At 59.7% G+C, this 111,521-nt stretch carries 105 protein-coding genes, 2 tRNA genes and 6 pseudogenes (2 of these 113 only partly in view); 50 read left to right on the top strand and 63 right to left on the bottom strand.

Annotation, left to right across the window (positions count from 1 at the left end; genetic code table 11):
- A protein-coding gene (locus BVL55_RS08885) for a cytochrome-c peroxidase (protein ID WP_075996587.1) crosses the window boundary here: on the top strand, positions 1-497 show its end. The gene continues 745 nt to the left of window position 1, outside the view; 497 of the gene's 1,242 nt are visible here — the last part of the coding sequence; its start codon lies off the left edge, out of view; its stop codon occupies positions 495-497.
- Positions 498-633: 136 nt separating this feature from the next.
- Positions 634-1,422: a DODA-type extradiol aromatic ring-opening family dioxygenase gene (locus tag BVL55_RS08880; protein WP_075996586.1), complete on the top strand. Its 789-nt coding sequence runs from the start codon at positions 634-636 to the stop codon at positions 1,420-1,422.
- Between the two features lie 14 nt (positions 1,423-1,436).
- Here BVL55_RS08880 and BVL55_RS08875 read toward each other — a convergent pair whose 3' ends face one another.
- The 6 genes and pseudogenes from BVL55_RS08875 to BVL55_RS08855 form a co-directional block, all read right to left on the bottom strand.
- Positions 1,437-2,582, bottom strand: coding sequence for a hypothetical protein (locus BVL55_RS08875; protein WP_075996585.1), 1,146 nt, complete (start codon positions 2,580-2,582; stop codon positions 1,437-1,439).
- A 353-nt stretch (positions 2,583-2,935) separates the two neighbouring features.
- Positions 2,936-3,277 carry a Grx4 family monothiol glutaredoxin gene (grxD, locus tag BVL55_RS08870; protein ID WP_075996584.1) on the bottom strand — a complete coding sequence of 114 codons (342 nt, stop codon included), beginning with the start codon at positions 3,275-3,277 and terminating at the stop codon, positions 2,936-2,938.
- 127 nt (positions 3,278-3,404) lie between these two features.
- Positions 3,405-3,548: a hypothetical protein gene (locus BVL55_RS16500; protein ID WP_156892484.1), complete on the bottom strand. Its 144-nt coding sequence runs from the start codon at positions 3,546-3,548 to the stop codon at positions 3,405-3,407.
- Positions 3,549-3,568: 20 nt separating this feature from the next.
- Positions 3,569-3,801 (bottom strand): annotated as a pseudogene (locus BVL55_RS08865) (BolA/IbaG family iron-sulfur metabolism protein).
- A 27-nt stretch (positions 3,802-3,828) separates the two neighbouring features.
- Positions 3,829-6,057 (bottom strand): phosphoribosylformylglycinamidine synthase subunit PurL, encoded by a 2,229-nt coding sequence (purL, locus tag BVL55_RS08860; protein WP_075996583.1) that lies wholly within the window; start codon positions 6,055-6,057, stop codon positions 3,829-3,831.
- 180 nt (positions 6,058-6,237) lie between these two features.
- A complete protein-coding gene (locus tag BVL55_RS08855; protein WP_075996582.1) occupies positions 6,238-7,674 on the bottom strand; it encodes an aminotransferase-like domain-containing protein in 1,437 nt (478 codons plus the stop codon).
- A gap of 84 nt (positions 7,675-7,758) precedes the next feature.
- Between BVL55_RS08855 and BVL55_RS08850 the strand changes: the two genes are divergently transcribed.
- Complete coding sequence (locus tag BVL55_RS08850; protein WP_083649459.1) at positions 7,759-7,992, top strand: YjiS-like domain-containing protein; 234 nt, start codon at positions 7,759-7,761, stop codon at positions 7,990-7,992.
- Here BVL55_RS08850 and BVL55_RS08845 read toward each other — a convergent pair.
- From BVL55_RS08845 to purC, 5 genes are read right to left on the bottom strand one after another with little or no spacing between them, the layout of a single operon-like run.
- Positions 7,959-8,609, bottom strand: coding sequence for a Pr6Pr family membrane protein (locus tag BVL55_RS08845; protein WP_075996580.1), 651 nt, complete (start codon positions 8,607-8,609; stop codon positions 7,959-7,961). The two genes, BVL55_RS08850 and BVL55_RS08845, sit on opposite strands and share 34 nt — an antisense overlap.
- 9 nt (positions 8,610-8,618) lie before the next feature.
- On the bottom strand, positions 8,619-9,011 hold the full coding sequence (locus BVL55_RS08840; RefSeq protein WP_075996579.1) for a hypothetical protein: 393 nt from the start codon (positions 9,009-9,011) through the stop codon (positions 8,619-8,621).
- Positions 9,008-9,691 carry a phosphoribosylformylglycinamidine synthase subunit PurQ gene (gene purQ, locus BVL55_RS08835; protein ID WP_075996578.1) on the bottom strand — a complete coding sequence of 228 codons (684 nt, stop codon included), beginning with the start codon at positions 9,689-9,691 and terminating at the stop codon, positions 9,008-9,010. The genes BVL55_RS08840 and purQ overlap by 4 nt, the downstream gene beginning before the upstream one ends.
- Positions 9,688-9,930 (bottom strand): phosphoribosylformylglycinamidine synthase subunit PurS, encoded by a 243-nt coding sequence (gene purS / locus BVL55_RS08830; protein WP_075996577.1) that lies wholly within the window; start codon positions 9,928-9,930, stop codon positions 9,688-9,690. The genes purQ and purS overlap by 4 nt, the downstream gene beginning before the upstream one ends.
- 45 nt (positions 9,931-9,975) lie before the next feature.
- A complete protein-coding gene (gene purC / locus BVL55_RS08825; RefSeq protein WP_075998036.1) occupies positions 9,976-10,752 on the bottom strand; it encodes a phosphoribosylaminoimidazolesuccinocarboxamide synthase in 777 nt (258 codons plus the stop codon).
- Positions 10,753-11,039: 287 nt separating this feature from the next.
- Between purC and BVL55_RS08820 the strand changes: the two genes are divergently transcribed.
- Positions 11,040-11,363, top strand: a complete 324-nt coding sequence (locus BVL55_RS08820; protein WP_075996576.1) for a DUF1476 domain-containing protein — start codon at positions 11,040-11,042, stop codon at positions 11,361-11,363.
- An 81-nt stretch (positions 11,364-11,444) separates the two neighbouring features.
- Here the strand turns inward: BVL55_RS08820 and BVL55_RS08815 are convergent.
- From BVL55_RS08815 to BVL55_RS08770, 9 genes and pseudogenes are all read right to left on the bottom strand, one after another.
- Positions 11,445-12,004 (bottom strand): annotated as a pseudogene (locus tag BVL55_RS08815) (RBBP9/YdeN family alpha/beta hydrolase).
- 85 nt (positions 12,005-12,089) lie between these two features.
- Positions 12,090-12,548: a PAS domain-containing protein gene (locus tag BVL55_RS08810; RefSeq protein ID WP_075996575.1), complete on the bottom strand. Its 459-nt coding sequence runs from the start codon at positions 12,546-12,548 to the stop codon at positions 12,090-12,092.
- Between the two features lie 10 nt (positions 12,549-12,558).
- Positions 12,559-13,191, bottom strand: coding sequence for a helix-turn-helix transcriptional regulator (locus BVL55_RS08805; RefSeq protein ID WP_162841478.1), 633 nt, complete (start codon positions 13,189-13,191; stop codon positions 12,559-12,561).
- Positions 13,192-13,883: 692 nt separating this feature from the next.
- Positions 13,884-14,111 (bottom strand): hypothetical protein, encoded by a 228-nt coding sequence (locus tag BVL55_RS08795; protein WP_075996572.1) that lies wholly within the window; start codon positions 14,109-14,111, stop codon positions 13,884-13,886.
- A 142-nt stretch (positions 14,112-14,253) separates the two neighbouring features.
- Positions 14,254-15,555, bottom strand: coding sequence for an adenylosuccinate lyase (gene purB / locus BVL55_RS08790; protein WP_075998035.1), 1,302 nt, complete (start codon positions 15,553-15,555; stop codon positions 14,254-14,256).
- 126 nt (positions 15,556-15,681) lie between these two features.
- Positions 15,682-16,428 (bottom strand): DUF2259 domain-containing protein, encoded by a 747-nt coding sequence (locus BVL55_RS08785; protein ID WP_075996571.1) that lies wholly within the window; start codon positions 16,426-16,428, stop codon positions 15,682-15,684.
- Between the two features lie 27 nt (positions 16,429-16,455).
- A complete protein-coding gene (locus tag BVL55_RS08780) occupies positions 16,456-17,466 on the bottom strand; it encodes a P1 family peptidase (RefSeq protein WP_075996570.1) in 1,011 nt (336 codons plus the stop codon).
- Entirely contained in the window at positions 17,463-18,575 is a 1,113-nt protein-coding gene (locus BVL55_RS08775) for an ABC transporter substrate-binding protein (RefSeq protein WP_083649456.1), read from the bottom strand. Before BVL55_RS08775 ends, BVL55_RS08780 begins: the two co-directional genes overlap by 4 nt.
- A 95-nt stretch (positions 18,576-18,670) precedes the next feature.
- Positions 18,671-19,066 (bottom strand): GFA family protein, encoded by a 396-nt coding sequence (locus tag BVL55_RS08770; RefSeq protein WP_075996568.1) that lies wholly within the window; start codon positions 19,064-19,066, stop codon positions 18,671-18,673.
- A 227-nt stretch (positions 19,067-19,293) separates the two neighbouring features.
- Here BVL55_RS08770 and BVL55_RS08765 point away from each other — a divergent pair, with 227 nt between their 5' ends.
- From BVL55_RS08765 to BVL55_RS08740, 6 genes are all read left to right on the top strand, one after another.
- Positions 19,294-19,797 (top strand): flavin reductase, encoded by a 504-nt coding sequence (locus BVL55_RS08765; protein WP_075998034.1) that lies wholly within the window; start codon positions 19,294-19,296, stop codon positions 19,795-19,797.
- Positions 19,798-19,807: 10 nt separating this feature from the next.
- Complete coding sequence (locus BVL55_RS08760) at positions 19,808-20,722, top strand: AAA family ATPase (RefSeq protein ID WP_075996567.1); 915 nt, start codon at positions 19,808-19,810, stop codon at positions 20,720-20,722.
- Positions 20,723-20,726: 4 nt separating this feature from the next.
- Complete coding sequence (locus tag BVL55_RS08755) at positions 20,727-21,962, top strand: vWA domain-containing protein (RefSeq protein ID WP_075996566.1); 1,236 nt, start codon at positions 20,727-20,729, stop codon at positions 21,960-21,962.
- 169 nt (positions 21,963-22,131) lie between these two features.
- Positions 22,132-22,410, top strand: a complete 279-nt coding sequence (locus BVL55_RS08750) for an XdhC family protein (protein ID WP_075998033.1) — start codon at positions 22,132-22,134, stop codon at positions 22,408-22,410.
- Positions 22,410-23,135, top strand: coding sequence for an XdhC family protein (locus BVL55_RS08745; protein WP_075996565.1), 726 nt, complete (start codon positions 22,410-22,412; stop codon positions 23,133-23,135). The genes BVL55_RS08750 and BVL55_RS08745 overlap by 1 nt, the downstream gene beginning before the upstream one ends.
- The gene (locus tag BVL55_RS08740; protein ID WP_075996564.1) at positions 23,132-24,757 is read left to right on the top strand and encodes an NTP transferase domain-containing protein; all 1,626 of its coding nucleotides are present in this window, start codon (positions 23,132-23,134) and stop codon (positions 24,755-24,757) included. Before BVL55_RS08745 ends, BVL55_RS08740 begins: the two co-directional genes overlap by 4 nt.
- Here the strand turns inward: BVL55_RS08740 and radC are convergent.
- The 3 genes from radC to sfsA are packed head-to-tail and all read right to left on the bottom strand — an operon-like array spanning position 24,754 to position 27,153.
- Positions 24,754-25,512 (bottom strand): RadC family protein, encoded by a 759-nt coding sequence (gene radC / locus BVL55_RS08735; RefSeq protein ID WP_075996563.1) that lies wholly within the window; start codon positions 25,510-25,512, stop codon positions 24,754-24,756. The two genes, BVL55_RS08740 and radC, sit on opposite strands and share 4 nt — an antisense overlap.
- Before the next feature lie 57 nt (positions 25,513-25,569).
- Positions 25,570-26,394: a type I methionyl aminopeptidase gene (map, locus tag BVL55_RS08730; RefSeq protein WP_075996562.1), complete on the bottom strand. Its 825-nt coding sequence runs from the start codon at positions 26,392-26,394 to the stop codon at positions 25,570-25,572.
- A gap of 51 nt (positions 26,395-26,445) precedes the next feature.
- Positions 26,446-27,153, bottom strand: a complete 708-nt coding sequence (gene sfsA, locus BVL55_RS08725; RefSeq protein ID WP_075996561.1) for a DNA/RNA nuclease SfsA — start codon at positions 27,151-27,153, stop codon at positions 26,446-26,448.
- 177 nt (positions 27,154-27,330) lie between these two features.
- Between sfsA and BVL55_RS08720 the strand changes: the two genes are divergently transcribed.
- The 4 genes from BVL55_RS08720 to BVL55_RS08705 are packed head-to-tail and all read left to right on the top strand — an operon-like array spanning position 27,331 to position 30,967.
- Complete coding sequence (locus BVL55_RS08720; RefSeq protein ID WP_075996560.1) at positions 27,331-27,708, top strand: hypothetical protein; 378 nt, start codon at positions 27,331-27,333, stop codon at positions 27,706-27,708.
- Positions 27,708-29,972 (top strand): efflux RND transporter permease subunit, encoded by a 2,265-nt coding sequence (locus BVL55_RS08715; RefSeq protein WP_075996559.1) that lies wholly within the window; start codon positions 27,708-27,710, stop codon positions 29,970-29,972. Before BVL55_RS08720 ends, BVL55_RS08715 begins: the two co-directional genes overlap by 1 nt.
- Positions 29,973-30,026: 54 nt before the next feature.
- On the top strand, positions 30,027-30,551 hold the full coding sequence (locus BVL55_RS08710) for a hypothetical protein (protein WP_075996558.1): 525 nt from the start codon (positions 30,027-30,029) through the stop codon (positions 30,549-30,551).
- Entirely contained in the window at positions 30,551-30,967 is a 417-nt protein-coding gene (locus tag BVL55_RS08705) for a DUF1330 domain-containing protein (RefSeq protein WP_075996557.1), read from the top strand. Before BVL55_RS08710 ends, BVL55_RS08705 begins: the two co-directional genes overlap by 1 nt.
- Positions 30,968-30,973: 6 nt before the next feature.
- Here the strand turns inward: BVL55_RS08705 and BVL55_RS08700 are convergent, their stop codons facing one another.
- Complete coding sequence (locus tag BVL55_RS08700; protein ID WP_075996556.1) at positions 30,974-31,648, bottom strand: nitroreductase family protein; 675 nt, start codon at positions 31,646-31,648, stop codon at positions 30,974-30,976.
- 233 nt (positions 31,649-31,881) lie between these two features.
- On the opposite strand from BVL55_RS08700, the gene BVL55_RS08695 reads away from it, so the two are divergent.
- The 4 genes from BVL55_RS08695 to BVL55_RS08680 all read left to right on the top strand — a co-directional run bounded on the left by BVL55_RS08695 (position 31,882) and on the right by BVL55_RS08680 (position 33,552).
- On the top strand, positions 31,882-32,292 hold the full coding sequence (locus tag BVL55_RS08695) for a hypothetical protein (protein ID WP_156892483.1): 411 nt from the start codon (positions 31,882-31,884) through the stop codon (positions 32,290-32,292).
- A 43-nt stretch (positions 32,293-32,335) separates the two neighbouring features.
- Positions 32,336-32,680: a twin-arginine translocation signal domain-containing protein gene (locus BVL55_RS08690; protein ID WP_075996554.1), complete on the top strand. Its 345-nt coding sequence runs from the start codon at positions 32,336-32,338 to the stop codon at positions 32,678-32,680.
- Entirely contained in the window at positions 32,677-32,901 is a 225-nt protein-coding gene (locus BVL55_RS08685) for a twin-arginine translocation signal domain-containing protein (RefSeq protein ID WP_075996553.1), read from the top strand. Before BVL55_RS08690 ends, BVL55_RS08685 begins: the two co-directional genes overlap by 4 nt.
- Positions 32,902-33,339: 438 nt before the next feature.
- Complete coding sequence (locus BVL55_RS08680; RefSeq protein WP_075996552.1) at positions 33,340-33,552, top strand: cold-shock protein; 213 nt, start codon at positions 33,340-33,342, stop codon at positions 33,550-33,552.
- Positions 33,553-33,597: 45 nt separating this feature from the next.
- Here BVL55_RS08680 and BVL55_RS08675 read toward each other — a convergent pair whose 3' ends face one another.
- Genes BVL55_RS08675 through BVL55_RS08665 form a run of 3 tightly spaced genes read right to left on the bottom strand, consistent with a single transcriptional unit; the run spans position 33,598 to position 35,779 of the window.
- The gene (locus BVL55_RS08675) at positions 33,598-34,050 is read right to left on the bottom strand and encodes a DUF1801 domain-containing protein (RefSeq protein WP_205410776.1); all 453 of its coding nucleotides are present in this window, start codon (positions 34,048-34,050) and stop codon (positions 33,598-33,600) included.
- 44 nt (positions 34,051-34,094) lie between these two features.
- Entirely contained in the window at positions 34,095-35,345 is a 1,251-nt protein-coding gene (locus tag BVL55_RS08670; RefSeq protein ID WP_075996550.1) for an MFS transporter, read from the bottom strand.
- On the bottom strand, positions 35,342-35,779 hold the full coding sequence (locus tag BVL55_RS08665) for a hypothetical protein (RefSeq protein ID WP_205410775.1): 438 nt from the start codon (positions 35,777-35,779) through the stop codon (positions 35,342-35,344). The genes BVL55_RS08670 and BVL55_RS08665 overlap by 4 nt, the downstream gene beginning before the upstream one ends.
- A gap of 123 nt (positions 35,780-35,902) precedes the next feature.
- On the opposite strand from BVL55_RS08665, the gene BVL55_RS08660 reads away from it, so the two are divergent.
- The 3 genes from BVL55_RS08660 to BVL55_RS08650 all read left to right on the top strand — a co-directional run bounded on the left by BVL55_RS08660 (position 35,903) and on the right by BVL55_RS08650 (position 37,634).
- The gene (locus BVL55_RS08660; RefSeq protein WP_075996548.1) at positions 35,903-36,277 is read left to right on the top strand and encodes an NADH:ubiquinone oxidoreductase subunit NDUFA12; all 375 of its coding nucleotides are present in this window, start codon (positions 35,903-35,905) and stop codon (positions 36,275-36,277) included.
- Between the two features lie 32 nt (positions 36,278-36,309).
- On the top strand, positions 36,310-37,056 hold the full coding sequence (locus BVL55_RS08655) for a metallophosphoesterase (RefSeq protein WP_075996547.1): 747 nt from the start codon (positions 36,310-36,312) through the stop codon (positions 37,054-37,056).
- A gap of 149 nt (positions 37,057-37,205) precedes the next feature.
- A complete protein-coding gene (locus tag BVL55_RS08650) occupies positions 37,206-37,634 on the top strand; it encodes a DUF2155 domain-containing protein (RefSeq protein ID WP_075998032.1) in 429 nt (142 codons plus the stop codon).
- Here the strand turns inward: BVL55_RS08650 and aat are convergent.
- The 7 genes and pseudogenes from aat to BVL55_RS08615 form a co-directional block, all read right to left on the bottom strand.
- Positions 37,577-38,248 carry a leucyl/phenylalanyl-tRNA--protein transferase gene (aat, locus tag BVL55_RS08645; RefSeq protein ID WP_075996546.1) on the bottom strand — a complete coding sequence of 224 codons (672 nt, stop codon included), beginning with the start codon at positions 38,246-38,248 and terminating at the stop codon, positions 37,577-37,579. The genes BVL55_RS08650 and aat overlap by 58 nt on opposite strands.
- Before the next feature lie 67 nt (positions 38,249-38,315).
- Positions 38,316-39,663, bottom strand: a pseudogene (gene accC / locus BVL55_RS08640) (acetyl-CoA carboxylase biotin carboxylase subunit).
- A 32-nt stretch (positions 39,664-39,695) separates the two neighbouring features.
- The gene (accB, locus tag BVL55_RS08635) at positions 39,696-40,157 is read right to left on the bottom strand and encodes an acetyl-CoA carboxylase biotin carboxyl carrier protein (RefSeq protein ID WP_075996545.1); all 462 of its coding nucleotides are present in this window, start codon (positions 40,155-40,157) and stop codon (positions 39,696-39,698) included.
- Between the two features lie 264 nt (positions 40,158-40,421).
- Entirely contained in the window at positions 40,422-41,216 is a 795-nt protein-coding gene (locus BVL55_RS08630; RefSeq protein ID WP_075996544.1) for a DsbA family protein, read from the bottom strand.
- Positions 41,217-41,266: 50 nt separating this feature from the next.
- Positions 41,267-42,568 carry a M48 family metalloprotease gene (locus tag BVL55_RS08625; RefSeq protein WP_075998031.1) on the bottom strand — a complete coding sequence of 434 codons (1,302 nt, stop codon included), beginning with the start codon at positions 42,566-42,568 and terminating at the stop codon, positions 41,267-41,269.
- Positions 42,569-42,849: 281 nt separating this feature from the next.
- Entirely contained in the window at positions 42,850-45,993 is a 3,144-nt protein-coding gene (locus BVL55_RS08620) for an Rne/Rng family ribonuclease (protein WP_075996543.1), read from the bottom strand.
- A gap of 54 nt (positions 45,994-46,047) precedes the next feature.
- Complete coding sequence (locus tag BVL55_RS08615) at positions 46,048-46,266, bottom strand: hypothetical protein (protein ID WP_156892482.1); 219 nt, start codon at positions 46,264-46,266, stop codon at positions 46,048-46,050.
- Positions 46,267-46,877: 611 nt separating this feature from the next.
- Here BVL55_RS08615 and BVL55_RS08610 point away from each other — a divergent pair.
- The 3 genes and pseudogenes from BVL55_RS08610 (at position 46,878) to prfB (ending at position 52,244) form a co-directional block, all read left to right on the top strand.
- Complete coding sequence (locus BVL55_RS08610) at positions 46,878-48,158, top strand: N-acetylmuramoyl-L-alanine amidase (protein ID WP_162841477.1); 1,281 nt, start codon at positions 46,878-46,880, stop codon at positions 48,156-48,158.
- Between the two features lie 297 nt (positions 48,159-48,455).
- Positions 48,456-50,920: pseudogene (locus BVL55_RS08605) on the top strand (penicillin-binding protein 1A).
- Between the two features lie 198 nt (positions 50,921-51,118).
- Positions 51,119-52,244 (top strand): peptide chain release factor 2 gene (gene prfB, locus BVL55_RS08600; RefSeq protein ID WP_156892481.1). Its coding sequence is split into 2 segments (ribosomal slippage): positions 51,119-51,187 and positions 51,189-52,244, totalling 1,125 coding nucleotides; the frame shifts between segments, so codons are not numbered across the junction.
- Positions 52,245-52,506: 262 nt separating this feature from the next.
- Here prfB and BVL55_RS08595 read toward each other — a convergent pair.
- From BVL55_RS08595 to BVL55_RS08585, 3 genes are all read right to left on the bottom strand, one after another.
- The gene (locus BVL55_RS08595) at positions 52,507-53,841 is read right to left on the bottom strand and encodes a M23 family metallopeptidase (protein ID WP_075996539.1); all 1,335 of its coding nucleotides are present in this window, start codon (positions 53,839-53,841) and stop codon (positions 52,507-52,509) included.
- Positions 53,842-53,972: 131 nt separating this feature from the next.
- Positions 53,973-54,821, bottom strand: a complete 849-nt coding sequence (locus tag BVL55_RS08590) for a ferritin-like domain-containing protein (RefSeq protein ID WP_244530472.1) — start codon at positions 54,819-54,821, stop codon at positions 53,973-53,975.
- A gap of 14 nt (positions 54,822-54,835) precedes the next feature.
- Positions 54,836-55,318: a peroxiredoxin gene (locus tag BVL55_RS08585; RefSeq protein ID WP_075996538.1), complete on the bottom strand. Its 483-nt coding sequence runs from the start codon at positions 55,316-55,318 to the stop codon at positions 54,836-54,838.
- A gap of 298 nt (positions 55,319-55,616) precedes the next feature.
- On the opposite strand from BVL55_RS08585, the gene BVL55_RS08580 reads away from it, so the two are divergent.
- Entirely contained in the window at positions 55,617-58,943 is a 3,327-nt protein-coding gene (locus BVL55_RS08580; protein WP_075996537.1) for a YhdP family protein, read from the top strand.
- A gap of 13 nt (positions 58,944-58,956) precedes the next feature.
- Here the strand turns inward: BVL55_RS08580 and tyrS are convergent, their stop codons facing one another.
- Positions 58,957-60,210 carry a tyrosine--tRNA ligase gene (tyrS, locus tag BVL55_RS08575; protein WP_075996536.1) on the bottom strand — a complete coding sequence of 418 codons (1,254 nt, stop codon included), beginning with the start codon at positions 60,208-60,210 and terminating at the stop codon, positions 58,957-58,959.
- Positions 60,211-60,336: 126 nt separating this feature from the next.
- Between tyrS and BVL55_RS08570 the strand changes: the two genes are divergently transcribed.
- Positions 60,337-61,491: an anhydro-N-acetylmuramic acid kinase gene (locus tag BVL55_RS08570; RefSeq protein WP_244530471.1), complete on the top strand. Its 1,155-nt coding sequence runs from the start codon at positions 60,337-60,339 to the stop codon at positions 61,489-61,491.
- Between the two features lie 16 nt (positions 61,492-61,507).
- On the opposite strand, the gene BVL55_RS08565 is transcribed toward BVL55_RS08570, so the two are convergent.
- From BVL55_RS08565 to BVL55_RS08545, 5 genes are all read right to left on the bottom strand, one after another.
- On the bottom strand, positions 61,508-61,921 hold the full coding sequence (locus BVL55_RS08565; protein WP_075996534.1) for a TerB family tellurite resistance protein: 414 nt from the start codon (positions 61,919-61,921) through the stop codon (positions 61,508-61,510).
- Between the two features lie 391 nt (positions 61,922-62,312).
- Positions 62,313-62,576, bottom strand: coding sequence for a GIY-YIG nuclease family protein (locus BVL55_RS08560; protein WP_075998029.1), 264 nt, complete (start codon positions 62,574-62,576; stop codon positions 62,313-62,315).
- Positions 62,577-62,743: 167 nt separating this feature from the next.
- A complete protein-coding gene (locus BVL55_RS08555; RefSeq protein WP_075996533.1) occupies positions 62,744-63,283 on the bottom strand; it encodes a DUF6680 family protein in 540 nt (179 codons plus the stop codon).
- Positions 63,284-63,625, bottom strand: a complete 342-nt coding sequence (locus BVL55_RS08550; RefSeq protein ID WP_075996532.1) for a hypothetical protein — start codon at positions 63,623-63,625, stop codon at positions 63,284-63,286.
- A gap of 86 nt (positions 63,626-63,711) precedes the next feature.
- Positions 63,712-67,617, bottom strand: a complete 3,906-nt coding sequence (locus tag BVL55_RS08545) for a vitamin B12-dependent ribonucleotide reductase (RefSeq protein WP_083649652.1) — start codon at positions 67,615-67,617, stop codon at positions 63,712-63,714.
- Between the two features lie 935 nt (positions 67,618-68,552).
- On the opposite strand from BVL55_RS08545, the gene BVL55_RS08540 reads away from it, so the two are divergent.
- On the top strand, positions 68,553-70,115 hold the full coding sequence (locus BVL55_RS08540) for a putative bifunctional diguanylate cyclase/phosphodiesterase (RefSeq protein WP_083649451.1): 1,563 nt from the start codon (positions 68,553-68,555) through the stop codon (positions 70,113-70,115).
- Between the two features lie 14 nt (positions 70,116-70,129).
- On the opposite strand, the gene BVL55_RS08535 is transcribed toward BVL55_RS08540, so the two are convergent.
- Positions 70,130-71,341 (bottom strand): MFS transporter, encoded by a 1,212-nt coding sequence (locus BVL55_RS08535; RefSeq protein ID WP_075996529.1) that lies wholly within the window; start codon positions 71,339-71,341, stop codon positions 70,130-70,132.
- 38 nt (positions 71,342-71,379) lie between these two features.
- Entirely contained in the window at positions 71,380-71,895 is a 516-nt protein-coding gene (gpt, locus tag BVL55_RS08530; RefSeq protein WP_075998028.1) for a xanthine phosphoribosyltransferase, read from the bottom strand.
- Positions 71,896-72,050: 155 nt separating this feature from the next.
- On the opposite strand from gpt, the gene BVL55_RS08525 reads away from it, so the two are divergent.
- From BVL55_RS08525 to BVL55_RS08515, 3 genes are all read left to right on the top strand, one after another.
- The gene (locus BVL55_RS08525) at positions 72,051-72,368 is read left to right on the top strand and encodes a hypothetical protein (RefSeq protein WP_083649450.1); all 318 of its coding nucleotides are present in this window, start codon (positions 72,051-72,053) and stop codon (positions 72,366-72,368) included.
- A 64-nt stretch (positions 72,369-72,432) separates the two neighbouring features.
- A complete protein-coding gene (locus BVL55_RS08520) occupies positions 72,433-73,410 on the top strand; it encodes a DMT family transporter (protein WP_075996528.1) in 978 nt (325 codons plus the stop codon).
- Between the two features lie 65 nt (positions 73,411-73,475).
- On the top strand, positions 73,476-73,784 hold the full coding sequence (locus BVL55_RS08515; protein ID WP_075996527.1) for a hypothetical protein: 309 nt from the start codon (positions 73,476-73,478) through the stop codon (positions 73,782-73,784).
- Between the two features lie 28 nt (positions 73,785-73,812).
- On the opposite strand, the gene BVL55_RS08510 is transcribed toward BVL55_RS08515, so the two are convergent.
- Positions 73,813-74,517, bottom strand: coding sequence for a helix-turn-helix transcriptional regulator (locus BVL55_RS08510; protein WP_075996526.1), 705 nt, complete (start codon positions 74,515-74,517; stop codon positions 73,813-73,815).
- Between the two features lie 108 nt (positions 74,518-74,625).
- On the opposite strand from BVL55_RS08510, the gene BVL55_RS16495 reads away from it, so the two are divergent.
- Entirely contained in the window at positions 74,626-74,790 is a 165-nt protein-coding gene (locus tag BVL55_RS16495; protein ID WP_156892478.1) for a hypothetical protein, read from the top strand.
- Between the two features lie 2 nt (positions 74,791-74,792).
- Here the strand turns inward: BVL55_RS16495 and BVL55_RS08505 are convergent, their stop codons facing one another.
- Both BVL55_RS08505 and BVL55_RS08500 read right to left on the bottom strand, forming a co-directional pair.
- Complete coding sequence (locus BVL55_RS08505; RefSeq protein ID WP_075996525.1) at positions 74,793-75,536, bottom strand: competence/damage-inducible protein A; 744 nt, start codon at positions 75,534-75,536, stop codon at positions 74,793-74,795.
- A gap of 33 nt (positions 75,537-75,569) precedes the next feature.
- Positions 75,570-75,655, bottom strand: a tRNA-Leu gene (locus BVL55_RS08500).
- Between the two features lie 285 nt (positions 75,656-75,940).
- Here BVL55_RS08500 and BVL55_RS08495 point away from each other — a divergent pair.
- On the top strand, positions 75,941-76,267 hold the full coding sequence (locus BVL55_RS08495) for a hypothetical protein (protein ID WP_156892477.1): 327 nt from the start codon (positions 75,941-75,943) through the stop codon (positions 76,265-76,267).
- Positions 76,268-76,444: 177 nt separating this feature from the next.
- Entirely contained in the window at positions 76,445-77,185 is a 741-nt protein-coding gene (locus BVL55_RS08490) for a L,D-transpeptidase (RefSeq protein ID WP_075996523.1), read from the top strand.
- A 58-nt stretch (positions 77,186-77,243) separates the two neighbouring features.
- Here the strand turns inward: BVL55_RS08490 and BVL55_RS08485 are convergent, their stop codons facing one another.
- From BVL55_RS08485 to BVL55_RS08475, 3 genes are all read right to left on the bottom strand, one after another.
- The gene (locus tag BVL55_RS08485; RefSeq protein WP_205410867.1) at positions 77,244-77,984 is read right to left on the bottom strand and encodes a class II aldolase and adducin N-terminal domain-containing protein; all 741 of its coding nucleotides are present in this window, start codon (positions 77,982-77,984) and stop codon (positions 77,244-77,246) included.
- 104 nt (positions 77,985-78,088) lie between these two features.
- Complete coding sequence (locus BVL55_RS08480) at positions 78,089-80,809, bottom strand: mechanosensitive ion channel domain-containing protein (RefSeq protein WP_075996522.1); 2,721 nt, start codon at positions 80,807-80,809, stop codon at positions 78,089-78,091.
- Positions 80,810-80,896: 87 nt separating this feature from the next.
- Positions 80,897-81,187 carry a hypothetical protein gene (locus BVL55_RS08475; protein ID WP_075996521.1) on the bottom strand — a complete coding sequence of 97 codons (291 nt, stop codon included), beginning with the start codon at positions 81,185-81,187 and terminating at the stop codon, positions 80,897-80,899.
- Positions 81,188-81,431: 244 nt separating this feature from the next.
- Here BVL55_RS08475 and BVL55_RS08470 point away from each other — a divergent pair, with 244 nt between their 5' ends.
- Positions 81,432-82,628 carry an MFS transporter gene (locus BVL55_RS08470; protein ID WP_075996520.1) on the top strand — a complete coding sequence of 399 codons (1,197 nt, stop codon included), beginning with the start codon at positions 81,432-81,434 and terminating at the stop codon, positions 82,626-82,628.
- Between the two features lie 174 nt (positions 82,629-82,802).
- Positions 82,803-83,225: an RNA polymerase-binding protein DksA gene (gene dksA, locus BVL55_RS08465; RefSeq protein WP_075996519.1), complete on the top strand. Its 423-nt coding sequence runs from the start codon at positions 82,803-82,805 to the stop codon at positions 83,223-83,225.
- A 328-nt stretch (positions 83,226-83,553) separates the two neighbouring features.
- Here the strand turns inward: dksA and BVL55_RS08455 are convergent.
- A pseudogene (locus tag BVL55_RS08455) lies at positions 83,554-84,266 on the bottom strand (DsbA family oxidoreductase).
- 12 nt (positions 84,267-84,278) lie between these two features.
- Positions 84,279-86,141, bottom strand: coding sequence for an extracellular solute-binding protein (locus BVL55_RS08450; protein WP_083649449.1), 1,863 nt, complete (start codon positions 86,139-86,141; stop codon positions 84,279-84,281).
- A gap of 460 nt (positions 86,142-86,601) precedes the next feature.
- On the opposite strand from BVL55_RS08450, the gene BVL55_RS08445 reads away from it, so the two are divergent.
- The gene (locus BVL55_RS08445) at positions 86,602-87,234 is read left to right on the top strand and encodes an invasion associated locus B family protein (protein ID WP_428977258.1); all 633 of its coding nucleotides are present in this window, start codon (positions 86,602-86,604) and stop codon (positions 87,232-87,234) included.
- Between the two features lie 97 nt (positions 87,235-87,331).
- Here BVL55_RS08445 and hspQ read toward each other — a convergent pair whose 3' ends face one another.
- Positions 87,332-87,673, bottom strand: a complete 342-nt coding sequence (gene hspQ, locus BVL55_RS08440) for a heat shock protein HspQ (RefSeq protein WP_075996517.1) — start codon at positions 87,671-87,673, stop codon at positions 87,332-87,334.
- A gap of 164 nt (positions 87,674-87,837) precedes the next feature.
- Here hspQ and BVL55_RS08435 point away from each other — a divergent pair, with 164 nt between their 5' ends.
- Positions 87,838-88,785: an AEC family transporter gene (locus BVL55_RS08435; protein ID WP_075996516.1), complete on the top strand. Its 948-nt coding sequence runs from the start codon at positions 87,838-87,840 to the stop codon at positions 88,783-88,785.
- On the opposite strand, the gene BVL55_RS08430 is transcribed toward BVL55_RS08435, so the two are convergent.
- On the bottom strand, positions 88,763-90,007 hold the full coding sequence (locus BVL55_RS08430) for a UbiH/UbiF family hydroxylase (protein ID WP_075996515.1): 1,245 nt from the start codon (positions 90,005-90,007) through the stop codon (positions 88,763-88,765). The genes BVL55_RS08435 and BVL55_RS08430 overlap by 23 nt on opposite strands.
- Before the next feature lie 224 nt (positions 90,008-90,231).
- Here BVL55_RS08430 and BVL55_RS08425 point away from each other — a divergent pair.
- Positions 90,232-90,938 (top strand): annotated as a pseudogene (locus BVL55_RS08425) (CDP-alcohol phosphatidyltransferase family protein).
- 190 nt (positions 90,939-91,128) lie between these two features.
- Complete coding sequence (locus tag BVL55_RS08420) at positions 91,129-91,440, top strand: hypothetical protein (protein WP_075996514.1); 312 nt, start codon at positions 91,129-91,131, stop codon at positions 91,438-91,440.
- Between the two features lie 162 nt (positions 91,441-91,602).
- Here the strand turns inward: BVL55_RS08420 and BVL55_RS08415 are convergent, their stop codons facing one another.
- A complete protein-coding gene (locus tag BVL55_RS08415) occupies positions 91,603-91,854 on the bottom strand; it encodes a hypothetical protein (RefSeq protein ID WP_075996513.1) in 252 nt (83 codons plus the stop codon).
- A gap of 329 nt (positions 91,855-92,183) precedes the next feature.
- Between BVL55_RS08415 and BVL55_RS08410 the strand changes: the two genes are divergently transcribed.
- The 4 genes from BVL55_RS08410 (at position 92,184) to recJ (ending at position 97,231) form a co-directional block, all read left to right on the top strand.
- Positions 92,184-92,726 carry a hypothetical protein gene (locus BVL55_RS08410; RefSeq protein WP_075996512.1) on the top strand — a complete coding sequence of 181 codons (543 nt, stop codon included), beginning with the start codon at positions 92,184-92,186 and terminating at the stop codon, positions 92,724-92,726.
- Between the two features lie 162 nt (positions 92,727-92,888).
- Positions 92,889-94,211, top strand: a complete 1,323-nt coding sequence (locus BVL55_RS08405) for a homoserine dehydrogenase (RefSeq protein WP_075996511.1) — start codon at positions 92,889-92,891, stop codon at positions 94,209-94,211.
- Between the two features lie 170 nt (positions 94,212-94,381).
- Positions 94,382-95,380: a class II fructose-bisphosphatase gene (glpX, locus tag BVL55_RS08400; protein ID WP_075996510.1), complete on the top strand. Its 999-nt coding sequence runs from the start codon at positions 94,382-94,384 to the stop codon at positions 95,378-95,380.
- Positions 95,381-95,425: 45 nt separating this feature from the next.
- The gene (gene recJ / locus BVL55_RS08395) at positions 95,426-97,231 is read left to right on the top strand and encodes a single-stranded-DNA-specific exonuclease RecJ (RefSeq protein ID WP_075998023.1); all 1,806 of its coding nucleotides are present in this window, start codon (positions 95,426-95,428) and stop codon (positions 97,229-97,231) included.
- A 266-nt stretch (positions 97,232-97,497) separates the two neighbouring features.
- Here the strand turns inward: recJ and BVL55_RS08390 are convergent, their stop codons facing one another.
- Genes BVL55_RS08390 through BVL55_RS08375 form a run of 4 tightly spaced genes read right to left on the bottom strand, consistent with a single transcriptional unit; the run spans position 97,498 to position 102,634 of the window.
- Positions 97,498-98,076: a sarcosine oxidase subunit gamma gene (locus BVL55_RS08390; protein ID WP_075996509.1), complete on the bottom strand. Its 579-nt coding sequence runs from the start codon at positions 98,074-98,076 to the stop codon at positions 97,498-97,500.
- A complete protein-coding gene (locus BVL55_RS08385; protein ID WP_075996508.1) occupies positions 98,069-101,053 on the bottom strand; it encodes a sarcosine oxidase subunit alpha family protein in 2,985 nt (994 codons plus the stop codon). Before BVL55_RS08385 ends, BVL55_RS08390 begins: the two co-directional genes overlap by 8 nt.
- Positions 101,050-101,370, bottom strand: coding sequence for a sarcosine oxidase subunit delta (locus tag BVL55_RS08380; RefSeq protein ID WP_075996507.1), 321 nt, complete (start codon positions 101,368-101,370; stop codon positions 101,050-101,052). The genes BVL55_RS08385 and BVL55_RS08380 overlap by 4 nt, the downstream gene beginning before the upstream one ends.
- Before the next feature lie 13 nt (positions 101,371-101,383).
- A complete protein-coding gene (locus tag BVL55_RS08375) occupies positions 101,384-102,634 on the bottom strand; it encodes a sarcosine oxidase subunit beta family protein (RefSeq protein ID WP_075998022.1) in 1,251 nt (416 codons plus the stop codon).
- Between the two features lie 144 nt (positions 102,635-102,778).
- Between BVL55_RS08375 and BVL55_RS08370 the strand changes: the two genes are divergently transcribed.
- On the top strand, positions 102,779-103,738 hold the full coding sequence (locus BVL55_RS08370) for a GlxA family transcriptional regulator (RefSeq protein ID WP_075996506.1): 960 nt from the start codon (positions 102,779-102,781) through the stop codon (positions 103,736-103,738).
- A gap of 616 nt (positions 103,739-104,354) precedes the next feature.
- Positions 104,355-104,948, top strand: coding sequence for a hypothetical protein (locus tag BVL55_RS08365; RefSeq protein WP_156892476.1), 594 nt, complete (start codon positions 104,355-104,357; stop codon positions 104,946-104,948).
- Between the two features lie 66 nt (positions 104,949-105,014).
- Here BVL55_RS08365 and BVL55_RS08360 read toward each other — a convergent pair whose 3' ends face one another.
- The 3 genes from BVL55_RS08360 to BVL55_RS17040 form a co-directional block, all read right to left on the bottom strand.
- Positions 105,015-105,497, bottom strand: coding sequence for a hypothetical protein (locus BVL55_RS08360; protein WP_075996504.1), 483 nt, complete (start codon positions 105,495-105,497; stop codon positions 105,015-105,017).
- 123 nt (positions 105,498-105,620) lie between these two features.
- A tRNA-Glu gene (locus tag BVL55_RS08355) sits at positions 105,621-105,695 on the bottom strand.
- A gap of 130 nt (positions 105,696-105,825) precedes the next feature.
- The gene (locus BVL55_RS17040; protein ID WP_075996503.1) at positions 105,826-107,157 is read right to left on the bottom strand and encodes a YcbK family protein; all 1,332 of its coding nucleotides are present in this window, start codon (positions 107,155-107,157) and stop codon (positions 105,826-105,828) included.
- 678 nt (positions 107,158-107,835) lie between these two features.
- Between BVL55_RS17040 and BVL55_RS08345 the strand changes: the two genes are divergently transcribed.
- The 5 genes from BVL55_RS08345 to tatC all read left to right on the top strand — a co-directional run.
- A complete protein-coding gene (locus BVL55_RS08345; protein WP_083649446.1) occupies positions 107,836-108,486 on the top strand; it encodes a cold-shock protein in 651 nt (216 codons plus the stop codon).
- Positions 108,487-108,691: 205 nt separating this feature from the next.
- Positions 108,692-109,870 carry an ABC transporter ATP-binding protein gene (locus BVL55_RS08340; protein WP_162841474.1) on the top strand — a complete coding sequence of 393 codons (1,179 nt, stop codon included), beginning with the start codon at positions 108,692-108,694 and terminating at the stop codon, positions 109,868-109,870.
- 346 nt (positions 109,871-110,216) lie between these two features.
- Positions 110,217-110,432 (top strand): twin-arginine translocase TatA/TatE family subunit, encoded by a 216-nt coding sequence (locus tag BVL55_RS08335; RefSeq protein WP_075996500.1) that lies wholly within the window; start codon positions 110,217-110,219, stop codon positions 110,430-110,432.
- A 64-nt stretch (positions 110,433-110,496) separates the two neighbouring features.
- Positions 110,497-111,099, top strand: coding sequence for a Sec-independent protein translocase protein TatB (gene tatB / locus BVL55_RS08330; protein ID WP_075996499.1), 603 nt, complete (start codon positions 110,497-110,499; stop codon positions 111,097-111,099).
- Positions 111,096-111,521, top strand: the 5' portion of a protein-coding gene (gene tatC / locus BVL55_RS08325; RefSeq protein ID WP_075996498.1) for a twin-arginine translocase subunit TatC. Its footprint extends 402 nt past the window's final position; the window shows 426 of its 828 coding nt (coding positions 1-426); the start codon lies at positions 111,096-111,098; its stop codon lies off the right edge, out of view. Before tatB ends, tatC begins: the two co-directional genes overlap by 4 nt.

Genomic DNA, 111,521 nt, shown 5'->3' with positions numbered 1-111,521 from the left:
ACGAGATTGAGGGCTTCAAACTGTTTACCGGCAAGGCACGCTGCGACAATTGCCATAGCGGCCCGCTTTATACCGACCAGTTCTTCCACAATACCGGCGTTGAGCTGGGCAATCGCGAAAAACCGGATTACGGGCGCGCCCTTGCGGTATTGTTCTTGAAACAGGACCTGTTTTCCTGCGCCGGACCTTACAGCGATGCCGAACCCATGCAGTGCCGGGAGTTGCGCTTCATGTCGGATGATCCTTCGGTATTTGAAGGCGCCTTCAAAACGCCCGGCTTGCGCGGGGTATCCCAACGCCCTCCCTACATGCATGCCGGGCAGATCAAAACCCTAGAAGAGGTCGTCGATCACTATGTGGTGCGGCCTGATCCCTTTGCCACATTGCCGGAGCTGGACGGGACCATCTCGCCCCATGGTGTGCACACCGAAGTGCCCGAGATCGAACTTTCGGAAGAAGAAAAGCGGCAATTGGTAGCCTTTCTCAACGCGCTTTGAGTGCCGATGGCGGCGATAGGGTGCAATTGGGGCCCATTGGCTGCAAAAACCGTAAACACTGTGTCCAGCATATGCGGCTTTTCCCTCTGGCCGTGCGGTCCTATCTGTGCGTTGCGGTAGTATAGAGGGCACAGCCATGCAGCCAGCGTTGTTCATATCCCACGGGGCACCGGATCTGGCGATCACGCCATCTGCGGTGCGTGATTTCCTGGTTCGTTTCGGCAAGGAGAATCCGCAGCCGGACGCAATCATCATCGTGTCTGCGCATTATGAAACGCGGACACCCAAAATCGGCGCAGCGGCGCAACCTGCCACGCTTCACGATTTCGGCGGCTTTCAACCCGAGCTTTATCGGATGACTTACCCTGCGACGGGAGCGCCGCAGCTGGCGCAGCAGGTGCTGGAAGCTTTCAAGGCGCACGGTATTTCCGCGTCGCTTGATTTTGAACGCGGGCTCGATCACGGTATCTGGACGCCGCTGATCCTGGCTTTTCCCGAGGGCGATGTGCCGGTCGTTCCGGTTTCCGTTCAGCCCGAAGAGGATGCAGAGCACCATTACCGTCTGGGCCGTGCGCTGGCGCCATTCCGTGCGCAAAATGTGCTGGTTGCAGGCTCCGGCCATATCACCCACAATCTGCGGGCCATGTTTCGCGCCATGCGCGGCGGCGGCACTGACCCTGAAACTGAAATGGCGATTGATGCGTTCACCCGATGGGTGGGCGAGCGGTTGCTGGCAGGCGACAGGGAAGGATTGTTAAGGTGGCGTGAGGACGCGCCCTTTGCGCTTGAAAACCATCCAACGCCGGAACATTTCCTGCCACTGTTTTCAGCCTACGGGGCAGGCGGGGAAAAGCCGGACGCCGAGCTGATACACAGTTCGAAACTGCATGGTGCCTTCAACAGCGATTTTTGGATGTTCCGGTAAAACCGCAAGTGCGCCTACCAGCGGGCGACCTTGATGCCCTCGTTTGCCTCGATCATGTCATGCAGATACTGAACCGCCGGAACGTAGATGTTCTTGGGCGGGCGGATACCGACAGAGCCTGCAATGCGGGTCATGAAGTGGTTGCAGTTGTTGGCAAACAGCAGATAGCGCGGCTTTTCCTTTTTGGCGCTGCGGATTTCCTGCAGCAGCCTTTCATAGCGCTGGGCATTCAGCGAAACCCGGTAGGCGATGTCGGGGCGGATGCGGCAATCGTCGGGATGGGGCGTCAGGACGCCCGGCATGGGCACGCCGGAAGCCATGGCCGCGCCGACATAGCCGCCCATTGGCGCCAGCATGATGAGTTTTTCGCTCAAAATCTCACCATTGCCGCCGAGTTTTCCATAGGCGACATAGGTGTGGCCAACCGGCATGAGCGGTGTCTGCCGCATGCGGATTTCGATGTAATAGGGGTCGCCGGGCGTAATGTTTTTTGCCCCCATCCGCTTGGGCTGGGGTCCGCGGCCGGACTTGCATTGTCCGTGTTTGATGGAGGCATAGAGCTGGGGAATGCGCCTTTCGGCGGCCTGCTCATAAGGGTCGATGAGCGGCTCGCTTTGTGTACCGATCGAAAATCCGCTGCCGGTGCCCAGAAGTGCCGTTGCCTGGGGAATGGTAGAGGCATAATTGGCGTCGGAATAGGCATTCGAATTTGTTGTGGGGCCGGTGGAAACGCCGGGCAGGGCGCCAGTGCCTGCTTGCTGGAGTGCCTGCCCTTGCGGCTGCGCCAGGGTTGGGACGGTCAGAATTTCGGTATCGCCGGAAAGGGTGAGGGCCGTTGGCGGGGCAAGCGTTCCGGTTCCGGCCGGCTCAGCCTGCGGGGCCGGTTCGCCGGGCAAGGGTGATGGTGTTGCTGCCGGCGCATTGCCTGCTGCAGCAAGATTGCCGGTTTGCGGGGCATGGGTTTCGCCATTGGCAGCATTGCCGATGGGAGCAAGCGATTGCTGTTCGACCGGATCAACGGAAAGGGCGGCAAGATCCGTTGGTTGTTCAACGCCGCTTTTGCGGGCATCGCGGCTGACGCTCTCAAAATAGGCGCCTGGCCCACCCATGCAGCCTGAAAGAAAGGTTGTGGCGAGCAGCGCGAGCCCGGCAGCCTTCACGCCGGTTGCCAGTCTTCCAGCATTATGGACCGATGAAAATGACAAACCTTGCCCTGCCCGGGGTGCCCACCCCTCGTCAGATCGTTTCGCGCCTTGCCGGAACCGCAACAGCGCCCGGTTTTCAGCGTCAAGACCGTACATATCCCACTGCTACCTGCAACACAAATCACCATATGTGGCAGCAGAAACACATGCAGCTGCATGACCCCTGTGGCCACGGTTAGGGATCAAATGAGCCCGTTTCATGACCGCCGAATCAGGTGTTTACACCATAAAGACCCTGCATCAGGGAACTGGTGCAGGGCTGTAAGGGATGAGACGGCTGAATGCGGCGGCGGCGAACCGCAAGCAGATCAGGCAATGGCCTTGCCGCTTACCGGAACGCCTTTTTCGGTCAGATGGGTCTGCAATTCGCCCTGCTGGAACATTTCGCGCACGATGTCGCAGCCGCCGACGAACTCGCCCTTGACGTAAAGCTGGGGCACGGTGGGCCAGTTGGAGTAATCCTTGATGCCCTGGCGCAGATCGTCATCGGCGAGCACGTTGATGCCCTTGTAGTCGATGCCGAGATAATTGAGAATCTGCACGACCTGGCCGGAAAAACCGCATTGCGGAAAGTCGGGCGTGCCTTTCATGAACAGCACCACGTCGTTGTTTTTCACTTCATTATCAATGAATTCGTTCATTCCGCTCATGATCTGATTCCTGTTGCTGTGCGCTTTTCTTCTTTCCACAGATAAACCTGCGCACCGGCGAATTCAACTGCGGCATTCTTGCGGTTTTCTTGATGTGAAAGGCTTCATGGCCAGCACAACCGTTCTTCTAGCGCCAGAAAAACCACCAGATCACCACGCCCCAGAAAACGGCAGCGGCGATCGCCCACCAGAACAGCGGATCCTTCCAGACAGGCCTGGTGAGGAAGGGCGGGACTTTCTCAAGTCCGCTGGTTTTGCGGTGGTGCGCCATGACAAACTACCAACCGAAACTCATTCAGGCGCGCTGGTCTGCAGGGCCAGGGCGTGCAGAACGCCCCCATATTGCCCTGCAGTGCGTCATACACCATCTGGTGCTGTTTGACCCGCGGCAGCCCGCGGAAGCTTTCGGAGACCACCTCAGCGGCATAGTGATCGCCATCGCCGGCGAGGTCAGTGATCTTGACTTCGGCATCGGGAATGGCGGTCTTGATCATCTTCTCGATGTCGGCGGCATTCATCGGCATTGTACTACCTCGTTGTCTTGCGGCCGGTTACTCGGCGGCGATGGCGGGATTCGCGCCGCCTTCCATATAGGCAGGAAACCATGATTCATGGGCGCTGCGCAATTCCTCCACCGTCACGTCGACGATCCCGCCGATTTTCAGCCGGTCGCCGCCGACCGCGCCGAGGTCATGGCAGACAATACCGGCGCTTGCGGTATTGGCCGCGAAATCCGCGGCAAGTTCGGCCGGCACCGTGCACAGATATCGTGCCTGATCCTCGCCGAAAAGCGCGGCATGAGGTGTTGCATCATCCAGGCTGATGTCCATTCCCGTGCCGGCGGCAATTGCCATTTCAGCCAGCGCAATCGCAAGGCCGCCATCGGAAAGGTCGTGACAGGCCGTGACACGGCAAGAGCGGATGGCTGAACGCACATGGTCGCCGCGGGCTTTTTCCACCTGCAAGTCGACCGGCGGCGGCGGGCCTTCTTCGCGCCCAAGACAGATGCGCATATAGGAGGATTGGCCAAGATGGGTTCCTGCATCTCCGATCAACATCACCCGGTCGCCTTCCCTGGCGCCGCCGACGGTGGTCATTGCCGATGCGTCGGGCAGCAGGCCGACAGCGCCGATGGTGGGTGTGGGCAGGATCGGTTCGCCATTGGTCTCGTTGTACAGGGAGACATTGCCCGAGACGATGGGCATTGAAAGTGCCTGGCATGCCTCGCCAATGCCCTTGATGGCGAAAACGAGCTGGCCCATGATATGCGGGCGTTCGGGATTGCCAAAATTAAGGTTGTCGGTGGCAGCCAGCGGTTCAGCGCCCACCGCGGTCAGGTTGCGGAAACACTCGGCGACCGCCTGCTTGCCGCCTTCAAAGGGATCTGCCTGGCAATAGCGCGGCGTGACGTCCGAAGTAAAAGCAAGCGCCTTGGAACTGCCCTCAATGCGCACAACACCGGCATCGCCGCCGGGCCGCTGCAGGGAGTTGCCCTGAATGTAGGTGTCATACTGTTCCCAGACCCAGCGCCGCGAGCCAAGATCGGGGGAGGCGAGCATTTGCACCAGGGCGGCATTGTAGTCAGCTGGCGGCTCTACCTGTTCGGCTGAAAGGGGGGCTTGTTTTTCCGGTTCGGTCCAGGGGCGGTCGTATTCTGGTGCCTCATCGCCCAGTTCCCTGATCGGAAGATCGGCGACTTCCTGGCCCTGGTGGCGGATGCGGAAGCGCAGGTCATCGGTGGTCTTGCCGACGATGGCGAAATCAAGCCCCCATTTTTCAAAGATGGCCTTGGCCTCGTCTTCCCTTTCCGGCCTCAGCACCATGAGCATGCGTTCCTGGCTCTCGGACAGCATCATCTCGTAGGGGCTCATGCGTTCTTCGCGGACGGGAACCTTGTCGAGATCGAGTTCAATGCCCAGTTCGCCCTTGGCCCCCATCTCGACCGCCGAACAGGTAAGGCCGGCAGCGCCCATGTCCTGAATGGCGATGACGGCGCCTGTGCGCATCAATTCAAGACAAGCCTCGAGCAGGCATTTTTCGGTAAACGGATCGCCGACCTGCACGGTGGGGCGTTTTTCGTCGATCTTTTCGTCGAATTCGGCCGAGGCCATGGTCGCGCCGCCAACGCCGTCGCGGCCTGTCTTGGCGCCGAGATAAACCACGGGTAGGCCGACCCCTTCGGCTTTCGAATAGAAGATGGCATCGGTTTTCGCGATGCCGGCTGCAAAGGCATTGACCAGAATGTTGCCATTGTAACGGGAATGAAATTCCACCTCGCCGCCAACGGTCGGCACGCCGAAGGAATTGCCGTAGCCGCCGATGCCGGCCACCACCCCGGCCACCAGATGGCGTGTCTTGGGATGATCTGGGTCACCGAAGCGAAGCGCATTCATCGCAGCAACGGGCCGTGCCCCCATGGTGAAGACATCGCGCAGGATGCCGCCAACGCCGGTGGCCGCGCCCTGATAAGGTTCGATGTAGGAGGGATGGTTGTGGCTTTCCATCTTGAAGACAACGCAGTCGCCATCGCCAATGTCCACCACGCCGGCATTTTCGCCCGGCCCCTGGATCACCCGCGGCCCGGCCGTCGGCAGCGTCTTCAGCCATTTCTTCGACGACTTGTAGGAACAATGCTCGTTCCACATGGCGGAAAAGATGCCCAGCTCGGTAAAGCTGGGCTGGCGGCCGATCAGATCGAGAATACGCTGATACTCGTCCGGCTTGAGGCCATGGGCCTCGATCATTTCCTCGGTGATTTCGATGTCGTTTCGAAGGGGCATGGACGATCCGGCAACAGTGGGGCCAAGTAAGAGAAAGGGCTATCAGGAATCTGGTCCCCAACCGCCCCATCGCCCTTACCTACCCAATCGAAATGGGAAAGTGTATGGCAATCTTGCGTGTTCCGCAGGAAATTGGGCCGATTGCGGTATTCGGCAGGCCGTGCGCTCAAGGGCAGCGCCTCAGATCACCGAAGTGTGTCCTGCAACGCCGCTTTGAAGCACGTCTGCGATCACGGCGAAGGCTTCGCCATAGCGTTCATCGTCGTATTGGGCGGCGAAGGCGATGCGCACGGCATGGAACGTGGTGTCCGAGCGTGCGGGTTTGAAATCGTCCTCCTGGGCGATCATGATGCCGCGCTGCAGGACCGCCTCGCGAAACGGACCCGAGCGCCAGGGCTCCGGCAGCATCAGCCAGGCAAAGGGACAGTTCGGGTTGGAGCGCAGGTCAAATTCTCCCAGTGCCTTGCACAGCAGGGCGTGCCGGCGGCCAATCACCGCGCGGGCCTTGTGCAGTATCCGCTCAGCTTCTCCCGAAAGAACCAGGCGGCTTGCCAGTTCCTTCATCGGATAGCTTCCACCGCCGGAAAACATGCGATGGGCCGGTTGAACCCGGCCTGCATGGCCCGGCGGGCAGGCGATCCAGCCGGCGCGAAGGCTCGCCGAAACGGTTTTCGACATGCTGGCCACGTGAAAGGTGAGTTCCGGGCACAGGCTTGCCAGCGGCGGCTCGTCATCGCCCGAAAGCGGGGCATAAACAGCATCTTCAATAATCCACACGCTGTAGCGGCGGCAGATTTCCGCAATCTTCTCGCGGCGCTCCGAGGGCAGGCGGGCAAGCGTCGGGTTGTTGAGCGAGGGCATCAGGTAGAGCAGTTTGGGATGCTGGCGGGCACACAGCTTTTCAAACGCGTCGGGCAAAATGCCGTCTTCGTCCATCGGTGCCTCGACAATACGCCTGCCGGCAAGCGCGGCACTGCGGGCGATGGAAGCATAGGTTGCCGTTTCGAAAACGATGCGCTCGCCAGGTGCCGTAAGCGTCATGATCACCGCCATGATCCCGGCATGCGCACCATTGGTCGCGATAACCGTATCCGGCGAAGGCGTATAGCCGGGCCGGGAAAGCAGCAGGCTGCCAGCCTCCCGCCAGGAGGCAGGAATGCCCGGCACATAATCGGTCAGCATGTGCATGTGGGAGTGGTTTGCGGCAATGTCGGCAAACTGTTCGGCGATGATCTTTGCCTGACCGGTGTGGATGGCGGAGGTAGTGTCCAGGTTCATCACCGATTCGCTGCTTTCACCCAGATCGAAGACAGGGTGCTGCGACGGCCTGAAGGGGGCAGGTAGTGGCGACGGCGCCGCTTCCTTGCCGCGAACATAGGTACCGCGTCCAACCTCGCCGACCACCAGGCCACGCTCGGCAATGAGATTGTATGCCCGGCTGATTGTTCCGATTGTTACCCCAATGTCGAAAGCAAGGTTGCGCATCGGCGGCAGGCGGCTGCCGCCCGGCAATACGCCTTCATCGATGTCCTGTTCAATGGCATCGGCAATGCGAACGTAGATCGGACGGTTGCCTTCGGGAAGGCGGGGCAGATAGTCACCGGCAATATGTGTCATGGGAACAATGTTTAGATTGATCTGCTCTTCGATGTCAACAATAGATACAATTATGCAAGCATTGCTTTTAAAAAGGATACAATTATGACAATCCAGAGAGTGAGTTTCCTGCCCGCCGATTACGAGACCGGATACATGACCGGTGACCGGTCGGTGCTTTCAAGGCGCATTGCAGGATGGGCGATGTGGTTTCAGGGAAGGATTGCCAAACGGCGCAGCCGCCGTGCGCTTGCGCGTCTGGATGGCCGCCTGCTTGCGGATGTCGGAATTACACCGGAAGCCCGTCAGCGGGAACTGTCTCGCAGCTTCTGGGATTGAACTGCAGGCAGAAAGCGATCAAGGGCAACGATGGCAAAGCCAAGGGAAAGATACAGAACCAGCAGGCCGGTAATCGCGCTCAGTACTGCTCCCCAACCGTTTTCCATGTAGTTCAGGAAGGGGTAGGGAACTTCACCGGCAATGGGTGCGCGGGCGAGCGCATAAGCGAGATAGCCAAGCGGCCAGGCGAGCCACACAAACGGATCGCGCCAAGTGCTTGTGCCGCCGCGCCCGGCGATCAGCCACCAGCCAACAAATACCAATGGCGTTACGTAATGCAACGTGATGTCTGCGGCCTGCCACCAGCCCGCGGGTTGCCACAGCGCAGCAAGAATGAAGAAATAAACCAGCCCGACCATGGCGATGGCCGCAACGAGCCCGGCGCGGATTGACGGATGCTGCAGCAGGGAGAGCCGGTTTCCTGCTAGTCCCAGTGCGGCGGCATGGGCAAGCATGACCAGAATGTTGGTCAGCACGGTAAAGAAGGAAAAGAAGAAAACGATGGAGCCGGCAATGCTGCGGCCTGCTTCCAGGGATGCCGGAATGGTCAGTGCCAATTGCAAGACCAGCCCGCCCAGTCCGGTGAGAAATCCGATCCATTGCAGCAGCCTTGCCATCGGAATTCCTCAGGCGCAGCCGGTCTTGCCGCTGCTCCAGCGCCTGAGGTCGCCATTGATGCGGGCTGCCACCGGGTCTGAAGCAAGCGGGCCGTATGCGGAAAGCCTGGCTGGCGTTCCCTCTGCCTCGATCACATAGACCGGCAGGCCCTGGGCTGCCTTGGCGTCGACCAGCAGAATTCGCGGCTTGCCGACACGGGTGTCGAGTTCGGGAATGACGCGATAGGCGCGAAACGCCTTGTCCCTGGATTTCATCCAGCAGGATTGGGCGTTGTCGTTGACCGTCTGGAGGAGAGCGATGGCGGCGGAATTATCGCGCGGAGCGGCGGCCTTTTTTGTCCCCTGGCAACCGGCGGCCAAGGCGGCGGCCGCAATCAGCAGAAGGGGCGGATAGGGCCTCATGCGGCGTTCTGCTCGATCCGGGTCAAGGCCGCCTCGAACAGGGCACGGCCATCCACGCCGCCATGGGCCGGTTCGATCAGGTTTTCCGGGTGCGGCATCATGCCGAGCACATTGCCCTGTTCGCTGATGATGCCGGCAATATCGTTGAGCGAGCCGTTGGGATTGGTGCCTTCTGCATAGCGGAAGGCGACCTGGCCATTTTCCTCGATTTTCTGCAGGGTTTTCCGGCCGGCAAAATAGTTGCCGTCGTGGTGGGCAACGGGACAGCGCAGGATCTGGCCTTTCGCATAGCCGCGGGTGAACACGGTTTCGGCATTGGCGACTTCCAGCTTCACTTCCCGGCAGACAAAGTGCAGTCCGGCATTGCGCATCAGCGCGCCGGGCAGGAGGCCGGATTCTGTGAGGATCTGAAAGCCGTTGCACACGCCGAGAATGCGGTTTCCGGCGGCAGCCTTCTCGCGCAGGGCAGGCATGACCGGTGAGCGGGCGGCAATCGCACCTGCCCGCAAATAATCGCCATAGGAAAAGCCGCCGGGAATGACATAGAGGTCTGCCTGCGGCAGGGCGGTTTCGGTGTGCCAGACAATGGCCGGTGCCTTGCCGCTGATCTTCGTCAGGGCGGCGATCATGTCACGGTCGCGGTTGAGGCCGGGAAAGAGGATAACGGCAGAGGTTGTCATAATATGTCCACATCATAGTCCTCGATGACCGTGTTGGCGAGGAGCTTTTCGCACATGGCTTCCAGGTCCCTGGCCGCTTTCAGACCGTCCTTGGTGTCCAGTTCCACATCGAAGACCTTGCCCTGCCGTACGGAGCCAACACCCTCGAAGCCGAGCGCGTCTAGGGATTTTTCAATGGCCTTTCCCTGTGGGTCGAGAACGCCGTTTTTTAAGGTTACGGTGATGCGTGCCTTGAACATGGTGTCTTTCGTCTTCCGTCGGGGCGTTAGACCTGGATAAGGTACTCAATCGTCATTGCTGGACACCAGCACCGGGCCCTTGCCGCGGATCGGTTCGTTTTCGTTCATGATGCCCAGGCGGTTGGCGACCTCGCGATAGGCCTCGAGCATACCGCCCATATCCCGGCGGAAGCGGTCCTTGTCCATCTTCTCGTCGGTCTTGATATCCCACAGCCGGCAGGAGTCGGGCGAGATCTCGTCGGCCAGCACGATGCGCATCATATCGCCCTCGAACAGGCGGCCAAGCTCGATCTTGAAGTCGACCAGGCGAATGCCGGCGCCCAGAAACAGGCCGGAAAGAAAGTCGTTGATGCGCACGGCAAGCGACATCATGTCGTCAATTTCCGGCGGCGATGCCCAGCCAAAGGCGGTTATGTGTTCTTCGGAAACCATGGGATCGTCGAGCTCGTCCTTCTTGTAGTAGAACTCGATGATGGAGCGCGGCAGCACCTCGCCCTCGGCAATGCCGAGGCGTTTCGACAGGGAACCGGCAGCAACGTTGCGCACCACCACTTCCAGCGGAATGATCTCGACTTCGCGGATCAACTGCTCGCGCATGTTGAGGCGGCGAATGAAATGGGTCGGAATGCCGATCTGGTTGAGATGGGTGAAGATGTGCTCGGAAATCCGGTTGTTGAGCACGCCCTTGCCATCGATGACCTCGTGCTTCTTCTTGTTGAAGGCGGTGGCATCGTCCTTGAAAAACTGGATCAGGGTGCCCGGTTCGGGCCCCTCATATAGAATTTTGGCCTTGCCTTCGTAGATACGGCGGCGCTTTGGCATGGTTTTGATCCCGGTCTTGCCAGCCCGGTTTGAGGGTTGGCCTTGGGCCTTGCCTTGCGGCGCGGCCTGGGTGCAGGGGGCCGGTTTCCACAAGGGCGGACAAGGTTGCCCATTGGCAATGAAAATCCGCAGAATCCAGCCGTTGCCGCCTCCATAGTGAAATCTTCGCCATTGCACAATATTGCGCCGCAACACTTCACCGCTATTCTTTGCACCACATGCGGTTTTCCCCTTCAAATCTCGGCCGATGCATCCTATATCCGTGCCGAAGCCGACAGGAGGTCAAGATGAGCGGATTTGATGATCGCGAAGACGCGTTTGAAAAGAAGTTTGCCCACGATGAAGCGCTGCAGTTCAAGGCTGAAGCGCGCCGCAACAAGCTGTTGGGGCTCTGGGCAGCCGATTTGATGGGTAAATCCGGGGACGATGCCCAGAACTATGCCAAGGAAGTGATTCGTGCCGATTTCGAGGAAGCAGGCGATGCAGACGTGTTCCGCAAGATTCGCGCCGACTTCGATGCGGCCGGCATTGCCCAGTCCGATCACCAGATTCGCCGCACCATGGACGAATTGATGGCGCAGGCCATCCAGCAGATCAAGGAAGAAGGCTGATACGGGCTGTTCTGCCGACTGTGCACAGCGATCAACAATACCCGGCTCCGGCGAACCCGGATGCCGGGTTTTTGCTGGGCATCAGGCAGGTGGCTTCAGATGGTTCATGAATTTGGAAAAAACCATCAGCCCTTCCGGCCACGGGCCGTGTCCGCTTTCTGCATTGATGTGACCTGATTCGCCGGCATCAAGAAAGAGCGATCCCCAATCGGCGGCCATCTGCCCGGCAACCTCAAAGGAACAGAATTCGTCGGTGCGGCTTGCAACGGTCACCGAGGGAAAGGGCAGGGGATCCGTCCTTGCCGGGCCGAAAGTCAGCAGGTGGCGCGGGCGGATTTCGGGGTTTTCCACATCGGGTGGCGCGACCAGAAAGGCACCGGCAACCGGTCTTGAAAACGCGTTGGCAGCATGGACGATCACCTGGCTGCCGATGGAATGGCCAACCAGCACGACAGGTTTTTTGGCTTCGTTGACGGCCGCAATCAGGTTTTGCTTCCAGTCTTCTAAGACGGGCTTGTGCCAGTCCCCATCGCCACCCGGCGGGCGGCGGAGAGGTTGTGTTCCCAGCGCGTTTGCCAGTGGTCTTCAGGCGAACCCTTGTAGCCGGGCACGATCAGGATTTCGGTTTCAGTCGTTTTCATGCAACGGCAGATGGCCATTCAATGCCACTATGTCAATCGGGTGATATGACGTATCGGCAGGGATGCTCCGATCTGCCGGTGCACGTCAGCCCTGGTGGCTTCCGATCTCCATGCAACGTGTGGCATGAGAAACGGCGGAAATACAGCCGTAAAGGATGGGACGGCCATCTTCAGGCACATGATAGCGTGCATGTACTCTGACCCATATCGGATTGCCGTCGCGCATCAGGCGCAGCGTATAGGAATACCCGCACTGTTTTTCGATCGCTTCGCTTACGCATTGCGATACCACGTCCTGGTCGTCGGGATGAAAGTCTCCAATGGCTGCCTTGAGGCTGACCGGGCCTTCCTTGAACTCCCGGCCGTGCAGCCTGAAGACCCCCTCGGACCAATAGGCAAGGCCGGTTTCCAGGTCGTACCGCCAAAATCCGATGTCCCCGATACTGGCGCACAACTCGGCAATCTCGCGTTCGGACAGACCTACGGTTTCAAACTGCCGGGGATTGTGTGTGGCACAGGGATTTACGACGAGGTGATTGGACATTGGTATCGCCTCAGATCAGCTTGAACTTCATTGCCAGCTTGATGGCGTGCATGCGGTTTCTTGCGCCCATTTTGTGCAATATCTGCGCAAAACGGAGGTTGAGCACCTGTTCGGAGAAAGCCAGCTTCTCGCAAATCTCCCTGGAAGGTATGCCGTCTGCGGTCATATTGAGAATTTCAAGTTCGAGTTCCGTCAGCGCTTCACGGGGGGATTGCGTTTCTTCGCGGATATGCGCCAGCCGGTCATAAATCAGCGAGGCGAGGTAGTTGAGTGTCAGGAATCGTGCCTCGTCCTCAAGGGGGTGAGGCCCGCAAAAGGACACCGATCCCACACTGCCATCGGGTCGATGGGTCGAGAAATAGACACCATGATGAATGTTGTGGCGTTCAAAGAGCTCCCGCGCCATGCGCCGCTCATCTTCCGGCCGCTCGCCGGTTATTGCTGCTGTATTCCAGATGACAGGCCCGCTGCTTGCACGCAGATGCGCGATTATCGGAGAATTCTCCAGCAGTCTGTTTTCATCGTACTCGATCATCAGCGTTTTGGGCCAGCTGCTTATCAGTGAGAGCTTGGCGAGTTCCTTGTCGCTGCTTGTGGGAATATCGATGATCAGAAAATATTCGAACCCGAACGCCTGCGCCATCTGGCTGCAGAGACGATAAATATCATTCTCGGAGCTGCATTCCCTGATCCGCTTTTCAAACGAAATCCTGGTTGGGTTGTCTCCGCCGGTTTTACCCATTTCGCCTGATTGCAAACCCATTTCTATCCCACACTTGGCTTAGGTCATGGACTCATAAACAGGGTCGACATGGCATGAAGCAATTTTTTTCCGAAACGCGGCGCAAGCCTGCAGGAAACCGTCCGGTTTTCCCAATTTATCTTGGGGGCTTGCAACAACGTAGCCGGGGAAAATCGATCATATCCTTCGGACTGTGAAACTGCCGCGTCAAAGGCTTTGAATGGGCAAAGAGCCCATTCAAGGCCTTCTTCTTGCAATATCCTTGCGGTTTCAGCGCCATTTCGATCCTGTTTATGAGCCCATGACCTGGAGTGCCGTATCCTGCCGTTGTCTTTTGATGTTTATATTGACCGCATATTGCGCGTTTGCCAAGGCGGCACGTGCCGCCTGGAAAATGCGAATCGCTGGCCGGGCCGGGTTCAACGGCAAGCGAAAAGGTTGATCGCCGGCGCTTTTGGCGAAGCGGTGGGCAGCAAGAGGCGCAAAACACAAGAAAAGGCTGCGGGACTTCCAGGAAAACCGTGCCTGGAAGTCCCGTTGCGCCAGCCGGCTGCCGCGCCCCAAAACCGTGTCAGGTACGACGGTTGGGAATATTACTGAGCCGTTTGTTCCGCATGGGGCGGCGGTGCTTCGCCGGCAGCTATGCCAGGCAGGCTCTGTGTTGCTTCAAACCCGGTAAAGGCGAGCAAGGCAACAAACGCCAGTCCCAGCAATGCAAGAACGACCAGAAGGCCGGTTGAACTGCCGCTTGGCCGCTGAAGATTTGCATAACTCAGCGGATCGTTGGCATGGTATTCGTAAGGGTGGTTGTGCGTGTTCATGATGATACCCTCCTTTCGAAGGGTTTCAGTCTTCAGCGCAATCGCGGCGGATTTCCGGCGGCAAAGTCACTTCCCGTTTCCGGTGAAAGAATTTGCGAAGCGAGGGTATGGAACCTTTATGCGCAGCAGGCGTTGTGCGAAGTTATCCGAATACGCGTTTGAAGATCGTGTCGACATGCCTGGTGTGGTAATCGAGGTCGAACTTTTCGCGGATTTCCGCCTCTGACAGGGCATTGCGCACCTCCTTGTCGCCCAGCAGTTCCTCCAGAAAGTCCTTGCCTTCCTGCCAGACCTTCATGGCGTTGCGCTGAACGAGACGGTAGGCGTCTTCGCGGCTGATACCGGCCTGGGTCAGTGCCAGCAGCACACGCTGGGAATGCACCAGCCCGCGGAACCGGTTGAGATTGGCCATCATGTTGTCGGGATAGACAACGAGCTTCTCGATGACACCCGTCAGCCTTGCCAGTGCGAAATCCAGCGTGATCGTGGCATCCGGCCCGATCATGCGCTCCACCGATGAATGGGAGATGTCGCGCTCATGCCAAAGCGCCACATTCTCCATGGCCGGCAGGGCATAGGCGCGCACCATGCGCGCAAGCCCGGTGAGGTTTTCCGTCAGCACGGGGTTGCGCTTGTGGGGCATGGCAGAAGAGCCCTTCTGGCCGGGTGAGAAATACTCCTCGGCTTCCAGAACCTCGGTGCGCTGCAAATGCCGGATTTCAACAGAGAGGCGTTCGACGCAGGACGCAACGACGCCGAGGGTTGCAAAGAACATGGCATGGCGGTCCCGCGGGATCACCTGGGTCGAAACCGGTTCTGCAGCCAGGCCCATTTTTTCCGCAACATGGGCCTCAACCGCCGGGTCGATGTTGGCAAAGGTGCCGACAGCGCCCGAAATGGCACAGCTGGCAACTTCCTCCCGCGCGTTTTCAAGCCGCTTTCGGCAGCGCGAAAACTCCGCATGGGCCTGGGCAAGTTTCAGGCCGAACGTGGTGGGTTCGGCGTGAATGCCGTGGGAGCGGCCGATGGTAATGGTGTCCTTGTGCTCAAGGGCGCGCTTCTTCAAGGCATCCAGCAATTTGTCCATCTGCGCCAGCAACAGGTCGCTGGCCTTGACCAGTTGAACGTTGAAACAGGTGTCCAGGACATCTGATGACGTCATGCCCTGGTGGACGAAACGGGCTTCAGGTCCGACGATTTCCGCCAGATGGGTCAGGAAAGCGATGACGTCATGCTTGGTGACGGCCTCGATTTCATCGATGCGGGCAACGTCAAACTCTGCGTTGCCGGCTTTCTCCCAAATGGTTTTTGCCGCCTCTTGCGGGATGACGCCGAGATCGGCCATTGCGTCGGCTGCGTGGGCTTCGATCTCGAACCAGATGCGGAATTTTGACTTTGGAGACCAGATCGCTGTCATTTCCGGCCGGGAATAGCGGGGAACCATGGGAACCTCGTGAAATGCTGAAAGGTACATGCGGTGTCACGCGCTCGCTATCAGGTTGGCCGCGCCATCACAACATGGCCTAAAGGGTAATGCGCGGCTTATACACACGCCGCCTCATCGGCCTGCTTAAGGGGCCAAGTGCGTGGTGACCGCAAGATAGCGTCCGTCCGGACCTTCAAAACCGCGGCGCTCCATGAGAATGAGAATGGCTGCCACCAGATCGCCAGCGCCATCGGGCCGGTAGGTGACAATGTCCGCGAAATGATAATCGAGCGGGCAGGAGCGGCTTTGCGGTATGGTTTCGTCGGCATGCAGGATGCGTGTAGACTTGCCCGGTGCGGTGGCGATTTCAAGCAGGGTAAAGCCGGCCGGGCCGCCAAATTCCATGCAGAATTCGTCCCCGGGGAAGGGCCGGGTCATCAGCCGGAACTCGATGCTGTCGGTGGTCGGCGGTGTGAAGGGATAGGCCCGGGCGGCCATGCGTTTGCTGTCGGCAGGCAGTTCCAGCGGCTGGTTGGTGGCGTTGATGGTGCCCGGTTCCGTGATTGCAGCCAATTGCGCGGCAGCATTACTCCGGGCTTTCTGGCGGGCGTCGCTGATGCTTGAAGCTTCATCTTCAACCAGAACCCTGAACGGGGATCCGCCGGTCCATTGGTCGCTGGCGGTATCGATGATGTAGATGCTGGCATAGGGAAAGCCCGAACCGTCCTGACGGCCGTACTCTTCAAAGGCAAAGCGGCTGCCATCGGCGGAAAAGCCCAAAATGGCGCGGGAGGCAAAATCACCGGCAAAACCGGATTGCGCGGAAAGGAGCAGGGCAGGGACAAGGCATGTCAGCGCCGCCGCCAGATTGTTGAACACCTTGATCTTCATTGCGGTCCTCACAGTTTGATTCATGGCCTAGCCCCAAAGGCTTTTCCAGCAAGGGAAGATGTCATTTTCGTGTGGCGTTGCTTCAAAAATGCCCCGGGCGATGGCGCGGGCCATGGTGGAAGATGCGAGCGCGCACAGATCAATCCAGTGATCCAACCCGCCGGGTGGCGGTTTTCTGCCGGTCGAGACAGCAAAGACCATGTCGCCGTCCAGCGGCGTGTGGGCTGGCCATAGTGCGCGGGCGAACCCGTCATGGGCGGCAATCGCCAGCCGCTTGCATTCGGCCTTGGTTAGGGCGATGTCGGTGGCGATGACGGCGATGGTGGTGTTGGTGCCGGCAGCGATTTCCTCGCGGAACTTGATTTTCAGCTCCCTTGCCTCGGGCGGAAACGGGTGAGGCAGGCCCAGGCCGCCGAACTCGTTTTCCTGTTCGAAGGGGGCAGCCCAAAAATGCCTGCTGTTGGCGATGCAGGGCGTGCCAAGGGCATTGACGGCGGCAAGCGCCCCGATGGTGCCCCCGCCAGACAGGGTTGCGGAGGCAGAGCCAAGGCCACCCTTCAGCCCTGCCACCAGTGCGCCGGTGCCCGCGCCGTGACTGCCGAGGCTGAAATCTTCTGCTGCCGCCCTGACGGCCTGATGGCCCAGCTCGCGGTGTGGCGGGTAGTTGCCCCAGTCCTTGTTGCCGCCATTGACCATGTCGAACAGAATGGCACCTGGAACAATGGGAATGCGCTGGTCTGCCACCTGAAAGCCACGGCCCATTTCCTTGAGTGCTGCCATGGCGCCGCTGCCTGCATCTATGCCAAAGGCCGAGCCGCCGGCCAGAAACAGCGCATCGACCTCGCCAACCGTGTTTTCGGGGGAAAGCAGATCGGTATCGCGGCTTCCCGGCGCCCCGCCCATTACATGGCAGGAAGCCGTCGAGGGTTTTTCACACAACAGAACCGTAACGCCGGTTTTGGCTTTTTCATCACTGGCATTGCCGACAAGCAGCCCTTCGACATCGGTGATCAGGTTGTTTCCCGGTGTTGTGCTCATGGTGCAATTTCCTCAAACATGCCGTTCTGCCATACGAAAAGCGCATGAACGGGAACGGTGTTGGCGCCGGTTTCGTCGAACTTTACCGGGCCGAGCGCGGTGTCGAACGTTTCGCTTTGCAGGAGACGGGAGGTTTCGCTTTTGTCGGGCCGCAGGGCGTGCAGCGCTACCTCCATCGCCTGATAGCCCTTGATCGCATAGGGCTCGGGATCGATTGCAGCCTCTTCAAGCCGGGCGGCAAGCGCTTGGGGAACGGTTGAAGCAACTTCGTGGCGGGCAAGCACAGCCGTTAGCCCATCCGGTGGCCAGATTTCCTGTGGCAGGAAGGGGAGGACGGAAAGTGCATCGCCGGCAACAATGCCGATGGCGATACCAAGTTCATCTGCATTGCGCGCAATCATGGCGACATCCTCGGCCCCGGCGCCGATGAAGGCCCTGGCGGTGCCCGCTCGGCGCAGCCTGCGCACGAGCCGCGCCTGGGTCGACTGGGTGGGCCGGAAATTATCCTGAAACTGGGGCGGGAGCCCTGCTTCCTCCATGGCTGCCCGAAACTGGTCCGTCAGGCCGCGGCCATAGGCCGTGCCGTCATCGATGATGGCATAGGGCGCAGAGGCCCAACGCGCCGAAAGGACATTGGCGGCAACGACCGCCGCCTCGGTGTCGGCGGGGGCAAGGCGCCACAGGTGCCAGCCCTTGCGCTGGCGATCGATGGTCAGGCGTGGCGCACGGGCCCCGGCTATCAGCAGCGGTATTGTGCTTTGCTTGAGCGTTTCGGCCAGTTCGAATGCCACCTGATTGCACAGAATGCCGGTAATCAATCCGGCACCGGATTGCCGCAATTCGTCGGCCGACAGCTTCGCCACACCGCCGTCGCAGCGATCGTCCGCAACGCTCAGCCCGACGGGCTCCCGGGAGGTTTCATTGTGCTCTGCAAGTTTGAGCTTTGCACCTGCCAGGAACTGGTGTCCCAGCTTTTCCACCGGCCCTGAAAGGGGCAGGGAAAGGCCGATTTTCAACTGCGCCGATGCTCCGGCAGGAAACAGGATGGCGAAGACCGCCAAAAGGCAGGCCATAAGGGCGGCCAATGTGCGAGCAGGGATGGGTTCCATACCCTACCCCTATTTGCTCTTTTGGGCCGGTGCAACGGCTCATCCATCACGAAGGTGCAATGCGCCGCGCCCCAAACCCGAATGCCGATACAGCCTTACTCTTCCGTGCGCCCGCTAGTTTCCTCGCGGTTGCCTTCATACTGCCGTTTGACGGGAAATGGCGGCAGCCAGGATTCGCGCCGGACGGTCCACAGTTCATAGGTGGGCATCAACTGATCGGGGGCGTCCAGGGAACCAAGGTTTATCTCGATTTCATCATCGCTGCGCCCGAAAACCGGGGAGCCGCAATTGGGACAGAAATACCGGCCTTCATACTCGCGGGTTTCGCCGAGGATCACCACCGCGTCCTGGGGAAAGATAGCCGAGGCATGAAACAGTGCGCCGTGGTGTTTTCGGCAGTCCATGCAGTGGCAAATGCCAACCCTGTAGGGGCGTCCTGTTGCCATGATCATCACATTGCCGCAGCGGCAACTGCCCTTGAAACGGTCCATGCTGCTTCTCCTTGGGGTCAGGGGAACGGGTTGGGTACAACGAACAGCGCCACCATTGCAATTACACGCTGGGCAACGAGACAGCTCCCTGTTTTCACGCTACAGGAAAAGGCGCGGGCACCCATGCAGGTTGGGCAGGATTGCATTTGCCTTCCAACCGGCTTGCCTGCATAAGACGGCTTTGGTTTGTGTCCGGTTTCGGTAACCGGGCCGATAGGAGTTTTTTCTTGCTCGACCAGTCCCGAATTGCTTCCCAGGATTACCGCGACTGCATGGCGCGGTTTGCCGGTGCCGTTCACGTGGTTGCGACCGACGGGCCGGCTGGCCAGAGGGGCGTGACCGTTTCGGCGGTTACTTCGGTTTCCGACAATCCGCCGACGCTGCTGGTGTGCCTGAACCGCAACCGGCCGGAAAACGGCTGGTTTGCCGAAAATGGCCATTTCAGCCTGAACACGCTGTGCGGGGATCAGATCGCCATTGCAAGGGCCTTTGCGGGCGAGGGGCATCTGGAAATGGAGGAGCGTTTCGCGCTGGGGCAGTGGCGCACGCTGGCGACAGGCTCACCGGTGCTGACCGGCGCCCGAATGGCGCTTGATTGCCGGGTGACGAATGTCACCGAAGTGGCGACCCACATGATTATCTTCGGTGAAGTGGCGGGTTATCATCTGCCTGCAGGCGATGAACTGCCGCCGGCACTGTGTTACATGGACCGCGATTACCGGCTTTTGTGAGCAGGACGACATGACAAAACCTCCCGCAACGATCGACGAGACCGCCGAACTTCTGGCTGGCGGCGGCTATGTGTCCGACCGGGCGCTGGCAACCGTGCTGTTTTTGGCGCTTTCCATGGGCAGGCCCTTGTTTCTTGAAGGGGAAGCGGGCGTTGGCAAGACGGAAATCGCCAAGGTTTTGAGCGAACAGCTCGACCGGCCGTTGATCCGCCTGCAATGCTATGAGGGCCTCGATGCCTCGACCGCGCTTTACGAGTGGAACTATGCTGCACAGATGGTCGAAATCCGCATGCGGGAGGCTTCGGGCGATACCGACCGCAAGGCAATGGAAAAGGGCGTCTTTTCCGACCGTTTCCTGATCCGCCGCCCGCTGCTGCAGGCCCTTGAGGGCAGCAAGGGAAAGGCGCCGGTGCTGCTGATCGACGAACTTGACCGCACCGATGAGGCATTCGAGGCGTTTTTGCTGGAAATCCTGTCGGATTTTCAGGTGACGATCCCCGAACTTGGCACCATCAGGGCGGCAGAACCGCCCATCGTCATCATCACCACCAACCGCACCCGCGAAATTCACGACGCGCTGAAGCGGCGCTGTCTGTATCACTGGGTGGATTATCCCGACGCCGAGCGCGAACTGGCGATCATTCATGTCAAAGCGCCGGGTGCGGGCGAAGCCCTGTCGCGCGAGATCGTGACCTATGTGCAGAAACTGCGCCAGATCGACCTGTTCAAAAACCCGGGCGTTGCTGAAACCCTGGACTGGGCCGGTGCCCTGATTGAGCTGGACAAGCTGGCGCTTGATCCGCAAACCGTCTCCGACACCATCGGCGTATTGCTGAAATACCAGGACGACATCGCCCGCATTCAGGCAAGCGAGGGCAAGCAGTTGCTTGATGAGGTGAAGGCGGAACTGCGGGCGGCGGAGTAGGCCGATGGCGCAGGCGGCAGATGCCAGGATGCGCGAAGCAGGGCGGCTGCCCGACAATATTCTTTATTTTGCCCGAACCCTGCGCGGTGCGGGCTTGCGGGTCGGCCCTGCCAGCGTTGTTGATGCGGTGCGGGCGGTATCGGTTGCCGGCATCACGGACCGGGATGACTTTTACTGGATACTGCACTCGGTCTTTGTCAGCCGGCATGAGGATCATGCGGTTTTCGATGAAGCGTTCCGGCTGTTCTGGCGCTCGCGGGAACTGGTGGAAAAAATGCTGCAGATGTTCTCGCCCGTGGCGATGGATCGCGAGCGCGAGGAGGAAAAACGTGCAGGCCAGGCGCGGGTTTCCCAATCGCTGTTCTCCGGCCAGGAAAGCCAGCGCGAGGTGGAAAAGCCGCAAGTGGAAATCGATGCCATGCTGACGGCATCGGGCCGCGAAGTCTTGCGCAGGAAAGACTTTGCCCAGATGACGGCAGGAGAGCTGGCGCAGGCGCGCCTGGCCATGGCAAAACTGGTTCTGCCGGTCCAGCCGGTCAGGACAAGGCGTTACAAGGCGGTCAACCGGCTTGCCCGCATTGACGCGCGGCGAACGCTTTCGGGGTCGATGAAAAGCGGTGGAGATCTGGTTCTGCCGCGGTTTCGCGAAACGCGCCGCGTTAATCCGCCCATCGTCATCCTGGCCGACATTTCCGGCTCCATGGCGAACTATTCGCGCACCTTTCTGCACTTTATCCATGCGCTGGCTGAAAGCCGCCAGCGGGTTCATACCTTCCTGTTCGGCACAAGGCTGACCAATGTAACCCGCCAGTTGCGCAACAAGGACATTGACGAGGCGCTGGCCAATTGCAGCGATGCGGTGGAGGACTGGTCAGGCGGAACGCGTATCGGCGCCACCCTGCAGGAATTCAACAGGAAATGGTCACGCCGTGTGCTGGGGCAGGGGGCGATCGTTCTGCTGATTACCGACGGGCTGGAACGCGACGACGATGCAATGCTGGGCCATGAAATCGACCGGCTGCACCGCTCCTGCCGGCGGCTGATATGGCTCAATCCGCTGCTGCGTTTCGAGGGGTTTCAGGCGCGGGCAAAAGGCATTCGCACCATGCTGCCGCATGTGGACGAGTTTCGCGCCGTGCATTCGCTCGATGCGCTGGCCGATTTGTGTCACGCCCTGTCGGCGCCTCAATCGGCACGGCACGATCCACGGCGCTGGCTGGAGGCGATGAGGGAGGCGTAGGCTTGCGATCCCTGCTTGATGCTACTTGAAGCGGCAGGGGTGGGAGGACTACAGTTGCCTTCCGTTTGGCCTGAACCGGAAATCAAACCCCATGACGACAGCTACTTCAACGCCCCCTGGAACACCATTGACGGTTTTGGACCGGGAACTCGACATTGCCGAGGCCTGGATGAAGGAGGGCAGGGAAGTGGCGATTGCCACCGTGGTTGAAACCTGGGGCTCGGCGCCGCGGCCAACCGGGGCGCATCTTGTCATCGATGGCGAAGGCAATTTCGAAGGCTCGGTTTCCGGCGGCTGCGTGGAAGGCGCCGTTATCGCCGATGCCATGGATGTGCTGCATTCGGGCGAACCGAAAATGCTCGAATTCGGCGTTGCCGACGAGACTGCCTGGCAGGTCGGGCTTTCGTGCGGCGGCAAGATCCGTGTCTATGTGGAAAGAGTCGGCTGATGGACCCCGCCAGCCTCAAAAAACTCAACGCCGCTCGCCGGGAGCGCCGTGCGGCCATTTTGTTGACCGAAATGGAGACTGGCCGCGACCGGGTGATCCTGGAGGCTGACGAGGTCGCCGGCGCGCTGGGTGATCTTGCCGCAACAGCCTTTCGCAGCGGCAAATCCGGCATGCATGCGGTCGAGGGAAAGAAATATTTCCTCAACGTTCACGTTCCAGCACCGCGGATTGCCGCCATCGGGGCAGTGCACATCACCCAGGCCCTGGCCGCCATTGCCGCCATTGCGGGATATGAAATCAGGGTGATCGACCCGCGCACGGCCTTTGCAACGCCGGAACGGTTTTCCGGTGTCGATCTGGCGGCCGAATGGCCGCAGGACGAACTTGCCAAACGCCCGCTCGATGCGTTTACCGCACTGGTTGCGGTAACCCATGATCCAAAGATCGATGATTTTCCCATCATCGAGGCGCTGAAGACCAATTGCTTTTACGTTGGTGCGCTGGGGAGCCGCAAAACCCATGCAAAGCGGGTTGAGCGGCTGAAGGCGGAAGGGGTGAGTGAAACGGAGCTTGCCCGCATTCATGCGCCCATCGGGCTTGATATCGCTGCCTCCAACCCGATGGAGATTGCCGTGGCGATCATCGGCGAGATCATCCAGGCCTATCGCACGCGGCCGGTTCAGGGGAGTGTCGCCAGCGGGGCCCGGGAGCGACGGGAAGCATGAAATTCGGCCGGTTTCTGCTGGAAGACTGTGGTGGTGCAATTCTTGCCCACACCCTGAGGCGGGGGAAGCTGACGATCCGCAAGGGGACGGTGCTTTCCAGGGCGGACCTGCAACAGGTGTCGGACGCCGGGATCGACAGCCTCATCGTTGCCATTCCCGGCAAGGAAGACGTCAACGAGGATGTGGCGGCCGGCCGGATTGCCGAAGCCCTTGGCGTTAGCGGGGCGATTGCGGCAGATGCGGGAACCGGGCGCGTCAATTTTCATGCAGAACATGCAGGGGTCTTGCGGATCTCCGCAGAACGCATCGACGCCATCAATGCCGTCGATCCGGGCATTACGTTTGCAACGCTTGCCGATTTTACGCCGGTAAAGGCAGGCCGCATGGTGGCAACGGTGAAGATCATTCCCTACGCCGTGGCAGAAAAGGCGGTAGAAGCGGTGGAGGCCTTGGCAGGGCAAGCGGGGGTGCTGGCGGTGCACAATTATGCCGCAAAACGCGTTGGCTTGATTTCCACACGCCTGCCCGCGCTGAAGGATGCCACCATTGCCAAGACCGCGCGGGTGATGGAGGGCCGCTTGCAGGCCAGCGGCTCTACTGTGGTGTTTCACGATGCTGTCGGCCACGAGGCGGCACAGATTGAAGAAGCCCTGCGTCAGCGGGCAGGCGATTGCGATCTCATGATCGTTTTCGGAGCGTCCGCCATTTGCGATGACCGCGATGTCATTCCCGAAGGTTTGCGGGCTGCCGGAGGAAAGGTTGTGCGGCTCGGCATGCCGGTTGATCCGGGCAATCTGCTGATGCTTGGCGAACTGGACGGAAAGCCGGTTCTGGGTGCGCCCGGCTGCGCCCGCTCGCCGGCGCGCAACGGGTTCGATTTCGTTCTGGAGCGGCTGCTGGCAGGTATTGCCGTCACCAGCCAAGATATCGGCCGCATGGGCTCCGGCGGCCTTTTGATGGAGATTGCGTCGAGACCCCAGCCGCGCGAAGCATCTGGCAGCAGCAAGGCGAAGACATTCATATCGGCCATCGTGCTGGCGGCCGGCCAGTCGCGGCGCATGGGAAAAGACAACAAGCTGCTGCTGGATCATGGCGGCGAACCGATCGTGCGCCATGTTGTGCGAGCTGCCCTCGATGCAAAATCCATTGCTGAAGTCATTGCCGTGACCGGATATGAGGGGGAGGCGGTGAAGGCTGCATTGGAGGGGCTGGACGTCAAAGTAGTGCACAATGCCGGCTATGAGGAGGGGCTTGCAGCGTCCCTTCGGTGCGGCATCGAAGCGGTAACACCGGGTGCAAGCCATGTGATCATCCTTTTGAGTGACATGCCGAAGGTAACACCAAACATGCTGGAAGCGATGGCAAAAGCGCTTGGGGAGAATGCCCACAGCATTGCGGCTGAAAAAGCCATTGTGGTTGCCACCAACAAGGGCAGGCGAGGCAATCCGGTGCTTTGGCCGAGGGCGCATTTTGAAGCGCTTGCCGCCATCAGCGGAGATACCGGTGCCCGCCATCTCATCGGGCAGAACGCGGACGATGTCGTTGAGGTGGAAATCGGGGAAGCTGCCGCGCTCGACGTCGATACGCCGCAAGCCTATGCCTTGTTAAAGGACCTGCCCTAAATCAGTTGCAGGCCTTTCAGACTGGCGTGTCCCTCGCGGCCGATGATGATGTGGTCGTGAACGGTTACGCCGAGGGGGTGGAGCACATCAATGATCAGCTTTGTCATCTCGATGTCCGCGCGGGAGGGCGTGGGATCGCCCGATGGGTGGTTATGGACGAGGATGATGGCGGTTGCCGACAGTTCCAGCGCCCGTTTGGCAACTTCGCGGGGGTAGACCGGCGTGTGGTCCACCGTTCCCACCTGCTGGACCTCGTCCTTGATCAGCCGGTTCTTCTTGTCGAGGAAGATGATGCGGAACATTTCCCGGTCCTCGAAGGCCATGGTGGCGCGGCAATAGTCGAGGACCTTGGTCCAGGATGTCAGCAGAGGGCGTTCGCGAATGCTGCCGCTTGCCAGCAGTGCCCCGGCCGCCTGGACGAGTTTCAGGTCGAGGGCCACTGCTTCGCCGACGCCCTTTATCTCGGTCAGGCGTGTCACCGGCGCTGACAACACTTCCGACAGCGAGCCGAATTCCTCCACCAACCGTTTGGCGATCGGTTTGGTATCGCCCTGGCGAATGGAACGATAGAGCAGCATTTCCAGGATTTCGTATTCGGCCATGGCAGCCGCCCCCGCCCTGGCGAACTTTGTCCGCATGCGTTCGCGATGGCCATGAAAATGGGGTTTTCGGCTGCGCGGCGCGCCTGCTCCCCGTGCCGTCTTTTCTTCAAAACCATCCCCTGTTGAAAGGGGGTGTGATTTGCCACCCGGCATTCATGCCTCGCCATTCGTTGTGCGAGGGCAGGCAGTTTGCCTGTGGGTGGCCCTCAATCAGATGTATGGTGGCACAGTGTGCCCTGCCGGGGAAAGGGTAAAAATCTCGCAGCCGTCTTCGGTTACGCCCACGGAGTGCTCGAACTGGGCCGAGAGCGAGCGGTCGCGCGTCACCGCCGTCCAGCCATCGCTCAGGACCTTTACCGCCGGGCGTCCGAGATTGATCATCGGCTCAATGGTGAAGATCATGCCGGGGCGCAGTTCCACGCCTTCACCCCTTCGGCCGAAATGGAGAATGTTCGGCGCATCGTGAAACAGCAGGCCGAGGCCGTGGCCGCAGAAATCGCGCACCACCGAGCAGCGCTCGCCTTCGGCATATTGCTGGATGGCTGCACCGATATCGCCGGTGGTGGCGCCCGGCTTGACCTCGGCAATGCCGCGCATCAGCGACTCATAGGTGACCGCGATCAGGCGCTCGGCAGCGCGGCGGGCCGGGCCGACCGTGTACATGCGGCTTGAATCGCCGTGCCAGCCGTCCAGCACCAGGGTCACATCGATGTTGAGAATGTCACCTTCGCGCAGCGGCTTGTCATTGGGAATGCCGTGACAGACCACGTGATTGATCGAGGTGCAGCAGGACTTGGTGTATCCGCGATAGTTGAGCGTTGCCGGAAAGGCGTCATGCTCGATACCGAAGCGGAAGACGAATTCGTCGATTTCCCGCGTGGTGACGCCGGGTTTGACGATGGCTGCCAACTGGTCGAGGCACTGCGCGGTTAACCGGCCTGCGCGGCGCATGCCCTCAAACCCGTCCTTGCCATAAAGCTTGATGGTTCCGGTGTTCTTTGCGGGTGCGTGACTGGCTTCGATGTAGTTCTGCATGCCATGCTCTATGCAGCGAAAGCGTTTTGTGTGCAAGACTTCCGAGGGGCGTTAGGAGACCGGATCGACGATCTCAACAGGCTCGACAGCGGTGATTTCTTCCGGCGTGATGCGGCACTTGAGCGCCAGCATTTCAACGCCGGCGCCTTTGGCATCAGCAAAGGCCCTGGCATAGGCCGGATCAAGGTCGCTGGCGATGGAAAAGCGGTCCCCGTCCCAGCGCTGGATGATGTAAAGCATCATGGCCCGGTTGCCGGCCTCCACCTGCCGGATGAGTTCGCCCAAATGCTTGGTGCCGCGGGCGGTTTTGCAATCTGGAAATTCATGCAGGCCGCGGCGGCGAACGAGATGGACGTTTTTGACCTCGATGAAGCAGGGAGGCCGGTCTTCTTCGCTTATCAGAAAGTCGATGCGTCTGTTTTCGCCATATTTCTGCTCGGCAAGAATTGTCGCGCCGGGCCGAAGGGGTGCCAGACCGTTTTCCATGGCCTCGCGGGCCAGGCGGTTCGGCAGGTTGGTGTTGATGCCGACAAGCGTTCCGTCCGCCTCGACGATTTCCAAGGTATGGCGCAGTTTGCGGGCAGGATTGCGGCTGTCGGAAATCCAGGCGCGCGATCCCGGCGCATCGAGACCGAGCATGGCGCCCGGATTGGGGCAATGGACGGTGATCACGCTGCCATCCGGCATTTGAACATCGGCAAGAAAGCGCTTGTAGCGCCGGATCAGCGTACAGGAGATGAGTTCGTCCACAAACTTCAAGCTTTTGACCCTTTATGTTGGCTTGAATGCCAGTTTGGCCTTGTTGCGGCGGCCCGCTTTCATTACACACGGCCAAACGCCGCGCGGTAACGTGCGGCAGTTGTCTATGTATCAGCGGGTTTCAGGTTTTTCCGGTTCTGTCAAAATCTGAATTGCTCCAGGTCCGAATGGAATGCAATGCCGAGATTGGCCAAGATCGCGATCGTGCTGGTCCTGCCACTGGTTGGTGCGCTGTTTTTGTTCCACGGGGAAATTTCGCGCTTTCTGTTTCATCCCGACGGACTTTCGCTGGCGCCGGCCGAACTTTGTGTTGAAAACCGTGCCGGCGAGGTTCTGGTCGCGAAGATTGCCGTTTTTGGCGGAGAAACGTCCACCATGCTGATCGAGGACGGGGATGTTAGCTGTTCAGCCTCACCGGAGGCCGGCAGGGCGGGAATGATACAGATCGCCCGCAGCGAGAGGGCTCCAGATCGCTGTGAGCTGGAGGCTGCTGCCGGCGCAAAGATGGTAATCGAGCGGTTTGATCCGCCGCATGAGTGTGGTTGGAGCGAGTAATGTGGCGCATTGGCTTCGGACTTGAAAAAATCGGCCTCGCCGCACAACGGCGGCCGGTGCTGTTTTCGCTGCTGGTGCTGGCACTTATCGCGATTGCCGGGCTGAATGTGCGCCATGTGAATTTCAATGGCAGCATTCTGTCGGTCCTGCCGGACCGTTCGCAGGCATTTCGCGACTATGATGAGATCAAGCAGTCCTATCGCAATTTTTCCCGCGATGTGACGATCCTCATCGAATCCGACCGGCTGCTGACAGCCGAAGGACTGGACGATCTGCGCAACCTGCAGCTCGACGTTTCGCTCGCCGATGGTGTTTCCCAGGCCAACTCGATTTTCTCTGTGCCTGATTTCGATCCGCAAACCGGCGAGTTTCGAGAGTGGTTTCCCGAAGAACTGGGAAGCGATGAGGACGCGCTGGCCCTCCTTGACCAGCTGATTGAGAAATACCCGCAGGCGGCGAGCCTGTTCAACAAGGAGCGCGGGGTTGCCGTCATCACCGCTTCCCTGGTGACCGGGGTTCAGGAGGATGACGAAAAGAGCTTTGCCGCCTATGTGACGCTGAAAGAGGCGGCGGAAGCGGCAGCGCCGGAGGATTTCAAGCTTTCCTTTACCGGCCTGACGCCCATCGGCGCGGCGATTCTGGAAGCCCTGCTCGACGATCAGGTGAAGCTGACCGTGTTTGGCCTGCTGATCGGGGCAGGGATTGCCTTTTATGTTTTCAGAAGCCTCTTGGCCGCCGTCCTTTGCGCCGTACCGCCAATGCTGACGGCGCTGTGGACCTTTGGCCTTTTTGCCCTGTTCGGCGTGGAGATCAATTACCTGACGACGGTCTTGCCGACGCTGGCGCTTATCCTGGCCTTCGCCGACGGCATCTTCCTGTATTATCGCTGGCAGGCCCTCAATGCGGTGCAATCCGATGCCGAGGACAATCTGACAGAGGCGATTGTGCGGGTGGGGCCGGCATCCTCCCTGACCTCCATTACAACGGCTTTGGCCTTCCTGTCATTTTCCTATGCCGACAGCGAGGCGCTGAAGGAATTCGCCTATCTGGGGTCGGGAGCCGTTCTGCTTGCCTTTGTTGCCGTGATCATCGGGCTTCCGCTTGCCATTCACTGGGCAATCAAGCTCGGCCTTGCCCATACCGGCATGCGGCAGACACCCGCCTTTCACGGCATCGGCAAGCGCACGCGGCCAGTCACCATCGGCCACCCGTGGGTGCTTGCCCTTCTGGGTGTTGTTCTGATGATCTGCTTTGGCGTCCTGCAGCGCGATGTAACGGCGGAATACCGCCTTACCGAATATCTGCCGAAGTCCTCGGAGGTTCGCTATGGCGAGGTTCTGGCCAACGACATTACCGGCGGGCGGGCATTGATGCTGCTTTCGGTTCCTTTCGCAGAGGAAGGCGGTTTTGCCAGCGTGGAAAACCGGGAGCGCCTTGAGGCTGTCGGCGCCATTGCCGGTGAGCAATTCGGTGAGGCGAGTATTTTTTCGGCAGCCCAGGCATTGCGCAGTGCGCGCAGCGATGCTGCCCGCGAGCGCATCACCGAGGTGGTTCAGGAGGCCGTCAATGAAGGGCGCACGGACTTTATCGCCAATGACGGCATGGCGGCACTGGTTGGCGTGCGGCTTTCATCCGATCTGCCCGTGGCAAAGCTCATCGAATTGACCGATGAACTGCGCGAGCGGCTGTCTCAACTTGCCTATGGGGATGATATCCTGGTAAGCGGTTTTCCGGTGCTCATGAGCATCGAGTTCACCAAGCTGATCGACCAATTGCGCCTCAGTCTCATTCTGGCGATCATCCTGGGCGTGACGATCCTGGGACTGGCGACGCGTTCTCCGATGATGTTTCTTGCCGCGATCACGCCGAACCTGCTGCCGATTTTCTTCGTGCTGACCGTGCTGTACTTCCTCGGGGGAACCATCAATCTTTCCGAAGTGGTCGCGCTGACCGTGGCCTTCGGCATTGCCATCGACAATGCGGTGCATTTGATGAACGTGTTTGAAAGCCAGCGCCAGGAGGGCAAGGAAGTCCGCCATGCGCTTGCTGCCTCGCTCGAAGAGGTCGGCCCGGCATTGATGGCGGGAACGGTCATCATCTGTGCTGCCATCACCGTGACCCTTATCAGTTCGCTTCCCATCGTGCCGGTGATCGGACGGCTGATGATCGCCACGCTGATTGTTGCGCTGCTTTCCAACCTGCTGATACTGCCTGCCAATATTTTGACACTTGAAGGATTTAGGCAGCGCATCTTCCGCAACTGACGGCGCCGTGTTAAAACTCTCCGGCGGTGTTCACCCAAACCCGATGGCGACACCATGATAAAAATCCTTCCGCAAGCTGTAGCCGCTGCCAGTCTCATTCTCGTTGCCACCTTTTCGCCCGTTGGTGCCGAGACAGCGGCGGACTTTCTCAAGAGCCTGGAAGGAAGTTATGCCGGACGCGGCAATGCGGTGGTGGTTGGGGATGAAACCACCAAGATATCCTGCAAGGTGGCGAACCATTTCGATGCTTCCGCCATAGCGCTGGAAATCAACGGGAACTGCGCCAGCACCAAGGGCAAGAGCGTGGTCAACGGCAAGGTTGTGGCCAATGGCGGCAAGCTGAGCGGTTCGTTTGTTTCAGCCCGCAAGGACGTTACGGTCACCAAGACAAGCGGCCAGTTTTCCGGCGGCAAGATGGTGCTCACCACCAACATGCTGGAAAACAAGACCGGCAATCTCATCCGGGTGCGCCAGCACATTTCCAGGACAGACAGCGGTATCAAGGCGGATTTTTATGCCTTTGACAGCAAGACACAGAAATACAAGCCTTCCGGCACCATCAATCTGAAGAAGCGCTGATGACGGATTTCGTTGATCCCGACAAGGAACGCTTCGGCCGTTTCAAGGATCTGCCACGCGATCACCCGGTACAGATGCTCAATCTGGTTCGCCTGAAGGAGCAGGCGGTCTATCCCGATGGCGCGGTTTGCAGTGGCGCGGAGGCGTATGCATCCTATGGCAGGGAGAGTGGGCCGGTTTTCCGCGAACTTGGCGGCCGCATCATCTGGTCGGGGGAATTTCAGCTCACCTTGATTGGTCCTGAAGACGAGGCCTGGGACATTGCCTTCATTGCCGAATATCCAAGCGGGCAGGCGTTTATCGACATGCTGCGCAACCCGGTCTACCGGCAGGCGGTCGTGCACCGGCAGGCGGCGGTGAAAACCTCCCGGCTGATTCGCATGAAACCCAAAACGGTTCAGGGCGGTTTCGGGTAACAACCCTTATTCGACGATGTTCAGCCATTCGGTGTCGGGAAAGCGCCTCGTGCGCAGCCGGTTGACCGGGTGGGCGGTGTCCTCGTGCCCAATGGCCACACCGCAGAACAGCATCATGTTTTCCGGCATGTTGCAGAAGTCTGCGATCGTTCTGGGATATTGATACCAGCATTCCTGCGGGCAGCTGTTGAGGCCTGCTTCCTCCAGCAGCAGCATGAAGGTTTGCAGAAACATTCCGCAATCGGACCATTGGGGCGGCAGCATGCAACGGTCCATGAAGCAGAAAATCGCCGCGGGGGCGCCGAAGAGGCGGTAATTGTTGGCAAACCACTGCCGCCTTGCCGCCTTGTCCTTCCGGGCGATGCCAAGATGGCCGTACATTTCCTCGCCAACCTCGTAGCGGGCCGTCCGGTATGGCTCGGCGAGCTTGGGCGGATAAACCGCGTATTCGGGGGCCTCGCCATCGGGATGGGGCGTGCCGGCAAGCCGCTCCTCCATGATGGCCCTTAACCGCCGCGTTGCCTCACCATTGACGACGGTGATTTTCCAGGGCTGGACATTGCCGCCTGACGGGGCGCGGGCCGCCTTGCGCAGGCATTCCAGAATGCTTTCGGTTTCAACGGCCTCCTCGGTGAAGGCACGCACAGAGCGCCGCTTCATCACTGCTTCACTGACCTTCATCGCCACCTCTCTTTTTGCGCCCGGCCAAATCTTTTGAAACCCTGAATTGACCAGTGCGGGGAAAAACACAAGCGGGCAAATGCCTTATGGGTGCGAAGCAGGTGAACAAGGCGGCGCAGGGCGCTAAGCATGTGTGCAGCAAGGCGGTATCGGTTGGTCAAACCATACTTATACTTGATTTGAGCATAAGTATGGTTTATATGGGTGTGAACCAATCCGGGAAGGAGATTGAAATGATGCATTCAAAAAAAGACAGTGTCCCGCATTCATCGGGCGGGGCCGGGTTGAGCCGCCGGGCGATGCTGCTTGGCGGGACGGTGCTGGCAACCGCGGCTGCCGTGCCGGGCATGGCGCAAGCAGCGCTTGGCGTTCTGCAGGGCAGTGGGCTTGCGGGCAAGGGGCGCAGATGGCGCAAATGGCGCCGGGGTGAGGGGCATCTGGGCCGCTATCTGTGTGGTCAGGTGCACCACAAGATGGCGCTGGAACTCGACGATATCATTGCCGATCCGGCGATTGACGGAGAGGGCACTGCAAAGGCGCTGATGGAGGCGCGTTGTCCAGGATGCGGTCAGCGGGTCCAGCCGGCGACAAGTTCCATTTCTGCCGTAGTGCCGCAATGGCAATGGCACGAACAGACGGTTTGAACCCCGGCGCAGCCAGGACGAACGCACTTGAAAGGACCAAATCATGAGCAGGAAAACCAGTTTACAGCCGATTTCCCGGCGCCGGTTTGTGGGCGGAACGCTAGCTGGCGGAGCCCTGGTTGGCGGTGCCGCATTCATCGGCCTTAACAGCCCGGCTTCTGGCGTCTTCATGCCGGAGAAATTTAGCGCCGGTGCTGTTGCCGGCGGTGCGGGCGGCACATGCAGCCATCTGCACGCGGCGATGGCGGATGCGCTTTCGCAGACCATCGCCGATCCGTCGATCGGTGCTGAAGCAACCGCCCGGGCAATCCGTACCAGTTTCTGTCCGTGCTGTGATACGCAGATCGGTGCTGCGGCCCGGTTTGAAGCATCGGGAGTGGCAGCATGAGCGACGTTGAAAATACCGTATCGCGCCGCCGCTTTTTAAAGCAGGGATCGGTTTTCGGCCTGACTATCGTTGCGGCCGGCGCATCCCTCAATAGCGTGCGGTCTGATCCGGCGCAGGGCATTCGCAGCAAGGCCGTTGCCGGAACAGCTTTGCCGCCGGTCTATGTTTTTGCCAGCGATCCCCGGGCAAGCCGGCCTGGTTTTGAGGTGCTTCCGGGCTGAATGAAAACAAGCGCCGGGCACGTCAAATCTGTCCGGCGCCGCAGCGGGCTGTCATGCTGGCGTTACATCTTTTTACTTGCCTAGCCTACGGCAAGCAGCGATGATTGGCCTGTTCGGGCATATTGCGAACATGAAGACGACTGGAAGACCGAAGTAGAATCGTGATGGGAAATTCCACAGGAATGGATCATCATCCGAATGCGTACCGGACACGCAAGTTTCCTTGTCCGGTTGCATCCCAGGTGAGCATGCCCCGGGTGATTTATCCCCGGGCAGCAGCGCCCCGGCTCATGAAGCCCTTGGCGCACAAGACCGGGATGACAAGGTATCTGCCTTTCTTCGACATAGTGCTCTGCCTGCCACGAGCCGGCTTGCCGGCGCAACTGCCGTTGCCTGCGATGAGGGCTGCGGCGTAACGATCGAAAAAAGGAACCAGATATGGCGATCACCGGAACGGTAAAGTTCTTCAACACCGACAAGGGCTATGGCTTCATCAAGCCGGATGACGGCAGCAAGGACATTTTTGTCCACATATCCGCCGTTCAGGCTTCTGGCCTAACCGAACTTACCGAAAACCAGAAAGTGTCGTTCGAAACGGAAGAAGATGCCCGCGGCAAGGGGCCGAAGGCGATAAACCTGCAGGCAGTATAGGCCGTTCTGCACACATCGCCCAAAGGGCGGTTGCAGGGGGAGTGATCAGCGCTCCCGCCAGTCATGTTTTGCCTTCATGCGTTCGACGCTGTCGCGCACCATGGTTTCCAGTGCGCCGGTGTCGTTTCTGGACAGATTGGTAAGGTAGAGGCAGGACACCGTATGGCGGTGCGGGCCCAGGCGTGCCAGCTCCTCTTCATAGGCTGAAAATCCCGGCATGATATAGATGGCTGTGTACTGCTTGCGCGGGGAAAAGCCGGTCAGAAAAAAATCGCCCTCACGGCCGCTGTCATAGCGGTAGTGATAGCGGCCAAAGCCGATGATCGCGCTGGCGGGACCGCCTGCCAGGCCGCTGCCCCAGAGGACAGGCGGCAGGCCGGTCCATCGCTCGAACAGCGGCAGAAGGGTTTGCGCATCGCGCTTGCGGGTTGCGTGCTCAACCTTCTCGATAAACGCTTTGGGACTGCCCGCCATGGGGCGTGTCTTGTTCTCGCTCACCCTTCACCTCCAAAGCACATGACAGCGCCTGAGTGCATGATACCTCATCCTGCAGCGGAAGCCAGTTCGCCGCCGGCGGCGCGCCGCGGTTTCGCCGGCCGCGAGCGCAGCAGGATAAACACCATGATCGCCATGTTGATGATGTTCCAGGCAATGCCGTGGATAAAGGCCATTCGGTAGGAGCCGGTCAGATCGAATATGAAACCCGACGCCCAGCCGCCGACGGCCATGCCGCCCACCGTTGCAACCATCACGACACCAATGCGTTTTCCCGCTTCTTCGGCCGGCAGGTACTCGCGCACGATGATGGCGTAGCTGGGAACGATACCGCCCTGGGAAAGGCCGAAGATCAGAGAAACGACATAGAGCGAAACGAGGCCGTTGAAGGGAATGTACAAGAACAGCGCCAGGCCCTGCAGCACGGAACCGATCAGCAGGGTTGGAACGCCGCCAATGCGGTCTGCCAGAAAGCCGGAAAGCAGGCGGCTGGCAATGCCGGCTGCCAGCATCAGCGACAGCATTTCCGCGCCGACGCCCGCACCAAAGCCGAGGTCGACGCAATAGGCAACGATGTGAACCTGAGGCATGGCCATCGCCATGCAGCAGCCGAAGCCTGCCACGAGCAGCAGCGCGGTAAGCTGCCAGGACTTGAGCGGAATGGTCTTGTGCGGCGGTTCGAGCGTCATGCGCCCGGCCGGCCCTTTCTGCTTTTGCCGCAACAGGAAGGCAACCGGCAGAATGAGCACGAAACAGGCAACCGCAATGATCAGGAAGGCAAAGCGCCAGCCTTCATCGGCAATCGGTCCCTTCAACACAAGCGGCCACAGCGTGCCGGAAACATAGTTGCCGCAGGCGGTGGCCGCGATGGCAATCCCCCGGTAGCGGCGGAACCAGTGAGAGACATCTGCAATGAGGGGCCCGAAGCCGGCGCCGGTGGCAAAGCCTATGGGCAATTGCAGGGCCGCGAACACCCAGATGTTGGGCGCCAGGGTGGACAGCGCGTAGCACACCGAGGCCACCAAGGCGGAGGCTGCCAGGATCGGCGCGATGCCGTATCGGTCCACCCAACTGCCAAGCACCAGATTGCCGAGCGCAAAACCCACCATCGCCATGGTAAAGGCGGCGGATGCATCGGCACGGTCCACACCATAGTCGGTCTGGATGTTTGGCAGAACCAGAATGGCCGCCCACATGCCGATGTTGATCACGGTGCCCGCGATGATGCACAGGGTCAGCCGCAGCCAGGCGGCGGAGCCATCGACCGGCGGCCGGGTATGGGAATCACCAGTTCTCATTGGTTATCAACCCGCACTCCGCTGGCATCCCATTTTCCAACGGTTGCACATTCAATCAGATATTGGGCGGCTGACCCTTCGCAGACAATTTTGGCGGCAGCATCAAGATCGGCTTCCGCCTGCCAGCCGCACAGATAGACGTGCCAGTGAGGCCCTTCCTTGTGCTGCACGAACACATCGGCGCTCCAGCCGGCCGGAAAACACCATTTCACACGCAGGCAATCGCGGGCTTCAGCGCCTGATTCCATGCACCGTTGGCGGGCGCATTCAAAGCCGCGATCGGCATTTTGCGAAAAGCACATGCCGCTGCCCTGTTCGGGCGCTTCCACGAAGGCAACGCCAAGGGGGCCATCCTGTGCGGCGGCGCTGGTGTGGAAGACAAGGCCGGTGGCAAAGGCTGAGAGAATTACCGCTGCAACTGGTGTAAACCGCATGGGTTTCATCCTGCTCTGCTCCTGCTGGCATCAGCCGTGTTCGCGTTGCCATGCCGCTATGGACAATCGACCCACATCACGGCATAACCGCCGCCAAGTCAAACCGGAAATGCAGGCTCCGCGATGTTGCTCTTCAAGCAGATTTTCACCTGGTGGAACGGCTCGACCTGGGGAACGAGATTTTACACCTGGCTCAAGGGAACCAGGGTGGGCGAGGACGAGTTCGGCAACGTCTATTATGAAGGCGATGGCGGGCGCCGCTGGGTGCAGTATAACGGCCTGGCGGAAGCCAGTTCCATTCCTCCCGGCTGGCACGGCTGGATGCATTATCGCGTGGACACGCCGCCAACTGAGGAAGACTACAGGAAACGGGATTGGGAGCTTGAGCACCGTGCCAACCCGACCGGTACGGGTGCTGCCTATTATCCCAAAGGCTCCATGGCCAATCCCCAGGAGCGCCCGGAAGTTACCGGCGACTACGAGGCCTGGCGTCCGTAACCGGGAACAGTTTCTGCGAGAAGAGGCATTTGATGCTCACGGGTGAGGCAAGCGCACCGGAGGGAGTACGGCTTTATGCGGTCGGCGACACCCATGGCCATCTTGCCCTGGCGCAGGAGCTGTTCGGGATTATCGAGGAAGACCTTGCCCGGGCGTCCGTAGCCCATCACCGTATCATCATGCTTGGCGATTATTGCGATAGGGGACCGGACACCAGCGGCCTGATCGATTTCCTGATCGCACAGGCCAGCTGCCACGACATGGTGTTTTTGCTTGGCAATCACGACCAGCGAATGCTCGAATTCGCCGAGGGTATTGACGAGGCCCCCTTCAATTTCTTCCGCTATGGCGGGCTTGAGACGCTCCAGTCCTACGGCATTGAACCGGAGGACGATGCGGCGTGGCCGGCAGCTTCGCGCGCGCTGTCACGGGCACTTCCCGCCTCTCATCGCAAATTTCTGTCGTCATTGTCGCTTTTTCATGAGGAAGGCGGATATTTTTTTGCCCATGCCGGGGTGAAGCCGGGGGTTGGGCTTGGCAATCAGCAGGCGAAGGATCTGATCTGGATCCGGCACGAGTTTCTTCAACATCAGGGCGATTTCGGCAAGGTGGTGGTGCACGGGCATACGCCATGGGACCGGGTCGACATTCAGCCCAACCGGATCAATGTGGACACCGGCGCCTATGAAAGCGGTATCCTGAGTTGCGTGGTGCTGGAGGGAAACACCATCCGCGTTCTGCAAACCGGCAGCAAGGCAGGCCAGGTCACGGCCTCGTAAGCAGGATTGAAATGGCACGGAAGCCTCCTTGGAACTGCCGTAAAGACAGGCTATAGACGCGACCACCAACCAGCAGGGCAACTGAATCGCCTGCTGTGAAAATTCAATGTGCGGCCCTGATGATGCAATCCAGACAGCAATCGCGAACCATGCGCAACGAACAACGCAACACCGGCAAGGGGCGGCTCTTGCGGGCAGTGTTGCTGGCCGCCGCCGCGGCGGTGTTGCCGTTTGAAGGTGTGGCCAATGACAAGACGGCCAACCGGGTTGCGGTGTTTTCCGGCATCGACAAGATCACCGGCCGCATCCATACCTTTGATGTCTATATCGATGAGACTGTGCAGTTTGGCGCGCTGCAGGTAACGCCGCGGGTGTGCTATTCTCGGCCCAAGACCGAAACGCCGAAGACCACCACCTTTGTCGAGGTTGACGAAATCACGCTGGATTCCAACATCCGGCGCATTTTCACCGGCTGGATGTTTGCCGACAGTCCGGGCCTGAACGCGGTCGAGCACCCCGTCTATGACATCTGGCTGAAGGACTGCAAAATGGAGTCCGAGGTGCCGCCGCCCTCATAGGGAAAGAAATCGGCAGGCGCCTGCACGGCTTCTTCCAATAGCTGCGAGTATTCCTCGCGCGGGATATCGATGGCGCCGAAGCGCTTGAGATGATCGGTGGTGAACTGGGTGTCGAGCAGTCTGAACCCGCCTGCTTTCATGCGGTGGACCAGATGCACCAGCGCCACCTTTGAGGCATCGCGCTGGCGCGAAAACATGCTTTCGCCAAAAAAGGCGGCGCCCAGCCGCACGCCGTAAAGGCCACCAACCAGTTCATCGTCTTTCCAGCACTCCACGCTGTGGGCATTGCCGAGCAGGTGCAGTTCGCCGTACAGGCGCTTGATGCGCTCGTTGATCCAGGTTGTCCGGCGATCCGGCGTTTGTGCGCTGCAGGCTTCCATGACCTGGTGGAAGGCGGTGTCGATGCGCACGTCAAACAGGTTTTTGCGCAGTGTTTTTCGCAGGCTGGAGGGAATGTGGAACGCATCCAGCGGAATGACGCCGCGCATTTCCGGTTCAACCCAGAACAGGCCTGGATCGTCTGCGGATTCGGCCATCGGAAAAATGCCGCAGGCATAGGCCTTCAGCAAAACCTGCGGCGTGATTTCAAGCAGAATGTCCTGGGTTCCGGCCATGGCTCTTCTTTGTCGCTATGTGCCTGAAATAGCGATTTATATTGCGGGCGACAATAGCAGTGGCCGGTCAGGAGTCCTGGCGGGCAGCGAGGTATTTTTCCAGCCAGTGGATGTCGTAATTGCCGGCCGCGATGTCCGGATTGGTGACAAGATCGCGAAACAGCGGCAAGGTGGTCTCAATGCCGTCGACGACGAACTCGTCGAGCGCGCGGTGCAGGCGGCGCATGCATTCTTCGCGGGTGCGGGCGTGAACGATCAGCTTGCCGATCAGGCTGTCATAGTGCGGGGGGATGGAATATCCCTGATAGACACCTGAATCGACCCGAACGCCCAGCCCGCCGGGGGATGGTAATAGCTGATCTTGCCCGGTGAGGGGACGAAAGTTTCAGGATGCTCGGCATTGATGCGGCATTCGATGGCATGGCCGGAGAAGATGACATCCTCCTGGCTCACCGAAAGGCCTTCGCCGGCAGCCACCCGCAACTGTTCGTTGACCAGATCGATGCGGGTGATCATTTCGGTGATCGGGTGTTCCACCTGCAGGCGGGTGTTCATCTCGATGAAATAGAATTCGCCGTCTTCCCAAAGGAATTCCACGGTCCCGGCGCCCGAATAGCCCATGCCCTGAACGGCCTTGGCGCAGATTTCACCGATCTTGCGGCGGTCTGCTTCGCCCAGCACCGGGGAGGGCGCTTCCTCCCATACCTTCTGGTGACGGCGCTGCAGGGAGCAGTCGCGCTCGCCAAGGTGAATGCCGCCGCCCTTGCCGTCGCCCATTACCTGAACTTCGATGTGGCGCGGTTTGGAAAGGTATTTTTCGATATAAACCGCATCATCGCCAAAAGCGGCGCCTGCTTCACTGCGGGCGGTGTGAAATGCCTGGGACAGTTCAGATTCGCTTGTGGCGACCTTCATGCCGCGCCCGCCACCGCCGGCAGCAGCCTTGATGATCACCGGATAGCCGATGTCAGCGGCAATGCGCTTGGCCGATTTCTCGTCGGTCACGCCACCTTCAGAACCCGGCACAACGGGAATGCCGAGGCGTTTTGCCGTAATCTTGGCCTCGATCTTGTCGCCCATGATGCGGATGTGTTCGGCAGAAGGTCCGATGAAGGTGATGTCATGGGCTTCCAGGATCTCGGCGAATTTCGCGTTTTCCGACAGGAAACCGTAACCGGGGTGGATTGCGTCTGCACCCGTAATCTCGCACGCTGCCATGATCTCGTGCATGTTGAGATAGCTTTTCTTCGACTGCGGGGGCCGATGCACACGCTTTCATCGGCAAGGCGCACATGCATTGCCGTTTCGTCCGCGGTGGAGTGAACGGCGACGGTGGGAATTTCAAGCTCGCGGCAGGCGCGCAGAATGCGCAGGGCGATCTCGCCGCGGTTGGCAATGAGAACTTTCTTGAACATCCCTGGCTACCTCGCAGGAAACAGCGGCTGCATTACTCGATGATCAGCAGCGGTTCGCCATATTCGACGGGCTGCGAGTCCTCGACCAGGATGCGCGAAACCGTGCCGGCCTTGGTCGCGGCGATCTGGTTCATGGTCTTCATCGCCTCGACGATCATGACTGTCTGGCCCGCCTTGACGCTATCGCCCACCTTCACAAACGGGTCAGAGCCCGGAGCGGGGCAATGATAGGCAGTGCCGACCATGGGCGACGTCACAGCGCCGGGATGGTTTTCGTCGTCCTGGGCTGCAGCGGCGGGGGCAGCGGCAGGCTGGGCAGGCGCAGGTGCTGCAACGGCAGGGGCAGCAACCTCGACAGCACGCGGCGCCGCATGGCGCGCGATGCGGATGCGCAGGTCATCCTGCTCAACCTCGATTTCGCTTAGTTCGGTTTCTTTCAGGAGTTCCGCCAGTTCGCGGATCATTTCCTGATCGATGGCGTTCTTTTTCGACATGTGTGTCCCATCCGGTGGCGCGGTACAGCCATTCCCCGTAAAACCGGTGCGCGGGTTGGTAAAGGCACCGGGGCAGGCCGTCGGATAATTCAGTTAAACCGCAACAGACTGCGCACGGCACGGCGTACCAGGTAATTTGATCCCGGCGGTTATACAGACAGCGCCGTTGGAGGGAAAGGGTTTTCGCGCGGCAGAGCCGGCCGAAGGCTCCTTTTCACCAGAAAAGGTTACCGGGCCGGCGAACCATGGAAATGGGCGCCGGTTTTACCCGCCTTCGCCGGTTTGTTCCTCGATCAGCGGCATCAGGCGGTCATAGCCGACGGCGCCGAACACGACGTCATCGCCAATCACATAGGAGGGGGTTCCGGTAATGCCCAGTCCGTCGGCGATGGAATAAATTTCGCTGAAGGCGGCCATGGTATCCGGATTGGCAAGGTCATCGACCAGCTTCTTGCGGTCGGCGCCGAGAAACTGGGCAATTTCCAGTGCCACATCGCCATCCTTGCGGCCTTCATGGCTCAGCAACTGACGGTGAAACTCCGCATAAATATCGGGAAAGTTGCGCGCTACGCTCAAGGACACGCGGTGGGCGGCAAGCGAAGCCTCGCCGAGGACGGGAAATTCCTTGAGGATGAATTTGACGTCCTTGTTTTCCTCAAGTATGCGCTCCATGTCAGCCAGGGCACGGCGGCAGAACCCGCAATTATAGTCGAAGAACTCAACCACCGTGATCGGCGCATCCGGGTCGCCGATGACCATCTGGTGTTTGGAGTTGAAAATGGTGCCGGCGCGCTCCTGCAGGGTATCCTTCTGCTGGGCAAGCCGCATTTCCTCCTGTTTTTGCTCCAGTGCCTGCTGGACTTCCAGCATGATCTCGGGATTTGCAAGCAGGTATTCGCGAACGATCTTCTCCACCTCGGCCCGGTCAAGTTCAGCGGCCATGGCCTGATTACCGGCGCCCGGTGCCGGCAGGAGCAGTGTCAATGCAAGGGCTGCCGCAGCCAGGCTTCGGCCGGCAAAATTGCGCAGGGTCGAGTATTGGACGGAAGATGGTGTCATGAACGATATCCCTGATCGGGTTATGCAGTCAGCCCTTGGCTGCGTGCAATCTAGAAGCGTTTCTTCTTCTTCGGCTTGTACAGAACAATGTCCTGCATGCGAACCCATTGCGGTGAATTCTTCTTCAAACCTTTTTGAGCGCGAAAGGCGAACTGTTTTGCTTCCTTGTAGCGGCCGACAAGAAACCGCTGTTCTGCAGTGGCGGCAAGGGCTTCCGCCTCCCGTCCGAGCTTGGCATAGGCACGGGCAAGAAATTCATAGCCTGAAACGGTTTTCCGGTCGCGGGCAAGGCCGGCCTTGATCTGCTTAATCGCCTCGGCAATGTTTTCGCGCTTGCCGGTTTCCAGCAGCACATGGCCGTATTGGACACGCAGCAGGCCGGATTTGAAGGGATCGAGCTGGATGGCCTTGCGCATGGGGGCGACCGCCTTGCCGGCCTGGCGGCTCTTCAGCAGTATTTCCGCCTTGATTTCATACAGATAGGCGTGATTTGGCATCTTCTGAATCAATTTGTCGATAACCCGCAAGGCGCTTTTCACATCGCCGCGCAGATATTGCGCGATGGCGGTGCCATAGAGGGCGGGAAGGCTGTTGGGCCTGTCCCTGAACAGCCGCCGGACCTGGCCAAGCCCGCCCGCATAGGCGGCAATCTTGGCGCGCGCCATGTCGTGGCGGATTTGCAGTGCCTCGGGATCGGGCCTGTTAAAGCTCGGCGACTGGCGCACAACGGTTTGAAGCAGGGCAATGCGGGCGCGGGGCAGGGGGTGGCTCTGGATGTAGGGGTCGATGCGCGAGGAGGAAAACAGCAATTGGGAACCCAGCCGCTCGAACGTCTTGAGCATGCCGGCGCCGGACTGGCCGGTTTTTTCCAGCAGGGTGACGGCTGCGCGGTCAGCGGCAGTTTCCTCTTCGCGCTGATAGGAAAGCAGCGTGCGTTTGAGCGTATTGCCGCCGCCCGAAATGATGGCCTGTCCGGCTGCATCGCCCAGATCGCCGCCTGCCACCATTGCGCCGGCGCCAAGCAGGGCACCAACGGCCGCCAGCACCTGGGCCCGCTCCAGCCGGTCGCGCATTCTGACCTGATGGCCGCCGATGATATGGCCGGTTTCGTGAGCGATCACGCCGATGATCTCATTGGGAACATCGGCCTGCATCAAGGCGCCGGTATGAATGAACATCCGGCGGTCGGTGACGAATGCATTAAAGGCGGGATTGTGCACCAGATAGACGTCGACCGCACCCTTTCCAAGGCCGGCGGCAGCAAATATCGGTGCAGTGTAGGATTTCAGCAGCCCCTCAATCTCCGCATCGCGCACCAGCGGCAGGCGCTGCGCCCAGCCGGTATTCGGCATCGCAAGGACAAGGATCAGGAAAATGGCAGAAAGGACGGATAAAACCGGCCTGCTTGGGTGTGCTGGCGTGGCGGGGAGGTGAGAAATGGATTTTATTGCTTCAAGCGGCATGGTTGTTCCGGTCGCCGAAAATCTGAATTGGGCGAAAACACGATTGAAACTAGGACACCGCGCATGTGGCGACAAGGTGGCAAGTGGCAAGCAGGGCATGGAAATCCATCCATGCCCTGCTGCTCAAACATTGTTTTTGCCTTATGCTGTTTGCAAAACCGGAAGCGTAATCAGCTCAGAAAGCCGCTCCAGCCTGGCTGACTTTCGCCGGAGGCGGCTTCTTCGCCATCAGCAACTTCATCGCCATCTTTCTTGACCCGCCGGGTATTGCGGCGCTGAACCTTTCGCGGTGGCGCCGTTTCGCGGGGAGAATCGTCAGCAACAGCCTCGCTGGCGGTATCGGTGTCTGATTCTTCGGCCGCAACTTTCGCCTTTTTTCCGGGACGGCCAGTGCGCCGTTTGGCGCGGCGGGCTTCGGCATCCGCTTCGTCTTCTTCGCTCTGCGGATCGGCTGAAGGCGTGTCGGCTTTTGCAGCCTTTTTGCCATCCTGCGATTCGCCGGCATCTGCTGATTTTGAGCGGCGTGTGCGGCGGCGGCTTGCGCTTTCTGCTGCCGGTTCCTCCGTGGAGGCCGCATTGCCGTTTGCAGCATCATCGGCTTCCCCGGATACATCGCTGCTTGTGTCCCGCGCACTCTGGGCATCGTTGCGGTCACCGCCGGCTTCGCGGTCAGTCTCGCGGCCGGTGTCGCGATCACGCTCACGATCCTTGTCCCTGCCACGGCCACGGCGGCGGCGCCCGCGCTTGTTGCGCCCGTCCTCGTCCTCATTGTCTTCATCTTCACTGTCGTGATCGAACGGCGTGCTGCCATGCATCATGTTGACGGCGGCCGATCCCGGTTCACCGGTTGCCGGATCGCCTTTTTCGAACGAATAGTCCTGGTCCCCGATGTCGTGGTCGGCTTCGATGATGATCTGCAGGCCGAAGCGCTGCTCCATCGAACTGAGCGCCCGCCGCTTGGTGTTGAGAATATACATGGCCATCGATGGAGAGACCTTGACCGAAACATCGTTGCGGCTGTTGCGGTTGAGGTGGTCCTCCAGTGCCCGCAGGATCAACAGTGCCAACGAGGACTGCGAACGCACATGGCCAACGCCGTGGCATGTCGGGCAGACTGCCATGGTGCTTTCCAGAACGCTGGCACGAATGCGCTGGCGCGACATTTCCAGCAGTCCAAAATGGGAGATATGGCCGACCTGGATGCGGGCGCGGTCGCTCTTCAGGCATTCCTTGAGTTTGCGCTCGACCGAGCGGTTGTTGCGCTTTTCCTCCATGTCGATGAAGTCGATGACAATGAGGCCAGCAAGATCGCGCAAGCGCAGTTGCCGGGCAATTTCCTCGGCCGCTTCCAGATTGGTCTGCAGGGCGGTTGCCTCGATGGAATGCTCGCGGGTTGACTTGCCGGAGTTCACGTCGATGGCAACCAGTGCTTCGGTCTGGTTGATGATCAGATAGCCGCCGGATTTCAGCGTTACCTGCGGTGTTACCATCTTCTCGAGCTGGCTTTCGATGCTGTAGCGCGAGAGGATCGGCTGGTCGCCCTTGTAGAGCTTCACGTTCTTTTCATGACTCGGCATGAGCATGTTCATGAAGTCGCGGGCTTCCTGATAGCCGGCCTCACCGGAAACCACGATCTCGCCGATATCCTTGTTGTAAAGATCGCGGATGGAGCGCTTGATCAGGCTGCCTTCCTCATAGACCAGGATCGGTGCGGTGGAAGCCAGTGTCAGGTTGCGTACATTGTCCCACAGCCGCATCAGGTAGTCGAAGTCGCGCTGGATTTCCTCCTGCTCGCGGGAGGCACCGGCGGTGCGCAGAATAACCCCCATGCCCTTGGGCACGTCGAGCGCCTGGGCAATGCTCTTGAGCCGCTTGCGGTCAGCCGGATTGGTGATCTTGCGGGAAATCCCGCCGCCTCGGGCGGTGTTGGGCATCAGTACCGAATAACGGCCGGCGAGCGACAGATAGGTGGTAAGCGCTGCCCCCTTGTTGCCGCGTTCTTCCTTGACGACCTGAACCAGCATGACCTGGCGGCGTCGAACGACCTCCTGGATCTTGTATTGCCGGCGCGGGCGCTTGATGCGGCCTTCTTCCAGGGCATCGTCCTGACCGACCGATTCGATCACGCCGCCATTTGCCTCATGGCCGTTTGCGTCGGACTGGTCAGCGCCGTTGTCGCCGTCTTCCGGCTTTGCTTGCTTGCCGGTCGTCTCGTCACCTGCCTCTTCCCGGGCCTTCTTGCGCCGCCGCGGGCGGCGGGCCTTTTTCGGCGCTTCAGCGGCCTCTTCGCCGGAGGAAGCAGCTTCCGCCGTTTCTTCTTCCGGCTTTTCGGTGTCTTTTTCGGCTTCCTTGGCTTTCTTGGACCTGGAGCGCGTTCTCTTCGGCTTTTCCTTCTCCGGTTCGGAGTCATCGTTTTCGCCGCTTTCGGCCCCGGCGCTCACGGCTTCATCCTCCGCTTTTTTCTTGCGGGATCTGGTGGCGCGGGGCTTGCGCTTTTTGGGTTCGGAAGCTGCTTCAGCGTCGGTTTCACCGGCACCTTCGTGTTCCGCGCCGTCGGTGCTGCGCTCGTCCTCGGCATCATCGTCTGCCGGTGGTGCGGGTTCGGAGACCGAATCGGTTTCCATCATCGCAGCAATGGTCTTGCTGCCGTCTTCTGCGTCCGCTTTGCTGCCGTCCGCGCTGTCTTCAGCATCGCCGGCGGATTTCTTGCGGGCGGTTTTGCGGGTGCGCGGTTTTGCGGCGGCACGGGGTTTGCGCTTCGGCTTTTTGGGTTTTTCAGCTTCCTCCGCTTCGCTATCGGCAATATCAGCCGAAGCATCAGCGCCGGAAGGTTCTTCACCGGCATCTGCCTCTGCTGTCTCGGTATCTGCATCCTCTGCTGCCGCCCCTTTGGCCGGCTTTTCCGCCTTGGAGCGCCTGGAACGGCGGCGGGACCGCTTCGGCGCGGGGGCTTCTTCCCCATCGCCGTCGTCATCGGCATCGATCAGCGCATCAGCCTCTTCCTGGGCTTCAGCCTCGGCTGCGACGGCCTCCTCCTCGGCAAGCAGCGCCTGCCGGTCGGCTGCCGGAATCTGGTAGTAGTCAGGATGGATTTCGGAAAAGGCGAGAAAACCGTGCCGGTTTCCGCCATAGTCGACAAACGCCGCCTGCAGCGACGGTTCGACCCGTGTTACCTTTGCAAGATAGATGTTGCCGCGGAGCTGTTTGCGCTCCTGGGCCTCGAAATCAAATTCCTCAATTCGGTTTCCACGGACCACCACGACCCGGGTTTCTTCCGGGTGGGAGGCATCTATCAACATTTTGTTGCTGGCCATTGAATAAGTTCTCCGCAGGCGCGGAGCGGAAAATGCTGTGTCTTTGTGTGTCGATCATCTGTCGTACCGCAGCATGTCCATACCGCGCCCGGTTGGGGCGGCGGCGGATGTCAGTTTCCGGCTTGCGCCTGTCTCGTTGTAAATGTGGCGTGCAAAGCGGGAGGCCAGGGCAAGCTGGCGGCCTTCGATGCCGCCGGGGATGAGGAAATTCTCCCCACTTGTCCCTGTTGTTGTTATAACCGCTTCCATTCCCGCACGCCGTTTTGGCTTCATGATTAACCGGACTTGCCGGCTGGTGAGTTCGCAGGCCCGTACAATGTGACGGCCTGCGGTTAATCGATGCAATCCGGCTCCTCAACTCCGGAGTTGACACGAAATCCTGTCTGAAGACGGGCGCTTGCCTGAACCGATGCCCAGTGGTGGCGCACACGGTGGAAATGACGCGGTTAGTATCGAACCGATCAAAAAATGATCAAAATACTGGCGTCTGGTTCCGCCATCGGCGCCCCGTAAACCGCAACGGCAGATGATCTGCAGCGTTCCGGCAAGGACGATCCCGTTTCATTTTCAGACATAAGCCCAAAGCGGCCATTAAACAAGACCATTCATGGCGCGGTGCGAAAATGGCGGGAAATTGCGGGCTGGGACGGGGGCAGGCATTCTCGACAAGGGGCTGCCAATGGCCTAACAGGCCTCAATCTGTGCCAAATCGCGGCGATTCGGCTGTAAATCAGAATTGGCCCGGCAGTCATATCGATGTTCATACAGGTGATGTTCAGGCGGACGCATTGATGTTCCAGCGGGACGAAGACCATAACCAAAAGGAACGGAACTCCCTTCTTGCCATGAGGGAAGCAACAGTCAGGTTTTGCCGGAAAATATGCTTGATATCCGGTTCGCCGGCAGGCGTGCTGGCCGTCATCTTGTTCGCCATTATGGCCGTTGCCGCCAGTTTTCCGCCGGGGTTTGGAGCTGCCGCGTTTGCCCAGGCGAAGGCTGCGAGCGGTGAAGGGGATACCCGGCCGGCAACCGTTGCCTATGACGGCAAGCTTGAGGCGTGGGAAAAACAAACAGCCCTTGTTTTGAAGTTTGACGGCAAACCCGACTACCGGCTGTTCTTCATGGACCGGCCGGACCGGCTGGTGCTTGAGTTTAATGAAATCACACTGGGCTTTGATCAGAATTTCGCCAAGCGAACCGGCGGTCTTGTTCGCCAGCTCCGCTTCGGCTCCATCACGGCGGACCGCTCAAGGCTTGTGCTGGCGCTTGCCGCGGGGGCGGAAATCCGCGAGCAGGCGCTTGAAGCCGACGCGCAAACGGGCCGCTACAGCCTGCGTATCGTTCTGGGAGAAATCGATCAGGCGCTGTTTTCCAAACGGGTGGCCGAACAGCATGCGCTGCTGGGCACCAGCGGAGAAGCGGTGGTCAAGGGCGGGCGTGTGCGGTCCGGCCCCAAGCGCGAAGGCTATTTCACCATCGTGCTCGACCCGGGCCATGGTGGTATCGACGGCGGCGCGAAAGGCCGCACGACCGATGTCGCCGAGAAGGACGTTACCCTTTCGGTCGCCCTTCAACTGGGCCAGTTGTTGGAGAAGGCCGGGCCTTTTCACGTGTTTTACACGCGCGATGACGATGTGTTCATATCGCTGAGGGAGCGCCAGGCGGTTGCGCGGCGTGAAAATGCGGATCTGATGATCTCCATCCATGCCGATGCTTTGCGCCAGACTTATGTGCGGGGGGCGACGATTTATACGCTGGCTGACAAGGCATCGGACGCACTTGCCCAGCAAGTTGCCGATTCTGAAAATCTTGCTGACGTGGTGGCAGGCCTTGCGGCGCCGGAAGAAAGCGATGTGGTGACCGACATCCTTGCCGATCTGACCTTGCGCGAGACCACCCATTTTTCCCGTGCGTTTTCCAGCATGCTGGCGCGCAAGATGCGCGACCGGGTCAACCTGATCAACAACCCGCAACGGGCCGCTTCCTTTGCCGTATTGAAGAATGCGGAAGTCCCCAGCGTATTGCTGGAACTGGGATATCTGTCCAACAGCAAGGACGAGCGCCTGATGGCGGACCCTGCATGGCAATTGAAAGTTGCCGGTATTGTCAGCGAAGCGGTGGCTGATTTCTTTTCCGGCCGGCAGCCCCGCAACAGCGGGAACTAACGAGGAATTTGCCGGCGTTTGTTGATGGTTGATAGGGTAATTCTTAATGTGGCATTAACCATGTTTATGTGATGAATGGTATGCGGTGTCAGATTGCAGCCACATTGTTGGCCGAAAGCAGGCGCCAGCGTGCCATGGCCACCCAGTGCGGCACCCAATCCGGCATGCGGTGCCGGCAGGAATCAGCTAAGCGATGCGGCAGGTTTGGACATTCAGGCCGGAAACGGCTAGACCGCCACGATGCTTACGATACGTAATCCGGCAAGGTCGGACGGGCGAGGTTAGATTTACCCCATGATTTTGCGGCTCATCGGATATCTGTTCGGTATAGGCACGCTGCTTGGCCTGGTCGTTCTGGCTGGCGTCGCCTGGTATGTGTCCGAACTGTCCAAGGATTTGCCCGACTACGAGGTGCTGAACGCGTATGAGCCGCCTGTGACAACGCGTTTTCATGCTGGAGACGGTGCGCTGATGGCCGAATATGCCCGCGAAAGGCGGCTGTATCTGCCCATTCAGGCAATTCCGAACCTGGTCAAGAGCGCGTTTCTTTCTGCTGAAGACAAGAATTTTTATTCCCATCCGGGCATCGACCCGGAAGGGCTTGCCCGAGCTGTCATCACCAATGTGCGCAATATCGGCACCAACCGCCGATCGATCGGCGCCTCGACGATTACCCAGCAGGTGGCAAAAAACTTCCTGCTTTCCAATGAGCGGACCATTGACCGCAAGATCAAGGAAGCCATTCTGGCGCTGCGTATCGAGCAGGCTTATTCGAAAGACCGCATTCTGGAACTGTACCTGAACGAGATTTTCCTGGGGCTCGGTTCCTATGGCGTGCCCGGTGCGTCGCTTACCTATTTCGACAAGTCGGTCAACCAGCTCAAACTGCACGAAGCGGCCTATCTTGCCGCATTGCCAAAGGCGCCGAACAACTATCACCCGTTCAACAAGACGGAAGCTGCGCTTGAGCGCCGCAACTGGGTGATCGACCGCATGGTGGCCAATGGCTATGTCACCATGGAGGAGGCCGATGAGGCCAAGGCCAAGCCGCTGGATGTCAATCCGCGCCGCCGCTCGACCTATCTGGCGGCTTCGGAGTATTTCTCCGAGGAAGTGCGCCGCGAGATCATCGACCGCTATGGCGAGGATGCGCTGTATGAGGGCGGGCTTTCGGTGCGCACGACACTTGATCCGGAAATCCAGCGCATGGCGCGCAGGGCGCTGCAGAACGGCCTTATCAACTTTGACACGCAGCGCGGTTACCGCGGCCCCGTGACCCAGATCGAACTGGGGGAAGACTGGGGCAAGGCGCTGGGCGAGGTAAGCGGGCTGTCCGATGTGCCGGAATGGAAGCTGGCCGTTGTGCTGGGAGTGGGCGAACAGGAAGCTTCCATCGGCCTGCAGCCAAAGCGCAATGTCTCCGGCGGCCTGTCGGAAGAGCGCAAGCTGGGCCGCATCACGCTGGAAAACATGGCATGGGCGAAAAAGGTCGTCGACAGCGCGGGCAAGGCCCGCAGTGTGAAAACTGCCGACCAGATTCTTCAAACCGGCGATGTGGTATTTGTCGAGGCAGTGGCGGAAAACCAGGCCGGAGAATACAAGCTCAGGCAGCCGCCTGAAGTACAGGGCGCAATGGTGGTCATGGACCCCCATACAGGCCGTGTGCTTGCCCTGGTTGGGGGTTCTCCTTTTCCCAATCCCAGTTCAACCGGGCAACACAGGCCTACCGCCAGCCCGGCTCGTCGTTCAAGCCGTTCGTCTACGCGGCGGCCCTCGACAATGGGTATACCCCGTCATCGGTGGTGCTTGATGCGCCCATCAAGGTTGATCAGGGATCGGCGCTGGGCATCTGGGAACCGAAAAACTACGGCAAGGGATATGCCGGCCCGTCGACCTTGCGGCTGGGCATCGAAAAATCACGCAACCTGATGACGGTTCGTCTTGCCAAGGACATGGGCATGCCGCTGGTTGCCGAATATGCCGAGCGCTTTGGTATCTATGACGACATGCTGCCGGTGCTGGCGATGTCGCTGGGGTCCGGCGAGACGACCGTGCTGCGCATGGTTGCGGCCTATTCGGTGCTTGCCAATGGCGGCCGGCAGGTCAAACCTTCCACGATCGACCGAATTCAGGACCGCTACGGCAAGACCATCTTCAAATACGAAGACCGCATTTGCGAGACCTGTTCCGCCGATGCCTGGACCGGACAGGAAGAACCCGAACTGGTCGACACCCGCGAACAGGTGCTCGATCCGATGACGGCCTATCAGATCACCTCGATGATGGAAGGGGTGGTGCAGCGCGGTACAGCCCAGTCCGTCAAGGCGCTTGAACGGCCGGTGGCCGGCAAAACCGGTACCACCAATGACGAAAAGGATGCCTGGTTCGTCGGCTATACGCCCGATCTCGTTGCAGGCGTGTATATCGGCTTTGACAATCCGCGGCCGATGGGGCGCGGCAACACAGGCGGACAACTGGCTGCCCCTGTCTTCACCGAATTCATGGCCGCTGCCAATGAAGGCAAACCACCGGTCGACTTCCGTGTTCCCAAGGGCATCAAGCTCATTCCGATCAACGCCAAGACAGGCCTTGAGGCGAGTGCCGGCCAGCCGGGCGTTATTCTGGAGGCATTCAAGCCGGGCACGGCGCCGCCGACCATCTTTACGGTGATCGGTTTCGAGGACATGGTGGGCGATGCCAACATTACCGTGTCGCCGGATGCCAACCGGGCCATTCTTTCAGGTACCGGCGGTCTTTACTGATCTGCCAGTGAGTCTTTACTGATCTGATTGTCGGGAACCTGTCGAAGCGCCTGCCGGCGGGCGGCGGCGAATTTGTGCCATTCCCGCGCGCAAGCTGTATTCGGCAGTTTACAAGCGCAATCTGCTCGCATATTCAGGCGCTCGATCCAGATCAATTCACCTCACCCACAAAATTGCATTAGCGGGACAAAGGTTCAAATGCGTGCGGAAATCCAATCCATTGTCGATGAAATCAAGCAGTCGGTCGGGCTGCTGAGGAGGCATCTTTGACTGGGACAAGTCCCTTGCCCGCCTGAAAGAACTCAACGCCAAGGCCGAGGACCCCGAACTGTGGAACGATCCGGATCAGGCCCAGAAGCTGATGCGCGAACGCCAGCATCTGGAAAAGAGCATCAACACCATCCAGTCGATCCAGAGCGAGCTTGACGATCAGGTGGGGTTGATCGAACTGGGCGAGGAAGAGGGCGATGAGGGCGTTGTCGCCGAGGCTGAGGCTGCCCTGCAAACCTTGCACAAGGATCTTGGAAAACGCCAGATCGACGCGCTTTTGTCCGGCGAGATGGACAGCGCCAATGCCTTCGTGGAAATTCATGCCGGGGCGGGCGGTACGGAAAGCCAGGACTGGGCTTCCATGCTGCTGCGCATGTATACGCGCTGGGCGGAGCAAAGCGGCTACAAGGTCGAGGTTCAATACGTCAACGATGGCGAGGAAGCCGGCATCAAGGGGGCTTCGATCCTGGTGCGCGGCGAGAATGCCTATGGCTGGCTGAAGACCGAATCCGGCGTGCACCGTCTGGTGCGCATTTCACCCTATGACAGCCAGGCGCGCCGCCATACCTCGTTTTCGTCTGTGTGGGTTTATCCTGAAATTGACGACAATGTGGAGATCGAAATCCAGGACAAGGATATCCGGATCGATACCTTCCGCTCGTCGGGCGCCGGCGGGCAGCATGTGAACACGACGGATTCTGCGGTTCGCATCACCCACATGCCGACCGGCATCGTGGTCACTTCATCGGAAAAATCCCAGCACCAGAACCGGGCCAATGCCATGAAGGCATTGAGGGCAAGGCTGTACGATGTGGAGATGAAGAAACGCCAGGAATCGATCCAGGAACAGCATGAGGCGAAATCCGAGATCGGCTGGGGCCACCAAATCCGCTCCTACGTGCTGCAGCCCTATCAGCTGGTCAAGGACCTGCGCACCGGGGTGGAAAATACCTCGCCGGATGCGGTGCTGGGCGGAGATCTTACTGCCTTCATGGAAGCTTCGCTCATCCACCAGATTACCGGCAGCGAAGGCGAAGTCGCCGATATCGAATAACCTGGCAGGGTTAGGCTGTATCGACATTCAGGATTTGGAGCGCGGTGTGGGGAAAATCGTTCAATTCCAGGAGCGGGACCAATGCCAGGTCGCTATCCTTTCGAGGTTCCGCGACGCTGAAGCGTGCGATTTTCATCCTATTCTTGCAGAACGCGGCGGATTTTGCCCCTGGCATCGTTGAAAACCCGTTGGTGGTGGGGCCCACCACGGCGGTTTTTTCGCCTTGCCAGAGACGGAATCCGTCTCGCGCCGCGTCCGAAACCTAGAGCGTGGCGATTTCCCGGCCGGCCTTCAGAAATCTGGACGGGTTGGCAGGTTTTTTGTGGCGGCGGACTTCATAATGCAGATGCGGGCCGGTACTGCGGCCGGTGCTACCGACCTTTCCGATCCTTTCGCCCGGTTTTACCGTTGCACCCTTTTTGACAGTGATGCGGCTTAGATGGGCATAGCGGGTGGTGATCCCGTTGCCGTGGTCGATTTCCACCATCAGGCCGTAGCCGCCCTTGCGTCCTGCATGGATGACGCGCCCGCTGCCAGTTGCCTTGACGGGCGTGCCGCGGGCCGCGCGAAAATCAATCCCGGCGTGGAAAGCGGAACGGCGATTGAAGGGGTCGAGGCGGTTGCCGAAGCGGCTGGTGATCTTTGCGCCGGGCAGGGGATTTGCCACGGGCAGCTTCATGGCCTTTGTCTTCAGCCTTGCCAGCGTATCCAGGGAAAGCGCGACGTTTTCGGCAAGGTCCTCAAACGCCATGCCGCTGGCGGCGACGAACGGACCGCCGGTATTTGCCGTCATGTCTGCCGGCAGGGGAACCTTGAGTTTTTGATATACGGCCGCGAGCTGTTCCATGCGCTGGCGGGCGGCGGTCTGCAGGGCCTTCAGGCTGGCGGTCTGGCGCATGCCCACCGCGCCAATCTGCTCGCGCACATCCTCAAACATGTGCTGGGTTGTGATTGCCGGATTGCCGGCAGCATTACCGGTTGGCAGCTGCGCTGCGGCCAGTTTGCGGCTCATATCCTGGCCAAGACCGATGGCCGTGCCGCTCTGGCCGGCAAAAGTCGAGCCGCGAAGGAAGGAACCGGCATCCGCCAGGGCGACGATGGTCGGACGGCGGGTGCCGGATGCGCCGATTGAGCCGGTTGTAACAGATTCGATTTCCGCCTTTTGCTCGGGTTTTTGTGTTTGCGGCACCTCAAGGCCCTGCTTGCGCGCCTTCTCGATCAGGCCGTCCAGGGCGCCATTGCGGCCGGTCAGCATTTCCTGCTGGCGCATCAGGGCTGCCACCTTGGCTTCGACGGCCTGCTGGTCCAGCAACTGGCGCGAGGTGATGCGGTCGACGCGCGAGCGAAGGGCTGCAATGCGGTCTTCATATTCATGCTGCATCCGGGCCTGGCGGATCAGCGTGCCGGCAACCAGATCCTCGCGGAAGGCAAGATAGGCCGTGGCCCCGATGTAGCCGGTCATGAAGGTGCAGAAAAGAACAGCAGACAGGATCAGGATGTTTGCGGAGACACGGTATTCGCGAACCGTGCCATTGGTTGTGATGACGACCCGGTTTTCCCTGCGCCCGAACTGGCGGGGCTCCCTAACTTCACTCATTGAACAACACCCGATACCTTGCCAATACTCATGTAGCGGCCCCGAAAGCAGGGTCCGGTCAGGCCAAGTGTTGCCGAATATGGTTAACAAAGGCTTCAGGGAGCATGCACCCGGCAGGCGGCAAGGCCAGGTCAGTTTCCCGCCGGTGAAAGCGTGCGGTAGAAGAGCGGGGTAATGCCGCTTTTTGCCCGGGCAAGATCGTTGAAGGGGGGCTTTAAGGGCCCCCGGAAATGGCGCCTTACCATTGCCTGGAACGAGGCAGCCGGCTCGATGTTGTTTTTGTGGCACAAAAAGCGGAACCATTTGGCGCCGACCGCCACATGTCCCTTTTCATCCTCATAGATGATGCGGAAGATTTCGGCGGTTTTTAAATCTCCCGTTTCGCTGATGTGGCGTATCAGAGAAGGGGTAATATCGAGGCCGCGTGCTTCCAGCACCAGCGGCACGATTGCAAGGCGGGCCATCAGGTCGTGGCCGGTGCGCTGTGCTGCTTCCCAGAGCCCGTCATGGGCCGGAAGGTCGCCATAGGTCGCGTCAAAATCCCCAAGACGGGCGCGCAGCAGGCCGAAGTGTTTGGCCTCCTCACGCGCCACCATCACCCAGCCGTCATAGAAGGAACGCGGCATGGAAAGACGGGCAAAGCGCGCTATGATGTCGAGCGCCAGATCGATGGCATTGAGCTCGATATGGGCAATGGCGTGCAGCAGTGCGATCATTCCCCTGCGGCTGCGGATCGAGCGCCGGGGCACAAGATGGGGTGGCACCAGGTCTGGCTTCTTGGGCCTGCCGGGCCGATCGGGCGGCAACAAGCTTGCCGCATGGCTTGTGGTGAGCGACAATTGCCGCGCTTCCCAGCGGCTTGCCAGGTCTTGCGTACGGCGGCACTTTTCATCGAGATCGGATGCGGCCAGGGCGGCAATCGCCGCCGATGCAAGGCATGAAGGCCTTTCCTTGCCGGACGTGTGGTGAAGCGTTCCCAACGCAGCCTGCCTTTTCAGACGAGTTCTTTGGCCGCTTTCAACACGTCGGCGACATGGCCGGGAACTTTCACCTTGCGCCATGCCTTCAAAATGGTGCCGTCGGCTGCGATCAGGAAGGTCGAGCGTTCCACGCCCATATATTTGCGGCCATACATGCTCTTTTCGACCCACACGCCATAGTCGGAAAGCGTTTTCTTTTCCTCATCGGAAACCAGAACGGTTTGAAGGCCGTGCTTTTCACGGAACTTGTCGTGTTTCTTCACCGGATCGGGCGACATGCCGATCACCTTGACGTCAAGCCTTTGGAAATCCGGCAGGGCGGCAGTAAAATCGATTGCCTCGGCAGTGCAGCCCGACGTGTCGTCCTTGGGGTAGAAAAACAGCACGACGGCTTTGCCTGAAAGCGCCGACAGCTTCACATTTTCCGCCCCTGCCGCAGGAAGGTCAAAATCAGGTGCTTTGTCACCAATATCGGGGCGTGAAGCTGTATCTGCCATGATGTTCTCCGTGTCGTATCGTGTTTTGGGGTTACGGATACAGGATTGCCAGGCGGCAGGAAACGAGCCTGTCGCGGCAATGCACAGTTTATGACCTGGCGGTGCTCGGCACGATCGGGCCGCTGCAACACCCAAAACGTGATCGCGGTCCCTGTTTGGCGTTCGGGTTGAATGTGGCATCCTTGCAGACGGGCCGGCATGACGCGCCGTGATTCGCAAGTGCGGCGCCAATTCCCGCCCAGCGAGGGGCCCGCGTACCGGCTTTGGTTGCCGGAAGGCAAAAAATTCGGGGCTTTGAATGCGGCGCAAGCAGCAAGCGACGAAAAACGATTTTTCGCCGTCCCAGCCTGCCTATCGGTGGAGCCTGAGACGTGGACTGCTGTTTTTTATCCTGCCGGTTGCCGTGCTGCTGGCGGGGGGCGGCATGCTGGCCTATCTTTTTCAGGGTCAGCCGCTGAACCTTGCCACCATTCACCAGCGCATCGAGACCACGCTGCAGAACATGGTGGGCGACGGCTTTGTGGTGGAGGTTACACAAAGCGGGCTTTCACCGGCGCTGTCATCGATCCTTGCACTGAGAGGCGAGGGCATCCATGTGCGTCATCGCGAGAGCCGCCGGGAGGTTTTGTTCATCGAGCGTGTTGATGTGGGGCTGGACATTGTATCGGCATTGACCGGAAAGCCTCAGTTCGACCGGGTGGAGTTGCAGGGCGGGCGAATTGTCCTGCCGGAGGCAGATGGCTCGGGGACAAGGATTTTGCCACAGGAAATGCTGCGCCGGTTCGGCGGCTGGCTTGCAGCAACCGAATCCGCGTTTCGTTCAGGCTCGATTGAAGCCATTGAAATGCGCGATATCTCCTTGCAGTTGCCTGCCATCGGCAGAACCAGCAACTTTCCGGTGGTGTTGAATACGGGCAGCGCCGGATACAGCGACAAGCGCCTGCTGCTGCAAGTGGAGGCGGAGGCTGCCGGACAGGCCTTCAACATCAATGCGGATTGGCGCGGTGCGGCGGAAGGCGGGCGCCAGCTTTCGCTGGGGATTGGCAAGCTTCCCACCGGTTGGTGGCTGCAAGAGGATGGCGATGAAAAAGGGTTCGACGGGGGGAAAGCTCCGCGGCCCTTTGTGAATGCAAATGTGCGGCTGGATGCGCGCCTGCCCTTTGATGCAAAGCTTGAGCCGCTTGATGCATTTGTAAAGCTGCAGGCAAGTTCGGGAACCTTGCACCTTGGAAAGAAGCGCTACGACATGCCGTCGGCGGTGACGAGTTTTTCCATATCCCCGGATGCAAGCGCAATCACGCTTGAAAACGGTGACGTTCGTGTTGGCGGGCAGGTGTTCCGGTTTTCCGGCCGATTTGACGCTCTGCTCAAAGCCGGGGAAGAGCAGGCGTTTGGCCTCTATGCCATGATGCTTGACGTGGCGGCTGAAAGTCTTGCCGGACCACAGCAGTCAGCCCCGCGCACCGCCAGCGCCCAGCTTGCCGGCAAAGTTGATATTGCCGGACTTCGCGCCGATTTCGACCGGGTTGTGGTGACCAGTGGCGAGGCGCAGTTTGCCGGCAGCGCAATGGCGGGCAGGGAAGAGGGGATAGCGCTGTCGCTCGGCAGCAGCGAAACGGATGTTGCCACCGTCATCGGGCTGTGGCCGGACTGGGTGGCGCCCAAGGCCCGCAAATGGGTCAGGGAGCATGTAACGGCGGGCGGACTTTCTGCGTTCGATCTGCAGCTCTCGCTTTCGCCGGAAAAGCTGGCGGCCCTCAAACAGGGCGGGGCACCCGATGAAGGCGAATTGTCGCTTTCAACGAAGTTCTCCAGCCTTGATGTTGCCTATCACCGCACCTTGCCGCCGCTGGAAACAGCCAGTGGGTCGCTGACGATTACCGGCGACCGGCTGGAGGCTGCATCCTCGAAGGCTTCCATCAAGCCTTCGGGCGCCAAGCGGGTCCAGGTCAGCGAGTTGTCTGTCACCATTGCAAAGATGAGCGCCGAGCCCCCTCAGGCCAAGATCACGGCACGTCTTTCGGGCCCGGCAGCAGCGGTCGCGGCCCTGGCAGACAGCGATCCGCTCAATGCCATCGGCCCATTGGGGATCCGGCCAGCCGATCTTGCAGGCGAAGCAAAGGTTCGCGTCAGCGGCACCGCGCCGCTTGTGGATGGCGGCAAGGTCAGGGACTGGCGGGCGGTTGCCGATCTTTCAAAGCTGACGGTGAAGAAGCCGCTGCTTGGGCACACCATCAGCGATGGCAAGATGGAAATAACGGCGGATGCCCGGCAGGTGGCGGCCAAGGGCAAGGCAAAGCTCGACGGCTTCGCTGCCCGGTTTGATCTGGCTGAACCGATAAACGGGGCGGCAAGGGACCTGCGCCGCCGGGATATCAGGCTGTCCGTCACCACCGATGATCTTGTCAGGCAGAATATCCGGCTGGCGCCGGTGGTCAGCGGGCCGCTGGAGGTTCGTATCCAGTCCAGGGGCGATGGGCCGGAGCACTACGAGATCGATCTGTCGAGGGCCGATGTTTCCCTGCCCTGGATCGGCTGGCGGATACGGCGGGGAAGCACCAATACGGCTTCGGCGAAGTTTCATCTCGATCAGGAAGGGGATGTCACGCGCCTGAAGGACTTTTCCTTCCGCATGGATGGCGGGCGCAAGGCGCGGGGCGATCTTTCCTTTTCCACCAGCGGCCTTATCAGGGCAGACATGAAGGGTGTTGCCCTCAACAGGGGCGACGACTTTGACGTCAGCATCGTCGGCAGAAAGGGCGGCTACGACATCCGCGCCGGCGGGCGATCCTATGACAGCCGTCCGGTGCTGCAGATGGTGATCCATGGTGAGGGGCTTTCATCGACTGCCGGCAACGATGTGTCCCTGTCGGCCAATTTCGGCCATATGGGCGGGTTTAACGGTCGGGTGATGGAGTCGGTTGTCGTGCGCTATGAAACGCGCGGCGGCAGGCTGCATTATCTTGACGTGAAAGGGGCAATCGAGGGCAAGCTGTCGCAGGTCTCGGCGCAGACCGAAGGCGATGCGACCAGCTTCCGGTTTCGCGCAGACAATGCGGGCGGCTCGCTTGCGATGGTCAATCTTTACGACAAGATGCGTGATGGCAAGCTTTTGGCTTCCTTAAGACGCAGTGGCGCCGGACCGTTTGTCGGCAAGGTGGCGATCAAGGATTTCGTGGTGGTTGGTGAAGAACGCCTGGCCTCGCTGACATCGGCGCCGGCGCCGGCCAGACTGCGGCGTGCCTCGGGCCGCTTGCGCGACCTCGATCTGCGCCGGGTGAAGTTCGATGATCTGAAAGCGGGCATCATCAAGTCTCCCAGCCGGCTTGAGGTCGAAAAAGGCTGGCTCAGGAACGGTCAGATCGGACTGACCTTTGACGGTATCCTGTTCGATGAAGCCGACCGGATGAACCTGCGCGGTACCTTCATGCCGCTGTTTGCCATCAGCCGGGTTCTCGGCGAGATACCGCTGATCGGTGACATTCTGTCCAACGGCAAGAACAGCGGGCTTATCGGCATCACCTACCGCCTGCGCGGACCGGCTAACAATCCGCAGATTGCCGTCAACCCGCTTTCCATCGTGGCGCCCGGCATATTCCGGGAAATCTTCGAATTCAGAAACTGATCGGGCAAACGTCTTACGTCTGGCGGACCAGCACGTGCTTTTTCTTGCCGAGGGAGAGTTTCAGGGCACCATCATCGCCAAGCATGGCGCCGGTGACGGACAGCCGCTCATCGGTAATCTGCCTGTCGTTGATTTTTACCGCGCCGCCCTTGATGTGCCGGCGCGCCTCGCCATTTGAGGAGGCAAGGCCGGCGCGCACCATGAGCACCAGCAGGCCGATGCCTTCTGCCAGTTCGCCTTCGGGCACCGTTACTGTCGGCAGATCACCGGCGGCAACGCCCTCCTCAAAGGTCTTTCGGGCGGTTTCGGCGGCCTGTTCGGCCCTTTCGCGGCCATGGACCATGGCCGTTGCCTCGGTCGCCAGCACTTTCTTGGCCTCGTTCAGTTCAGCCCCTTCCAGCGCGGCATAGCGGGCGATGTCGTCAAGCGGCAGGGTGGTGAACAGCTTCATGAAGCGTGCCACATCGCCATCCTCGGCATTGCGCCAGTATTGCCAGTAGTCGTAGACCGGCAGCATGTCCTCTTCCAGCCAGATCGCCCCATCGGCGGTCTTGCCCATTTTGGCGCCCGAAGAACTCGACAGCAGGGGCGTCGTCAGGGCGAAAAGCTCCGGCGTGCCGGCGCGGCGGCCGAGATCGATGCCAGAGACGATGTTGCCCCACTGATCGGAGCCGCCCATCTGAAGCCTGCAGCCATAGCGCTTGTTGAGCTCCACATAGTCGTAGGCCTGAAGGATCATGTAGTTGAACTCCAGGAAGGACAGGTGATGTTCGCGCTCCAGGCGCAGCCGCACGCTGTCGCGGGCCAGCATCTGGTTGACCGAAAAATGGCGGCCGTATTCGCGCAGGAAATCGACATATTTCAGTTCAAGAAGCCAATCGGCATTGTCGGCCATTACGGCGTTACCGCCTGCCTCCTCGAAATCGAGAAACTTCGAGAATACGCGGCGGATGCCTTCCTTGTTCCTGGCGATGCTTTCGCGGGTCAGCAATTGCCGGCTTTCATCCTTGCCGGAAGGATCACCGATCAGCGTCGTGCCGCCGCCCATCAGCGCGACGGGCCGGTGGCCGGTCTGCTGGAACCAGTACAGCAGCATGATCTGCACCAGGCTGCCTGCGTGCAGGGAGGGGGCAGTGGCGTCAAAGCCGATATAGCAAGTGGCCGACTCCTTGGCGAGCAGGGCATCAAGGCCGCTTTCATCGGAAATCTGATGGATGAAGCCGCGTTCGGAGAGGATTTGCAGAAAGTCGGACTTGAAGCCGGACATGGTCGTGTTTTCCGTCTAAGCTGGATGTTGGTTCATCGGGTGAAAGGCGGGCAATTGCCCGGTTGCACGCCCTCATAGTCGGAATCTGGAAAAATGCAAAGCCGCCCGGCACACAAGAAAAACGTGATGACCGCCATCGGCCTGATGAGCGGCACTTCCATGGACGGCATCGATTGCGCGCTCATCCGCAGCGATGGTGAAAATCGCGTCGAGCGGCTGGGCTTTGCCGAGTTTGCCTATGAACCTGCGTTTAAGCAGCGCATTGAGGCATTGCTGGAAGCGGCAAAATCACTGGAAAGCGCCGGGGAGCGCAGCGATGCACTTGCCAGCCTTGAAGCCGATATCACCCGCCGCCATGGGGATGCGGTAGCCGGATTTCTTGACCAGCAGGGCCTTGCGCCCGATGCCATCGACCTGATCGGCTTTCACGGCCAGACCATGCTGCACCGCCCTAAGGCCGGGTTTACCGTGCAACTGGGCGATGGTGAAGCACTGGCGTCGATGACCGGCATCGCCACGGTTTACGACCTTCGCCGAAACGACATGGCCCATGGCGGGCAGGGGGCGCCGCTGGTACCCGTCTATCACCGGGCGCTGGCGCAAAACCTTCCTGATAATCTGAATCAGGAATTTCCCGCATGTTTCGTCAATATCGGCGGAATTTCCAACATCACCTGGGTGGCGGCAGACGGCGAAATCGCCGCATTCGACAGCGGGCCGGGCAATGCGCTAATCGACCAGTGGGTTGCCGCCAAGGCCGGCATTCCGCTCGATCAGGGCGGAGCGATTGCGTCGGAGGGCGGCGTTGTCAAGAAAATTGCCGGCCGGTATCTTTCAGCTCCCTATTTTGAGCGCGAGGTTCCCAAATCCCTCGACCGGGCCGATTTTGTGCCGCTGGATCCCGGCGAAGCCGAGCTTGCCGACGGTGCGCGAACCCTTGCCCATGTCAGTGCGGCGGCCATTGTGAAGGCTTGCGATCATCTGCCCGAGCCGCCCAAACTGTGGATCGTGTGTGGCGGCGGGCGCAAGAACGGCGCCATCATGGCCGATCTTGTGACTCTTGCCGGGGACCTTAATGGCGGCAAGGTAATCGTTTGCGATGAGGCCGGTTTTAACGGCGATGCGATGGAGGCGGAGGCCTGGGCCTATCTTGCCATGCGTTCCGTCAAGGGAATGCCGCTGACCTTTCCGGCAACGACAGGGTGCCGAAAACCGGTTTCAGGGGGCAGGCTGGCCCTGCCTGATGGCGATCTGAAAATCGCCGGACTCCATTCCGCTTGAGAACCGGTTGTGCCGTTCAGCCGGCTTTTTGGAACCGCATTTCGATGATCGTATCGTCCGCGGCAGCCGGGTTCGGTGTCTCATCCGTTCTTCCCAGTGCGATCATGTCGGCAAAACGCTGGGCAAGGCGCTCTTCTGATGGATGCAGTTCGCCGTCACAGATGGCAACCATCCAGACGGCCCGGAACAGATCGAGTTTCACCTCCACCGGCAGGCGCGCGAAATGCGCCATCATTTTTTGGGGATCGGTTTCGGTTACCTCGGCCTTCAGACTGGCGAAGAACCGGGCCTTGGCGTCTTCAACGCTCAGCTGGGCGCCAAAGCACTCGATCAGCGCCTCTGCGTTCAGTTCCTCGACTTGCAGCACCTTGCCGTCGGCGGCGGCCATTTCGGCCAGGAGATGGGGAATGGAATTTGCAGGTTCGGACATGGGGGCTCCTTGTTACACCGCAGCGGTATAAAGCGTGCGGTTTAAGCTTTGGTGAATCTGAACGTTAAAGTTGTGGTTGGCAATCTTGCACGGACAAGGGAAGGGAGGCGCATTTTGTCCGCCGGCGGTCATCTGCGGACCGTCAGCCTTTGCTGGCGTGATGCGGGGACCCATTCCGCGAGGTATCCACGGTCGATGAACCATCAGTGGTCGTCATCCTCGGGCTTGTCTCCGTTGGCGGCAGGCATTTGCTGTGCAAATGCCGAGAGTGGGGACCCAGCACCAAAGTTATTCACGGGAGGCCCTACGCGCAGCGCGTCACCCCGGTTGCCCAAAACTCCAGGGGCAAACCGGGGTCCATTGTACCCATCCGCGGGCACGGACAGCCACGTCAAGCAAGATTGGGATACAAATCCCGCCAATCAGGATTCATTGCCTCAATCATCTGGATTTTCCATGCCCGCCGCCACTTCTTGATGCGCTTTTCGTCGGCGATGGCATCAACCACATTTTCGTACTCGCGATACCATACGAGCAATGTGCAATTGTATCTGGCAGTAAAGCCGCCAAGCACTTTGTCGCGATGTTCCCATGCACGGCGTTTAAGGTCGGTCGTCACACCGGTATACAGCGTGCCGTTTTGACGCGAAGCCATGATGTAAACGAACGATCCCACACCCGAAGTCTGCCCGAGCAAAGCCAAAGGTTCAATGGACCCCGGTTTGCATGGCAACCGGGGTGACGCACAGGAGTTTCATTTAGTCTCTTTACGCCGAAACCACAACTTACGGAAGTTTCCGCCTTCGTGGTTCGAAAACTAATCTATTCTTTCTCGTCAATAGGTGGCGGTGGAAACGGATTATCTTGTTGTGGGGGCATTGGCGTAATTGGAAGTGCAATTTTTCCTTCGAGTAGACCATTCAGGAGACGGGCATTCTTTCGCATAATCGCTTGGTCGTCATTCCACCCCTGAGGGGAGTAGGAGAAGCGCTTTAAATCATCTTTGTCAAACGTATAGCCGAGGGACCTGCCGATTTCTGACAACAAATCATATAGGAGGTTTTCGCCTCGCTTGTTGTGCCGATCGAGATCATCAATTCCGCTGTTTGGTTCAGGTTCGTATCTAAAATCTATGTAGGCTCTATAAGCCTGTACCACTTTTTCATGCTTGTAGAATTCTAGCTCTATGAGGTTCAGTGCGCCTACATGCTCGTGATCTAAAGCCGTCTTTCTGGTCTTCATCAGTGAACGAAAGACATCAAGTTTTCTTTGTACATTTGCGCGCCTTGCGTCTTGATAACGTGTTATTAAGACGGCAATTATTGGGCCAAGTAGTATTGCAATTATTGTTATGTATTCCATCTACGCCTCGCGAATTTTTTCAAATTTAGCGTTGACCGGGCCTAATGGAGTTTGAATCGTGTGGACGTCGTGACGGGTAAACTCAGTTGGCAAGACTATTGGTATGTCTACCGAGATTGGGCCAGATGGTGCGCTTGCACCGGTGATTGATTGCCCCCCTTGGTGTATTCTAAAGGTAATTTGTCCCGTTAGGTTCTTTCCAGTTTCATCAACCACATATGTGCCGTCATACACACCACCCCCTGCATCTGCGCCGACGATTGTACCGTCCTTGAACATAAACATCCCGATAGATGAGCCCGTGCTTCCAGTGAAATATGATACGTAGAATCCGTCTATCATCTATAGATTTTGCCGCCTGCAGTTCCCCGCAGGCGGCCCTTGTCCTCTATACCGCTTGATCGGGGGTTCGAGTCCCCCGAGTCAGATCAACTACACCCGCTGGTCGCCCCACACGTGTCGCATTTTTCGCAGGTGCCGTTTCTGACCATGGTGAAGTTGCCGCACTCGTCGCAGGAATTGCCGGTATAGCCCTGCATCAGCGCCTTCTGGCGCTGGGCACCCGCGTCGAGCGGATTGGCGTTTGCCGGCTTTGCCTCATCGGAAGACCGGGCCTCATCGGAAGACCGGGCCTCATTGGCGGACTGGTTGGAACCGGAAGAAGCCGCCGCGTCCGCTTTCCCAACCCCGCGGGCGGGGGAGGATACCGCCCGGGACTCAGATTGGCTGTCGGCGATTCGCTCGACCATGTCAGCGACGCTTTCCTTGGCGGGTTCCGCCTCTTCAGGCAGCTCGCGATGGAATGCGGTGGGTGCTTCTTCCAGTTCCAGCTTGGTGGCAGCCGCGGTCTTGCCGATGGCCGTCACGTTCGACATCGTCGTGCCGGCGCCCTTGGCCGAGCCTTTCGGCTCGCCGGAGGCCGGGCGCACGATCGATAGCTTGTGTCCGCGGGTAAGGCCCGAGGAAACCGGCTCGGCCTTGCCTTCCGCCACGCCGCGGCCAAGCGCGGTGTTGGAGAAATCGGAAAGGTCCGCATGGGCAAGGTCGGAACGGTTGAGATAGGAAACCGCCAGTTCGCGGAAAACATAGTCGAGGATCGAGGTGGCGTTCTTGATCGCATCGTTGCCGATAACCATGCCCGCCGGCTCGAACTTGGTGAAGATGAAGGCCTCGACATATTCTTCCAGCGGCACGCCATATTGCAGGCCGAGGGAAACGGCGATGGCGAAGTTGTTCATCATGGCGCGGAAGGCGGCACCCTCCTTGTGCATGTCGATGAAGATTTCGCCAAGCCGGCCGTCATTGTATTCGCCGGTTCTCAGATAGACCTTGTGGCCGCCGACATTGGCTTTCTGGGTGTAGCCCTTGCGCCGGTCGGGCATTTTTTCGCGTTCGCGCACGGTCTTTTCGACGACGCGCTCGACGATCTTCTCGACGATTTTTTCCGACACCTGGGCGGCGCGGGCAGCGGCGGGCGCTTCGATGAACTCTTCCAGCGCATCCTCCTCGTCCTCATCCTCGATCAGCGAGGCATTGAGCGGCTGGGACAGTTTGGAGCCGTCGCGGTAAAGTGCATTGGCCTTCAGTGCGAGCTTCCAGGACAGCATGTAGGCATCCTTGCAGTCCTCGACGCTTGCCGAATTGGGCATGTTGATCGTCTTGGAAATCGCGCCTGAAATGAAGGGCTGGGCGGCTGCCATCATGCGAATGTGGGAGGAAACCGAAAGCGCCCGCTTGCCGATCTTGCCACAGGGATTGGCGCAGTCGAAGACCGGCAGATGGGCGTCATCGATGTGAGGCGCGCCTTCCAGCGTCATCGCACCGCAGACATGGATGTTGGCGGTCTCGATTTCCTTCTTCGAAAAGCCGAGCGCTGCCAGCAGGTCGAAGTTGAAATCGTTCAACTGCTCATCGGTGAGGCCAAGGGTCTGCTTGCAGAATTCCTCGCCCAGCGTCCACTTGTTGAAGGCGAACTTGATGTCGAAGGCGGATTTGAGCGCCCCATTGACGGTCTTGATCGCTTCCTCGTCAAAGCCCTTTGCCTTGAGCGAACCCGGATTGATGTGGGGTGCCTGGTTCAGATTGCCATGGCCGACCGCATAGGCCTCGATCTCGCCGATCTGGGCCTCGGTGTAACCCAGCGTGCGCAAGGCTTCGGGAACGGCGCGGTTGATGATCTTGAAATAGCCGCCGCCGGCAAGCTTCTTGAACTTCACCAGGGCAAAGTCCGGCTCGATGCCGGTGGTGTCGCAATCCATCACAAGGCCGATCGTGCCGGTCGGCGCGATGACGGTGGCCTGGGCATTGCGGTAGCCGTGTTTTTCACCCTTTTCGAGTGCCCGGTCCCAGGCCGCGGTGGCGTGGGCAACCAGGTCGTTCTGCGGGCAGGCCCCATGATCGAGCGGTACGGGCGCAACCGAGAGGTCCTCATAGCCGTCCTGTTCGCCATGGGCGGCGCGGCGATGGTTGCGGATGACGCGCAGCATGTGATCTGCGTTGCGCTCGTAATCGGGGAAGGCGCCCAGTTCGCCGGCCATCTCCGCCGAGGTTTCATAGCAAATGCCGGTCATGATCGCGGTAATCGCACCGCAAATGGCGCGTGCTTCATCTGAATCATAGGCGATGCCGGAGGTCATCAGCAGGCCGCCAATATTGGCAAAGCCCAGCCCCGTGGTGCGGTATTCGTAGGAAAGGCGGGCAATTTCCTTTGACGGGAACTGCGCCATCATGACCGAGATTTCCAGCACGATCATCCACAGGCGGCAACCATGCTCGAAAGCCTGGGTGTCGAATGCCAGCGGGCTTTCGGGGGAGGCCTTTTTCTTGTCGCGGAAGGCGAGCAGGTTGAGCGAGGCCAGGTTGCAGGCGGTATCGTCGAGGAACATGTATTCCGAGCACGGATTGGAGGCGCGGATGCTGCCTGCCGCAGGGCAGGTGTGCCAGTCGTTCATCGTCGTGTTGTAGTGCAGGCCCGGGTCCGCCGACTGCCATGCGGCAGTTCCGATCTTCTCCCAAAGATCGCGGGCCTTCACCGTTTTCATCACCGAGCCGTCCTTGCGGGCGGTCAGGTGCCAGTCTTCGTCGGCCTCCACAGCGCGCAGGAAGTCGTCGGTCAGCGAAACCGAATTGTTCGAGTTCTGGCCGGAGACGGTCAGATAGGCTTCTGAATCCCAGTCTGTGTTGTAGGCCGGAAACTCGATGTCGGTATATCCCTGACGGGCGAGCTGGATGACGCGCTGGATGTAGTTTTCCGGCACGCTGGCCTTCTTGGCGGCGCGGATTTCGCGCTTCAGCGCCGAATTGATCGACGGATCGAAACAGTCATCGGCGTTGCCCTGGCAATTGATGCAGGCTTTCATGATCGCCTTCATGTGCCTGGAGACGGTCTTCGAGCCGGTGACGATGGCAGCGACCTTCTGTTCCTCGCGCACCTTCCAGTCGATGTAATCTTCAATGTCGGGATGGTCGATGTCGACGACCACCATCTTTGCGGCGCGGCGCGTGGTGCCGCCCGACTTGATGGCGCCGGCTGCCCGGTCGCCGATCTTCAGGAAACTCATCAGGCCCGATGACTTGCCGCCGCCGGAAAGCTTTTCGCCTTCAGCGCGCAGGAAGGAGAAGTTGGAGCCGGTGCCCGAGCCGTATTTGAACAGGCGTGCCTCGCGGGTCCACAGATCCATGATACCGCCTTCATTGACCAGATCGTCGGCGACGGACTGGATGAAACAGGCATGGGGCTGGGGATGTTCATAGGACGATTTCGACTTCACCAGCTTGCCGGTGAACGGGTCCACGTAATGGTGGCCCTGGGCCGGGCCGTCGATGCCATAGGCCCAGTGAAGTCCGGTGTTGAACCATTGCGGCGAGTTGGGAGCAACCTTTTGGGTCGCCAGCATGAAGCACAATTCGTCATAGAAGGTGCGGGCGTCTTCCTCGGTGTCGAAATAGCCGCCTTTCCAGCCCCAATAGGTCCAGGTGCCGGCAAGCCGGTTGAAGACCTGGCGGGCATCCATTTCCGAAGTATAGCGCTGTTCTGCCGGCAGCTTTTTCAGCGCCTCGGTGTCGGCTTCCGATTTCCACAGCCAGGAGGGAACCGTTTCCTCCTCGATTTTCTTCAGGACTGCGGGCACGCCGGCCTTGCGGAAATATTTCTGCGCCAGGATGTCAGAAGCGACCTGGCTCCAGGCCGCCGGGACCTGGATGTTTTCAAGCCGGAAGACGATGGAGCCATCCGGATTTTTGATCTCGCTGGTAGTCTGGCGAAACTCAATGCCCGCGTAGGGGCCCTCGTGAGGAGTTTTGCCGCTTTTCGTAAACCGCCGCTCTATGCGCATCTTGGATTTCCCATCCCTTTCGTCTCTGGCCTTGCATGTGTGGCCTTTTCCCGTTGCCATTCCGGCTGCAGGGCGCTTCAGACAATACAATACCGTTCCCGGTACTGGTTACCGGAGTCTGGCATTACTCCTTGATTGACGTCCCTGGTGGCATCCAAGATCCGGGAAATGCCGGTTTCAGCCCGCTTCCGGTCTTTGCCGGATGCCGCACGCCGGACGAAAAATCGCCGGACGGGCCGGGCCTTGCCGCCGCTTTGCCTTGCGTTGCCGGTTCTTTGAGAAGCCGCCTACAGCCTGTGTGAAAGCCATCGACAGTCCCGCCGGTTTACGGCAAGGCATCCTTACAACTCCCAGCAAGGATACAAACGCCATACTATATCTTGTGGCAGACTGGCATGCAAACACTAAATATAGGTTAAGCAGGCCCGCCGGCTACAATCGGATTTTCCCTTGCAATACCTTTGCCAAGGCAAAATCCACCCTTTCCGCAAAACGAAGGTTTTACGGCCAGGTACTCTGGTTGCTACTATCATGAAGGCCGGTAACCCGGCGCTCCTCGTTGTAGCGATCTTGTTGAAGATCGCCCCCCTGGGGACAGTGACGTCCCAGCACGATACCTAAGGTGACTCGGAAAACGCCGTCAAGCACTAGCGTGAAAGAAATTGCCGCACACCACATCTAGTGGGTTTGTGTGGAAAACAGGGGAAAAGTTTTTTCCGTTGGAATCAAGGTTTTGCGCGTTCTCAGCGCCGCTGGAAAAAAAACTTCTTGCAATGGCGGAAACAGGCCGGTGCTGCTGATTCTGGTAAAATCGTTTTAGTGTAAGAAACCTGACGGCGGTAATGCGCTGCTTTTCCACACGTAAGATTTTGTCAAGACAGTTGCGTTTCAATGTCACCAGGTGTGTGCCGGCGTATATTCGGGGGTAACCGCAAATGTCCAGTCTCAGGGAGACTCAACACAAGCGCGTAGTCGTGCTTGCTGCATCCACGATTGTATTTTGCCTGTTTTCCCTGTGGCAGCTTTCCGAGCGCATTTTCGAGGTCGGGTATAGTGCCGGATTTGAATTCACCAACCGGGAGCTTTATCTTTTCAGCTCCTGTACGCTGATCTTCATGACGGTCATTGTTTTGCTGGTGCGCTCCTTCCAGGACAATGCCGCCATCCGCTATTTTGAATATCACGACAAGCAAACCGGGCTGCCCAACCGCAACAATCTCATTCAGACGATCAACCGCAACATGCGGGAAAAGAACAGCCGCGGGCTGTTTGTGATGATTGATCTGGGGCGGCTGAAGTCGATCAACAATTCCATGGGCAGCGAAGTTGCCGACCAGGCACTTGCCGCCTACGGCAACCGGCTCAGCTATTTCTTCGAAAGCCCCAGCATGGTCTTCAAGCTGCATGGCGGCGTATTCGGTATTTTCATACCCGATGTCGAAACCACGGAGGCAGCGAAAAACCTGGGAATGGAATTGCAAAAGGCGGTTGCCATTCCCGTCGAGGTGAACGGACGGGCGCTTTTTCTCAGCCTGGATCTCGGCGGCTGTTTTCTGCGCGATTGCGACAATGGGGCAGGGCAGGTGTTGCAGCGGGCCGAGCTGGCCCTGATTGATGCCAAAAAACGCGATTCGAAGGAACTCAACGTCTTCTCCAAGCAGATGGCGGCAAAAATCCGCCAGCAGAGCATGCTGGAAACGGATTTGCACGAAGTGCTCGAACGCGAGGGGCTGGAGCCGTATTTCCAGCCGCTGATCGCCGAAGACGGCAAGACGATGATCGGCGTGGAAGCGCTTGCGCGCTGGTTCCATCCAAAAGAGGGGTACATTCCGCCGGTAAGTTTCGTGCCGGTTGCAGAGGAGTTGAACCTGACGGAAAAACTCGGCCGCCAGATCATGCTGAAAGCGTGCAAATGCATCAAGCCGCTCGGCAGTCTGAAAGTCAGCGTCAACGTCTCTCCGAAGGATTTGCTGCGCCCGGGTTTTGTTGCCGAAATCCAGTATGTGCTGTTTGAAACCGGCCTGCCGCCGGAGCGGCTGGAGATCGAGATTACCGAATCGATTTTCATTTCGGCAACCGACGAAATTGCCGAAACCATCCGTCAGGTACAGTCGCTTGGGGTATCCGTCGCGCTAGACGATTTCGGCACCGGTTATTCTGGGCTTTCCTATCTCGACAAGTTCCGTGTGGACCGCATCAAGGTCGATTCGTCCTTCGTTGCCGAGATCGAGACGTCTCAGGGCGCACGCTCGATGATCTCCACCATCATCAACATGGCGCACGAGCGCGGTTATGAAGTTACCGTGGAAGGCGTGGAAAACGAGGCCCAGTACGAGTATCTGCGCCAGTTCCCGAAGCTGGTCTATCAGGGCTTTTATTTTGCAAAGCCGCAGCAGTTCAGCGATCTGCTGGACAATCCGATGCTCAGGGAAAGTGACATCGAGGCTTTCCGCCGCGACAGCGAGGAAGAGCAGGAAAAACTGCGCCAGGTGGCTTGATCCCGGTTATTTTCTCATTTCGCAGGTGTCTTGCGCCGTGATGTGCTGCCGATCCAGGCGGCGAGAAACAGCAATAATCCACCGCCAAGGAAAAAGGCGCCGGGAAAGGCAAACGGCGCACTTTGCGAGGTGAACCAGGCAAAGGTTCCCGTTGCGATCATGGGACCGGCTACCGCCGCAAGACCGGAAATCGAGGTCAGCGTGCCTTGCAGCAGCCCCTGCTGGCTGGCCTGCACCTGTCTTGAAGCCAGTGCCTGCAGGGCAGGACCGGCAACGCCCCAGCCGATTACATGGGGCACGATGCCGACAAAGCCGATTAGTCCGCTCTGGTTAACCGACAGCATCAGGTACATTACAGCTGACAGTGAAAAGCCGGCTGCGATGGTGGCTGCCTCGCCGAGTCTTGCAACCACGCGCTTGACCAGAAAGCCCTGCACGACGACATAGGAAATGCCGACCACGGCAAGGGAAAAGCCGGCTTCGCGTGCCCCCCAGCCGTATTGAACCCCCGTAAACAGGACCCAGATCGATTCAAGGCCGCGCTGCATCGTGTTGGCGATCAGCAGCGCCAGCGCCAGCGGCACAATGACCGGGCGCAAGACCAGCCACTTGATGGCGGCAACAAAATTCGTCTGCAAAAGGGGCGTTTGCGAGCGGCTTTCGGCCGGCAGGCTTTCGCGCAGGAAAAACCAGCCGAATGCCACGTTCAGAAACGACAGGGCGGCAGCCGCAAATACCGGCAGGCGTAGGTCGATTTCGCCAAGCACGCCGCCGAGCAGGGGACCGAGAATAAACCCGATGCCAAAGGCTGCGCCGACCATTCCGAAGGCGCCTGCGCGGTCTTCTTCCCTGGAGATGTCGGCCATGTAGGCGTTGGCGACGGAGAAGGTGGCACCGAAAATGCCGCCGAGGGCGCGGCCTGCGAAAACCCATGCAAGATTGGGGGCAAGCGCCAGCAGAATGCTGTCGAGGCCCATGCCGGTAAGCGCCACCAGTAGTATGGGACGGCGCCCGAAGCGGTCCGACAACGCGCCCATCATCGGCGCGAAGATGAACTGCATCAGCGCATAAACCACCGACAACAGGCCGTAAATGACCGCCGTGTGTGAAACGCCGCCGCCACCCAGTTCCTGCACCAGCATGGGCAGGATCGGCCAGAAAAGGCCGACGCCGGTCATGTTGATGACGACGGTGGCAAGGACGACAAGGGTTGAGGGCGTGAGCAAGGTTTCGGGCGGTGCGCAGCGGGTGAAACGAACTGCCGTCAGCCGTCGCGCTTGCCGGAGATCGGCTCCACATAGGACATCTCCATGTCCCAGGGGAAGTAGATCCAGGTGTCCTGGCTGACCTCGGTGACGAAGGTGTCGGCCATCGGGACGCCCTTCGGCTTGGCATAGACGGTGGCGATATGGGCCTTGGGCAGCATTTCACGCACTTTTTGTGCGGTTTTGCCGGTGTCGGTCAGATCGTCGATGACCAGAACGCCGGTTCCATCGCCGCCCGAATCGTCGATCAGGGCCTGCGATATGGACTTGATGACAACGAGATCGCCCTGGTCCTTGTATTCATGATAGGAGGCGATGCAGACGGTTTCGATGTTGCGCACACCCAGTTCACGGGCAATGATGGCCGCCGGCACCAGGCCGCCGCGGGTGATCGATACGATCGCCTTCCATTCGCCGATGGCATCTCCAATCCCGGCCAGCCGCCAGGCAAGTGCCTTGCAATCGCGGTGGAACTGATCCCAGGTAACGGGAAACCTTTTGGGCTGGCTGGACATGAATTGGCCTTTCAGTGGCAGGGTGATGTCATTGCAATTACCGGCGGGACGGTGCTGAATCAAGACCAGCTGATGCCGCCGCGGTTTCAGTACCCTGTCAAATCTTTATAGAGGCGTGTTGTCATGCAGAACGGTTGCCAGGAAGAAGGCGGGGAATGAAGGACGACAGGCAAGAAGATCCGGCAGAAAGAAATCTTGCACGGGGAGGGCAGGAACGCCGATCCGAACGTGGGCACGGGCGGGTATCGACCCTGCGGGTGGTAACGGCTGAGATTCTGGACTTTCTGACGGTGTTTTTCACAGGGCGCTATCTGATCGGCCTTGTTGCCGGAACGTCCGATGATGCCGTCTTCAAACTCGACAAATGGCAGGGGCTGGCGCTTGTCGCGATGATCGTTGCGTATTTCTATTTACTTTCCAGGACCGAGGGCGGTACGCTCTGGCAACGGATATTGAAGGCAAGGCGCCACTGAGGCGGCCAGCGGACGCTGGGCCAGCTGCGCCTGACTTGTCTTGGTGCCGGCTGGGAGTTTGGTCATGGGTGTTAGAACCGCCATTGCCGGCAATACGGGCGTTGTTGCCGTTCTGTGCGCCGTTGGTGCGGCCATCGCCTTCTCGCTCAACGATGTCGGCATCAAGTTTTTGTCGGGCGACTATGCGCTGCACGAAATCGTGCTCGGCCGTTCCATTGTCGGCCTGTTGTTCACACTGTTCTTTTTCGTGCCGTTTGCCGGCGGGTGGTCGGCGCTGAAGACACGCCGGCCGCTGCTGCATCTTGGCCGCGGGCTTGCGGTTGTCTGCGCCAATCTGATTTTCTTTGCCGGGCTGGCGACGCTGCCGCTTGCAGATGCTGTGGCGGTGTTCTTCGTTTCGCCCCTGATTATTACCGGCCTGTCGGTCATCATGCTGGGTGAGAAAGTGGGCCCCCGGCGCTGGGCAGCGGTGTTTGTCGGGCTAGCCGGTGTTGCCGTTGTGATGCGGCCTGGAACGGCGGCCTTTACCCTGCCGGCGCTGTTTCCCCTGGTTGCGGCGCTGTTTTACGCATTGCTGCACATGATGACCCGGCGGCTTGGCAGAACCGATTCTGCGGCCGCGATGGCATTTTACGTCCAGGCGACGTTTGTGGTGATCAGCATTTTGACCGGCCTGGCGATTGGTGACGGCAAGTTTTCCGGTACCGGCGATCCGACCCTCGAATTCCTGGTCCGGCCCTGGATATGGCCCCATCCGGAGGATGTGATGATCATTCTGGCCATCGGGCTGGCCAGTGCGATGGGCGGCTTCATGATTGCCGCGGCCTACAAGCTTGCCGAGGCAGCAACCGTGGCGCCGTTCGAATATGTCGCCATGCCGTGTTCGATCCTGTGGGGCGTTTTGGTGTTCGGCGACTGGCCGGACGTGATCGCCTGGCTTGGCATTTTGATGATCATCGGTTCGGGCATTTTCGTCATCTTCCGGGAGCACCAGACCGGCCAGGAGATCGCTGCCGAACAGCCAATGCCCCGCAACCGGTAGAAGCTGGCGGCACCAAAACCGCCAAAGCCTTTTTGTTGCCGGGTTTTTTGCTATTATACTTAAGTATGAACCAGGACAACGACCTCAGCTGGTATCTGCTGCGTTTTGCCTATCACGCCGTCAATGTGGCGCTGTATTTCCTGCTGATGATCTGCGGAATTCTGGCGGGCTATTTTGCCTGGCTGAACTTCGGTCAGCCCGGCCTGATGACCGTCATTGTTTTGGCAGCTTATCTGCGGTTGCATCACGACATTCGCGCCATCCGGCGCGGCGATGTGGATTTGCCGCCGGAATACCGGCGGCATGTTGGCGATGGCCGTGACGAAGACGAACAGGAACCGCCGCAAAAACCCTTCGGCAAATCCGGGCGCTAGCCAGTACTTGCGAAACCCCGGCGGGCCGTCACGCGGATTCGGCCGCCTGCGATCCCTGATCGGCGAAACCGGTTTGTTCGAGCCACAATCTTCGTAACGTGCTGCCCTGGCCGGTGAAATGCTCCTCCAGGGGTTCGCAACCCCAGATCCGGTCGGTGCGGAAGTGGCGGAACGCGCCGCGCAACTCGCACCAGGCCGCCAGCATGACGCAATCGAGATGGTAAACCACCCCGACAGGGCGCACCTTGCGTATCGTCTCGCGGCCCCGCGGGTCGCGATAGGTCAGTTCCAGCTTGCGTTCGGCGGTGATTGCTTCACGCAGCATGGCAATCGACACGCACCCTTTCGCCGGGTCGTCGGGGGAGGCGCCCCAGGGCGCAACCTGCAGCCAGTCGGCCTCGGCGTGCAGATCGTCAATCTTGTGGCAGATGCGGTCAGCGGCGCGCTGCAATGCGGTGTCGCCGGTGCGTGCCAGCATGGACAGGCCGACGCGCAGGGCAACCACTTCCTCGGCATCGAAATTGAGCGGCGGCAGGTCATAGCCGCTGCGCATGATATAGCCGACGCCCGACTCCCCCTCGATCGGTGTGCGCATGGCCTGCAGGGTGGCGATGTCGCGATAGATGGTCCGCATGGCCACTTCCAGTTGTTCGGCCAATTGTTCGGCGGTTACCGGTTTTCCGGCAGAACGCAATATCTGGATGATTTCGAACAGGCGGCCGGTCTTGCGCATCAGATTTGTACTCCGTGGGGCGGTTTGCTCCTGACAGTTTAGCACGCGCCCCTGACAACGGGGTGTCAGGGGCGTTGGGATATCCCTTTCTTCGAAAGGAGATGTACCATGCACTACTACAATGATGCCGTCATGATGGCCTACAGGCTGGGGATCTGGGATCGCATTCCGCACCACGGCGGAAAGGACGAGGCTCAGCGCCGCAAGCTGCAGAATGCCGGACCGTTCCGCCTGCGCGCAGCGCGCCCTGCTGGCGACAAGGCCGAAACCTGACCCTAAAGGGCAGCAAGCATGTCCCGGACGGCTTTTTCCGCTGAAAGGACGGCGGCTTCATCGCGGCCGCGGATGACGATCTCGGTCGAATAGGACTTGCCGTCGAAGCGGGGATAGGAGCCGATCGCCGTTTCGCCATGGGCCTGCTGCACGGCGGCCAGCGGTGCACCGATGTCGCCTTCGCCGAAGCTGCACTCGACCGATTTGGAGATCAGCCTGGCGCCGCCCTCCAGCGCCGGGCTGATGGTGTCGAGCATGGCCTGAAAGATCGAGGGCACGCCGGCCATCACATGAACGTTGCCGATCGTAAAGCCGGGAGCGATGGAAACCGGGTTGTCGATCAGTTCGGCGCCTTCGGGAATGCGCGCCATGCGCTTTCTGGCATCGGTGAAGTCAAGTCCGCGGGCGGCATAGTGATCGCCGAGCAGTTTCATGGCGCGCCGATCATGGCCGATGGCAACGCCAAAAGCCCTGGCGACGGCATCGGCGGTGATGTCGTCATGGGTCGGGCCGATGCCGCCGGAGGTAAACACATGGGTATAGCGGCTGCGCAGGGCATTGAGCGCTTCGACAATCGCCGCTTCCTCGTCGGCGACGATGCGCACTTCCTTGAGGTCAATGCCCTTGAGCGTCATCACGCCGGCAAGATGGACGATGTTCTTGTCTTTGGTACGGCCAGAAAGCAGTTCATCGCCAATGGCAAGCATTGCCGCGGTGACGGTATCGGGGGTGAGGATGTTGGCCATGGCTGTGTGCGATCGTTCCCGGCACAATGAGTTTGGTGCGGGCACCGGGACTCGAACCCGGACAGCCTGGGGCCGAGGGATTTTAAGTCCCTTGCGTCTACCAATTCCGCCATGCCCGCATGTGTGCGTTGCCTAGCCAATGGCATGCAACTGTGCAATGGAAAAGAATGGACTGCCGGTAGCACAAGAGCCCGGCAAAAAACTGCCATCGGGTAGAAAAACTGCCATAATTTCTTTCTATCGGCTGTGACCATACAGGTTGTGAGCGCGGGCGATCACGGGAGTATTATCACCTGCCGGTGGATCGGCTCGCCGGAGCGTGGCATAAGCGAATGATGAACGGCAAACGATCACCATTTCCGGCAGGGTTTTCGCCAGCAAGGCTGATTTGCTGCATTGCGGTAATGGCTCTGCTGATTGCGGGCAGTTTGCTGCGGCCTGTCCATCAGGCTGCGGCCGCGCAATCGGCGCCTGCTGCCATGGAACTTGCCACCATTGCCGGGGTCGACGATCTGGCGGTGGCAATGGGTGAACCCAGCCAGTTGAAGTGCTGTACGGCGGACAAGGGCGGATTGCCCGGCCACTGGCGCTGCATGACGGATCTCGGCATCGTTGCCGGTGGCGGCAGTTTGCAGGGCGAAAGCGCAGAAACAACGCGGTCTGCGGGCCGGGTGCAGGTGCTCACGGGCTGCAGCGCCAGCGCGCCGCTGAGGCCGCCAATCAACGTCTGATCTTTTGAATTTTCTCCTGCCTGCCGCATATCCCGGCAAGCAATCAGGAACGAAACGAAAGAGATCGGACCATGATCTATCTGAACAAGCATGCCGGAACCCCCGGCACACTTTCATATGCCGGTGCTGAAAAGCAGCCGCCGGCGCAAAGACACCGTTGTGAGTGGGAAACTACCGATGCATAAGGAACGAACAGACAGGATTGGCCGCCGGGGCTTTCTTGCCGGGGGTGCGGCAGTTGCCGGTATCGCGCTCACCGGCTGCGCCAGCGTGAGCGAAGATGCCGGCGGACAGCCGCAACGGCGCTTTGGCGAAATGCGCTTTCCAAGGTTCCGGGGCGGCGCTGGTGCTGCCGCAGCGCCGTCAAAGCGCCAATACCAGCAAATCTACGGCGCTCTGCCGGATGAGGAATTCCCCATCCCGGCCATCGATATTGACAAGGTTCCCGAGCAGTTCTGGCGCCGCGAGGTGGCCTATGGTGGCCGCGAGGCGCCTGGAACCGTGGTGGTCGACACTTCCAGCTTCTATCTCTACCACGTCGGGGATGACGGCACGGCGGTGCGCTATGGCGTCGGGCTTGGCCGGGAAGGGTTTGCCTGGTCGGGCAGGGCGGTCATTGCCTGGAAGCGCAAATGGCCAACCTGGACACCGCCCGATGAAATGATCGCCCGCCAGCCGGAACTGGAGAAGTATTCGGCCCGCAATGGCGGCAAGCCGCCGGGCCTTGATAATCCGCTCGGTGCAAGGGCGCTCTACATCCACCAGAACGGGGTCGACACGCTCTATCGCATTCACGGCACTCCGGAATACTGGACGATCGGAAAGGCGGTGTCCTCGGGCTGTGTGCGGATGATGAACCAGGACGTGATCCATCTGTATGAGCATGTGCGCAACGGCGCGCCTATTCTCGTGCGCTAGCACACGGATTGGCCGGCGCGCTGGCGCATCGTTTGGTGCGTTCCAACGCAGGTAATTGTCAACTGGCGTAGTTGGAGCCTTCCTCGTCAAGGATGGCCTTCAGCTCCGCCAGATGGCGCTCTGCCTGACCGGGATATTCCTCGATTTCGCTCGCGGTCTTCTCGGCGATTTCGTCGGACAGGACGCGAAGCTTTTGGCCCGTCTGCAGGGCGCGGATATAGGTTTCGGCGGCCCGTTCGAAATAGTACATCCGGTTGAAGGTCTCGGCCACGGTTTCGCCGACAACCATGATGCCGTGATTGCCCATCACCATGACCTTTTTGGCGGGGTCGGCGAACAGGGCAGCACAGCGCTCGCCCTCCTCCTCGAAAGCAAGCCCGCCATAGGTTTCGTCAATAACCACGCGATTGTAGAAAATTGCGGTATTCTGGTCGATTGGCGGCAGGGTGGAATCAGCCAGGCTTGCCAGTACGGTGGCAAAGATCGAATGCACGTGCATGGCGCAGCGGGCATGGGGGCAATGGCGGTGGATGGCACCATGCAGGCCCCAGGCCGTCGGATCAGGCGCATCCGGCGCATCCAGGGTGGCCGGATTGTTGGCATCGAGCGCCAACAGGTCCGAAGCGCGAATGCGCGAAAAATGCATCTGATTGGGGTTCATCAGGAACTGGGTGCCGTCCTCATTGACCGACAGCGAGAAATGGTTGGCAACGGCTTCGTGCAGGTTGAGCCTTGCCGTCCAGCGGAAACTGGCAGCGAGATCAACCCGCTCCTCCCAATGGCGCATGTTGTGGCGCATGTTGTGGCCGGCCGGGGTTTGGCCGGCGGGTGCCTTGATCACCTTGTGCTGGGCCGCCATTGCCGGTGTTCTCCGTGTTGTGTGCGGTGCGTGTTTTCCAAACCTTATCGCAATCTGCGCCCTGTCCACAGCCCCCCGATGCGACACGGCCCGGCGCACTGAAAAACAAAGAGATATGCGCCGGATAATGGTTCAGGGCTTCTGGCGGCTTCTGCCGGCCTGGGCGGTTTTTCCGCGTGCAGGCTTTCTCGCCGGTTTGCGCGTCTGGCCGGGGCCATCGGTACCGGCGGTTTCGGCCAGCGCCCGGGCAAGCTGCGAGGGATCGGCCTCCCCCCTTCAATGCGCAGGTTGAGGTTTCGCTGGGGGAAGGGGATTTCGATGCCGGCTTCCTCGAAGCGTTCCAGGATGGCGAAGCGGACTTCCGATTCCACCGTCACCAGATTGTTGATGTCATACAGGAACATGCGCAGGCGGAAGTCGAGCGAGAAATCGCCGAAGCCGACAAACCAGACGCTGGGTTCGGGCTTCTTGGCGACCATGGCGTGTTCATGGGCGATCTCGTAAAGGATTTTTTCGGCCACCCGGACATCCGAGCCATAGGCAATGCCGATGGGAATATCGACGCGGCCGGACTTCGACTTGAAGGTCCAGTTGCCGACCTGGGAGTTGATGAGTTCGGAATTCGGCACAATGATCGACTGGCGCTGGAAGGTTTCGATTTCCGTTGCCCTGACGCTAATGCGTTTGACGGTGCCTTCGGCGGCGCCAACGACGATCCAGTCCCCGACCTTGATTGGCCGTTCAACCAGAAGAATGAGGCCGGAAACGAAGTTGGAGACGACGTTCTGCAGGCCAAAACCAATACCCAGTGACAAGGCACCGGCAACGATGGCCAGGCTCGAAAGGTCAAAACCGGCGGAGGTGATGGCCAGCAGGGCAGCAATGGCAAACCCGGTATAACCGATGCCGGCGCTGATGGAGTCGCGCACGCCCGGATCGATCTTGGAGCGGGTGAAAACGCTGCGCGAGAGCCAGCGCTGGAAAAAGCGCGTTGCCAGCAGGATCAGCGCGAAAATTGCAAGGCCAACGAGAATGCCCGACAGGGATATGCGGATGCTGCCGATGTCGATGCCGGTAAACAACCGTGTGCCGAAGGCGGTGATTTCCTCATAGCGGGTTCCCCACTGCATGAGGATGGCCGGAATGCCGATGATGAGGATCAGCGCCATCAGGGCGATGCCGGCGGCCAGGCTTAGCTGCTCGAGACGGTATTCTTCCATGCCGCGCTGGCGCATCAGCCGGCCGTAACGCGTGGTGGCAAGGACACCTTCACGGGAAAGCTCACGGGCCGCCTGAATGCCGATGAGCATCGCCGCGATGATGGCGCCGGAAACCACAAGTTGCTGGGCGGTAAAGCGGGCAAAGCCGATATAGCCGAGCAGTGCGGATACGATGATGAGCGCTGCGGAAAGAAACAGGAGGAAGCGGATGAGCCTGAAGATGCGCTTGCCGCGGAAGAGCGGCGCCAGGGCCGAGCGGAAGAAGGACGTGCCTTCATCTGCTTCCGGGGGCTGCGCCGTGGCTTGCGTTTGCCCGCCGTCGCGGCTGGCCGGACGGATCACGAGCCCCATCAGCGCCAGGGTGATACCGATTGCCAATGCGGCCAGCAGCCCCTGAAGGGCCGTCAGGCTGACGGGCCCTGAAAGGGCGGCATTGACCTCGGTGAAAACCCAGTCGAATGCGTGGATGATGAACAGGACAAGCGTCAGGGCGAACATGCGCCGGGCCGAAGTATCGGTCAGCGCGACCAGCCGCCATGCCGGCTTGCGCGGGGCATAGACTGCCCGGCACAGATGAAAGGCGAAGACAAGGCCGGCAATGGCGATCACCAGCGCCAGCACGATGTTGGCGATGTTGCCGGGCAAAACGCCGAAATAGCGGAACAGGGCATAGGTGGCGGCAAGAAACACCGCGGTTGCCAGACTTGGCAGGATCGTTGCCCAAAATGCGGTGAACACCCGCGTGAAGTAATCGGGATGGGCGGTGCGGTGCAGCAGGTAATTGCCGAACAGCCGATTGAAACTGACCGAGAGGAAGAGAGCGAAGGCAAGCGAAATGAAGGCCGAACCGATGGCCTGCCAGACCTTTTCGCCGCGAACGAAGGTGAACCAGTTGGCAAAATGGCTTTGTGCCGTGGCAGCCAGGCTGCGGATGCCGACAATTGCTTCGCTGACGGTCTGGGAGGTGATCTGGGTGTTTTTGGAGATTGCCTCGGTAAAGGCCTCCTGACGGGTCTGGGTAATCTTGGCAATGGATGCCTGGGCAGAATGAACCAGGTTTTCCAGATTGGTTTTCAGAACCGCGAGTTCGGCCTTGTCCTTGTTGAGCTGGGCACGGGTTTCGATCACCGTGGAGGGCTCCACCACGCTGTCGTCTTCAGGCGGCGGGCCGATCTCGGTCAACCGGTCTGCGAGAGTCTGGCTGTGCTCGTCAATGCGGCGGATGACTTCATTGGCTTCGCTGATCAGGTTCTGATACTTCACCCGGGCGCCGACGAGGGACTCATCGTCCTTGCCTGCCGCGGCAGTCAGGCGGTCGAGGATCCTGGCGGTGGACGTTATTTCCCTGGCAGCGTTGCCAATGGATTCAACCGCTGTTGCCTGAGCGGCGGCAGGGCCGGCAACGGGCAGCACGCCCGGCAGAACCAGCAGCGAAACAAGAACAAGCAGCCTGAGCAGGAGGGAAAGAGATCCGGCGTGAAAGGGGGCAAGACGCATGGCAGGGCGCAGACAACCAATGGCGCAGCGCAGGGCTGCGTGATTCATTCAAGACTCGGTTCTCCATACAGGATTACCGCACCTTTGTCGTGCTTGCGGTCAGGAATCACTAATCAACGCGAAATGGCGCGCCGTTTACTGGCTGGCGGCCTCAATCATCTCGCCGGCCTTTGCAAGATCGGCTTCGGCGCCGGAAAGATCGCCGGAATCGCATTTTCCGGTTGCCTGAACGAGAACGGCATCGATCTCGTCAAGATCGGCATTGGCAACGTTGGCCTTCAGCAGGGAGCGGGTGGTTTCATTGACGGCGTTATGACATTCCGTTGGACTGTCGAATGCTTGCGCGGGCAGCGTGGCGGCAGCAGCCAGCATGGCGCCAAGCGCGCCGGCTGCCAGAATCCTGGACGTGGTGTGCGGGAAGATCATCGAAACTGTCCCTTTCTGTGTGTTCGTGCGGGCGCAGGATCGTTGGCGCCCTCAATTCGTTGGGCTGTATATAGTGCCTGCATGCTGAATGAAAGCTGAATGGGGCGTTCATGCCAACGGGTGTTGGGGCAGGTGCCCGGTGCCGCAATCTCCTGTCCTCTTCGCGCCCGGTTGTAGCTTGCGTCGCACCCAAACTGGGCGTAAGCCGTCCACTTCTGTTTTCTCCTCCCCCGGAATTTCTGCCATGGCCGGTATTGTCGTCTTACTGTTTTCCTATGTGCTCAGTCAGTTTTACCGCTCCTTTCTGGCGGTGCTCGCGCCGAAGCTCGGCAGCGATCTGGGCGCCAGCGCAACCGAGCTTTCAAACGCGGCGGCGGCCTGGTTCATCGTTTTCGCGCTGATGCAGTTTCCCATTGGCGCCTGGCTCGACAGGGCCGGGCCGCGGAGAACCGCCGGGTTTCTGTTTCTGGCAGGTTCCGGTGGCGGCATAACCCTGTTTGCCCTGGCGCAATCGCCGGTGATGCTGATCGTGGCGATGGGGATGATCGGCATGGGGTGCGCGCCGGTTTTGATGGCGACGTTCTATTTCTTTGCCCGCACCTATTCAGAGGCCTCTTTCGCCACGCTGGCGGCAGTGTTTGTCGGGCTTGGAACGCTTGGCAATGTGGCCGGCACAGAGCCGCTTGCCGCTGCCGTCGAAGCGTTCGGCTGGCGCCAGGTGGGGTTCGGCCTTGCGGCGTTCACCTTCGCGGTGGGGATCGGAATTCTGGCTTTCGTCAAGGACCCTCCCAAGGCCGAATCTTCAGGCAAGGATGCCACGATCTTCGGTGGTCTTGCCGATCTTTTCCGGATTCGCGAATTGTGGTTCATCTTTCCGATGGTTGCCATGGGCTACGGCGTTGCGGCGAGCATTCGCGGGTTGTGGGCTGGACCCTTCCTGCATGACATGTACGGCCTGACGACCGGCGAAATCGGCCGGGTCACGCTGTATATGGCACTTGCCCTTGCTGGCGGATCGTTGGCCTATGGTCCGCTTGACCGGCTTTTCAACAGCCGCAAATGGGTGGTGCTGATCGGCAATCTGCTGGTGCTGGCGGCCATCGCTTACATGATCGCAGCCGACATGCCGTCGGTGTGGATGGTGACGGTGATGTTCGTTGCCATCGGCTTTTTCGGTGCCGGCTATGCAACACAGATGGCCCATGGCAAGGCCTTCGTTCCCGCCCATCTGACGGGCAGGGGGGTTACCCTGCTCAATTTCTTTTCCATTGGCGGCGTGGGCGTCAGTCAGGCGGTCAGCGGCTATGTGGTCGATATCGCAACGCGCGCCGGAGGCAAGGCGGCCGGTTACGAATCGCTGTTCGTCTTCTATGCGGTCATGCTGGTTGTCGCGCTGGCGATCTATGCCTTTTCAACCGATGCCAAGCCGCAATCGGGTTAGATTTTCGCCGTAAGCCCAACCGGCCAACTGCCTCGCCGTGGGCATTTGCCTGCCGGTTTTGCCGGTTTTCGGGACAGTTTCCGCACCGGCGGAAAAATCTTCGTGAGGGGGCAACAAAGCTGCTTGCCCGTTTTCCGGCACGGGTCTATAAGCCCGGCAACGCAGGAGGAATTGATGGGCAAGATTGATCGCTCTTCCAAGCCTTACAAGCCTTCCACCAAAGAACCGTTCATGAACGAGCGGCAGAAGGAATACTTCCGCCAGAAGCTCAACGACTGGAAACAGGATATCCTGCGTGAGTCGCAGGAAACCCTCGACCATCTGCAGGATGAATCGGGCAAGCTTGCCGACATGGCCGACCGGGCATCGTCGGAAACCGACCGCTCGATCGAACTGCGCGCCCGCGACCGCCAGCGCAAGCTGATTGCCAAAATCGACTCGGCCCTGCGCCGCATTGATGAGGGCACCTATGGCTATTGCGAGGAAACCGGAGAGCCGATCAGCCTGAAGCGGCTCGAGGCGCGCCCGATCGCAACCCTCTCCATCGAGGCGCAGGAGCGCCACGAACGGCGCGAAAAAGTCTATCGTGACGACTGAGCGAGTACTTCTGCCATCACGGGCATCTTCGTATTCCACACCCCACAGTGCTTCTTCATCTGGGCAAGCAGCGGTTGGCGTGCAACGGCAATCTGGAGGGCTGGCACCGTTTCTTTCGTCACCCTTGAGCTTGTCCCGGGGGTCTGCGTTATCCCGTTCAGCGCCGTCATGGTGACAGGGCGATGGATCCTCGGGTCAGGCCCGAGGATGACGAAAAATGAGGGGCCGGGGATGACAACCGAGGTTCCGGGGGTGACGAAAGAGAGTCCGGGATGACGAAGAGGGCATTTTGTTCCTTTCATCCACGGGTGCGAATGGCGAGGGGCCGTCATTTTCCGTTTTGCGGCTCTGGCGCGTAATCGGCTTCTTCGTTCATCCCGGCTGCAATCTGGCGCATGGCGCTGGCGAGTGTGTGCGGCGGCTGGGCGCCCGAAACGCCGTATTTGCCGGCAAAGATGAAGAAAGGAACGCCGGAAACGCCCATGGTCTGTGCCCTGGCGATCTCCTCGCTTACCGCTGCCTTGTCATCATCGCGTGCCAGTAGATCGGCGACAATCTTCCTGTCCATGCCGGCCTCGGCGGCGGCGGCGGCCAATACGGCATGATCGGCGATGTTGGCGCCTTCGAGGAAATAAAGTTCAAACAGCCTGCGCACGAGGCGGTCCTGGGTATCGGCTGAAATGCCGCCTACCCAGCGGATTACCCGGTGGGCATCAAGCGTGTTGGGGGAGATGGCAATGCGGTCGAACTGAAAGTCGATGCCGCTCGCCTTGCCCGCTTCCTCGACGCGGGCGTAGATTTCGCGGGCGCGTTCGGCCCCGCCGAACTTGTCCTCCAGATATTGTTTGCGGTCCTTGCCTTCGGGGGCAGGGTGGGATCGAGCTGGTAGGGCCGCCAGCGGATTTCCACCGGTATTTCCGCCGCGATCTTTCGCGCCGCCTCCAGGTTTTTCTGGCCGATGAAACACCATGGGCACATGACATCGGAGACAATGTCGATGGTCAGATTGCCGGTGTCGGGCGTTGCTTGCGGGGAGGGCATGGGAATTCTCTCCTAAGGCTGTTTGTGCCACCAGACCGGAAACTGGTTGCCATACAGGGCGGTCTTTTCCGGATAGGCCAGATAGGCACGATGGGCAAAGCGCTCGCCCGGCAAATGATAGAGCGGAATGACATAATGGCCCGACAGCAGCAGTCGGTCCAGCGCACGCACGGCGGCGGCAAAATCCTCCCGTGAGCGAAGGGCAACCATGGCTTCGATCAGCCGGTCGATGGCCGGGTCGGCGATGCCGGCATAGTTGAAGCTGCCTTCGGCGTCTCTTGCCTGCGAGCCCCAGCGCCAGAGCTGTTCGATGCCCGGCGAGAGCGAGGCGGAATAGGCAGCGATGATCATGTCGTAATCGAAGGTTTGCAGCCGCTTTTGATACTGGGCATCATCCACGGTTCTAACGTTCAGCGTAATGCCGAGGCGGGCCAGGGTATCCTTGAAGGAAAGGGCCAGCTTTTCTTCCGAGATGTCGCGGGTCATCACCTCAAAGGCGACCGGGGCGCCATCGGGGGTTACAAGGAGCGATCCCTGGCGCTTGTAGCCGGCCTTTTTCAGTTGCGAAAAGACCTTGCGCAGCACTTTGCGGTCGCTGCCCGAACCGTCGGTGATGGCGGGCCGCCAGGTGCCGTCGAGGATTTCAGGCTGAATGGATTGGGCTGCATCGCCAAGCAGTTCCAGTTCCCTGGCGTTTGCGGGGCGGCCGGTGGAGGCAAGTTCCGACCCCTGCCAGAAGCTTGTGGTGCGCTTGTAGGCGTTGAAGAAAAGGTTGCGGTTGATCTTCTCGAAGTCGAAGGCGTTTGACAGCGCTTCGCGCAGGTTGCGGTCGGTAAACAGCGGGCGGCGGGTGTTGAAGATGAAAGCCAGCATGTTGGCGGGATCGCCGGCGATGAACTCCTTCTTCACGATATCGCCCTTTGTGACGGCGGGAAAATCGTAGGCGCGCTCCCAATGGGCCGGATCGCCATCCTTGTAGATGTCGACAATGCCCTTTTTGAACGCCTCAAACAGGGAGCCGGCCTGGGTGAAGTATTCGACCGCCACCTCGTCGAAATTGAAGAAGCCCTTGTGGACCGGCAGGTCCTTGCCCCAATAGCCGGGGTCGCGCTTGTAGACCACTTTCTTGCCCGGTTCGACCCTGGAAAGCCGGTAGGGGCCGCTGCCGACCATGGGATCGAGGGTGGAACCGTCGAAGGTTTCGGGATCGATGGCGTGTTTTGGCAGCACGGGAGTGAAACCGGCAATGATGAGCGGAAATTCCCGGTCGGATTGCTCATTGAAGGTGAATTTCACGCTTAGCTCGCCGGTCTTTTCGATGGCTTCGATACGCCTTGAGCGCGAGGAAAAGGGAGGGCGCCCCTTTTCGGTCAGCAATTCATAGGTGAAGATCACGTCTTCCGGCGTGACGGGTTTGCCGTCGTGCCAGCGGGCATCCGGGTTCAAGTGAAACTCGATCCAGCTTCTGTCGTCGGGCATGCGCACGCTTTCCGCCAGCAGGCCGTAGAGCGTGAAGGGTTCGTCCCGGCTTCGAAACATCAGGCTTTCGAAATACATGTTGGAGCCAAGTTGCGGGTCCCACAGGCCGCGGGCGGTGGTGCGCATGCTTTTGAGGATAAACGGATTGAGCGAGTCGAAGGTGCCGATGACGCCATGGCTGATGCGCCCGCCCTGGGGAGCGTCCGGGTTGGCGTAGGACAAATGGGTGTAGCCCGGCTTGTGGGCGGGGTCTCCATACATGGCAATGGCATGGACCCGCGATGGCTCTTCGGCAGCGCCCGGCTGCTCTGCCCCGGTTTCCTGGGCGGCGGAAGGCAAAGCGGCAATGCACAAAAGCACGGTGGAAAGAGCCACCAACCCTGCCAGAATGTTCATGCGGTTTTTCATCGGGTTTCGGGGCAGGGGGCATACAATACTGGGGGACATCCGTTTCTCCGGTGCAGGGATGTTTTCAGGGGCAAGCCGATTCTCTGCGCAACCTACCAGAAACGGCAGCTGGCTTGCAGTTTGCCTCCACCAGACGGCAAGATCGTGATAGGGCTGTGCCAATCAGGCGACAAACTGCCTTGGGGGCCGGCAAAACGCCCCCGATGGGGGCTGTGGGAAGGGATTGCCTCTTTTCAGCCAGATTTTTGCAGTGGAAGCAGGCGGCGCCGTAAACCATTTGCCCCGATGCGGGCTTGCGCTGGCGCAGATAAGGCATTAATCGAACGCCGCTAGGTCTTTCGGCCAAGGCGTTACCTGTATCCTGAGCATCCGGCAACAGTTTCGCGATGCGGAGATTGAAAGCGCCGCTGCCCGGCCGGGCCGGCAAGAAACACAAAAAGGATTCTCCATGAATTCCGCCCTGACGCATGTATTGAGCAAAACAACCATTCTCGCCGGCGCGGCAGCGATTGCCGCCAGCCTTGGCGCAACGTCCGCCAATGCCCAGAACCAGCGCCCTGACGGCTGGTTCAAGGTCTGTGCAAAGCAGGACAACAACGACATCTGCAACACCCAGTTCCAGTCGGTGGCCAGTACCGGCCAGGTCGTGACAGCGATTTCCCTGATTGATGTGAAGGGTGACGTGGAACGCCGGGTCTTTCAGATCACGGTCCCGACCGGGCGCCTCATTCCCGCCGGGATCAAGCTGCGTATCGACGACAAGCGCGAAACGACGCTGCCTTATCTGTTCTGCTTTCCCCAGAGTTGCATCGCCGAGGTCAAGCTGGATGACGAACTGGTCAACATTCTCAAGAATGGCGGCACGCTGACGGTTACTTCCACCAATGTGCAGCAGAAGGAAAATCCGATCGAGATCACGCTGGAAGGGTTCACCGCGGCCTATGACGGCCCGCCGCTGAAACAGGAAGAGTTCGCCAACCGCCAGCGCGAATTGCAGGACGAATTGCGCAAGAAGGCCGAGGAAGCGCGCAAGAAGCTTCAGGAAGCCCAGGAAAAGGCGAAAAGCGAAAGCGGCGGCTGATCTGCCGGTGCAACCAAATGCCAGAATACAAAACGCCGGCTTTAAGCCAGCGTTTTTGTTTGGACAGGGCAATTCTGCCGATCAGGTTCGATACAGCCTAGTGCACCAATCTTTCGCGGGTGCGGTAGTTGCCGTCTTCGGTACGTTCGAAAACCTCGCCGACCTGGGGATGGCGGACCGGTTCCCGATTTTCGTCGCTCAGCAGGTTTTGTTCCGAAACATAGGCGATGTACTCGGTTTCGTCGTTTTCGGCGAACAGGTGATAGAAGGGCTGGTCCCTGCGCGGCCTGATTTCATCGGGAATGGATTCATACCATTCCTCTGAATTGGCAAATTCCGGATCGACATCGAAAATCACACCTCGGAACGGGAATACCCGATGGCGCACCAGATCGCCGATCGAGAACTTCGCCTTGTTGATGGTCTTTGCGTTTGTCATCGTTGCGTTTGGCCTGTTTGCCTGATCCTTAATGACCGTCTGGCGCCATTGTGGCCGAAGGTCTTGACTTGTCACAAAATATCAGGCTCCGGGGGTGAGTTCAAGGGGCCGGTTCCGGCTTGCCTGACCGTCCTTCATCCGGACCAAAAATCGTATTGAGTGTCATGTTTGCCGTTATCGAACTGGTATTGCCGCTTTTCGGACTGATCTTTCTTGGTTTCGCCGCCGGCAAGATCATGCGCATTCCCTATGAGGGACTGGCGTGGATGAATTTCTTCATCGTCTATGTGGCGTTGCCGGCGATGTTTTACCGCCTGCTGTCGGTAACACCGATCGAGCAGTTCGCCAATGTCGGTTTCATCGCCATTTCCGTTTTTGCGACCCTGCTCGTTTTTGCCGGTATCTTTGTGCTCGCCGGCCTGATCAATGGCGGCAATGTTGCCGAGGCCACCATTCAGGGTTTTGCCGCCGCCTATGGCAATATCGGCTATATGGGGCCGCCCCTGGCCCTTGCGGCGCTGGGGCCTGTGGCGGGCGTTCCCGTGGCGCTGATCTTCTGCTTTGAGAACGCCATGCATTTTACCCTGGCGCCGCTGCTGATGAGCCTGCATGGCGGGGAAAGGCGGCCGGCAGGCCAATTGGCCAGGGAAATTGCGGTAAAGATTTTCACCCATCCCTTCATCGTCGCCACCATCGTCGGCGTGCTGGCGGCTGTCTTCAAGGTTGAGTTGCCGTCCTCCGTCAATTCACTGCTGGAATTTCTTTCAGGCGCTGCCGCCCCCTGCGCGCTGTTCGTCATGGGGGTTACCGCGGCGTTGCGGCCGCTGAAGCGCGTTCCCGTCGAACTGGGTTATATCGTTCCCGTCAAACTGGTCATCCATCCGCTGCTGGTCTTTGTGCTGATGGAAACCCTGCTGCCGGGGTTTGACCGCACATGGGTGTTTGCTGCGGTGCTGCTGGCAGCACTGCCCACGGCAACGAATGTCTTCGTCATCGCCCAGCAATATCAGGTCTGGCAGGAACGCGCCTCAAGTGCCGTCGTTGTTTCCACGATTGCGGCGACAGCCACCGTGACCGGCCTTCTTTATTTCATGTTGAACGTTCCCGCATAGCTGAAGGTTTCAGCCCGCCGCGCAGCCGCTCTGACAGGTTTTGAAGGCCCATGCCCGGCAGGACACCTTCGCGCATCATCAGGCGGCGCATGGGGCCGGCATTGGCAAGCAGGTAAAGCCCCGCGGCGCGGACCGCCTGAACCGGCAGAAAGGCGGAAAGCAGCGAACGGTTCAGAAGATCGACAGAGGCGGTGCGCGAGGCGATATCGGCGGCGCGCCGACGGTGATAGCGTTCGCCGGCCGGTGGCAGACCGGGCCGTAACGGCTCACCGGCAAGTGCCACGGCAGTTCGGATATCCCTTATCCCCAGATTAAGTCCCTGGGCGCCGATTGGCGGGAAGGCATGGCCGGCTTCGCCGATCAGCATGACATCATCCTTGCCGAACTTGCCGGCAAGGGCGCTGGACAAGGGAAATTTTCCAACCGGTGAAACCAGTTTCAGTTTTCCAAGAACCGAGTGCATCCGCTCTTCCAGTTCCCTTGCCAATGCAGCTTCGTTGAGGGCAAGCAACGCGTCAGCGCCTGCTTCATCCAGCACAATCACCAGGCTTGAGCGTTTCACGCCCAGGGGCACCAGGGTCAGCGGCCCGGTTTCGGTGTGAAATTCCGTACTGGTGTCGTGATGGTCCAATGTGTGTTCAAGGTTGGCAACCAGTGCGACCTGCGGATAGCGCCACTGGCGGCAAGTAATGGCAAGCTGCTGGCGTATCATCGAGTTGCGTCCGTCAGCGGCAGCATAGGCTTTGGCGGCGATTTTCATGCCGCTTTGAAGCGTTGCAGCATGCTGGCCGGGTGCGGTTTCATCAAATTCCACGACCGGCTCCTCGAACACCGAGATGTGCTTTGAGGCGGAGATCTGCCCGTGCAGCATGGCCGCCAGAACCTTGTTCTCGAGGTTGTAGCCGAAGGCATCCAGGCCAATTTCGGAAGCTCTGAAATCGGCCTGCGGGGCGCGGATGAGGCGGTTGGTTCCGTCCAGAATACGCATGGTGCGCAGGGGATGGGCAATGGGCTCCATTGCTTCCCAAAGGCCGATTTCCTTCAAAAAGGCAATCGAATCGGCGAGCAGGGCGGTGGTGCGTCCATCGGGCTCGGCCAGCGGCGGTGCTGCCAAAGCAACGCTCAAGCCCCTGTTTGCCGCAGCCAGGGCTGAAATCAGGCCGGAAAGTCCGCCACCGATCACCGCAAAATCGCCGGTCCAGCTTTGTTTTGCCCCTGCCATGGTCCCTGGCCTCCTGCAGTTCCTGTTGATACGGCCGGACTCTATGCTGATTGCGAATGACCATCAATGTGGCAAACGGTCAGCGCGGATCACCGTTGTGCTGTGACAAGTTTGGCCAGTCTTGCTTGTTTGGCCAGTCTTGCTTGTTTCGCCAGCTTTGCTTGTTTCGAATGGCGGCGCATGGCAGAACACGAATTGCGGAATGCCGGGATAGGAGAGGATGACTGGTGTTTGGGATATCCAAAGATGCCCTGTGGGCCTTCGGTGTGCACATCCTGACGGCGTCAGGCGCTTTTCTTGCGTTTCTTTCCATCGTGGCAACGGCTGAAAACCGGTTTCCCGCTGCCTTTTTCTGGCTCGGAATGGCCTTGCTGGTAGACGGGGTGGACGGCCCCTTGCCCGCAAGCTGGAGGTCAAGAAGTGGTGGCCGCACTGGTCCGGCGACATGCTCGATTCGGTGATCGACTATGTGACCTATGTGATCATTCCGGCCTTCATTCTTTATCAAAGCGGGTTGATGGGGACTTATCTGTCGTTTCTTTCAGCCGCCATGATCGTGGTGACCAGCGCGATCTATTACGCCGATACGCGCATGAAGACCGTCGACAACGGCTTCAAGGGCTTTCCGGTGTGCTGGAACATGGTGGTGTTTACCGTTTTCATCGTCTCGCCGTCGGAAATCCTGTCCTTTGCCGTGGTCGTGGTGACCGCCATCCTGACCTTTGTTCCGGTGATTTTCGTTCACCCGGTCCGCGTCAAGATCATGCGTATCCCTACACTTGCAATCTTTGGCTTGTGGGCGGCAGGCGGGCTGATTGCGCTTTACTACAACCTTGATGCGCCGGCCTGGGTCGATGTCGTCATCCTGGCCTCCGGCGCGTATCTGTTCTGCATCGGGGCAGTGCTCCAGGCACTCGGCAGAATTCACTGACACCATCAAGGCACCGCCAATCCGGCGGTTGTCGATATCCGCTATCGAGTTCCTTTCGCAAACAAGTCCCTGGCGCTGTGATGCGTTTTGCCGTGTGTCATCGCGCACAGTTATCAGCCGAGCATTACTCTACAACCGGTTTCATGGGGCTCGCACTTCCGGCGCAATGCCGGCAGCAAGGAGCAAAACAATGAAACTTCCAAGGCTTACAATTTCTGCATTCGTTCTTTCCGCAACCGTAATGTCCAGCGCTGCCTTTGCCCAGTCCCAGCCGGGCAATCTCGTGGTTCTTCCCGGTGCAAAGAGCTGTGTGGTCCTGGGTGAACAGGTCTTCAACTGTCACTACCAGCGGATTTTTCCAAAGATCATTCCGCCGACCTTCCCCCCGCCCACCCATCGCAACCCCTTCAGTGAGATCGGCAATGAGGGCGGCGGCGACCGTGGCGGCGAGCGTGGCGGCGGTGGTGGCGGTGGCCAGGGGAGCAATGGCGCCAGGCCCTGAGTTCAGGTCCTGAGGCAGCAGCTACAAGACTTCCCCATAAAAAAGCCCGGCCTTGTGCCGGGCTTGTTGTTTTTTCAAGGAAGCGCGCCTGCTTCCACAGCTTTCAGGCGCCGTCTACAGGCTGCAGCGTGCTGCTTGCCAAACGGAGCGAAGCGTCTTGCCTTAGCTGCAGGACTGCTGGCAGGCGATGGCTTCCTGTCCGCAGGCGGTGGAGCCCTGGAAATTGGCCATTATCTGATTGAGTGCTTCGGCAGGGACGCTGGTCATCTGGTTGGCGCCCATCACGCATTGCATGTATTGGGTGTTGCAGGCGGCCGAGCACTGCATCTTTTCCATCATCATGTTGGCGGCTCCTGCCGATCCGGTGGAGGCGAGCAGTCCGCATAGGGCGGTGGCGGCGAGTAGTTTCTTCATGACGGGTTTCTCCCTGTGGTCGTTGGAATATGGGAACAGGCGTCCTCTGGCCTCAAGAGCCGGCGCCCCCAATCCGGACTCATGGCAAGAAAACAGAAAAAGGATAACAGGCGCCCGGCGCCATGCAAACGGTTTTTGGAGAAAAGTCTGCAAACCGGCAGCTTGGCATTGTTTGCCGGCTGCCGCTTCACAGCGTATGAGGTCATGACCCAGGTGGCATGACCACAAAAATGACGATAAGCTCGCCCAGGGATAGCATGATGGGGTTTGACCATGTCAGCCCGCTGCCTGTAAGCGGCCAATTGCCGGTGTTTCGGGGCGTTTGAACGATGTTGAAATCAACAGCGACGGGTCTGCGGGCAAGCCTTGCGCTACTTGTTGCGGTAATGCTTGCGCTTGGCGGTGGCGGCTGCGTTTCGTCCACCCTGAATGAGGCAGACCTGCGCCCGGTGGGAAATCAGGCCACGACCGGCGCGCCGTCCCAATCCCCGCAGGACACGCAACCCCAGGCCCTGACCGCCGAACGTGTTCCGGCTGAAACACCGCCGGCAGAGGCGGTTGACCGCGATGCAGCGGCGACCGGCAGTGTTGGCGATCCGGTCAAACGCCAGCAGGCGGTCGACGAGATCAGGTCGAAGGCGGCTGCCTCCTCCGGCCAGAAGACCCAGATTGGTGCGGTTCCCGGTTCCGCCACCGGTCAAATGAGTGCGCAGGAACAGGCAGACATCGCCGCAAAGCTTGAAGACAGCCGGCAGGCTACCGGCGCAGAGCTTTCAGATGCCGAGGTCGAAGCGCGCAAGGCGGCAATCCGGCGCCTGCAGCAAAAGGGAAAAAGCCATTACGACCGGGCGCTTGAAGCAATCGAGAACTGACAGCTTGATTTGCTTCAGACCGGCTGAAGGCGGTTTTGGCGAATAATTCGGCGCCAGTGCTTGCAGTTTGGCGTTTGCCTTCCTAAACAGTGCCGGTTTGCGGCCTGTATCGCCCGATGCAATGGCCGTTTTCTTCACAACGCAAAAGCAAGGGAAAGCGGCGTGGCTCAATCGGCATTGCGGATCGGTGTTGCGGGAGTTGGAACGGTCGGTTCCGCCCTGGTGCGGATACTGGATGAAAAGGCGGCTGTGCTTGCCGAGCGCTGCGGCAGGGCGATGACGGTCAGCGGTGTCAGCGCCCGCGACCGCAACCGCGACAGGGGCTGTGATCTATCCGGGGTGGAATGGTTTGACACGCCGGCAGACCTTGCGGCCAGTGAAAACATCGATGTTTTCGTGGAACTGATCGGCGGGGATGGCGATCCGGCCTATTCAGCAGTCAAAAAAGCGCTTCAATCCGGCAAGCATGTGGTGACCGCCAACAAGGCGCTGCTGGCGCGCCATGGTGTTGAACTGGCGCTGCTGGCGGAGGAAAACGGCCTGATCCTCAATTTCGAGGCGGCGGTTGCCGGCGGCATTCCGATCATCAAGACGATGCGCGAGGCGCTGACCTCCAACGACGTCTTCCGCATCTACGGCATTTTGAACGGCACCTGCAATTACATCCTCACGCGCATGGAGGATGAGGGGCTTTCCTATGGTGAGTGCCTTTCCCAGGCACAGGCGCTGGGCTATGCGGAGGCTGATCCCACCTTTGACGTGGAAGGCTTCGACACGGCGCACAAACTTGCGATCCTCACAAGCCTTGCCTTTGGCAGCGAGATTTCCGCCGACGACATTTATGTGGAAGGAATTTCCAACATCACCGCCGAGGACATCGAGGCAGCGCGCGACATGGGCTATCGCATCAAGCTGCTGGGCGTGGCGCAGAAGACGGCCAGCGGCATCGAACAGCGGGTGCATCCGACCATGGTGCCGGTGCGCGCGCCGATCGCACAGATTTCCGGCGTGACGAACGCCGTGGCGATCGAGGCCGACATCGTTGGACAGTTGGTGCTTTCGGGGCCGGGTGCAGGCGGGGAGGCAACCGCGTCTGCTGTGTCGGGCGATTTGTGCGATATCGCCAAGAGCCGCCCCGGCCATCAGATTGCTCCGGCCCTTGGCCAGCCAGCCGGCTCGCTCGCGCCCTACAAGCGGGCGGCCATGCGTGCCCATGCGGGCGGCTATTTCATCCGCCTCACGGTACATGACCAGACGGGGGTCTTTGCCTCCATTGCCAGCCGTATGGCGGAGCAGGAGATATCGCTCGCCTCCATCGTGCAGCGCAAGAAAAACGGTGCGTCATCTGGCGGCGCCGACGGTCCCCAGACCATCATCCTCATCACCCATGAGACGACAGAGCAGGCGATCCGCAACGCGCTGGAGAAAATCGAGCAGGACGGACATCTGGCAGCTCCCGCGCAAATGATCCGCCTTGAGCAGTAAAACCGGTTGTCTGAAGCGTCCCGTTAAGCCTGTCTGTGAAAAAGCGGCGCGCTGGAAAAATCATATCGATTTAATTGCGGCAAAATTCCCGCACGCCATTGTATTTCGCTGCCGACTGGTGGATATGCGCTGACAGCTTAACGAGAATGATGTTGCCGGAGCAGATGAGTATGGCAAAAGAAAACAGCACGCAAAGCGGTATTGAAGAACGGCTCGACCGCATCCTGACCCTGGAACTGGCACGTGTAACGGAAGCTGCTGCTGTGGCAGCAGCAAGGCTGCGCGGCCATGGGGATGAAAAACAGGCTGACCAGGCGGCTGTCGATGCGATGCGCACCGAACTCAACAATCTGCCGATCGACGGCAAGGTGGTGATCGGAGAGGGCGAGCGCGACGAGGCGCCCATGCTCTATATCGGTGAGGAAGTGGGCACCAAAAAGGGCACGGCTGTCGATATCGCGCTCGATCCGCTGGAAGGCACGACCATCTGCGCCAAGAACCTGCCCAATTCGCTTGCCGTTATCGCCGTGGCGGAGCGCGGCAATCTGCTTTATGCGCCCGATGTGTATATGGACAAGATTGCCATCGGCCCGGGCTACAAGCCGGGACTGATCGACATCGACGCGCCGGTGCTCGACAATCTGCAGGCCCTTGCCAGGGCAAAGGGTGTGAAGGTCACCGAGCTGACCGCCTGCATCATGGACCGTCCGCGCCATGCCCGGCTGATCGAGGAAGTACGCGCTGCGGGCGTTGCCATCCGGCTGATTGGCGATGGCGATGTTGCCGGTGTCATTCATACGACCGACCCCGAGATGACGGGGATCGACATCTATATCGGGATTGGCGGTGCGCCCGAAGGCGTGCTGGCGGCAGCAGCGCTTCGCTGCATTGGCGGCCAGATGCAGGGAAGGCTGATCCTCGACACACCGGAAAAGGTTGCCCGGGCCAAGAAAATGGGCGTTGAGGATCCCAACCGCGCCTACACCATGGAGGAAATGGCCAGGGGCGATGTGATCTTCTCGGCAACCGGCGTTACCGACGGCAACATGCTGGACGGGGTGCGTTTTGGCCGTGACAGCATCTCCACCCACACAGTGGTCATGCGTTCTGCCTCCAAGACCGTGCGCGAAATCAAGGCAGTTCACCACGATCTGGGAAAATTTGGCTGACCGTTGCCGCTTGATGGCAAAGCCATCGCGCTGCATGATCGTGCCATGAGCATGGCGGAACCGGTTGAACGCCCCTTTCTGGATGTTGAAGTCTCCCTGTCGGGAAACCGCTGGGCGGACCGGCTTGATCCGCGCGGGCGCAACGAGGCGCTGGCGATCAGCCAGGCAAACGGCATTCCGGAAATCGTGGCACGGGTTCTGGCCGGCCGTGGCGTCATCGCCGGTGAGGCGGAAACCTTTCTTGCGCCAACGCTGCGGGATCTCATGCCCGATCCGTCGACGCTGACGGACATGGATGCCGCGGCCGCGCGCATTGCCGCTGCGATAGGTGCCCGCGAGCGTGTTGCGATTTTTGGTGACTATGATGTGGACGGGGCGGCCTCGGCGGCGCTGATGGCCCGGTTTCTGGCGGGTTACGGCGTTCCATACGAAATTTATATTCCCGATCGTGTTTTTGAGGGTTATGGCCCCAATTCCGATGCCATTCGGCAGCTCGTTGAAAACGGTGCAAAGCTGATCGTTACTGTCGATTGCGGTTCGACCTCGTTCGAGGCGCTGGAAGCAGCCCGGCAAATGGATATTGATGTGGTGGTGCTGGACCATCACCAGCTTGGCAGCGAGCGCCCGCCATCCCGTGCATTGGTCAATCCAAACCGCCAGGACGACCTTTCCGGGCTCGGCCATCTGTGTGCAGCGGGCGTGGTGTTCATGACGCTGGTGGCCGTGCAGCGGGTGTTGCGCAAGCAGGGGCAGGATGCTGCATCAAACCTTATGGAGCAGCTTGATCTGGTGGCGCTGGCCACGGTCTGCGACGTGGTGCCGCTTACCGGGCTCAACCGTGCCTTTGTGGTGCGCGGGCTTGACGTGTTGCGGGGGGGCATTGCGAAAGGGGGCAATACCGGCCTTGAGGCGCTGGCGCGCGAGGCCAGGCTTAACGGGCCGGCCAGCACCTATCATCTTGCCTTTCTGCTGGGGCCGAGGATCAATGCGGGCGGGCGGATCGGCGATGCGGCGCTCGGCAGCCGGCTGCTTACCACCGATGACCGCGAGCAGGCAGAGCAGATCGCCGGCGAGCTTGAGCGCCTCAACGCCGAACGCCAGCGCGCCGAAGCAGCCATGCTGGAGGAAGCAATGGCCGAAGGGGAGGCCGAAATCGCCAAGGGCGAGGGGCCTGCAGTCCTGGTCACCGGCAGAGAAGGCTGGCATCCGGGCATTGTCGGCCTGCTTGCCTCACGGCTGAAGGAGCGCTTTTCGCGTCCGGCCATCGCCATCGCCTTTGACGGCAAGGACAAGGGCACCGGATCGGGCCGCTCGATTGGCGGTGTCGACCTTGGCGCGGCGGTGCGCGGTGCTGTTGAGGCGGGCATACTGGAAAAGGGCGGCGGGCATGCCATGGCGGCCGGGCTGACGGTCGAGCGTGGCAAGCTGGGCGAATTGCGCGCCTATCTGGAGGCAGAGCTGGGCGAAGCGGTTGGGGTCGCGCGTTCTGCCCATACGCTCAGAATCGATGCTGCCCTGTCCGCGCGGGCGGCCACGCTGGACCTGGTCGATCTGCTGGAACAGGCCGGCCCCTATGGTGCGGGCCATCCCCAGCCAATGCTGGCCTTTCCGGGCCACACGGTGACCGGCGCGAGGGTGGTGGGCCGCGATCATGTGAGTTTTACCCTGCGCGGCAGCGATGGTGCACAGCTCAGGGCAATTGCCTTCAGAAAAGCCAATGAAGCGCTGGGTGAAGCGCTGCTTTCAGGGCGCAGTTCAAAGTTTCATATCGCCGGTGTTCTCAGTGCCGATCACTGGCAGGGCCGGCGGCGGGTGCAGTTGCGGGTTACCGACGGGGCAACTGCCGGCTGAAGAGGGAGTGCCGGCTGAAGAAGACGTGCTCCAAGGGATTAAGCGAAGGGCGGCGTCTAAGGTTTGCCGCGGATGAATGGGCGAATTCATCGACTGCGGGCAAGCGCCTGGGCCAGGAAGTTTGGGGTGCCGCAGCGCCAAGCCGCCCTTCGCCGGCAATGTTATTGCCCGCACAGGTTAAGGGGAAGTTAGCGCATGCGGGTATGGCGAAATTTTATCACGTTTTGGTTGTGTATCTGACTCCGTAAAGCCGTTTTTTTTTCGCTTCACGCGATGTTGTGCAGCGAGGTTTCCACCGCATGCAGGAAGGAGCGGGCGGATGAACGGGCCGACAAAAGCAGATACCGGTCGGCTTTTTCGCGGATCATAAGCACCCCGAGATGCTCCATTACGGTGCGCGCGGCAGCATCTACTGCAAAGCTGCCGGGATGAAGGTCGAGCGGACAAATGCGCTCCAGTGCTTCGCGGGCGCGGGGCCCGCTTAAGCGCAGCATGCAATAGCTGTCCGACTGGTCGGTGCACCAGGCGGCTCCTGCCGTCTTCTCCAGGGTAGCAGCAAGCATTCCGCCGGTCGTTTCCGGCATTAGAAGATGGTACTGGGCGGGCGCGGTCCAGATCAGGCGAACGTCACCGGCAAAAGCCGACATGCCCGGCGGCGGCACCGCAATTTTCCATGCTTTCTTGACTGCCTTTTCAAAGGCGGTTTCCTTGCCGGCGGTAATTGCCAGCGATATCAGCGAAAGGCCGGATATCTCAGCAAGCTCGGCGCCGTCATGGGTTGAGACATGGCCGCCCAATGGGGTTACGGCGGCAAGCGGTGAAGCTGAAGTAAGTTGCTCAGGCACGAAGCCGCTCTCCTTGCGGGTCGATGAAATGGGGCGAGACGATCTCCACCTCGCAGGAATTGCCGCGCAGGGGGTCAGCAGCAATAACGGTGTCGCCGATGCGCTGGTCTCCCTGCTTGATGAACCCCAGGCCGATCATGGTTTGAAGATGGGGCGAATAGCAGACCGATGTCATCCAGCCCTGGTCGTTTTCGGTGGTTGGGGCGGCATCCTTTTCGATGAAATGGGCGCCGGCAGCCAGTTTGCCTTCCGGGTCCACGGGTTTGAAGCCGACGAGCTTGATGGCGTCTTCGGTGACAAGCGCCTCGCGGCCCGCCATCACCTTGCCGATGCAGTCCTTTTTCTTCGAGACCATCTTGTCGAGGCCAAGGTTGAGCGCCGTGGTCTGGCCATTGAGTTCGTTGGCGGTGGCATGGCCCTTTTCGATGCGCAGCACGTTTAGCGCTTCCGTGCCATAGGGCGTTACGCCAAATTCCGCGCCTGCCTCCATGAGACGGCGAACCAGCGCATCGCCATAGCGGGCCGGCACGGCGATTTCGTAAGCGAGCTCGCCGGAAAAGGAGATGCGGAAGAGCCGCGCCGGCGCACCGCCGCATACCGTTACCTCACCGCAGGCCATGAACGGGAAGGCGTCGTTGGATATGTCGTGATCAGCATCGATGATCTTCTGCAGGAGTTTGCGCGAGTTGGGGCCGGCCACGGCGAACTGCGCCCATTGTTCGGTCGCCGAAATCAGATGTACGTCCATCTGCGGGAACAGGCACTGACGGGCAAATTCCATGCGCCGGAAGACCAGTACGGCATTGGCGGTGGTGGTGGTCATGAGAAAATGATGCTCGCCCAGCCGCGCGGTGGTGCCATCGTCGTAGACCATGCCGTCTTCGCGCAGCATCAGGCCGTAGCGCACCTTGCCCACGGGCAGGGTGGAGAAGGTATTGGTATAGAGCCGGTCCAAAAAGGCGGCGGCATCCTTGCCCTGCACGTCGATCTTGCCAAGCGTCGTGACATCGCAAATACCGGCCGAATTGCGGACGGCGAGCGCCTCGCGGTCGACGCTTTCGCGCCAATGGGCTTCCCCTGCTTTGGGGTACCACTGGGCACGCAGCCACATGCCGGCCTCGACAAAGACGGCGCCTTGTTCCTGCGCCCATTGATGGGATGTGGTCAGCCTCGTGGGGCGAAATTCCTTGCCGCGAGATCGACCGGCAAAAGCGCCGATGGCAACGGGCGTATAGGGCGGGCGGAAAATCGTGGTGCCGGTCTCGGGGATCGACTTGCTCGCGGCTTCGGCGAGAATGGCAAGGCCCAGTATGTTGGATGTCTTGCCCTGGTCGGTTGCCATGCCCATGGTGGTATAGCGTTTGAGGTGTTCAACCGAGCGGTAGCCCTCCTGGTGGGAGAGTTTGACATCCTTGACGGTAACGTCGTTCTGCAGGTCGACCCATGCCCTTTTGCTGCCTGTTTTCCGCCGCTGGCCTTTGACCGGCGCCACATGCCAGAAGGCGGCGCTGTCGAATGGTTCATCTGACGCGCGGGCAGGGCGGCTGCGCGAGGGGGAAAGACCAATGTTCCTTATGGCAGCAGAGGCAGCCTTGTGGCCTTCGGTGAGACAGGCTGACAAGGTCAGCGATCCGCTTGCGCTGCCTGCAACGTCCATTCCCACAGGCATTTCCCCGCCGGGGACAAAGGCGTTGATGGCCCCGTTCCATTGCGGCCGGCCGCGCTGGTGGCAGGTCAGGTGTACGTTCGGGTTCCAGCCGCCGGAAACGGCCAGGCAATCGGTCTCGATTTTCTGTCCGTTGGAGAGCGTGACGGATTTGAGCGCCAGTCTTCCGGCCGTATCAACAACGCTGCCGCCCATGATGATTGCCGCACCAGCGGGGGCAGCCAGCGGTGCCATCTCGCGGCTGTCGACGATGGCGGCGATTTGAACGCCTGCTTGTGCCAAGTCCGTTGCCGTGCGCCAGCCGTCATCATTGTTGGTGAAGATGGTGATGTGTTTTCCGCAAAGCGCGGCAAAGCGATTGGCATAGGTGCGGACGGCGCCCGCCAGCATGATGCCCGGCCTGTCATTGTTGGCGAAGGCAATGGGCCGCTCGGTGCTGCCGGCAGCAAGAATGGTGCGTTTGGTGTAGAGGCGCCAAAGCACCTGGCGCGGCTTGCCGCTTGAAGTGGCAAGATGGTCGGTCTTCTTTTCCAGCGCACCATAGGTGCCGTGATCGTAGGCACCATAGACGGTGGTGCGGGTCATCAGCCGCACGTTTTCCATCGATGCAAGTTCTGCTGCCGTTTGCGCCGCCCAATGATGGCCCGGCTTGCCCGCCACCTCATGGGTTTCACCGTTCAGCCTGCCGCCTGGCAGAAAGTCCTCATCGGCAAGGATCACCCTTGCGCCGGAGCGGGCCGCCTGCAGGGCGGCGGAAAGGCCTGCAGGGCCTGCGCCAATCACTAGAACATCGCAATGCAGAAAGCCCTTGTCATAGCTGTCGGGATCTTCCTCGCCGGACAGGCTGCCAAGACCGGCAGCAGACCGGATAACCGGCTCATAGAGCTTTTCCCAGAAGCTCTTCGGCCACATGAAGGTCTTGTAGTAGAAGCCTGCCGCCAGGAAGGGCGAAAGCAGATCGGTGACCGCCATGAGGTCGAAACTGAGCGGTCCTCTATGGTTCTGGCTTTTGGCCGCAAGCCCGTCGAACAGTTCGGCTACCGTTGCCCTTGTGTTGGGCTCGGCGCGGGCGCCCGCATGCAGGGTGACCAGCGCATTGGGTTCTTCCGATCCGGCGGTGAAGATGCCGCGCGGGCGGTGATATTTGAACGAGCGGCCAACCAGTTTGACGCCATTGGCGATCAGGGCGGAAGCCAAGGTGTCACCGGCATATCCCGGCATTTGCCTGCCGTTGAAGGAGAAGGAAAGCGGGGTGTCGCGGTCAACGAGGCCGGGGCGGGTGCCCGAAGGGGTGCGGAAGGGGGCGGTCATGCCGAACCGCCTTTGCGCCCGGCTTTCTTCTTGCTGGCGGATGCCAGGTTGACGGCAATGCCGCGGGCAAGTTCCACTTTGGCGATTTCGTGGGTCAGCGTGTTGCGGGTGACCACGAGCCAGGAGCGGTCGCCCTGCTCGTGATACCAGAGCTCGCGGTGCAGACCGGCGGGGTTGTCGCGCAAATAGACATATTCGTAAAACCGCTCTTCAGCGTCAGCGGCTTCAGGGTCCGGCCGGTTGATGAGCGAAGCATCGCCCAAAATGACGAATTCCGCTGCATCGCGCGGGCCAAGGAGGGGATGGTCGATGATCATGCCGCAGGGCTCCTCAATGCAGGTTGGGCTGGGCGCCGGCGCCCTTTTCATCGATGATGTGGCCGCGCCTGAAGCGGTCGAGCCTGAACTCGGTCGCGACAGGGTGGGGTTCGCCGCGGGCGATCAGATGGGCATAGCAATAGCCGGATGCGGGCGTTGCCTTGAAGCCGCCATAGCACCAGCCACCGTTGAAGTAGAGGCCGTTGATATCGGTCTTGTCTATGAAGGGCGATCCGTCCATCGACATGTCCATGACGCCGCCCCACATGCGCAGCAGCCTTGCCCGCCCGATCATCGGCATGACGGCCATGCCGCCTTCGCAGACATCCTCGACCACCGGCAGATTGCCGCGCTGGGCGTAGGTGTTGTAGCCGTCAATATCGCCGCCGAAGACCAGACCGCCCTTGTCGGACTGGGAGATGTAGAAATGCCCCGCACCGAAGGTGATGACGCCGGGCAAGACGGGCTTCAGCCCTTCGGAAACAAAGGCCTGCAGCACATGGCTTTCAATCGGCAGGCGCATGCCGGCTGCCGCCATGACGCGGCTTGAAGAACCGGCAACACAGACGGCCACCTTGTCTGCCTTTATCCTGCCTTTGGAAGTGACAACGCCCTTGCACACGCCGTTCTTGATGTCGAAGCCGGTCACCTCGCAATTCTGGATGATGTCGACACCGCGGCTGTCGGCGCCCCTTGCATAGCCCCAGGCGACCGCATCATGGCGTGCCGTGCCGCCACGCTTTTGCACAAGGCCGCCCCGAATGGGAAAGCGCGCATTGTCGAAATCGAGGAACGGGCAGAGGCGGCGTACGCCGTCTTCATCCAGCAGTTCGGCATCGGCACCGGCCATCACCATGGCGTTGCCGCGCCGGGCATAGGCGTCGCGCTGGGAATCGGAATGAAACAGATTGACGATGCCGCGCTGGGAAACCATGGCGTTGTAGTTGAAGTCCTGTTCCAGTCCCTCCCACAGCTTCATGGACAATTCGTAGAACGGCTCGTTGCCGGGCAGCAGATAGTTGGAACGGATGATGGTGGTGTTGCGGCCGATATTGCCGGAACCAAGCCAGCCCTTTTCGACCACTGCCACCTTGGTAACGCCGAATTCCTTGGCCAGATAATAGGCCGTAGACAGCCCGTGCCCGCCGCCGCCAACAACGATGACATCATAATGCTCTTTGGGGTCAGGCTCGCGCCAGACGGGCTTCCAGCCCGTATTGCCGCTCAGGGCCTGGGACAAAATGCTGAGGGCCGAATATCTCACGGGATCAGTCTTTCCACGGGTGTTCGACTTTGCACCGGCTGTTCGGATCGCGGGCCGGTTTTCATCGCGGTTTTGGGTGTGTGGCAAAGCTTCCAGCGAGACCTGCCACTAGACTTTTCCAAAAAAGACAGAATATTGCGCTGCATGGTCAGCTATCACCGGGACGAGCGCCCGTTCAAAATCGGTTTTCTTCTATTGGACGGCTTTGCGCTGATGGCTTACGCTTCCGCGTCGGAGCCGTTCCGCGCCGCCAACCACATTGGCGGGAAGCAGCTTTATGATGTTTCCAACATCTCGCTCTATGGCAGTTCGGTGCAATCGTCTGCCGCCGGGGTGGTGCGAACGAAAACACAGCTCGGCGAGCACACGGATTTCGATCTCGTCATTGTGGTGGCGGGCGGCGATCCGACCCTGTTTCGCGACAAGCGGGTGTTTCAGTGGCTGCGGCACCTGTCGCGCCGCGGCGTGGCGCTGGGCGGGGTTTCCGGCGGGCCGGTGATCCTGGCATCGGCCGGGCTTATGAAGGGCTACAAGATGACGGTGCACTGGGAGCATGCCTCGGCGCTTGTGGAAATCGCACCCGATCTCATTTTGGAGCGTTCCATCTATGTCATCGACCGCGACCGCTATACCTGCGCGGGCGGCATTGCGGCCCTCGACATGATGCACCACCTGATCGCGTTCCATCACGGCGAGGAACTGGCGACCCAGGTCAGCGACTGGTTTCTGCATACCAATGTGCGGGCACCCGGCCAGCCCCAAAGGGCCGGCTTCGTGGCGCGTTACGGCACCAACTCTGCACCGGTCATCCGGGCCATCGAGGCAATGGAAAACCATCTCGATGATCCGCTGGAACTGGCCCAGGTGGCAACGCTGTCCGGTGTCGGACCCCGGCAATTGAACCGGCTTTTCTCCGACAAGCTGGGCATTGGCACCATGGCCTTCTACCGCGACCTGCGGCTGGAACGGGCGAAAAACCTGCTGTCGCAGTCCTCGCTTTCGATCACCGAAATTGCACTGGCGACGGGTTTTTGCTCGTCCGCCCATTTTGCCAAGACCTTCCGTCAGAAGTTCGGGTCTCCACCCTCCACCTTCCGCCGATAGGCATAATCACAGAGCTTCGCCCGAAATGGATTGCTGGCCGCACAGGCTACAGTAATCTTCCTCTGCACTGCGTCGGCTTTCAAACCGCCTGGACATGACAAGCACCAACTCCAAACTCGCCATTTCTAGGCAATGGGTTGCGAGCTCGAGTTCGTAGTCGTGTGTACAAGCCTGTTTCGTTAACCTGATCAGGTTGTTTAACACTTCACCTTCTGTTTGTGTAATCACTACTTTCACCTTCTTTTATGCCCCGATCTGAAGGTAGAGTGGTTGCGTTCGAATCAAATACCCAAAACCTGGTGGGTGAAACTAAGCCACCAAAATCTGGGGGGTATTTTGAGGGTGAAGCCTCACGATTTATGAGGTGGTGGTTGCCCGGCATAACCGTCGCAGTGGCGAACCGATCGCCCGCATTGACGCTGTAACGTGTTCAAATCAGCAATTCTCAAACGAAACCACGCTGAGTCTGCCTGACAGCGGGCTTGATGTGCTCTGTTGCCGTTAGGTCACGACAATTTTACACCTTGCCCTTGCCGACTTTGTCATATTTCTTACAATGACAAATATCTTACACCTGTCGCCGGATTGAATTGATGGCGGCATGATGGCGTTGGTGATGACAAAAGTGTTTCAAAAAGCCCGGGCGCGTGACGAAATTCTCGATTTCGTTCTGCAGAACTGTCTTGCCCATCGCCTTGGGGATGAGCGCCCCAGTGGATACGGACCTGCGTTCAATCCGATCGGTTTTCTGGGAAAAATGGCGCAGGCGGGCGATCTGATTTTGGTGTCCGGCATCCCGCAGCACGGGTGGTCCTTGTGCTGGCTGCACCGCATTTCCAGCGATCAGCCGGAAAACCGCTATCTGTGCGAAAGCGTGGAAACGGGCGAGATGAGCTGGTGGTCGAATGTGGGCATCGAATATCTCGACCGCGATGTGGTTGAGAGCCATCCGCAATGGCGATGGACGGATCAGCAGTTCGCCTTCAATGACCGCTGGCAGCGTGCCTGTGGCGAACCCGCGGACTGGCGGGGGCTGAAGCCGCTCATGCCGGTGTTTGAAGCCGGTTTTTCGGTGGCGCTGGCGCTTCAGGCAGCAACCGGCTGGCGGGAAGAGCGCCAGGAGCGGAGGTTTGAGGATTACCGCAAGGTTACGAAGACCGAAATGCGGTCCTTTTTCATGCACTGTCTTTCTGAAACTGTGAAGGCTTGAAGTTGTAAACGCACTCAAACCCATTGGGCTAAAGACCGGTGTCAAAGACCGGCAATGGCAACCTTGCTACCAACTGAGTTGCAGTCCCAATCGAGTTCCTCTCTGATCGCCGCTGACGGCGATTGCACCGCTGCCCGTCAATCGTGTTCCGGTGCCGTTGAGATTTTCAGAAAGCACGGTCTTCAATCCGATTCCGACCGCTGTCACATCTTCATTGGCTGCCGTGCCAAAACTCAACTTGATGCCGAATTTCTCACCTGCGATCAGATCGGGTTCGGCAAGTGCATTGGCTATGGCAAGGTTGCGACAGATATCTTCGTTGGCGATCGGCCCATTGCGCTCCCCATCGAAGCCACTGCTGTCACTGAACTGGTCGTTATCTCCATCGCCAAGTGAAATAGCGGCCGTGTTGGAGTAGTCTCCGCAGTTCAGCGGTTCGGCGTATACTACCAGGGTCTGGGCGGCTAGAAAGCTCAGCGCTGCAGCCGATGTTCGCAGGTTGATACGCCACACATTTTTTTGTGCTGCCCGGTTTTCGATGAAAATCATTATCGCCTCCGTGATTTATACGGAGATCAAAGCACAGTTGTGGACAAGCGCAAACACAGAGTTGTGGAAGCGGCAGGTTACACCCGGAAAGCCGTGTGATAAACAACTAATGTTGGGATTTAGTGGTACGCCCTAGGGGAATCGAACCCCTGTTTCCGCCGTGAAAGGGCGGCGTCCTAACCGCTAGACGAAGGGCGCACGTTGGAAGCAAGCAGTTGCTTCGTGCCGCGCTTATAGAGATGAACGGCCAGTGCTTCAACCGGAAAAACACCGCTGCCGTGGAAAATTCTGCAACGCTGCAAAAGGGCGTCGAAACGGCTGCCCTGGCCTAGGCTTTCTTCTTCTTGGAGCGCGAGCCCGAACGGCGGCAGGGATGGTGCCAGTCGCGCTGGCTTCCCACATCGATATGGACGGACCTTGTACGGCAATAGGTGCCGACACCGCCACGGCCTTCGATGGTGCGCAGATATTTGGCCAGGTCCCATTTGGAGATGCCGTCCACCTGGATGTCGGCTGCCTTGCAGTAGATGTGGGTCGAGTTGGAAACCCCTCCGGCGCGGCGGTTGCGTTTCGGGCTGCGATAGCCCGAGGTTACCATGACCTTTTTGCCGTAGCGGCGTTCCACCTTTTTGAGGATGGCAAGCAGTTCAGGCTTGAAGCAACTGACCTTGACCTTGTCTGTCTGCAGGATGAGCCCGGTTGGAGAAATCAGCCGGCCGATACCGCCAACGGAAGCGACCTGAATGTTGTGCTCGCCGGCAAGGCCCTCTTCGCCGGTCGAACCATCAGCGCCATTGATGCCGAAAATGGCGCTTTTGCGCTGTACGCCGGGAAGGCCCGCTCCGCCGGAAGACAGGGCTGAAGCCGAGGCGATGGCAGGTTTTGAAGGTTGTACCGTCTTTTTCGGTTTTGCCTGGCGGTTGGCCATGAACAGGCCGAACAGGCCGCGGGGCTTTTTCGGCTGCTCCACCTTTTGCTGGGTGAGCGGCTGGACGCTGGCAACTTCCTGAGAGGGTGTAACGGGATCTGTGACCGTGTTGGCATTGCCTTCAGCGGTGGTTGCGGCGTCAGCGGTAACGGCAACGGCAACGGCTTCACTGGTATTCGCTTCATTGGCATTCGCGCTGGCCGGGGCTGCTGCAGGTTCTGCAGCGGGCTGGGGTGCCGGCACTGTTTCGCTTGCAAGGGCTGCCGCTTTCAGGTCGACCTGCTGGGCGATGGCCTGATTGGCAGAGGGGGCTGGCACCGGATCGCCGGTCTCGGGCAAGAGCGCCAGTTCGGTGCCGGCGCTGTAGTCGGATGGCGAACGGGTGGGGACCGGAACGGTGCCCGGCTCATTTGCAAAGGCAGTTTCTGTAGTGCCGTCTTGAGCGGCAACTTCCGGTGAGGCGAGGGCCGCGCTTTCAAGGGTATCGGTAACCGGAGCGGCGACACAGCCACCAAGGGCGATCGCGGCGGCGGCGGGGAGCACGACAGCACCCAGTTTGTGCCGGATGGACCGGTATGAACTACAGCAGTGGCTTACAAGGGAAAAAGCATCCCGCCGCCCGTTGCGGACGGATGGAGCAAGGCATTTGGCGGTTTTTGCTGCAACCAGCTTTGCCACCCGCAGTTCCCCTTCCTTGGCCGGCATATCATCCGGCCCGCTCTCCAGTTCCATGTGCCCGTGTACTGCCCCCGGCAGTTGCGGCATATGGCCCCTTGAATGTGCCCGGAGACAACCCTGCCCGGCAATGCCGGCAGAAAGTCTCCTGAATTTGATGCCCCGGCTAACAGACGCCTGCGGCGTTTACAAGGTTTGCCGGTGGCGCATTCGCCCCGTATTGAGCCTCGGCACCGTTTGCCTGCGCTGCCGATTTTCCACCTTCCGGCGTTAACGAACCGTTTCAGCGCCAATGATGCGGCTGTCACCTGGCCCAACCAGGCCGCAGCCTGATGATCGTCACCGAACAGGCTTGTGCATGGCTGGCCAGCCAGCCCGGATTGACTTCAAGAATTCCCGCTGATGCAAGAAAAGCCACCCATAACGCGCAAACCACCCCGGTTAGTGTCTGCGCTAGGGCGAAAATAGGGCAAGACTATGGTCAGATGCCAAGGTTTTGGAAGTTTTCCGCCGCTTTCAGCTTTGGGCGGCGGGCGATGAAAACCACCCCGACACCGTAAAACACCCGCAAGTTGGGCAGCAGTTCAGACCTGAGGTTGTAGCGATATGTACACATTTCGCGCAAAAAGCTGCAATAAGGGCTTGCTGACCCACCGAAACAGGGTGCTAATATCGTAGAGAATCAGTAGAAGGCTGCACGGAGGGTGGGCAGCCAGGGTTGAGGGTCCAAGCGGCATGGGGGCCAAGCCACCGGATAGCAGCAAGAACAGAGCTTCCCTTGGGGAAGCCGAGGGCGCTTCTATGGCCGGTGCTCCACACGGGGCCGTCGAGGGCTCTGCAGAGGCGGTCGAGCGGACCGGCGGGGCCATTCACACCGAAGTTGTTGAATTGGCGGGAACCATCAAATGGTTCGACGTATCCAAGGGGTTCGGCTTTGTCATTCCCGATGAGGAAATGCCCGACGTGCTGCTGCATGTGACGTGTCTGCGCAAGGACGGCTTCAGCACCGTGCTGCCCGGCGCGCGCGTCGTCATCGAGGCCGTACAGCGCGAAAAGGGATGGCAGGCGCTCAGGGTGCTTTCCATGGACGAAAGCACCGCGACCCAGCCGCAGGAAGACGAAACCAGCCGCACCCATGTTACCGTTCAGCCGGAAAGCCCGCTGGAGCGCGTGCAGGTGAAATGGTTCAACCGCACCAAGGGATACGGGTTCGTGGTGAAGGGAACGGAAGACATTTTCGTTCACATGGAGACGCTGCGCAAATTCGGCATTGCCGAATTGCGGCCGGGGCAATATGTGCTGGTGCGTTTCGGGCAGGGGCCGAAAGGCTTGATGGCGGCAGAAATCTTCCCCGATGACGGCCGCGCCCAGATCAAGCAAAACTGATTTAACAACAATATCCTGCCGAAAATCTTTAATGTGTTGGTTGTGCACGCTAATGCTTGGGAGTGCGCTGGTGGTACTGTCCGGGATTACCGCTGCTGACCGGGCTGCACCATAGCGGCAATTTGCACCGGCCATTTTGCCATGGTTGACAGTACGGGCAAAACAGGTGGTATGCGGCGCTGGCGGTATGGTTGGAGTAACGGGCTTGGCGAACAAGGATGGCAAACGGCAGGAGCGCGGCAGGCCGGCGCCGGCGCATTCCGCCTTCGTTCCGGGCAGAACCCGGGCCGGCATCACCATTGCTTCCAGTCTCAGCTTTCGCAGTATCAGCCATGCCTATGGCGACAATGAGACCCTGAAGGATCTGGACCTGGCGGTTGAGGCAGGCGAGGTGCTGTCGCTGCTTGGCCCTTCGGGTTCCGGCAAGACCACGTTGCTGCGGCTTGCTGCGGGTCTGGTCAAGCCGGCGGCCGGGGAAATCCTGATCAACCAGCAGGTGGTTTCCAGCCCCGATGGCATGGTGCCGCCGGAGCGGCGAGGCGTGGGGCTTGTGTTCCAGGACTATGCGCTTTTTCCCCATCTCAGCGTCCGCAAGAATGTCGAATTCGGTTTGACGCAGCTTGCGCCGGCGGAGCGGGAAAGCCATGTGATGCACCTGCTGAAAACCGTTGGTCTGGAAGCGCGGGCTGACGATCACCCGCACAATCTTTCCGGCGGCGAACAGCAACGGGTGGCGCTGGCGCGGGCGCTTGGGCCCAAACCGGGCATTTTGCTGATGGACGAACCGTTTTCGGGCCTTGACGGGCGGCTGCGGGAAAGCGTTCGCAACGAGACGCTGGCGATCCTGCGCGAAACGCGCTCCACGGTGGTGGTGGTAACCCATGATCCGGAAGAAGCGATGCACATCAGCGACCGCATTGCCCTGATGGACAAGGGCAGGATCGTTCAGGTGGGGAAATGCGAAACGCTCTACCGCTCGCCGGAAAGTCTTTTTGCAGCGCGGTTTTTCTCCGAACTCAATACCTTTGCGGGCAATGTGGCGGGCGGCGTGCTGCAAACGCTGCTCGGCGATTACCCCCTTGAAGGTACCGGCAAAAACCTGCGGGCGGACGGGCCGGTTACCGTTTGTGTGCGCCCGTCCGACATTGCGGTGCTTCCCCGGTCGGTCAAAAAGGGGCGGCGCAAGGAAGATACAGCATCAGGCATGGCGGAAGCGGTGGTGATAGGGCGGCATTTTCTGGGTGAAAGCGAACTTGTAACGCTCTATGTGCCCCAGGGCGAAATCACGCTTCAGGCAAAACTGCCGTTCGGTGCGCTTGGCAGCGGGCAGGACCGGGTGAGAATCGGCTTTGATGCCGCCAAGGCGCTGCTGTTTTCCGAATAGGGGTGTTTTCAGAGGAGGGGCTTTGCAACCGGCGGCATTATTGCAGGTGACAAGGGGCAGCAGGCTTCCTATATGAAGCGGTAAGGGCCGGCGGAATTGACCATATTCTCCGGCTAAACAAGCTGACGGTTTGCAGGCGTGCTGCGCGCAGCCGGACTGTTTCCCGTTTTGTCCAGAACAGGGCAAAGGTTTGAAACGGGACGATGGTTTGAAATGAGCCAATGGTTTGACCCGTTAAGTTTGTTTGCGCATTCAGGTTTTTCCAATTCCGTCAAAACCTGAATTGCTTTAGAGTGTAGAAAACGTCTTATTCCCGGATGGCCGGGAGAGCGATGGAGAGGAATTCATGGGACAGATCGGCATTTGGCAGATCGTGATCGTTGCCGTGGTGGTTGTACTGCTGTTTGGCAGAGGCAAGATTTCCGAGTTGATGGGTGATGTCGCCAAGGGCATCAACTCCTTCAAGAAAGGCTTGAAGGACGAGGATACAGAGACGGCCAAGACCATCGACCAGAAGGCAAACGAGCCGGTCGCCGACATCAAGGAAAAGACGGAAAGCTGAACTGCTTCCGCCGTTTCGTGACCGCAGCCGCGTCCCGCGGGCTGCCTGAATCCGGATTGGGCCGTTGTTCGATATTGGCTGGACAGAAATGCTGGTCGTCGCCGTGGTGGCGATCATCGTGGTCGGTCCCAAGGACCTGCCGAAGATGCTGCGTTCCTTCGGCAAGGTAATGGGCAATATGCGCCGCATGGCCGGCGACTTTCAAAAACAGTTCGACGATGCGGTGCGCGAGGCGGATCTCGACGAGGTCAAGAACGTTGCCTCGGGCAAGGGGTTTTCGCCGCTTGAGGATATCAAGAAGGCGACCGACAAATACAATCGCGACCTCAAGCAGAGCATTGAGAATGCCGGCAGTAGCGACGACAAACCGGCAGCAGATGCCGGGGATGATCCGGGCGCCATTGCCGGGGAAAGCCTGCCGGAACCTGCAGCCGCCCCAAAACCGGCCAGCGCCGGCAAGCCGGTAAAATCGGCGCCCAAGCCGTCACCCAAGCCGGCGGCCAGTTCAACGACCACAAAACGTTCTCCCGCGAAATCAGCGGCCAAATCGGGCGCAGGAAACCCTGCGAAGAAAGCACCGGCGCGAAAACCCGCCCCGAAGAAGACAGCCGCAAAAAAGCCAACCCCAAATAGGGCTGCGCCAACAAAGGCTACCAGGGCATCATGAGCGCGGAGGACGACATCGAAGCCTCCAGCGCGCCGCTGATCGAGCATCTGATCGAATTGCGTCAGCGGCTGATGAAGTCGGTGATTGCGATCGCCATCTTCTTCGTCATCTGTTTCATCTTTGCCGACAGGATTTTCAACATCCTGATCATTCCCTATCAGTGGGGTGCGGGCACCACCGATGTTCGCTTCATCTATACGGCGCTGGAGGAATATTTCTTCACCCAGTTGAAAATTGCGCTGTTCGGCTCGCTGTTCATTTCCTTTCCGGTGATTGCGACCCAGCTTTACGGCTTTATCGCACCCGGACTGTACAAGAACGAACGCCGCGCCTTTCTGCCGTTTCTGGTGGCAACGCCGGTATTGTTCCTGATCGGCTCGTGCCTGGTCTATTTCCTCATCATGCCGCTGGCGACGCAGTTC

Source organism: Salaquimonas pukyongi (genome assembly GCF_001953055.1).
GTDB lineage: Bacteria > Pseudomonadota > Alphaproteobacteria > Rhizobiales > Rhizobiaceae > Salaquimonas > Salaquimonas pukyongi.
This window is presented reverse-complemented; position numbering and strand designations above follow the sequence as displayed.

Excerpts from the sequence above, each read along its gene's own strand:
- BVL55_RS08880 (WP_075996586.1), top strand. The coding sequence starts at position 634 with ATGCAGCCAGCGTTGTTCATATCCCACGGGGCACCGGATCTGGCGATC.
- grxD (WP_075996584.1), bottom strand. The coding sequence starts at position 3,277 with ATGAGCGGAATGAACGAATTCATTGATAATGAAGTGAAAAACAACGAC.
- BVL55_RS16500 (WP_156892484.1), bottom strand. The coding sequence starts at position 3,548 with ATGGCGCACCACCGCAAAACCAGCGGACTTGAGAAAGTCCCGCCCTTC.
- purL (WP_075996583.1), bottom strand. The coding sequence starts at position 6,057 with ATGCCCCTTCGAAACGACATCGAAATCACCGAGGAAATGATCGAGGCC.
- BVL55_RS08855 (WP_075996582.1), bottom strand. The coding sequence starts at position 7,674 with ATGACACATATTGCCGGTGACTATCTGCCCCGCCTTCCCGAAGGCAAC.
- BVL55_RS08850 (WP_083649459.1), top strand. The coding sequence starts at position 7,759 with ATGACAATCCAGAGAGTGAGTTTCCTGCCCGCCGATTACGAGACCGGA.
- BVL55_RS08845 (WP_075996580.1), bottom strand. The coding sequence starts at position 8,609 with ATGGCAAGGCTGCTGCAATGGATCGGATTTCTCACCGGACTGGGCGGG.
- BVL55_RS08840 (WP_075996579.1), bottom strand. The coding sequence starts at position 9,011 with ATGAGGCCCTATCCGCCCCTTCTGCTGATTGCGGCCGCCGCCTTGGCC.
- purQ (WP_075996578.1), bottom strand. The coding sequence starts at position 9,691 with ATGACAACCTCTGCCGTTATCCTCTTTCCCGGCCTCAACCGCGACCGT.
- purS (WP_075996577.1), bottom strand. The coding sequence starts at position 9,930 with ATGTTCAAGGCACGCATCACCGTAACCTTAAAAAACGGCGTTCTCGAC.
- purC (WP_075998036.1), bottom strand. The coding sequence starts at position 10,752 with ATGCCAAAGCGCCGCCGTATCTACGAAGGCAAGGCCAAAATTCTATAT.
- BVL55_RS08820 (WP_075996576.1), top strand. The coding sequence starts at position 11,040 with ATGAGCGGATTTGATGATCGCGAAGACGCGTTTGAAAAGAAGTTTGCC.
- BVL55_RS08810 (WP_075996575.1), bottom strand. The coding sequence starts at position 12,548 with ATGTCCAATCACCTCGTCGTAAATCCCTGTGCCACACACAATCCCCGG.
- BVL55_RS08805 (WP_162841478.1), bottom strand. The coding sequence starts at position 13,191 with ATGGCGCAGGCGTTCGGGTTCGAATATTTTCTGATCATCGATATTCCC.
- BVL55_RS08795 (WP_075996572.1), bottom strand. The coding sequence starts at position 14,111 with ATGAACACGCACAACCACCCTTACGAATACCATGCCAACGATCCGCTG.
- purB (WP_075998035.1), bottom strand. The coding sequence starts at position 15,555 with ATGGTTCCCCGCTATTCCCGGCCGGAAATGACAGCGATCTGGTCTCCA.
- BVL55_RS08785 (WP_075996571.1), bottom strand. The coding sequence starts at position 16,428 with ATGAAGATCAAGGTGTTCAACAATCTGGCGGCGGCGCTGACATGCCTT.
- BVL55_RS08780 (WP_075996570.1), bottom strand. The coding sequence starts at position 17,466 with ATGAGCACAACACCGGGAAACAACCTGATCACCGATGTCGAAGGGCTG.
- BVL55_RS08775 (WP_083649456.1), bottom strand. The coding sequence starts at position 18,575 with ATGGAACCCATCCCTGCTCGCACATTGGCCGCCCTTATGGCCTGCCTT.
- BVL55_RS08770 (WP_075996568.1), bottom strand. The coding sequence starts at position 19,066 with ATGGACCGTTTCAAGGGCAGTTGCCGCTGCGGCAATGTGATGATCATG.
- BVL55_RS08760 (WP_075996567.1), top strand. The coding sequence starts at position 19,808 with ATGACAAAACCTCCCGCAACGATCGACGAGACCGCCGAACTTCTGGCT.
- BVL55_RS08755 (WP_075996566.1), top strand. The coding sequence starts at position 20,727 with ATGGCGCAGGCGGCAGATGCCAGGATGCGCGAAGCAGGGCGGCTGCCC.
- BVL55_RS08750 (WP_075998033.1), top strand. The coding sequence starts at position 22,132 with ATGAAGGAGGGCAGGGAAGTGGCGATTGCCACCGTGGTTGAAACCTGG.
- BVL55_RS08745 (WP_075996565.1), top strand. The coding sequence starts at position 22,410 with ATGGACCCCGCCAGCCTCAAAAAACTCAACGCCGCTCGCCGGGAGCGC.
- BVL55_RS08740 (WP_075996564.1), top strand. The coding sequence starts at position 23,132 with ATGAAATTCGGCCGGTTTCTGCTGGAAGACTGTGGTGGTGCAATTCTT.
- radC (WP_075996563.1), bottom strand. The coding sequence starts at position 25,512 with ATGCCGGGTGGCAAATCACACCCCCTTTCAACAGGGGATGGTTTTGAA.
- map (WP_075996562.1), bottom strand. The coding sequence starts at position 26,394 with ATGCAGAACTACATCGAAGCCAGTCACGCACCCGCAAAGAACACCGGA.
- BVL55_RS08720 (WP_075996560.1), top strand. The coding sequence starts at position 27,331 with ATGCCGAGATTGGCCAAGATCGCGATCGTGCTGGTCCTGCCACTGGTT.
- BVL55_RS08715 (WP_075996559.1), top strand. The coding sequence starts at position 27,708 with ATGTGGCGCATTGGCTTCGGACTTGAAAAAATCGGCCTCGCCGCACAA.
- BVL55_RS08710 (WP_075996558.1), top strand. The coding sequence starts at position 30,027 with ATGATAAAAATCCTTCCGCAAGCTGTAGCCGCTGCCAGTCTCATTCTC.
- BVL55_RS08705 (WP_075996557.1), top strand. The coding sequence starts at position 30,551 with ATGACGGATTTCGTTGATCCCGACAAGGAACGCTTCGGCCGTTTCAAG.
- BVL55_RS08700 (WP_075996556.1), bottom strand. The coding sequence starts at position 31,648 with ATGAAGGTCAGTGAAGCAGTGATGAAGCGGCGCTCTGTGCGTGCCTTC.
- BVL55_RS08695 (WP_156892483.1), top strand. The coding sequence starts at position 31,882 with ATGATGCATTCAAAAAAAGACAGTGTCCCGCATTCATCGGGCGGGGCC.
- BVL55_RS08690 (WP_075996554.1), top strand. The coding sequence starts at position 32,336 with ATGAGCAGGAAAACCAGTTTACAGCCGATTTCCCGGCGCCGGTTTGTG.
- BVL55_RS08685 (WP_075996553.1), top strand. The coding sequence starts at position 32,677 with ATGAGCGACGTTGAAAATACCGTATCGCGCCGCCGCTTTTTAAAGCAG.
- BVL55_RS08680 (WP_075996552.1), top strand. The coding sequence starts at position 33,340 with ATGGCGATCACCGGAACGGTAAAGTTCTTCAACACCGACAAGGGCTAT.
- BVL55_RS08670 (WP_075996550.1), bottom strand. The coding sequence starts at position 35,345 with ATGAGAACTGGTGATTCCCATACCCGGCCGCCGGTCGATGGCTCCGCC.
- BVL55_RS08665 (WP_205410775.1), bottom strand. The coding sequence starts at position 35,779 with ATGCGGTTTACACCAGTTGCAGCGGTAATTCTCTCAGCCTTTGCCACC.
- BVL55_RS08660 (WP_075996548.1), top strand. The coding sequence starts at position 35,903 with ATGTTGCTCTTCAAGCAGATTTTCACCTGGTGGAACGGCTCGACCTGG.
- BVL55_RS08655 (WP_075996547.1), top strand. The coding sequence starts at position 36,310 with ATGCTCACGGGTGAGGCAAGCGCACCGGAGGGAGTACGGCTTTATGCG.
- BVL55_RS08650 (WP_075998032.1), top strand. The coding sequence starts at position 37,206 with ATGCGCAACGAACAACGCAACACCGGCAAGGGGCGGCTCTTGCGGGCA.
- aat (WP_075996546.1), bottom strand. The coding sequence starts at position 38,248 with ATGGCCGGAACCCAGGACATTCTGCTTGAAATCACGCCGCAGGTTTTG.
- accB (WP_075996545.1), bottom strand. The coding sequence starts at position 40,157 with ATGTCGAAAAAGAACGCCATCGATCAGGAAATGATCCGCGAACTGGCG.
- BVL55_RS08630 (WP_075996544.1), bottom strand. The coding sequence starts at position 41,216 with ATGACACCATCTTCCGTCCAATACTCGACCCTGCGCAATTTTGCCGGC.
- BVL55_RS08625 (WP_075998031.1), bottom strand. The coding sequence starts at position 42,568 with ATGCCGAATACCGGCTGGGCGCAGCGCCTGCCGCTGGTGCGCGATGCG.
- BVL55_RS08620 (WP_075996543.1), bottom strand. The coding sequence starts at position 45,993 with ATGGCCAGCAACAAAATGTTGATAGATGCCTCCCACCCGGAAGAAACC.
- BVL55_RS08615 (WP_156892482.1), bottom strand. The coding sequence starts at position 46,266 with ATGAAGCCAAAACGGCGTGCGGGAATGGAAGCGGTTATAACAACAACA.
- BVL55_RS08595 (WP_075996539.1), bottom strand. The coding sequence starts at position 53,841 with ATGAGTGAAGTTAGGGAGCCCCGCCAGTTCGGGCGCAGGGAAAACCGG.
- BVL55_RS08585 (WP_075996538.1), bottom strand. The coding sequence starts at position 55,318 with ATGGCAGATACAGCTTCACGCCCCGATATTGGTGACAAAGCACCTGAT.
- BVL55_RS08580 (WP_075996537.1), top strand. The coding sequence starts at position 55,617 with ATGCGGCGCAAGCAGCAAGCGACGAAAAACGATTTTTCGCCGTCCCAG.
- tyrS (WP_075996536.1), bottom strand. The coding sequence starts at position 60,210 with ATGTCCGGCTTCAAGTCCGACTTTCTGCAAATCCTCTCCGAACGCGGC.
- BVL55_RS08570 (WP_244530471.1), top strand. The coding sequence starts at position 60,337 with ATGACCGCCATCGGCCTGATGAGCGGCACTTCCATGGACGGCATCGAT.
- BVL55_RS08565 (WP_075996534.1), bottom strand. The coding sequence starts at position 61,921 with ATGTCCGAACCTGCAAATTCCATTCCCCATCTCCTGGCCGAAATGGCC.
- BVL55_RS08560 (WP_075998029.1), bottom strand. The coding sequence starts at position 62,576 with ATGGCTTCGCGTCAAAACGGCACGCTGTATACCGGTGTGACGACCGAC.
- BVL55_RS08555 (WP_075996533.1), bottom strand. The coding sequence starts at position 63,283 with ATGGAATACATAACAATAATTGCAATACTACTTGGCCCAATAATTGCC.
- BVL55_RS08550 (WP_075996532.1), bottom strand. The coding sequence starts at position 63,625 with ATGATAGACGGATTCTACGTATCATATTTCACTGGAAGCACGGGCTCA.
- BVL55_RS08545 (WP_083649652.1), bottom strand. The coding sequence starts at position 67,617 with ATGCGCATAGAGCGGCGGTTTACGAAAAGCGGCAAAACTCCTCACGAG.
- BVL55_RS08540 (WP_083649451.1), top strand. The coding sequence starts at position 68,553 with ATGTCCAGTCTCAGGGAGACTCAACACAAGCGCGTAGTCGTGCTTGCT.
- gpt (WP_075998028.1), bottom strand. The coding sequence starts at position 71,895 with ATGTCCAGCCAGCCCAAAAGGTTTCCCGTTACCTGGGATCAGTTCCAC.
- BVL55_RS08525 (WP_083649450.1), top strand. The coding sequence starts at position 72,051 with ATGAAGGACGACAGGCAAGAAGATCCGGCAGAAAGAAATCTTGCACGG.
- BVL55_RS08520 (WP_075996528.1), top strand. The coding sequence starts at position 72,433 with ATGGGTGTTAGAACCGCCATTGCCGGCAATACGGGCGTTGTTGCCGTT.
- BVL55_RS08515 (WP_075996527.1), top strand. The coding sequence starts at position 73,476 with ATGAACCAGGACAACGACCTCAGCTGGTATCTGCTGCGTTTTGCCTAT.
- BVL55_RS08510 (WP_075996526.1), bottom strand. The coding sequence starts at position 74,517 with ATGCGCAAGACCGGCCGCCTGTTCGAAATCATCCAGATATTGCGTTCT.
- BVL55_RS16495 (WP_156892478.1), top strand. The coding sequence starts at position 74,626 with ATGCACTACTACAATGATGCCGTCATGATGGCCTACAGGCTGGGGATC.
- BVL55_RS08505 (WP_075996525.1), bottom strand. The coding sequence starts at position 75,536 with ATGGCCAACATCCTCACCCCCGATACCGTCACCGCGGCAATGCTTGCC.
- BVL55_RS08495 (WP_156892477.1), top strand. The coding sequence starts at position 75,941 with ATGGCTCTGCTGATTGCGGGCAGTTTGCTGCGGCCTGTCCATCAGGCT.
- BVL55_RS08490 (WP_075996523.1), top strand. The coding sequence starts at position 76,445 with ATGCATAAGGAACGAACAGACAGGATTGGCCGCCGGGGCTTTCTTGCC.
- BVL55_RS08485 (WP_205410867.1), bottom strand. The coding sequence starts at position 77,984 with ATGCGCCACAACATGCGCCATTGGGAGGAGCGGGTTGATCTCGCTGCC.
- BVL55_RS08480 (WP_075996522.1), bottom strand. The coding sequence starts at position 80,809 with ATGAATCACGCAGCCCTGCGCTGCGCCATTGGTTGTCTGCGCCCTGCC.
- BVL55_RS08475 (WP_075996521.1), bottom strand. The coding sequence starts at position 81,187 with ATGATCTTCCCGCACACCACGTCCAGGATTCTGGCAGCCGGCGCGCTT.
- BVL55_RS08470 (WP_075996520.1), top strand. The coding sequence starts at position 81,432 with ATGGCCGGTATTGTCGTCTTACTGTTTTCCTATGTGCTCAGTCAGTTT.
- dksA (WP_075996519.1), top strand. The coding sequence starts at position 82,803 with ATGGGCAAGATTGATCGCTCTTCCAAGCCTTACAAGCCTTCCACCAAA.
- BVL55_RS08450 (WP_083649449.1), bottom strand. The coding sequence starts at position 86,141 with ATGAACATTCTGGCAGGGTTGGTGGCTCTTTCCACCGTGCTTTTGTGC.
- BVL55_RS08445 (WP_428977258.1), top strand. The coding sequence starts at position 86,602 with ATGAATTCCGCCCTGACGCATGTATTGAGCAAAACAACCATTCTCGCC.
- hspQ (WP_075996517.1), bottom strand. The coding sequence starts at position 87,673 with ATGACAAACGCAAAGACCATCAACAAGGCGAAGTTCTCGATCGGCGAT.
- BVL55_RS08435 (WP_075996516.1), top strand. The coding sequence starts at position 87,838 with ATGTTTGCCGTTATCGAACTGGTATTGCCGCTTTTCGGACTGATCTTT.
- BVL55_RS08430 (WP_075996515.1), bottom strand. The coding sequence starts at position 90,007 with ATGGCAGGGGCAAAACAAAGCTGGACCGGCGATTTTGCGGTGATCGGT.
- BVL55_RS08420 (WP_075996514.1), top strand. The coding sequence starts at position 91,129 with ATGAAACTTCCAAGGCTTACAATTTCTGCATTCGTTCTTTCCGCAACC.
- BVL55_RS08415 (WP_075996513.1), bottom strand. The coding sequence starts at position 91,854 with ATGAAGAAACTACTCGCCGCCACCGCCCTATGCGGACTGCTCGCCTCC.
- BVL55_RS08410 (WP_075996512.1), top strand. The coding sequence starts at position 92,184 with ATGTTGAAATCAACAGCGACGGGTCTGCGGGCAAGCCTTGCGCTACTT.
- glpX (WP_075996510.1), top strand. The coding sequence starts at position 94,382 with ATGGCAAAAGAAAACAGCACGCAAAGCGGTATTGAAGAACGGCTCGAC.
- recJ (WP_075998023.1), top strand. The coding sequence starts at position 95,426 with ATGAGCATGGCGGAACCGGTTGAACGCCCCTTTCTGGATGTTGAAGTC.
- BVL55_RS08385 (WP_075996508.1), bottom strand. The coding sequence starts at position 101,053 with ATGACCGCCCCCTTCCGCACCCCTTCGGGCACCCGCCCCGGCCTCGTT.
- BVL55_RS08380 (WP_075996507.1), bottom strand. The coding sequence starts at position 101,370 with ATGATCATCGACCATCCCCTCCTTGGCCCGCGCGATGCAGCGGAATTC.
- BVL55_RS08370 (WP_075996506.1), top strand. The coding sequence starts at position 102,779 with ATGGTCAGCTATCACCGGGACGAGCGCCCGTTCAAAATCGGTTTTCTT.
- BVL55_RS08365 (WP_156892476.1), top strand. The coding sequence starts at position 104,355 with ATGACAAAAGTGTTTCAAAAAGCCCGGGCGCGTGACGAAATTCTCGAT.
- BVL55_RS08360 (WP_075996504.1), bottom strand. The coding sequence starts at position 105,497 with ATGATTTTCATCGAAAACCGGGCAGCACAAAAAAATGTGTGGCGTATC.
- BVL55_RS17040 (WP_075996503.1), bottom strand. The coding sequence starts at position 107,157 with ATGGAACTGGAGAGCGGGCCGGATGATATGCCGGCCAAGGAAGGGGAA.
- BVL55_RS08345 (WP_083649446.1), top strand. The coding sequence starts at position 107,836 with ATGGGGGCCAAGCCACCGGATAGCAGCAAGAACAGAGCTTCCCTTGGG.
- BVL55_RS08335 (WP_075996500.1), top strand. The coding sequence starts at position 110,217 with ATGGGACAGATCGGCATTTGGCAGATCGTGATCGTTGCCGTGGTGGTT.